The sequence below is a fragment of the Bradyrhizobium sp. WYCCWR 13022 genome, from assembly GCF_030435535.1.
Taxonomy (GTDB): Bacteria; Pseudomonadota; Alphaproteobacteria; order Rhizobiales; family Xanthobacteraceae; genus Bradyrhizobium.
In genome coordinates, this window is record NZ_JAUIZJ010000014.1 from 1 (window position 1) to 84,439 (window position 84,439).

General features: G+C 58.9%; 65 protein-coding genes and 11 pseudogenes. 58 read left to right on the forward strand and 18 right to left on the reverse strand.

Annotated features, from left to right (window positions below):
* Both istA and istB read left to right on the forward strand, forming a co-directional pair.
* Positions 1-1,252: pseudogene (gene istA, locus QY049_RS21060) on the forward strand (IS21 family transposase); the annotation flags it as partial.
* Positions 1,249-2,057 (forward strand): annotated as a pseudogene (gene istB, locus QY049_RS21065) (IS21-like element helper ATPase IstB). The pseudogenes istA and istB, both read left to right, overlap by 4 nt.
* 1,024 nt (positions 2,058-3,081) lie before the next feature.
* Here istB and QY049_RS21070 read toward each other — a convergent pair.
* Positions 3,082-4,095, reverse strand: coding sequence for an LLM class flavin-dependent oxidoreductase (locus QY049_RS21070; protein WP_128955129.1), 1,014 nt, complete (start codon positions 4,093-4,095; stop codon positions 3,082-3,084).
* Between the two features lie 37 nt (positions 4,096-4,132).
* Positions 4,133-5,185 carry a histidinol-phosphate transaminase gene (gene hisC / locus QY049_RS21075; protein WP_232995662.1) on the reverse strand — a complete coding sequence of 351 codons (1,053 nt, stop codon included), beginning with the start codon at positions 5,183-5,185 and terminating at the stop codon, positions 4,133-4,135.
* A gap of 655 nt (positions 5,186-5,840) precedes the next feature.
* On the opposite strand from hisC, the gene QY049_RS39115 reads away from it, so the two are divergent.
* From QY049_RS39115 to QY049_RS21080, 3 genes and pseudogenes are all read left to right on the forward strand, one after another.
* Complete coding sequence (locus QY049_RS39115) at positions 5,841-6,233, forward strand: transposase (RefSeq protein ID WP_128929899.1); 393 nt, start codon at positions 5,841-5,843, stop codon at positions 6,231-6,233.
* A pseudogene (locus tag QY049_RS39120) lies at positions 6,167-6,307 on the forward strand (IS3 family transposase); the annotation flags it as partial. The gene QY049_RS39115 and the pseudogene QY049_RS39120, both read left to right, overlap by 67 nt.
* A gap of 12 nt (positions 6,308-6,319) precedes the next feature.
* Positions 6,320-6,613, forward strand: a pseudogene (locus tag QY049_RS21080) (DDE-type integrase/transposase/recombinase); the annotation flags it as partial.
* Positions 6,614-6,653: 40 nt separating this feature from the next.
* On the opposite strand, the pseudogene QY049_RS21085 reads toward QY049_RS21080, so the two are convergent.
* Positions 6,654-7,192: pseudogene (locus QY049_RS21085) on the reverse strand (IS30 family transposase); the annotation flags it as partial.
* A 560-nt stretch (positions 7,193-7,752) separates the two neighbouring features.
* On the opposite strand from QY049_RS21085, the gene QY049_RS21090 reads away from it, so the two are divergent.
* A complete protein-coding gene (locus QY049_RS21090) occupies positions 7,753-8,169 on the forward strand; it encodes a MerR family transcriptional regulator (protein WP_128929901.1) in 417 nt (138 codons plus the stop codon).
* Between the two features lie 205 nt (positions 8,170-8,374).
* Here QY049_RS21090 and QY049_RS21095 read toward each other — a convergent pair whose 3' ends face one another.
* Positions 8,375-9,316: a LysR family transcriptional regulator gene (locus QY049_RS21095; protein WP_128929902.1), complete on the reverse strand. Its 942-nt coding sequence runs from the start codon at positions 9,314-9,316 to the stop codon at positions 8,375-8,377.
* A gap of 698 nt (positions 9,317-10,014) precedes the next feature.
* On the opposite strand from QY049_RS21095, the gene QY049_RS21100 reads away from it, so the two are divergent.
* The 12 genes and pseudogenes from QY049_RS21100 to nifA all read left to right on the forward strand — a co-directional run bounded on the left by QY049_RS21100 (position 10,015) and on the right by nifA (position 25,859).
* Positions 10,015-10,635 (forward strand): NodA family N-acyltransferase, encoded by a 621-nt coding sequence (locus QY049_RS21100; protein WP_276575812.1) that lies wholly within the window; start codon positions 10,015-10,017, stop codon positions 10,633-10,635.
* Positions 10,636-10,646: 11 nt separating this feature from the next.
* The gene (gene nodB, locus QY049_RS21105; protein WP_128930191.1) at positions 10,647-11,291 is read left to right on the forward strand and encodes a chitooligosaccharide deacetylase NodB; all 645 of its coding nucleotides are present in this window, start codon (positions 10,647-10,649) and stop codon (positions 11,289-11,291) included.
* A gap of 7 nt (positions 11,292-11,298) precedes the next feature.
* Complete coding sequence (gene nodC, locus QY049_RS21110) at positions 11,299-12,609, forward strand: chitooligosaccharide synthase NodC (RefSeq protein WP_128929904.1); 1,311 nt, start codon at positions 11,299-11,301, stop codon at positions 12,607-12,609.
* A gap of 80 nt (positions 12,610-12,689) precedes the next feature.
* Positions 12,690-13,298, forward strand: coding sequence for an SAM-dependent methyltransferase (locus QY049_RS21115; protein ID WP_128929905.1), 609 nt, complete (start codon positions 12,690-12,692; stop codon positions 13,296-13,298).
* A gap of 30 nt (positions 13,299-13,328) precedes the next feature.
* Complete coding sequence (nodU, locus tag QY049_RS21120) at positions 13,329-15,041, forward strand: nodulation protein NodU (RefSeq protein WP_128930192.1); 1,713 nt, start codon at positions 13,329-13,331, stop codon at positions 15,039-15,041.
* Positions 15,042-15,049: 8 nt separating this feature from the next.
* Positions 15,050-15,964: a nodulation factor ABC transporter ATP-binding protein NodI gene (gene nodI / locus QY049_RS21125; protein ID WP_128929906.1), complete on the forward strand. Its 915-nt coding sequence runs from the start codon at positions 15,050-15,052 to the stop codon at positions 15,962-15,964.
* Positions 15,961-16,749 carry an ABC transporter permease gene (locus tag QY049_RS21130; protein WP_128929907.1) on the forward strand — a complete coding sequence of 263 codons (789 nt, stop codon included), beginning with the start codon at positions 15,961-15,963 and terminating at the stop codon, positions 16,747-16,749. The genes nodI and QY049_RS21130 overlap by 4 nt, the downstream gene beginning before the upstream one ends.
* A gap of 139 nt (positions 16,750-16,888) precedes the next feature.
* Entirely contained in the window at positions 16,889-18,922 is a 2,034-nt protein-coding gene (locus QY049_RS21135) for a carbamoyltransferase (RefSeq protein ID WP_128929908.1), read from the forward strand.
* 181 nt (positions 18,923-19,103) lie between these two features.
* Positions 19,104-20,132: a nodulation protein NodZ gene (locus QY049_RS21140; RefSeq protein ID WP_128929909.1), complete on the forward strand. Its 1,029-nt coding sequence runs from the start codon at positions 19,104-19,106 to the stop codon at positions 20,130-20,132.
* A 646-nt stretch (positions 20,133-20,778) separates the two neighbouring features.
* Positions 20,779-21,849, forward strand: a complete 1,071-nt coding sequence (gene gmd / locus QY049_RS21145) for a GDP-mannose 4,6-dehydratase (RefSeq protein WP_128929910.1) — start codon at positions 20,779-20,781, stop codon at positions 21,847-21,849.
* Positions 21,830-22,779, forward strand: a pseudogene (locus QY049_RS21150) (GDP-L-fucose synthase family protein). The gene gmd and the pseudogene QY049_RS21150 overlap by 20 nt, the downstream one beginning before the upstream one ends.
* Positions 22,780-24,143: 1,364 nt before the next feature.
* Positions 24,144-25,859: a nif-specific transcriptional activator NifA gene (gene nifA, locus QY049_RS21155; RefSeq protein ID WP_128929911.1), complete on the forward strand. Its 1,716-nt coding sequence runs from the start codon at positions 24,144-24,146 to the stop codon at positions 25,857-25,859.
* A 2,122-nt stretch (positions 25,860-27,981) separates the two neighbouring features.
* On the opposite strand, the gene QY049_RS21160 is transcribed toward nifA, so the two are convergent.
* A complete protein-coding gene (locus tag QY049_RS21160) occupies positions 27,982-28,593 on the reverse strand; it encodes a hypothetical protein (RefSeq protein WP_128929914.1) in 612 nt (203 codons plus the stop codon).
* A gap of 1,642 nt (positions 28,594-30,235) precedes the next feature.
* On the opposite strand from QY049_RS21160, the gene QY049_RS21165 reads away from it, so the two are divergent.
* Positions 30,236-31,345 (forward strand): glycoside hydrolase family 28 protein, encoded by a 1,110-nt coding sequence (locus QY049_RS21165; protein WP_232995663.1) that lies wholly within the window; start codon positions 30,236-30,238, stop codon positions 31,343-31,345.
* Between the two features lie 213 nt (positions 31,346-31,558).
* Here the strand turns inward: QY049_RS21165 and QY049_RS21170 are convergent, their stop codons facing one another.
* On the reverse strand, positions 31,559-32,533 hold the full coding sequence (locus QY049_RS21170; protein ID WP_128930193.1) for a pectinesterase family protein: 975 nt from the start codon (positions 32,531-32,533) through the stop codon (positions 31,559-31,561).
* 262 nt (positions 32,534-32,795) lie between these two features.
* Between QY049_RS21170 and QY049_RS21175 the strand changes: the two genes are divergently transcribed.
* The 15 genes and pseudogenes from QY049_RS21175 (at position 32,796) to QY049_RS21245 (ending at position 47,807) form a co-directional block, all read left to right on the forward strand.
* Positions 32,796-33,107 carry a transposase gene (locus tag QY049_RS21175; protein WP_128929916.1) on the forward strand — a complete coding sequence of 104 codons (312 nt, stop codon included), beginning with the start codon at positions 32,796-32,798 and terminating at the stop codon, positions 33,105-33,107.
* Between the two features lie 140 nt (positions 33,108-33,247).
* Positions 33,248-34,337 (forward strand): annotated as a pseudogene (locus tag QY049_RS21180) (IS110 family transposase).
* Positions 34,338-34,364: 27 nt separating this feature from the next.
* Positions 34,365-35,231: pseudogene (locus tag QY049_RS21185) on the forward strand (IS3 family transposase); the annotation flags it as partial.
* 1,596 nt (positions 35,232-36,827) lie between these two features.
* Positions 36,828-37,658 carry an SDR family NAD(P)-dependent oxidoreductase gene (locus QY049_RS21190; protein ID WP_232995639.1) on the forward strand — a complete coding sequence of 277 codons (831 nt, stop codon included), beginning with the start codon at positions 36,828-36,830 and terminating at the stop codon, positions 37,656-37,658.
* Positions 37,659-38,245: 587 nt separating this feature from the next.
* Positions 38,246-39,748, forward strand: coding sequence for a nitrogenase molybdenum-iron protein alpha chain (nifD, locus tag QY049_RS21195; RefSeq protein WP_128929919.1), 1,503 nt, complete (start codon positions 38,246-38,248; stop codon positions 39,746-39,748).
* Positions 39,749-39,833: 85 nt separating this feature from the next.
* Positions 39,834-41,378 (forward strand): nitrogenase molybdenum-iron protein subunit beta, encoded by a 1,545-nt coding sequence (gene nifK / locus QY049_RS21200; protein WP_128929920.1) that lies wholly within the window; start codon positions 39,834-39,836, stop codon positions 41,376-41,378.
* A gap of 117 nt (positions 41,379-41,495) precedes the next feature.
* Entirely contained in the window at positions 41,496-43,058 is a 1,563-nt protein-coding gene (gene nifE / locus QY049_RS21205) for a nitrogenase iron-molybdenum cofactor biosynthesis protein NifE (RefSeq protein WP_128929921.1), read from the forward strand.
* 11 nt (positions 43,059-43,069) lie between these two features.
* Complete coding sequence (gene nifN, locus QY049_RS21210; RefSeq protein ID WP_128929922.1) at positions 43,070-44,452, forward strand: nitrogenase iron-molybdenum cofactor biosynthesis protein NifN; 1,383 nt, start codon at positions 43,070-43,072, stop codon at positions 44,450-44,452.
* A 20-nt stretch (positions 44,453-44,472) separates the two neighbouring features.
* Positions 44,473-44,883, forward strand: a complete 411-nt coding sequence (gene nifX, locus QY049_RS21215) for a nitrogen fixation protein NifX (RefSeq protein WP_128929923.1) — start codon at positions 44,473-44,475, stop codon at positions 44,881-44,883.
* Positions 44,884-44,983: 100 nt separating this feature from the next.
* A complete protein-coding gene (locus QY049_RS21220; protein WP_232995640.1) occupies positions 44,984-45,133 on the forward strand; it encodes a hypothetical protein in 150 nt (49 codons plus the stop codon).
* 11 nt (positions 45,134-45,144) lie between these two features.
* Positions 45,145-45,378 (forward strand): CCE_0567 family metalloprotein, encoded by a 234-nt coding sequence (locus QY049_RS21225; protein ID WP_128930194.1) that lies wholly within the window; start codon positions 45,145-45,147, stop codon positions 45,376-45,378.
* Positions 45,284-45,616 carry a ferredoxin III, nif-specific gene (gene fdxB / locus QY049_RS21230; RefSeq protein WP_128929924.1) on the forward strand — a complete coding sequence of 111 codons (333 nt, stop codon included), beginning with the start codon at positions 45,284-45,286 and terminating at the stop codon, positions 45,614-45,616. The genes QY049_RS21225 and fdxB overlap by 95 nt, the downstream gene beginning before the upstream one ends.
* A gap of 846 nt (positions 45,617-46,462) precedes the next feature.
* Positions 46,463-46,765 carry an iron-sulfur cluster assembly accessory protein gene (locus QY049_RS21235; RefSeq protein WP_128929925.1) on the forward strand — a complete coding sequence of 101 codons (303 nt, stop codon included), beginning with the start codon at positions 46,463-46,465 and terminating at the stop codon, positions 46,763-46,765.
* Between the two features lie 113 nt (positions 46,766-46,878).
* Entirely contained in the window at positions 46,879-47,094 is a 216-nt protein-coding gene (gene nifT, locus QY049_RS21240) for a putative nitrogen fixation protein NifT (RefSeq protein WP_128929926.1), read from the forward strand.
* Between the two features lie 515 nt (positions 47,095-47,609).
* Entirely contained in the window at positions 47,610-47,807 is a 198-nt protein-coding gene (locus QY049_RS21245) for a hypothetical protein (RefSeq protein ID WP_164934261.1), read from the forward strand.
* Here the strand turns inward: QY049_RS21245 and QY049_RS21250 are convergent.
* Positions 47,788-48,625, reverse strand: a pseudogene (locus QY049_RS21250) (transposase). The gene QY049_RS21245 and the pseudogene QY049_RS21250 overlap by 20 nt on opposite strands.
* 554 nt (positions 48,626-49,179) lie before the next feature.
* On the opposite strand from QY049_RS21250, the gene nifB reads away from it, so the two are divergent.
* From nifB to panC, 13 genes and pseudogenes are all read left to right on the forward strand, one after another.
* On the forward strand, positions 49,180-50,736 hold the full coding sequence (nifB, locus tag QY049_RS21255) for a nitrogenase cofactor biosynthesis protein NifB (protein WP_128929927.1): 1,557 nt from the start codon (positions 49,180-49,182) through the stop codon (positions 50,734-50,736).
* A gap of 10 nt (positions 50,737-50,746) precedes the next feature.
* On the forward strand, positions 50,747-50,986 hold the full coding sequence (locus QY049_RS21260; protein WP_128929928.1) for a 4Fe-4S binding protein: 240 nt from the start codon (positions 50,747-50,749) through the stop codon (positions 50,984-50,986).
* A gap of 943 nt (positions 50,987-51,929) precedes the next feature.
* Positions 51,930-52,244: a nitrogen fixation protein NifZ gene (locus QY049_RS21265; RefSeq protein ID WP_128929929.1), complete on the forward strand. Its 315-nt coding sequence runs from the start codon at positions 51,930-51,932 to the stop codon at positions 52,242-52,244.
* Positions 52,245-53,648: 1,404 nt separating this feature from the next.
* The gene (gene nifH / locus QY049_RS21270) at positions 53,649-54,533 is read left to right on the forward strand and encodes a nitrogenase iron protein (protein WP_128929930.1); all 885 of its coding nucleotides are present in this window, start codon (positions 53,649-53,651) and stop codon (positions 54,531-54,533) included.
* A 95-nt stretch (positions 54,534-54,628) separates the two neighbouring features.
* A complete protein-coding gene (locus QY049_RS21275; protein WP_128929931.1) occupies positions 54,629-55,279 on the forward strand; it encodes a nitrogen fixation protein NifQ in 651 nt (216 codons plus the stop codon).
* 485 nt (positions 55,280-55,764) lie between these two features.
* Positions 55,765-56,067 (forward strand): annotated as a pseudogene (nifW, locus tag QY049_RS21280) (nitrogenase stabilizing/protective protein NifW); the annotation flags it as partial.
* A gap of 189 nt (positions 56,068-56,256) precedes the next feature.
* The gene (locus QY049_RS21285) at positions 56,257-57,099 is read left to right on the forward strand and encodes an electron transfer flavoprotein subunit beta/FixA family protein (RefSeq protein WP_128955188.1); all 843 of its coding nucleotides are present in this window, start codon (positions 56,257-56,259) and stop codon (positions 57,097-57,099) included.
* An 18-nt stretch (positions 57,100-57,117) separates the two neighbouring features.
* Positions 57,118-58,224: an electron transfer flavoprotein subunit alpha/FixB family protein gene (locus QY049_RS21290; RefSeq protein WP_128929933.1), complete on the forward strand. Its 1,107-nt coding sequence runs from the start codon at positions 57,118-57,120 to the stop codon at positions 58,222-58,224.
* On the forward strand, positions 58,199-59,548 hold the full coding sequence (locus tag QY049_RS21295; RefSeq protein ID WP_283810024.1) for an FAD-dependent oxidoreductase: 1,350 nt from the start codon (positions 58,199-58,201) through the stop codon (positions 59,546-59,548). Before QY049_RS21290 ends, QY049_RS21295 begins: the two co-directional genes overlap by 26 nt.
* 31 nt (positions 59,549-59,579) lie before the next feature.
* A complete protein-coding gene (locus tag QY049_RS21300; protein ID WP_128929935.1) occupies positions 59,580-59,876 on the forward strand; it encodes a ferredoxin family protein in 297 nt (98 codons plus the stop codon).
* 200 nt (positions 59,877-60,076) lie between these two features.
* A complete protein-coding gene (locus tag QY049_RS21305) occupies positions 60,077-60,310 on the forward strand; it encodes a hypothetical protein (RefSeq protein WP_128929936.1) in 234 nt (77 codons plus the stop codon).
* Between the two features lie 529 nt (positions 60,311-60,839).
* Entirely contained in the window at positions 60,840-61,718 is an 879-nt protein-coding gene (panB, locus tag QY049_RS21310) for a 3-methyl-2-oxobutanoate hydroxymethyltransferase (protein ID WP_128929937.1), read from the forward strand.
* Positions 61,719-61,722: 4 nt separating this feature from the next.
* On the forward strand, positions 61,723-62,586 hold the full coding sequence (gene panC / locus QY049_RS21315) for a pantoate--beta-alanine ligase (RefSeq protein ID WP_164934262.1): 864 nt from the start codon (positions 61,723-61,725) through the stop codon (positions 62,584-62,586).
* A gap of 72 nt (positions 62,587-62,658) precedes the next feature.
* Here the strand turns inward: panC and QY049_RS21320 are convergent, their stop codons facing one another.
* Positions 62,659-62,811: a hypothetical protein gene (locus QY049_RS21320; protein ID WP_164934263.1), complete on the reverse strand. Its 153-nt coding sequence runs from the start codon at positions 62,809-62,811 to the stop codon at positions 62,659-62,661.
* A gap of 1,498 nt (positions 62,812-64,309) precedes the next feature.
* Here QY049_RS21320 and QY049_RS21330 point away from each other — a divergent pair.
* On the forward strand, positions 64,310-64,477 hold the full coding sequence (locus tag QY049_RS21330) for a DUF2934 domain-containing protein (protein WP_128929940.1): 168 nt from the start codon (positions 64,310-64,312) through the stop codon (positions 64,475-64,477).
* Between the two features lie 392 nt (positions 64,478-64,869).
* Here QY049_RS21330 and QY049_RS21335 read toward each other — a convergent pair whose 3' ends face one another.
* The 6 genes from QY049_RS21335 to QY049_RS21360 form a co-directional block, all read right to left on the reverse strand.
* On the reverse strand, positions 64,870-65,970 hold the full coding sequence (locus QY049_RS21335; RefSeq protein WP_128929941.1) for an HAD-IA family hydrolase: 1,101 nt from the start codon (positions 65,968-65,970) through the stop codon (positions 64,870-64,872).
* Positions 65,971-65,978: 8 nt separating this feature from the next.
* Positions 65,979-67,031: a DNA-processing protein DprA gene (locus QY049_RS21340; protein WP_128929942.1), complete on the reverse strand. Its 1,053-nt coding sequence runs from the start codon at positions 67,029-67,031 to the stop codon at positions 65,979-65,981.
* Positions 67,032-67,419: 388 nt separating this feature from the next.
* Positions 67,420-68,532, reverse strand: a complete 1,113-nt coding sequence (locus QY049_RS21345) for a Fic family protein (RefSeq protein ID WP_128929943.1) — start codon at positions 68,530-68,532, stop codon at positions 67,420-67,422.
* A gap of 178 nt (positions 68,533-68,710) precedes the next feature.
* The gene (locus QY049_RS21350; RefSeq protein WP_128929944.1) at positions 68,711-68,911 is read right to left on the reverse strand and encodes a hypothetical protein; all 201 of its coding nucleotides are present in this window, start codon (positions 68,909-68,911) and stop codon (positions 68,711-68,713) included.
* Between the two features lie 641 nt (positions 68,912-69,552).
* Positions 69,553-70,425, reverse strand: coding sequence for a S1/P1 nuclease (locus QY049_RS21355; protein ID WP_164934264.1), 873 nt, complete (start codon positions 70,423-70,425; stop codon positions 69,553-69,555).
* Between the two features lie 1,200 nt (positions 70,426-71,625).
* Positions 71,626-72,969, reverse strand: a complete 1,344-nt coding sequence (locus tag QY049_RS21360) for an LLM class flavin-dependent oxidoreductase (protein WP_128929947.1) — start codon at positions 72,967-72,969, stop codon at positions 71,626-71,628.
* 253 nt (positions 72,970-73,222) lie between these two features.
* Here QY049_RS21360 and QY049_RS21365 point away from each other — a divergent pair, with 253 nt between their 5' ends.
* The 8 genes from QY049_RS21365 to QY049_RS21400 all read left to right on the forward strand — a co-directional run bounded on the left by QY049_RS21365 (position 73,223) and on the right by QY049_RS21400 (position 79,335).
* Positions 73,223-73,495 (forward strand): hypothetical protein, encoded by a 273-nt coding sequence (locus tag QY049_RS21365; RefSeq protein ID WP_128929948.1) that lies wholly within the window; start codon positions 73,223-73,225, stop codon positions 73,493-73,495.
* 114 nt (positions 73,496-73,609) lie between these two features.
* Positions 73,610-74,539: a TauD/TfdA family dioxygenase gene (locus QY049_RS21370; RefSeq protein ID WP_128929949.1), complete on the forward strand. Its 930-nt coding sequence runs from the start codon at positions 73,610-73,612 to the stop codon at positions 74,537-74,539.
* Between the two features lie 27 nt (positions 74,540-74,566).
* A complete protein-coding gene (locus QY049_RS21375) occupies positions 74,567-75,622 on the forward strand; it encodes an ABC transporter substrate-binding protein (protein ID WP_128929950.1) in 1,056 nt (351 codons plus the stop codon).
* A complete protein-coding gene (locus QY049_RS21380) occupies positions 75,619-76,494 on the forward strand; it encodes an ABC transporter ATP-binding protein (protein ID WP_206733218.1) in 876 nt (291 codons plus the stop codon). The genes QY049_RS21375 and QY049_RS21380 overlap by 4 nt, the downstream gene beginning before the upstream one ends.
* The gene (locus QY049_RS21385) at positions 76,487-77,362 is read left to right on the forward strand and encodes an ABC transporter permease (protein WP_128929951.1); all 876 of its coding nucleotides are present in this window, start codon (positions 76,487-76,489) and stop codon (positions 77,360-77,362) included. The genes QY049_RS21380 and QY049_RS21385 overlap by 8 nt, the downstream gene beginning before the upstream one ends.
* A 40-nt stretch (positions 77,363-77,402) precedes the next feature.
* Positions 77,403-78,479: an FAD-dependent oxidoreductase gene (locus QY049_RS21390; RefSeq protein ID WP_232995642.1), complete on the forward strand. Its 1,077-nt coding sequence runs from the start codon at positions 77,403-77,405 to the stop codon at positions 78,477-78,479.
* The gene (locus QY049_RS21395; protein ID WP_232995643.1) at positions 78,383-79,018 is read left to right on the forward strand and encodes an FAD-binding protein; all 636 of its coding nucleotides are present in this window, start codon (positions 78,383-78,385) and stop codon (positions 79,016-79,018) included. The genes QY049_RS21390 and QY049_RS21395 overlap by 97 nt, the downstream gene beginning before the upstream one ends.
* Positions 79,015-79,335 carry a ferredoxin family protein gene (locus QY049_RS21400; RefSeq protein WP_128929952.1) on the forward strand — a complete coding sequence of 107 codons (321 nt, stop codon included), beginning with the start codon at positions 79,015-79,017 and terminating at the stop codon, positions 79,333-79,335. Before QY049_RS21395 ends, QY049_RS21400 begins: the two co-directional genes overlap by 4 nt.
* A gap of 278 nt (positions 79,336-79,613) precedes the next feature.
* Here QY049_RS21400 and QY049_RS21405 read toward each other — a convergent pair whose 3' ends face one another.
* Positions 79,614-80,837, reverse strand: a complete 1,224-nt coding sequence (locus tag QY049_RS21405; protein ID WP_128929953.1) for a type II toxin-antitoxin system HipA family toxin — start codon at positions 80,835-80,837, stop codon at positions 79,614-79,616.
* The gene (locus QY049_RS21410) at positions 80,830-81,408 is read right to left on the reverse strand and encodes a helix-turn-helix domain-containing protein (protein WP_128929954.1); all 579 of its coding nucleotides are present in this window, start codon (positions 81,406-81,408) and stop codon (positions 80,830-80,832) included. The genes QY049_RS21405 and QY049_RS21410 overlap by 8 nt, the downstream gene beginning before the upstream one ends.
* 477 nt (positions 81,409-81,885) lie before the next feature.
* Between QY049_RS21410 and QY049_RS21415 the strand changes: the two are divergent.
* Together QY049_RS21415 and QY049_RS21420 are read left to right on the forward strand one after the other, a co-directional pair.
* A pseudogene (locus tag QY049_RS21415) lies at positions 81,886-82,194 on the forward strand (Fic/DOC family N-terminal domain-containing protein); the annotation flags it as partial.
* Positions 82,195-82,282: 88 nt separating this feature from the next.
* Positions 82,283-83,239 (forward strand): Fic family protein, encoded by a 957-nt coding sequence (locus QY049_RS21420; RefSeq protein ID WP_232995664.1) that lies wholly within the window; start codon positions 82,283-82,285, stop codon positions 83,237-83,239.
* Between the two features lie 496 nt (positions 83,240-83,735).
* On the opposite strand, the gene QY049_RS21425 is transcribed toward QY049_RS21420, so the two are convergent.
* Together QY049_RS21425 and QY049_RS21430 are read right to left on the reverse strand one after the other, a co-directional pair.
* Positions 83,736-84,134 (reverse strand): type II toxin-antitoxin system HicB family antitoxin, encoded by a 399-nt coding sequence (locus QY049_RS21425; protein WP_128929955.1) that lies wholly within the window; start codon positions 84,132-84,134, stop codon positions 83,736-83,738.
* 5 nt (positions 84,135-84,139) lie between these two features.
* Positions 84,140-84,328 (reverse strand): type II toxin-antitoxin system HicA family toxin, encoded by a 189-nt coding sequence (locus QY049_RS21430; protein ID WP_128929956.1) that lies wholly within the window; start codon positions 84,326-84,328, stop codon positions 84,140-84,142.
* Between the last annotated feature and the right edge of the window lie 111 nt (positions 84,329-84,439).

An 84,439-nucleotide genomic window follows, 5' to 3' on the forward strand; every position in this document is an offset into this window, starting at 1 on the left:
GATGCTACGGCGTCATCCGGATCTCGGCATCGGTATCCGTCGTACCCTGGAACGTCGGATCCGTGCATAGCGGGCGGTCCACGGCGAGGAGCAGGAGGTGATCTTCCGCCAAACCCACGAGCCTGGCCAACTCGGCCTCTCCGACTTCACAGACATGGACGAGTTGGGTGTGACGATCGCGGGTGCTCCGTTGGATCATCGTCTCTATCACTTCCGTTTGGCCTATTGCGGGTTCGAGCACGCCCACGTCGTGCTTGGCGGCGAGAGCTTCGTCGCCCTGGCGGAAGGCCTGCAGAATGCCCTCTGGTCGCTCGGTGGGGCGCCGCGGGAGCATCGGACCGACAGTCTGTCGGCCGCATTCTGCAATCTCAATCGTGATGCACGGGACGATCTGACGCAGCGATACGAGGCCCTTTGTGCCCATTACGGCATGCGGCCTTCCCGCAACAATCGAGGCGTCGCCCACGAGAATGGCTCGATCGAAGGGCCTCACGGTCATCTCAAGCGAGCAATCGCGGACGCCTTGCTGCTGCGCGGAACTGTCGACTTCGACGATCTTGCCACCTATCGCGGCTTCATCGACGAGATCGTCAGCCGCCGCAATGCCCGCAACGCCAAGCGGATCGATAGCGAGCGCGTGGTGTTGCAGGAGCTGCCCGATCGGCGCACCTCCGACTACGAAGAGGTGATCGTCCGCGTGACCTCGTCCGGCGGCTTCACCCTGCGCAAGGTGTTCTACACGGTGCCATCGCGCCTGATCGGTCACCGGCTGCGGGTGCGCCTTTACGACGATCGTCTCGACGTGTTCGTCGGGGGCACCCATCTCGTCACCTTGCCGCGTGGGCGGCCGCATCCCAATGGCAAGTACGACCAGGTCGTCGATTATCGGCACGTGATCCATTCCCTGCGGCGCAAGCCGATGGCACTTCTCAATCTGGTCTACCGGGATCGGCTGTTCCCGCGCGATGCCTACCGGAAGACCTTCGATCGCTTGCGCGAACGCTTGCCGGACAAAAAAGCCTGCCGGATCATGGTCGATCTCCTCGCGCTCGCTCATGAACGCGGCTGCGAGACCGAACTCGCCGATCAGCTCACCGCCGACCTCGAGGCCGGCCAACTGCCCGACATCAACCGGCTACGTGCTTACTTCGCCCCCGATCCCGCCAACCTGCCGAACGTCGTGGTGCAGCTCGTGCCGCTTGCGACCTACGAATGCCTCATCGGTACCGCCGAGACCGGAGGTGCCGCATGAGCGTAACGAACACGGTTGATGCCGCGCGCCTCAATCTGTTGCTCAATGAGCTCCGTCTGCCTGCCATCAAGGTGCTGTGGGCGCAATTTGCCGAACAGTCCGACAAGGAAGGCTGGCCGGCCGGCCGCTTCCTCGCGACCATCGCCGAGCACGAGATTGCCGAACGCGGCCGCCGTCGGACCGAACGACACCTTGTCGAAGCACGTTTGCCCACCGGAAAGACCTTCGACAGCTTCGACTTCGAAGCTGTGCCGATGATCTCAAAGGCGCAGGTGATGGCGCTCGCCGGTGACAGCTGGCTGGGCAAGGGCGCCAATTTGCTGTTGTTCGGCCCGCCCGGCGGCGGAAAGAGCCACTTGGCGGCAGCGATCGGCCTGGCCCTCATCGAGAACGGATGGCGCGTCCTCTTCACCCGGACCACCGATCTCGTGCAGAAGCTCCAGCTAGCGCGACGCGAGCTTAACCTCGAGGCGGCCATCAATCGTCTCGATCGCTTCGATCTCCTGATTCTTGATGATCTCGCTTACGTCACCAAGGATCAGGCCGAGACCAGCGTGCTGTTCGAGCTCATCAGCGCACGCTACGAGCGCCGCTCGATGCTGATCACCGCCAATCAGCCATTCGGCGAATGGAACAGGGTCTTCCCGGACCCCGCCATGACCTGGCCGCTATCGATCGCCTCGTTCATCACGCCACCATCGTCGAGATGAACGTCGAGAGCTATCGCAGACGGACCGCCCTCGAACGAAAACGCGGTCCCGGACGGCCGCCATCGCACGCGACATCCAAAACCGTCGCTGATTGACGCTGCGCGACAATCAGAGTTCAACAAAACTCTTGCGCGCGACAATCATCGCGGCAATCATCATCAGGCCGCGACACGCCTCGCCATCCTGATTGCCGCGCACTTCCTACCCAGATTGCCGCGCTACATCAGCTCCCGTCGCTACGACCCCAATCGGGAATCCAACAGCCAGAGTGTACTCAGGGCTGGATAATCGTTGGGGGTCAGTCAAAGTCTACGGCTGCTGATGTAGTTCCAGAAGTTCCAAATGGGAGTCGCCAAGTTCCATGCCTTTGTCGGAACGAGCCGCCCGTCCAACAGTCAAGCACGGATGACGCCAGACTGGGGACAGACGCCGGCACTGTCGTCCCCGGAATGTCTACTGAAGGAGCAACAACGGCTCACATCTAGGGCCAAGTAATCTCACCCCACGCGCCAAATTGCTACCTCTCGGTAACATGGCATGATCCAATCCGTCGGGCAGGAATGACAAATTGGGGTTCGCTTGCTGGCTGTGGGCCCATCCGGTTTGGACCGTGCAAACCACAGCCACGGCAATCGAGGACGACGAACCGTCCGTGATGACGACTACCGCATCCTGCTCGCATCTCGACAAAAGCTCGACAAGTTCACAAACCTTCATCTTCCTAACCAACTTCTCGCCATCTAACCTCCTACTACAACAGCTTCTGTCTCTCTTTGACATTTCGCATTGCTCGGCTGACTGATCCGCCCTCAGTCGGTCGTCACTCTCCTGTTAAATACAGAGCCCACCTCGAGGTCATCGGACCTCGCCACCTTGCGAGGCACCACCACTCGCTCGTTCAGCGCCCGGAAAGCCCGCCGAATGAGCAGACCTGGAGTACTCACCCGCGCCGCCTGGGACAACCATGCTTCGAACACTTGATGTGCCCGCTCGACTGCACTAGGTGCAGCCGAGCGGGCATCCGCTTCACAGGCGCTCGACCTGGCGCCGCAGCGCCTGTCCAGAGAGGATCATGGGCTTCAGCCCACCGAAAGGTTTATCACTCTTATCCTAAGAGGTTCATGGGCCGCCTCCCGCCATAAGTTCGGACCGGAGAATAGTCGCCGTGTTCAAGGCCGCAACAAGCGGGAGATCGCCAAAGGCCACTTGGCAGAGAAGATAGTTAGCTCCCGCTTGCTCCAGGTGATCAATAAGGACACTTCGCACAGAAGCGGCGGTTCCGACAACGCACAATTCACTTTCAATTGCTGCTTCGAAGGTTGGCGGAAGGTTCGGAGGGGCAGGTACCCCGCTGAGATCATAAAGGACCCTAAAGCTCGTGAGCCATCTGTCGTAAGCCGCTGCAGCTAGCGAATACGCATGAGCTTCCGAAGTGTCTGCTACAATCATGCGAAGCAAACCGACAAGCGGAGCCCCTCCGCGCCAATTGCACGCGCGGTACGCGTCAGTCGATTTCCGAACCATAGAGGCCGGGCCAATGCTCGCGATATTGGCACCGATCTCAGCGGCCGCTCGCGCAGAGCCGGGCTGGCTCACGGGAATCCAGGTCGGTGGATGGGGACGCTGATAAGGCGTAATTGCTAACGGCACTTCGTGGAGGCGATAATGCTGACCTTCGTAGGACAAGGTCCCGCCTCGCATCGCTCTGGTCAAGATCTCCATTCCTTCGGAATACAGCTCGCGAGCGCTCTCTGCGCTAACCCCGAAGTACCCCAATTCAATCGGTAGAGAGCCCCACCCGATACCGAGCTCAAGACGACCGCCGCTCAAATGATCCAGCATGCATGCCTCTTCATAGGCCCGAAGGGGGTGCTGAAGGCTTAGCAGCATGACCATCGGCCCGATGCGGAGCTGCTTCGTACGCTGCGCAACGCTCGACAGAAATACGTTAGGCGAGGGCGATCGCCCGTGCGGTGTGCAATGGTGCTCGGCAAGATGGTACGCGTGGTATCCCAACCGGTCACACGCTTCGGCCAACACCAGTCGATCGTTATACTGCTGCGATAAGTCGAGACCGTCTTCGTCCAAGTGGTCAAAGATTCCAAGCCGTATTCGACGTGATACATTTGTCACGTTAGTCCTCCCGATTTGACGAAATCGTTCTCATTAATCAGATCAGCCCCCCAGCAATGCCACTGACCACAGATAAACAGGTGTCCATCTGCTCCGCCGCACCTATTGAGATTCTTATGAAGCCCCCAAGGTCCCCCTCGGGAAACACCGCAACGTTCACATTCTTCCTCTCTAAGGCTTGCTGCCACCATCTACCGTCGTACCCAAGCGGTACGCGAGCCAATACAAAGTTTGCATGTGATGGCAGGACATAGAATCCAAGCGCCGACAGCGCCACCATAGTTCTCTCCCTTTCCTGAACAATGCATTCAATGCACTGATCGTAGGCATTACGATGCTCGAGGATGCTGACGCCAACGGACTGGCTAATCACGCTCATGTTGAAAGGGTTCTGTATGCTACGCAGTCTTGCAATCACCCGCGGGTTACCGAGGCCAAAGCCGATGCGAAGGCCCGCTGCAGCGTAACTCTTCGAAAACGTCCTTAGCAGCAGAAGATTCTGATATCGGTCGATCAGACCCAGTGCATTGTCTGGAGCAAAGTCGACATACGCCTCATCGAGCACGATAAGCTGATCCGTTTCAGCGACCAGTCGCTCAATTTCCGCGATCTGAACGAATGTCCCTGTTGGGTTATTTGGGTTGGCGAGCACGATGAACTTTGCGTCTCCTGCCGCCTGCCGAACACTTTGGCTCGCCGGCAGAGCATTGTGATCGGCCCAATCAACTTCAAGCAAGCGCGCTCCGTTCACCGCCGCCAATTTATGATTGAACGAAAAGCCGGGCGACAACATTCCGACAGTATCGCCAGCGGCAAGAAACCCCCGGTAAATAAGTGCGAGAATCTCCGATGAGCCATTTCCTGCGATCACCTGCTCGACAGAGACCCCATAGGCTCGCGCGGCCGCTGATCGTAAGCCGCCGCTGTCCTCCTCCGGATACCTATTGTGGGTTCCAATCGCGGCAAACGCAGCCCGCATGACTACGTCAGGCATCGGGAACGGGTTTTCGTTCCTGTTGAGGTTCACGCATGGCAGCGAGTACGCAGCGATCCCGGCGGATCTGCCTTCCGCGAGACTCCTGTCTGCCATAGCATGTCGATGAAGGTATTCCTCGTCACCTGACATCCAGATCCTCCTCTATGCAGCCCGACATCCGCCTGCTGCCGCAGGTCGCGCTGCTTTCCCTATCTCTGTTGCGGACCAGCCGCACCTCACCTCTTGGTTTGTTCAAAGCCGGTCACAGTGCCCCACATTGGGCTCTATGGGTTCGGTTGAAGACACTCGAGGCTGTCACACAGCAAGGCGTCAAAATGCAGCCCTAACCGACAGCATCTAGCGCGATCGCCATAGCCATTGCTTACCAATCGAGCTCACTCGGCACGCCTGTGCGCTTCCACCTTTTCCGTGTACAACCTGACCCTGCGGTCGATTCAAGTGGTTTATCCCAAGGCCGCTCCTGCAGACCGACATTAATCAGCTGGAAGCACACACAATCCGAACCAATAATGCCGCCGTTCACAGATCACTCCTTTCGCCACAGGGCCGCCAAAAGCAAACCGCCTGCCCCCCGGCCTGTTCAAATGACCTGTTGAGCCTCTGCCGCTGAATGCCGCACCGATCAGAAACAGCCCGGTGCCACACCGCACATTGGCTCCGGATATTACCGATCTCCCTTGTTGCACCCGTGAACCTCCTCCGAATTGATGGACACCTGTAGTAGGCTCGAAGAGCCAGGAGGTGTCGGATGGAAGGACGTCAGCGTCGGTCGCTTACGGACGACTACAAGCGGCAAGCGGTTGATCTCGTAACATCGAGTTGGCGCTCGATCGGATCTGTTGCCAAGGAGCTTGGCTTGCGAGAGTCCGTGCTGCGGCGGTGGGTGGAGCAGCGAGGGGTTCGGCTGCAGCCGACGGCGGCGGCGCGGCGCCCCACGACGCGGGCGACGCTGCCGTCGGCGGACCACGCGGCAGAGATCGCGCGTTTGCAGCGAGAGAACGAGCGGCTGCGCATTATGCCTGGCGCTCGCGCCCGGGGAGCCGACGATCTGCTGCCAATCGTGACCTCGTCGACGACATCAGGCGGGTCCACCGCGACACCCGCGGGCGTTATGGCAGCCCGCGTATCCATGCCGAGTTGAAGGATCAGGGCCGCGGGGCGAGCCGTGGTCGCATCGAGCGGTTGATGCGGCGTCACGGCAGCAGGGCCATCATGGCGCGGCCACGTCGGGTGCGGACCACCGACAGCCGCCACGACCTGCCGATCGCCCCCAATCTGCTCGACCGCAACTTCATCGCCACTGCGCCGAACCGGATCTGGCTGGCCGATATCACCTACATCGAGACCGATCAGGGCTGGCTCTATCTGGCTGCCGTCATGGATCTGTACAGCCGCAGGATTGTCGGCTAGGCGATGGCGGATCATTTGCGCGCCGAGCTGGCCTTGGCGGCGTTGCGGATGGCGATCGCGGCGCGGCGGCCAAGTGCCGGCCTGATCCACCATTCCGATCGCGGCGTTCAAGGCGGATTCAAGCGGTCGTCGCAACACAGATTGTGTTCACTCACGATAGCAACTCGTCAAGGGCCTCTGCCGGCGTTTTCTAACCCAGGGTTTTTCTCGGTCGAGCATTGAGGGCCGCGGCCACAGCGGCGATCTCGTCGGCGCTGTGGCCGCTCAGGTCGGTGCCTTTCGGGAAGTACTGACGCAGCAGCCCATTTGTGTTCTCGTTGGTGCCACGCTGCCATGGGCTTTGCGGATCGCAGAAGTAGATTTGGACACCCGCGTCGATCTTAAGACGATCGTGCTGAGCCATTTCAGCTCCCTGATCCCAGGTCAGCGAACGACGCAGCTCTTCGGGCAAGCTGATGATGGTGCGCGTAATCGCGCCGCGCACCGCTTCAGCTCCGTGCCCTGCGAGAGCAGGCCCATTCTTCATGCGCGGAGCTTCGCCATGCCCCGCAACCCGGGGAAGATGCAGCAGCATCGTGAAGCGCGTCGTACGCTCAACCAGCGTGCCGATCACCGAGCTGCCAAGACCAAGGATGAGGTCTCCCTCCCAGTGACCGGCACCGCGCGATCGGCCGCTTCGGCGGGGCGTTGTCGCTTAAACTCGCTCCTCTAGGCGGGGGCACCTGAGAGCTTCTCCGTGCCCGGGCCGAGGAGCCTGCGTTTTTTCAAGTCTCCGGTCCTACGCGCCCCAGGTCCGTCTCCGTTCTGCCTCATAGCAGCCAAACCCCTTTGTAAGGAGCCGCGCCGACGTGACGGATTTGAATACAAGCTAAGGGACCACGTTGCATATGCCAGGCCGCATCTATACTCCCGAAGACCTCTTAATGCTCGGACGTCTTCTTGATGAGGCCGTCGTTGCGCTCCCCGATTGCATGCGAACTCCTGCGAATCGCACAGCACTCGCGACGCTCATTCTTGAACGCACGTCCGCCGCGGACGATCTGCGTTCATTTGTCAGGCTGATGCAGCTTGTAGCGCCCTCAACGTAGTTCAGGCCGGATGCGCTATTAGCGCAATATTGCGCTACATGGCCTGCCGCAACACCCGCGTATCGCAAGCTTCGTTCGATCTACGACACGCCGCCGCCCTGCCAGGCAAGCGGTCCGAAAGCGCTTGAACCTCCCCTGGCGTCAGGTTGTACAGGTCCGGCTATGAACAGGCCTTCATTCTATAAGCGTCGGTGGCGGCGCATTGGTGAACTTGCAGATGCCACCGGCGTCACGGTGCGGGCATTGCGTCACTATGAGCAGACAGGACTGCTCACTGCTTCTCAGCGTACGTGCGGCGGCCATCGCATGTACGACGCCGACAGTTTGACACGCGTTTACCACATAGTCGCACTTCGCCGGCTCGGCCTTTCGCTTCAGGAAATCCGGAGCGCTCTTGAAGGACGCTCGTCTCTTTCGCGTTTGTTGAGCGAGCAGCTGGAACGTGCAGAGCGCGAAGTGATGCGCGCAACCGCCGTCCGCGATCTGCTGCGCCGCCTCGCTCAGAATGTCGACGCAGATGTCCGGCTAGACGAGCTACCCAACCATCTGAACCGACCTCCGGGTAAAGTCGACATGTGAGTACCTCTGCTCGAACGGCGCGCTCGGCGGCAATCAGAGTGGGGCCGTCGCCTGTCTGGACGCCGCTGCGCGACACCGTTTCCGACGACCAACAAGGGCATGCGGGTCATTTGCTGCGGCCAACCCGTGTCACGTGGAGGCCAGTAATTGAAGGCTTAGCGCGACATGCTCCGCCGCGTCTGAACGGCCCCAATTGGGGGACGCGCTACTCAGGAGCCAGGCTTGGTTCCTCCTGTGACGAACCGAGGCGAGCGGCTTCCTCAAGCAAGACCTGGCGCATCCACTTGCTTGCAGGCTCATTGTTGTGCAGTGCAGGCCATTGCAGCGTCTCCGTAAAGCCAGGCAACGGCAGGGGAAGCTTTGCAACGCGCAAGGGTAGCGATTTTGCGAAATGCCGCACCAACGTTGCCGGCATGGTCGCTACCCGGTTCGTCCCGACGAGCATGTGGGGCATCATGCTGAAGCCCTGAACCACGACCTCCACGCGCCGCTTAACTCGATGCTCCTGCATGAACCATTCGTCGATTGACGGGACGCGAGAACGGCCGAACCGGACAGCAACGTGCCCCATGGACATGTAGCTTGAGAACGTCAGCGGTCGCGCCAATCGCTTGTTGGAACGGCAGCCCACGCAAACCAGCGTCTCATCAAATAGCGTGGCCTTCGGATGCTCATCCGTCGTGTACACGTCGGGAAGAATGATAAAGTCGACCGCACCCCGCTGAAGGGGGTGGTCGAATGGATCGGCCAGTGGCATCAGCTCGAATTTGATGCCGGGCGCCTCTCGCGCGACGCGCTCAATCACCTTGCGAATAAGCACGATAGCCGCGAAATCGGACATGCAAAGGCGAAAACGGCGATTTGATTCGTCCGGCCTAAAGGGCTCGCGAGACGTGATGGAAAGCTGAATGTGCAGTAACGCTTCGCGAGTAGGTGAGGCGAGAGCCTCTGCGCGTGGGGTCAGGACAAGTTCACGGCCGCTCATCGTGAACAACTCGTCCTTGAAATACGCACGCAGGCGGGCGACCGCCGCACTCATTGCGGGCTGGCTCAAGTTGATGCTGCGTGCTGCTGCCGTCAAGTTACGCTCTGCTATCAGGGCATCAAGAGCGACGAGCAGATTTAGATCTAGGCCACGAAACCGCATTGTTCATTCATCCGCAGTGTAGATGTAACTCATCTAAACAATCGATTTTACCCGCGCGCGCCACGATGGAATAAAAGTGACGTGTCCGACGCAACACGTTAGATTTTGGAGACCACGATCGTGGCGCTGCGCATTGAACATAGTGAACCGCGAATCATAGCGACACCGCCCCAGGCATTTCTTGAAGCTCACATATGGTCTCAGCCCTGCAGACCCCTTGGTCTCGCGACCCAGTTATCAAGCGGCAATGGGCTCTTTACAACGATCAATCGGACAGCGCGCCCCATCCAATCGACACCACCATGCGTGCCCCTTGCAAACAGCAACAGGCGCTATCCCAGTTCGAGCGCGCCATGTCTTACATTAGTAGCCCGTACCAGTTCACACATTCAAACCACCTCGATCACCCCATCAAACATCTTTAAGGCGAGTAATACATCAGAGGTGCTTTGTCTCGCAACTCGCAGGACGCCGATATGTCCGCGAAAGGACGCCGATATACCATCGTATATTGTACAACCTGACCGCACCCACCTTCTTTCTAGCAGGATTCCTGTAGGGCTCCCGCGGCCTGCTACGCATTGCGCCGCATTCCCAAGTCGTTCTTCGCCGAACCGCAGGAGAGCGCCTGCAGCAGCCCCGTGCGCTCGATTCCGTGCGCACCCTGCTGTAGCGCCTCACCTCATGCATACACGGCAATGAAGCCAAACGTAGGAGATGGGTCGATGCGCCCCCCAATACAGTGGCGGACGTGCTGGGAGAATGAGTTGGAGCTATCGGATCATATCCAGCTCTCGGCATTCTTACGAGCGGCTTACGGACCGACCGGAACGTTCAATGCACGTCCCTTTGAGGGCTATCGGAGCTGGGCGGGTGCGAGGCCCGAGCTCCGATGTGTCGGCTACGACAGCAGGGGCGTTGCGGCTCATCTTGGCGCGCTGCGACGGTTCATCAAGGTCGGCGATGCCGACGTGTTGGTGGCCGAACTCGGATTGTACGCGGTACGCCCCGACCTAGAGGGTCTGGGAGTGCCACACTCTGTACGCGCAATGTATCCTACACTACACCTGATGGGCGTTCCTTTCGGATTTGGCACAGTCCGTCATGCGCTCAAAACGCACATCACGAGGTTGCTCGATCGCCCAGGGCTGGCCTCGATCATTCCGGGTATACGCGTCCGTTCTACGCTGGCGGAGGTCTATCCTGCTTTGCCGCCCACGCGAACAGACGACGCTCTTCTCGTCGTTTTGCCTGTCGGAAAGCCGTTGAGCGAATGGCCGCCCGGAACGACAATTGAGCGAAACGGGCCCGAACTGTGACAGGCCTCTCTATGCACTTAACAAGCGTTGGCGATGGCAGGCAGTATGCTGACTCACCAAGCGTCCACTTGACGTTCGACGACGGGCCGCACTCTTTTTATACCCCGCACATCTTAGACATCCTCTCCCAACATAACGTGCCGGCGACGTTCTGCGTCATCGGCAGATATGCAGCAGAACATCCGCACATTACGCGCAGGATAGTTTCCGACGGACACGAACTCGCAAACCACACCATGAACCATCCCGATCTCTCGAAATGCGAGCCAACGAAAGTCGCGTCGGAGATTGCACACGCGAACTGTGCCATTAAGTCGGCTTGCCCGGAGGCTCGGCTCCGACATGTGCGTGCGCCATATGGGCTCTGGACCGAACATGTGCTCTCCTGCGCCGCGAGCGCTGGGCTCGGCGCACTTCACTGGTCTGTAGACCCTCGCGACTGGTCTCGGCCTGGTGCGGATGCGATCGTCAGCGCGGTACTGAGCTCCATCCAACCTGGAGCCATTGTTCTTTTGCACGATGGCTGCCCTCCCGATGAACGCAATTGGGGTCATGATCAAAGGCTGCGCGATCAGACAGTATGCGCCGTCAGCCAGCTAATTCCCGCATTGCACAGTCGCGGCTTTGCAATTCGTCCCATTCCTCACTTTCACTGAGACCAGAATGAGCCTGCTTGTGACCGCCAGCACTGCCGCGATTGGATCATACACAATCCTTTCAGCGTTTTATAAGAGCGCTCAAATGATCTATGCAATAAAGAGCCGGGCCTCATCGCCGCCACTCACGGACGTCGATCACGAAACGATGCCCAGTGTCGACGTTATCGTTCCTTGCTACAATGAAACGCCAGACACCCTGTCGGCGTGCTTAGGCTCGATTGCCGCCCAGGATTTTACTGGACGACTGCGCGTCTATGTCGTTGACGATGGCTCTCAAAACCTCGCTGCTGTCAAAGCTGTCCACGACGCTTACGCGCAAGATACACGATTTCGCTTTATCATTCTGCGAAAGAACGTAGGCAAGAGGAAGGCGCAGATTTGTGCCATCCGGCAGTCATCTGGAGACCTGGTTCTCAACGTCGACTCTGATACGACGCTCGCAGTCGATGTCGTCACAAAACTAGCAGCTAGCATGCACGAGCCGGAAGTTGGTGCCGCTATGGGCCATCTGGTCGCGACCAATCGGGATCGCACTTGGCTCACGCGGCTCATCGACATGGAGTACTGGCTTGCTTGTAACGAAGAACGCGCTGCACAAGCCAGCTTCGGTGCTGTTATGTGCTGCTGCGGACCCTGCGCCATGTATCGCCGTTCGGCTCTTACATCGCTGCTCGACAAGTATGAAACGCAATATTTCCGCGGGAAGCCCAGTGATTTCGGCGAGGATCGTCACCTCACAATACTTATGCTGCAGGCAGGGTTTCGAACTGAATACGTTCCAGATGCGATAGCCGCAACCGTCGTTCCCGACAGGCTCGGACCTTATTTGCGTCAACAACTACGCTGGGCACGCAGTACGTTCCGCGACACGCTGCTAGCACTGCGGCTGCTGCCTCATCTTAATGGCTATCTCACATTAGATGTTATCGGACAGAACCTTGGCCCTCTTCTTTTGGCTCTGTCCATAATGACCGGGCTCGCTCAGCTTGCGACCACGCACACCATACCATGGTTGACGATCGTTGCTATTTCATCGCTAACGCTGATGCGGTGCACCACAGCGGCGATTCGTGCTCGTGAGGTGCGATTTCTTGGCTTCGCGTTGCACACGCCAATCAATCTGTTCCTAGTGCTTCCCTTGAAAGCCTATGCATTGTGTACATTGGATAACAGTAACTGGCTCTCCCGTACGACGCCTCCGGCATCACTCTGCGGGGCTCCGGAAACGATCCACGAACGTGACGCCTGTCACCATGATGCCGCTCGGCGACAGCCGGCAGCGCTGGCGGTCACCGGGGAGGGGACCACCCGTTAAGGCGCTCCAACGCTCGGCCTGTGATCTAGGACCGCGCTCAAACGCGGCGAAAACAAGCGCACTAAAGTAAGGAAGGGTGAATGACATTCGATAAGGTACTGCGCTTGCTCGAGCGGGAGATGGAGGCGGACGACCCGTGGCGGCTCAACGCGAACCCATTCGAGCAAGAGCGCCACGCGCACTTGCTCCGTCTGTGCCTCGCGGAAGGCGCGGTCGGTAACGCGCTTGAGGTGGGTTGCGCAGCGGGCGTCTTCACGGCAAAGCTGGCGCCCCACTGCCAGCAACTCGTAGCAATCGACGTTCTGCCGCGTGCGATCACTCGAGCAAGGGAGCAAGCTCAATGGCCTCATATCGCCTGGCACATCTCTGACGTGCGGGACCTCAACGCAACTAATCCATTCGACCTGATCGTGGTGGCGGAAGTGCTTTATTATCTTGAAGATACCGGCCAGATGGGTGACGCCATCGAGAAGCTCACGCGAATGCTGGCGCCCAGCGGACGGCTCGTTTTCGGATCAGCGCGTGACGCCTCTTGTCAGCGTTGGGGGCATCCTGCGGGTGCCGAAACAATGCTTGATGTTTTGAATGAACATCTGGTCGAGACTGAGCGCGTACAATGCCGTGGCGCGAGCATCGACGAAGATTGTTTGATTGCGTCTTTTCGCACTAAGTCGAACTTGCCAGACTAGTGCATTCGCTGCGGCGAACACGGAGTGACTATGCGAATCTGTGGAATCAAGCTGACACATGACGGAGCGGTTGCCGTTGTGGAAGATGGGCGCTTGCTCTTCTGCATAGAGCAAGAAAAGAGAGCCAATAATCCACGCTATCAAGCCATCACCGACCTCTGCGCAGTCACTCTCGCGCTGGCCGAACACGGCTTAAGGCCCACGGATGTTGACCGATTTGTCATCGACGGCTGGGACGGGCTGACGCACTCGCAATTTGATGTCCTAAGTGAAGGGGTGCCGCTCACCATTAAGGGAGCGCCATATATCGAGTCCCACGAAAACACGCTCCTCACGCCCTATGCCGGGTCGGGCCTCGTCCTCGATCGGGTGCCTTTACGTTATCATAGCTATGCTCACGTAGCCGGCCACGTGGCCGGCGCTTACTGTACCAGTGCTTTCGCCAAAGCCCGAGCCCCTGCATTGTGCTTAGTGTGGGACGGCTGCATCTTTCCGCGCCTGTATCATGTAGATCCGACCGGAGCCCGCTTCCTCGACACTCTTTTCCCTTTCATCGGCCATGCCTATGCTATCGCTGGGCAGCACTTCGGGCCCTATCGTCAAGCCAGCAGGGCAGGCTGGGATCTTGGTGTCGCAGGTAAGCTTATGGCGTATATCGGGCTAGGCGCTCTCGATGAGGGCATTCTGGCAGTCTTTCAAGAGATGTATGAAGCGTGTCTAGCCGGTCCTTCCGAGCGTGCTCGCGCTTACCGTGCCAGCATAAACGATCCTGAAGCCTTACTTGCCGCCACTGACTGGTTTTTCGAGGCATGCGGTCGTCGGCTCACCGGTACGCCTTCCGAAGATGTACTCGCATCTTTTCACGTTTTTCTGGAGCGGCTGCTGGAGCAAGAAATAGGACTTGCTCTGCTACGGCACTCAGGTCTTCCGGGCTTACGGCACCTGTGCATCGCTGGAGGGTGTGGACTTAATATAAAGTGGAATAGTGCTCTGCGCGCGACGGGATTGTTTGATTCAGTTTGGGTACCCCCGTTTCCAAATGATAGCGGCTCAGCAATTGGCGCGGCTTGCGCCGCCATGGCCGAGCCAAACGCTTTGACTCCTTTGGAGTGGTCAGTTCACAGCGGACCGGCCTTGACCGGAAGCAACCCATCAGGCCAATGGGAGGCTTTGCCCTGTACCATCGTAGAGCTTGCGGCTCTCATCGCTACAGGCAAGCCCGTAGTGTTCCTCACCGGCCTCGCGGAGCTCGGACCCAGAGCACTCGGCGGCCGCAGTATTATTGCGGCTGCAACCTCCAAGGAGATGAAAGACCTTCTGAACGATATCAAGCTACGGGAACGATTTCGTCCCGTCGCTCCTATTTGCCTCGAGGACCGGGCTGCTGAAATTTTCGATCCCGGCAGCCCAGATCCTTACATGCTCTTCGACCATCAAACCCGTCGCGAATGGCGGACAAAAGTTCCCGCTATCGTGCACCTGGATGGTTCTGCCCGATTGCAAACAATCTCCCGAACGTCTCCGCAAAAGATCGCTGCTCTTCTGGTCGAGTATGAGAAACTTACAGGAATTCCGCTGCTCTGCAACACGAGCGCCAACCATCCTGGCCGGGGGTTTTTTCCTGATGTTGCTAGCGCTTGTGACTGGGGTCGCGTCGACCATGTTTGGTGCGACGGCTTTCTCTGGCAACGATCCGTCGAAGCTGGTCTGACATTATCCAATTCCGCTCTGGTCACTGACTAAGACAGCCTATGTCCAATCCAGCGATTCAACTGACTGACGTCCAAAAGACTTATCATGATCGAGGCGTCGTACGGGGTCTGACCTTTAGCGTCGCTAAGGGAGAGTGTTTCGGGCTACTCGGTCCAAATGGGGCGGGTAAAAGCACGATCGTTCGGATGATCCTCGGCCTCATATCGCCCGATGCCGGCCGGATCACTGTTTTGGGTGAGCAGGTGCCGGCACGCGCCCGTTTGGCGCGCGCGGGCATCGGCGTCGTCCCACAAGTTGATAATCTCGAGGATGCGTTCACTGTGCGCGAAAATCTCCTCATATTTGGACGGTACTTTGGACTGAATACGCGCGAAAGTGAGGAGGCTGTGCCTTCGCTGCTCGAATTTGCGCGACTTGAGGGTAGAGCAGAGTCACGGGTCGCGGATCTGTCCGGCGGCATGAAGCGACGTCTCGTGCTGGCCCGTGCCCTGATCAACGATCCACAACTGCTCATCATGGATGAACCCACGACCAGCCTCGATCCCCACGCCCGCCACTTGATTTGGGAACGCCTGCGTCTTCTGCTCGCTCGAGGAAAGACTATCCTGCTGACGACCCACTTCATGGAAGAGGCTGAACGACTTTGCGATCGCCTCTGCGTGCTAGAGAATGGACGTAAGATCGCCGAGGGTGCGCCCAATGCTCTGATCGACTCTCAGATTGGCTGTGATGTCCTCGAGGTCTACGGCGGAAACCCACTCGAGCTCCGTGCGATAATAGAGCCTCACGCTTCGCGCATCGAGGTGAGGGGAGAGACGCTGTTTTGCTACGCGCCGGATCAGGCGGCGGTGCGGCTTCGGCTTCGTGGATGCACCGGTCTGCGCCTTCTGGAGCGGCCGCCTAACCTGGAAGACGTCTTCCTGCGGTTGACGGGACACAGGATAGACGCATGAAGACGATATCCAAAGCAGCCTTGCCATCGGACGCACTCAGTTGGATCAGCGTGTGGCGCCGCAACTATCTGGCATGGAGGAAGGCCGCCGCTGCTTCGCTGCTTGGCAACTTGGCCGACCCGTTGACCAACCTCTTGGGTCTCGGCTTTGGGCTCGGCCTGATTGTCGGCAATGTAGACGGTCACTCATATGTCGATTTCTTGGTCGGCGGAATGGTGGCAACCAGCGCTATGACCGCGGCAAGCTTCGAAACTCTGTACGGAACGTTCGCTCGCATGCGCAGCCAACGAACCTGGGACGCAATGATGTGCACTCCGCTCACGCTGGGTGATATCCTCCTCGGTGAATTGGTTTGGGCAGCAAGCAAGGCCACTTTGGCGGGCACCGGAATCGCGCTTGTTGCTACGGGGCTTGGCTATGGCACCTTATTATCCACGTTCTATTGTTTCCCCGCTCTCGCCCTCACCGGCCTTGCGTTCGCGAGCGCGGCGCTCGTCGTTGTCGCGATTGCCCCAAGCTACGACTATTTTGTGTTCTACCAGACTCTCATCTCGACCCCTATGGTGTTCCTATCCGGGGCAGTCTTTCCCGTTGCGCACCTTCCGCCCGCTCTCCAGTTGGCTGCAGCCGCGTTACCTTTGGAACATTCGATTGCGCTAATACGGCCTGCAATGCTCGGGCTACCACTCGATAGCATCGGCGCGCATGTTGGTGTCCTTTTCGCTTACGCAGTACTGCTCTTCTTACTGTCGGCAAAGCTATTTCGGCGACGCTTATCACACTGACGATGCCCAGCCGCTTAATGAACGCACACCCTGTTTCTCGGCCTGCGCTTGCCGGCCTATTCGCGTTCAACGTCGCGGACGTTTCATTACCCGGCCGCCCTAAAGATCATGATTACTACCACACTTGCTGGAGGATAGAATGCTGTGTCTTGGATTGAGCGGCGGATTGGATAAGGTCCATGAATATCGACCTGCACTCTCGCACACATTCTTGCATGATGGCGCAGCTGTCATGGTGCGTGACGGGCGTGTGTTAGCCGCGGTTGAAGAAGAACGCCTAAACCGAATTAAGCATTCCAACAAATTTCCCGCCCAGGCCATCCGCTACTGCCTGGCTGCTGCGGGAGCGCAATTAAAGGACATCGATCGCATCGCATTCTATGCAACCGAGTCCTATTGCAACGCGATGCTTCGGCTTTTGTTTGGTTCGGAGACGCAGAGTGGCATCCCTCTCGACGCCAGAACCCTTCTACAGCTTATGCTATCGCAGGAGTTTGATACAGAGATCGAGCCATCGCGCTTGTCATTCGTCAGTCACCATCATGCGCATGCAACAAGTGCTTTTGCTGTGTCCGGCTATGACGAAGGTCTAGTCTTGGCAATCGACGGCGGCGGTGATTTCCTCTCCGGGATGGTGGCCATTGGATCGGGAAGTCGTCTTACTCAACTACATACCTTCCCAGAGGACGGTTCCCTCGGATTGTTTTACTTAGAGGCAATCAAGTGCCTCGGTTATGGCTTGTTCGACGAGTACAAGGTTATGGGCCTTGCTCCGTACGGGGACTCCTCGCGTTTCCGAGAACTATTTCAGCAATTCTACGAATTAAAGGAGAACGGTGGCTACAAGATACATTTGAACGACATCGCTCCGGCGTTAGAGCACGACATACACGTTCGCGGCAAGGGAATGCCGTTCACCCAAGAGCATAAAGATGTTAGTGCAGCCTTGCAGGAGGCCTTGGAACGTATTGTTTTTCATGTTCTCAGGCATTACCGTGAGGTGACCGGCATGAAGCGGCTATGCTTGGCTGGTGGTGTCGCCCACAACTGCACCATGACCGGTAAGTTGCTCTATACAGGACTATTTGATGATATCTTCGTGCAGCCCGCGGCGCACGATGCTGGATGCGCACTCGGCGCTGCTCTCATGGTTTCCGAAGAACAAGGACGTCCCGCACCCCGTGAGCGGCTTCAGCATGTCTATTGGGGCCCGGCACTTGGGGATGACCATGCTGTAGAGCGAGAGGTTGCTGCATGGCGCGGGCATATCGACGTGCAAAGAAGCGCGAACGTGGCGAGCGTGGTAGCTGAATGGATAGCCAACGGTTCGGTTGTTGGCTGGGTCCAAGGCCGCTCCGAATTTGGACCGCGCGCCCTCGGTAACCGCAGCATTGTTGCTGACCCCAGACCAGCAAAGAATAAGGACCGCATAAACGCCATCGTTAAAAAACGCGAGGGCTACCGGCCGTTTGCACCTTCCGTATTGGAGGAACATGCCGCTGAGTTTTTCGATCTTCCTAAGACCGCGGGAGCTTTTCCGTTCATGAACTTTGTCGTTCAAGTTCGTGATTGCAAGCGAAGTGTGCTTGGTGCGGTTACGCACGTCGATGGTACAGCACGGCTGCAGACGGTGTCACGTAGATCGAACCCGCGGTACTGGGAGCTGATTAATCAATTCCACAAGCGGACGGGCGTCCCTGTCCTCCTCAATACATCTTTCAACAACAATGTCGAACCGATCGTGCAGTCGGTTACCGACGCAATGGTCACGTTCCTTACGACAGATCTTGACGCCCTCGTGATCGGATCGCTTCTCATCACGAAGCGCGTCGCCACGCCGGAGGACTGGGCTGCGCTCCGCGTTTCCTTACCGGCCTACACTTCACTTCGCCGTACCCCGGATCACGTCACCGCAGAGTGTCGGGAGATCGTCTGCGAGACTTATACCACCTTCTCCGATGGCGGCGCTGTGCGCATCTCGCCCGATCTATTCGAGTTGCTGCATGGAATCAAAGGGGACGCCGCCCTCGGCGAGCTTCTCGCTCACGTAAAGGGCGAGCGGCGCGACGCAATCATCCTTGAACTTCGGCAGTTGTGGGAAAAGCGCCGCATCTGCTTGCGTCCCGCCGCCAACAATCTGGGAGATCTGCGCGATCAGGCGCATGCGACTTGATAGGTATCTCTTTGTCTAGCTAGCGAACGGCAATCCATAACCGACCTCTTGGTCGCGAAGCGGACAAGCTCTCGCAACCTAACATACGGCTCGCGACGGCCTGGCGGACGATAACACTGCCGGTACTTTCCTGCCGTCCAGGGTGAGCAACTTATTCAACTGCCGGAGCAATGGATTCAAGATGACTCATCAACAGCGCTTCGTCATTTCCAGGCGTCGCACCGGTTTCGGCGATTGCTTATGGTCGCTCGCGTCAGCCTGGCAATACTCCAAGCGAACAGGGCGCACTTTGGTCATTGACTGGCGCGGATCTTGCTATCTCTCTGACCCCTTTACAAACGCCTTCAGCGTGTTCTTTGAGCCGCTCGACAACATCTCGGGCGTACCCGTTATCTGCGACGATAAGATCAATCAACTCTGCTTTCCTGGGCCGTTTTTTCCACATTGGTGGAACAGGCCTGCAATTGACGGCGTTTACCGGTCGGATGACCAAATTTTCCACGAGCGTGATGAGCTGCGCAGGTTGTTGGTAACGTCAAGGGATATCCAGGCGAATACTATCGTTTGTGACGCTTGCTTAATGTGGGGCTGTGATCAGGAGGCCGAGCGCAACATATTCCAAAGCATCACACCACGCCAGGAGATCAGGCGTCGCATCGACGATGTTTACCATCGAGCGTTTGAGGGGCACGATGTAATCGGGATACACGTTCGGCACGGGAACGGTGAAGATACTATGGGTCATAGGCCTTATTGGACCGACCCACGAGTCGCTATGGAGCAGGTATGCGCTGCAGTTGAACGGGCAAAAGCATTGCATCATACACGACCGACAAGGCTCTTTTTGTGCACTGACAGTCCCAGCGTCGCTGATCACCTTTCGGCTGTCTATTCTGAGCTCTTCAGCATTCCCAAACGCTTCCGAGCGAACGATGCTGGCCCGCTGCACACTGCAGATCTTGGAGTCGAGGGCGGATTCGCTGCTCTCGTGGAAATGTACCTCCTGGCCTACTGCCATACCGTTATCCGATTTCCGTCGACAAGTGCTTTCTCGCGCTACGCAAGCCTAGTCGTCCCCCAAGTAATCGAATTTAGCTTGGACGATCCAAGCCACTTGATCTTAGCCGAAAGGTCATCCGCCGAGCACGCGCCAGATGCGCGCTCTCTCGCCGGTCCTCACGAGCGGCGGCCAGCGAAGCCGGCCTTTTGATGCTTGCCACAGGACGTCAAGCCCCACCAGCGCCAAGAAAGGCTTAAATGAGCCTAGCACTTACTTCAGCAGTCACCAGGTACAACGCCTCGGTGCCATATCTGGACATCGGTTCGAAGCCATCCAATGGACTCCGCGCGAAGCGAGGGTGCGACACTGCTGTCGTAATGTCTCACCGACCTATGCCGTTCTCCGACGGAGCCGGCTCGGTTCGTATCCCAAGCACCTTGTTTGGTGAAGGCGAGTGCTGCGGATGAAGGTGCGGCGGGAGTAGATTTCTCAAATGAGTTACCGATGCCCATACCTGGAGATAAGGTGGTCACACATTGTGCTGGACCTCTCTATGCACACGAGGGAAGGGCGCCGAGCTCACCTCGCGCGGGTTGATGCCGGATGCAGGCCTCCCAGGATCGTTAATTCAGGCCCCAACGTACTTGGTATTCCTTGCTGCTTTCACCACACAGCGCCTTGCCAACTTCTCCACGGCTGAGAGATGGTGGAGCCAGGGCGCGCCGCCACACTTCCCCGGAATATGAGCACTAGCGCCATAGTAGGTTGACCACGCCGGACGATATGTCAGAGGGACAGGCTTCGGCCGTTGCTGGAAGTCGGTAGGCCCCTGAGGCATTTGGGAGCATTTGTGAATATGGCTGAGCGCGTCGCTCTCATCACCGGCGTAACCGGGCAAGACGGGGCTTATCTCGCCGACTATCTACTGTCGCTCGGCTATGTTGTGCACGGCATCAAGCGCCGCTCGTCCTCGTTCAACACAGCGCGCGTCGATCACCTTTACCAGGATCCGCATGTCGGCAAGGTCCCGTTCCTGATGCATTACGGCGACATGACGGATTCGACCAATCTGATCCGCCTGATACAGCAAATCCGGCCGACTGAGATCTACAATCTCGCCGCCCAAAGCCATGTTGCCGTCAGCTTCGAGAGCCCGGAATATACCGCTAATGCGGACGCAATCGGGGTGCTGCGCCTCCTGGAAGCAGTCCGCATTCTTGGAATGGAGAGGCACACGCGGTTCTATCAGGCTTCGACCTCGGAGCTTTATGGCCTGGTGCAGGAGATTCCGCAGAAGGAGACGACCGCATTCTATCCACGCTCGCCTTATGGCGTCGCAAAGCTGTATGGCTACTGGATTACGGTAAACTACCGCGAAGCCTATGGCATGTTCGCCTCCAACGGTATTCTGTTCAACCATGAGAGCCCGATCCGTGGCGAGACCTTCGTGACCCGCAAGATCACGCGTGCCGTCGCGCGCATCGAGGTCGGCCTGGAAGATGCGCTCTATCTTGGCAATCTCGAAGCCAAGCGGGATTGGGGCCATGCCCGCGACTATGTGGCGGGCATGCATTTGATCCTGCAGGCCGATAAGCCAGACGACTTCGTGCTTGCCACCGGAGAGATGCATTCCGTGCGGGAGATGGTCGAGCTGGCCTTCGCGCAGGTCGGCCGCCGCATCGAATGGCGGGGCGTGGGCGTCGAGGAAACCGGCCTCGACGCTAGAAGCGGCAAGACCGTGGTCCGCATCGATCCGACCTATTTTCGCCCCACCGAGGTTGATCTTTTGGTCGGCGATGCCAGCAAGGCGCGCACCAAGCTCGGGTGGAAGCCAAAGCGGAGCTTTGTCCAACTGGTTCAGGAAATGATGGCGAGTGATCTGGCCGAAGCAAAACGGGACGCCGACAATGGCAGCCACTTCCTTTGAGCTGAAGGTCACACGCGTCTACGTCGCCGGTCATCGCGGCATGGTCGGCAGCGTGCTGGCGCGCCGGCTCGCGCAGGAGGAGGTTGAACTTGTGACTGTCGACCGGCACGGTCGACCTCTGCAACCAGGCCGCCGTATTCGACTGGTTCGCAAAGAAGACGCCGCAAGTCGTTTTTCCTTGCCGCGGCCAAAGTCAGCGGTATCCTCGCCAACAATACGCGGCGCGCTGAGTTCATCTACGATAATATTGCCATCGCGCCGAACGTGACCCATGGCGCGCATCTGAATAGCGCCGAGAAGCTGATGTTTCTTGGCTCCTCCTGCATCTATCCGAAGCTGGCGCCACAGCCGCTTCGCGAGGACTCACAGGCCAGCTGGAGCCGACCAATGAGCCCTACGCCATGCAAAGATCGCCGGGATCAAGATGGCCGAGGCCTATCGCAGCCAGTATGGCAGCGACTTCGTCAGTGTAATGCCGACTACTCTGTACGGCCTTGGCAACAATTGTCATCCAGAATACAGCCACGTCGTAGCCGCGCTGATCCGGCGCTTTCACGAAGCGACGCTTGCCGGCGCGAAAAACGTTGTGGTCAGGGACACCGGCTTGCCACGCGCAAATTCCTTTATGTCGACGACATGGCGAATGCCTGCCTCCGTTTGATGAAGCGCTATTCTGAGTCCGAGCTCGTCAATATCGGGAGCGGCGAGGACATCATCATCGCCGAGTTCTCCCGCCTCGTCGCCGAGGTCATCGGTTATCGAGGCGAGATCAGCTTCGACACCTCGCGTCCCGGCGGCATGCCACGCAAGCTGCTCGATCTCCGCCGCCTTGACAAGCTCGGCTAGCGGGCGACGACGTCGCTTCGCGACGGCTTGATGCGCGCCTATGAATCCTATCAGGCGTTCACTCGGCTCCCGCCGCAAACCTAGATACGATTACCACAAGCAGGAGTTAGCCGCAGGGAGCAGGAACGACATGCCACACGAGGCTGCCACGCGGTCGTGGCGATGATGCTCACGATCATCTAGGCGCTCATTCTATCGCGTGATGCCTGGGTCTCGGTGTCGTTCGACTCGTCCTGCTGTCCCATGACGCACCCCCTCAGGGTGGAACCGCGGACGAGCTCTATCCTGAGACGCCGCTCTGCGATTCGCTTCTTGGCAACGGTAGTAGCAATGAGAGGCGCTCCGTGGTTGCGGACCAACGCGCACCATCGCCTTACACTCCCTCGTTTGACCTTCTCGCCATTGCGACGTGCCGGTTCCAGACTCAACCGCCCTGACGGCCCTCGTCAGCGGACGTTTCGTAATCGGCCATGCTGACATACCGGGCGCCCTCCAGTGGAGACACGGGATCAGTCGCATCAAGCCGTTGAGCGAACACGCGGAGGACCGCGTCACCGGCCGCGCAAAGCGCCTTTGCCCGACCGCCTCACTCTGCCATTTTGCATGCAGCCTGTCAGTAAATCACTCTAGGTCGACGGCACCAATGCTTCGTCAATAGGCCTCCGACCGTGAAACCACCGCTTACGGGCGCGGTGTTGACGGCTCGAGGCGACCGAGTCAGCCGGCCATTGCGAATGCTTCGTCAGCGTCCTGCGAATCCGGCACAGCTTTAAGCGTCGGAGCGACGCGCTGCGGCCAAAGGAGGTCAAGGAGCACGACGACCTCGCAAACCAGTCTGGTGCCTGATTACGTGTCTCGAGCGAAACGTCCCGGCTCCTACAGCTGCCTCTACAGCTGTTACGGCCATTGTTCTCGCGTAAATCACAGTACCCGGACCTCGTCCGAACGCACTTTTGCCCGACTACGGCTGAGCTCGCATGCCGCGCCTCTCGCAGCCCTCCCAATGGGCAGCAGCGCGCTGAAAGCGATTTGCGGTGGCACCTTCATCGGTACACCAGTCCAGGACGAGCGGAGCGAGCTGCATGACCACGACTTTGAAAGAAGTCCGATTGTCACCAATCGGAAATGGCGGCCCTCGCAGCTTCGCCGAACCTGTTCACCTGAGCCTAGATGCTGCCCGCAGTAGGGACCGGCATGGACGACAGACGACCTGCTATCTCTGAAAGCACTCGAGGATCATTTGCATAAGATGCGCCAATATGGCGCACTCCTTGCGTTAAAGGACCTCACATATTCAAACTGGCGACGCTGCACCGGAGCAAATCTCTCGTCCAGGGCTGACTCTTTAATCATGGTTGGCCTTGTCGTCGCTGCACGAAACGTTGTTAGGTCCGCGACAGCGCAGGCGCCACGGCCGGCGTAACAACGATCGGCGGAAACCGGACAATATGACTAGCGACATTTTGTCTTCAACATCACAGTTCAAGTCACCGGGAGCGGAGGCCTCTCGCAGCGACGCTCAATGGGCACACCCGAAAGTGCCTGAGATCCTGCTGCGCATAGCGGAACAACTCGCCGCGCCCTTTCGGCTCGAGCTTCGGCTGGAGGCCGTCGTCGCGTTAATACAGTCTCAGCTTCAGATGCAACATTGTGTGGTCTGTCTGCATGCCGGTCACAACGCTCCGGCGATTGCCGTGGGCGCGGGCTGGACTGAAGGGAGCGATCAGCGTTTTCGACTCCGCCTGCCGCAAGGAGCTGTCGAGCGCGTGCTCAATACGGCCACACCCCTTATAATAACCCCTACGCAACCGAACAATTCCCAGACCACAAGCGATTCAGGTTCATCTGACGCCACGGCACATAGTCGATTGTCGTTCATCGCCGTTCCAATCGCTGTCGAGAGCACGACCGTCGGGGTGCTCTCGGCCGAGCTGTTCCGGGACGGGTCCCCATCGTTAGATCCCAATTCACACGTGACCCTTCTCCTCGCTATCGCGAACATGCTCGGCCACTTTCTGAGGTCATACCTCTCCACGGCCCACGATGACAGCGAGCCGCCTCTTGCGACCGATGGCAACCAGACAACGTTGCCGCAGGATGATCAAGCCGAAGCGGACCGCAACCTAACGCTACCTGGCGTAGTTGGTCGCAGCCCGGCCCTGCGCAAGCTCCTCCGCAAGATCAATGTGGTCGCTAAATCAAATGCAACGATACTCTTGCGAGGCGAGTCCGGTAGCGGAAAAGAGGTTGCTGCACAAGCGATCCACGACCTATCGCCCCGAGCCAACCGCCCATTCGTCAAACTAAACTGTGCGGCATTATCGGAGACTATTTTGGAATCTGAGCTGTTTGGACACGAGAAGGGCGCCTTTACCGGAGCCATCAATTCGCGCAAAGGGCGCTTCGAGCTGGCTGACAAAGGCACGCTGTTTCTCGACGAGATTGGTGAAATCTCACCTTCTTTTCAAGCGAAGCTGCTGCGAGTGCTACAACAGCAGGAATTTGAGAGAGTCGGCGGTACACACACGATAAGAGTTGACGTTCGACTCATAGCAGCGACTAACAAGGATCTAGAGGTCGCCGTTTCGCAGACACAATTTCGCGCGGATCTCTACTACCGTCTGAGCGTCATCCCTTTGCTTGTCCCACCATTGTGTGAGCGCCGCGACGATATTCCGTTGCTCGCTACTGAATTTCTTCGCACGTTCAACTCCGAAAACGAGCGCTCGTTGACTTTCGAACCAAGCGCGTTCGACGTATTGAAAAGTTGCGAATTTCCCGGCAATATTAGGGAGCTTCACAATTGCGTTCAGCGGACTGCCACCATGGCGGCCGGTCCAGCGATTAACAGTCGCGATTTCGCCTGCAAATCCGATGGTTGCTTCTCCGCTCGACTTTGGAAGAGTAAGCAGCCGCTATCGATGCCGTCACAACCGCTGCCGCATACGGGGCCATGCGATGCTTCATCCGAACCCGCTCACGGAACCACGCTCTCGCACCTGCAGGTTACGAGAGGTGAGCGAATAATTGATCGCGAGCACCTTATCGCGGCCATGGAAAGGGCGGGCTGGGTACAGGCGAAAGCAGCACGGCTACTCAAACTGACGTCGCGCCAAATAGGCTACGCACTCAAAAAACACGGAGTCGAGCTAAAGCACTTATAATCACCCTTGACTGCAACCGGGGGATCGTTTGAAAGCACAGGTTCACGCTTCAGCTTACCGGGCCACTAAGGCACGAGCAAATCACACGCAGACTCCGCCGGATGCTTCTCGTAAGATAGACCGCTTTCAAGGCAGAGGCGCAGTTCAACCGATCATCTACACCACGGTGCGCCAGCGACAGCTCACACCGTTGCTCATCTGATGCTTTCGTGTGGCGGCCCACCTTGACTAACCACTTAGCGACTCTGCTCATCTAGCACCCGACCACACTGGTTCAATGAATTCGCTCCGCCAGGCGCCTTTACTTCGACGATACATCAGGCCCCTTAGGCTGGATACTCGCTTGCAATCCGACGCCACGTACATCTCCTGGACACGCTGCTCACCGTGCGTCGAACGCCGGACGTAACCGACCGCGCTACTTAGTGTCAGCCAGCGCCAACACCGTACGACAATCTATATGATCGCCGGCTCACTTTGATACACCACTCGGCCGCTCGCGGGTTGACAGAACCAAGCGGCATTCCGCACTCACACCGGCCACGTTTGACTTCAGACACGAAGTGATTGCGTTCGCATCAGGTATGGCCGCGCTACAGAGCCGAAAGACGTCGGCGATACACGCCTGCTTTTCCTGTTCCGTGGGTAGAGGCCCGCCGGCTTTGGCGTACATGAATGACAACGAGTTTAGCGCGGCAACAATACTAACCGTTAGCATATAGTACTTGAATCTGTCGCTCCAGCAAGATGAGTTGAGCTGCCTTCGACGCATGATATCCTCTCAAGGTAGGTCGGCTTAGGTGGACACGGTGTGCTATAACGTTTGTAGGTCGCAAGTCGACGACTTCGAGTGCTACCGAGAGGGTATGGCTCGAACGGTTGCTTAGTGGGCCATCGTAACCTGATTGAATCCATCTGCACGGACGATGACCATCAATTCATTGATCCCGGTTTATCGACCGCACGGCCAATCCAAACCACGAGCAGCGCCCCTGTTTGTGGAGCCGCCCGATCTGGCTCACGATGCCCGGTACATCGCCCAAAGATAACACCATTGCGGCCTCGCGCGTCTCGTCTCGAACTGCTCATTTGCTTCACATCGTACAATCTCTCGCTGCGTCCGATTCAACCCCTCTCTTAACCAACTGAGCACATTTGTAAGCAGCCGTGCCCGCGCCCCACACTCGCCGCCCCGGTTCAACGAGCCGGCACCTCAGAGAGTTCTCAACGGCCACCATCATTGCCTCGGGAGCTGTATCTCGCAATCAACAGCCAGCACCGGCCACGTTGGCCTGACTATAGCGCCCGCTTTTCGCAATGCCCTTTCGCTCGGACCTACACTTAGATCGGCGCGGGTCGTGGACAGAGCGCACAGCTGATCCGTTGGATCTGCGCAGGATCTTCTTGATTCTCTCGTTACGTCACGTTGTACGCATCATTCGCCGAATTGCGAAAGGGACACTTCGATGCTTCAGCAGAAATTCACGTTCATCGGGAGCACGCGATCGCGTCAACTTCCATCGCCACTCTCCATTGATCGGCGTGCTTACAACTCAGGTGGGCACGAGCCACGTTCTGACAGTGTGCGCGAGGAGGCGCAGTACGTCTGGCAATTGTGCCTTTCCCCTCAAGAGCGGATAACGTACATTCGAAACAATCGCTCGTATTTTGCTTTTGACAGCTATCGAGAGATGATCGAGGTTGTCCGCGGCCGTCGCTTCAGCGGTTGCGCGCCGCAACTTGTGAATTGGCGCCGCCGATTCAGAGCGGGAGTATGGCGCTTCGCCGCACTGTACTGCCTTGCGACATGGATATTTATTTTTTTTGCTCTCCGCTTGCTTCTCTCCTGATGGCAATACTGCGAGGTTTCCGATCCATAGACCATGAGCGGGCGTACGGCCGTCCGCTCTGAAGCGATTCTCCAGAGAGCCAGGGAGGAGGCGGCGATCCAACATGCGCAGCACCGGAGCGCAGAAAGGTTGTCTGCCCGCTACGACACTATGCGATTGCAACCCGCCCTGCCCAGTCGACTAACAGAAAACGTCAAAGCCGAGCACATCGGCATCTCCTCACAACGCGAGCAATCGCGGCTGCGCTACTTCGGAAACGATGTTAGGTACAGTCACATCTCTTCGGCGGCGGCAGCAATCGCAGCGACGCACTTGATGAAACGATTAAACTCGACTTTGGTTTCAGATGTCCGGCCGAGGATAAGTTTAGCTATATCTGTTCTATGGCATTGCGTCCGCAAACTCGGAGTTAACGCCGATACCGCTTTGTCAAAAAGATGGCCCAATCTCAAGAGCCTTTCCGGCTCATAGATGTCGCTCATTTCTACCGGAGCACGGTTAGCGAAGCGATCCGTCGCCTCAGTAGTGACGCATTTGACTTTGGAAACAATCCCGAGCTGCGCGAGTATGAGTTGATTTGTCAACTCAGTGAGATGGCGGGTTGCTTCGCCTGGCGCTTCACCTCCGCCCACTAACCTGCCAATCTCCGCAACTTGCGCTTCGATATTTTGCCTGAGACGTTCCTGAGAATCGCTCGGGTCAGCCGCATCAGGCGGGTCAGCAAGCGATTCGAGGTGGGGCCGCCGGGAAGGTAAGGGGCTTGTAAACAGTCGCCACCACGACAGATAGTGCCTCAGTTTCGGCAACCACAACGTTAAGGCCTGATCTCCCATGCTGATTTGTTCCGCCGAGGTCGAGTTTCTGGTACTGTTCATCATCATCATCACGTCCACCCGTTATATGGTTCTGTACCAGGACGCGCGCCGTGAGTGAAACGGCTAGTCAGCGTATAACGCACGCCATGCGGCCCCTGCGACCTGAGTACCAGGCTTGATCGACATCAGTGAAATCGATTGTTCTGATAGAGCGCATTCATATTCTGAATTGGTCGGCCGCACTGACATCGAGGCCATGCAGCGAACGCCTCCTCCCACCCGCTCGCGTCTGCCTTTCCCCCAAGACACGCTTTTTGCAAATATGGCAGAACAAATGGTGGTGCAGCATTGCGAGCATGGCCAGCGCTATGCAGTGTTTGGTCCAAGGCGCTCTACGGACGCAGGGAGCGGCGCTGGCCGTAGCTCTGATCCGCCGCAATCGCATTCGAGCGATTAGGGCCGTAACCTCCTGTCCGCGCCAACGTAACTCGTCACGATCTCTCGATCGCTCCGAACCTGATCGCGCTCGACTTCACCACCACAGCTCCACACCGGCTCTGGCTGGCTGACATCACCTATATCCCGCCTGTCGAGTGCCGGCTGTATCGCGCCGCCATCACCGACCGGTTCGGCCGCAAGATGGTCGATCGGCCCATGTGCTATCACATGCGGGCTAACTCCCCTGTGCTGTGATAACGACGATCCGCCAGCAGCCTCTGACGGACTGATCCATGATTGAGGTCGGAGCGAGCAGTACGTTCCACATATCGCGTGCGGAGCCCTGCGGCTGCGGGCTGTACCCGATCGACGCGCCACAAGGGCGACTGCTTCTACAATGCTTTGATGGAGAGCTTGTCCACCACCCTGCCGAGCTCGTTCACGATCGTCAGGAGGAGACTCGTGCCGATGCACCGCGTGTATATCTCCGCGTTCGTTCGTGACTGCTACATTCCCGCCCGGCTCCATTCCACCATCGGATCGCCCCTCCGATCATCGCCTCAAAAGCCAAAGTGGCTACGATCCATCATTTAAATGGGCCCCATCCAAACACTCAATTTTACTAAGCTCGGACAAACGCGCATACGCGAGACGGGCATTCGACAAGCTGCGCGGGGCGCGACCCAGCTGTTTTCTGATCGGTCACTTGAGGGACTTCGATGCAAGCCAATTGCGTAAATAGGTCGTACCCTCCGGGTGACTGCGACGGGCAGACCGGAAGACAAAGGCAAATACGGTCATAGTATGCGGACGTAGCAGTACATTCGGATGGCTAAATGACCCGCCAGCGATTTCGTTCGACTCCGGGAATAGGGAGACGTCTGCGGTCGTCGCTTTCCACCAGCGCACTTCCGCCGGATGGCCATCCGTTTCACCACGCGGCAATTGCACCCGCATCTACAGGTTACGAGACTTGCACAGCCGTAGCGACCGCCCGCACTTGCCTGCCTATGAAACCAATGGAGTGGCAATGGCCGCCCGTTTCCGCTACCTAGCCGCAGTTTTCATACTTGCGGTCGGGCTGCTTTCCGCCGCGTCTCAGGCAAAGGATCGCCGCAATGTTCGCGAACCGGCCGCGCCTAAAGGGGTATGCGCGCGCCTAGACCCGTCAGGTGGAAATGACACTGCCAGATTGCAAGCCGCCATAGACCATTGCGTCCCAAGCGCCGCCGTATATCTAGGCCCAGGGCCGTTCCTTTCGGGTCCAATCGAAATGAAGTCCGGCACAACACTGTGGCTCGCTGGGGGCGCGATACTGACGGCTGTAGCCGACCCAAAAGCATACCAAAAGAGCTCGGGAAGCTGTGGCCACATCGATCGGAGCGGTGATGGCTGTCGGCCCCTCATCAGTTTCACGAAGACTAAAGGCGGCGGTCTCTATGGATACGGTACAATAGACGGCGGAGGCGGGACCTTGATGGCGGGCACGGCTGAGACTTGGTGGCAACTGGCCCGTCGTGCACAAAGTGAGGGCGCAAAACAAAACGCGCCTCGATTGATCCAAATGGACCGTGCTGAGGACGTCTCTGTTCATGGCATCACCTTGCGCAACGCAGCAAACTTTCACATTGCGATGAGCCACGTGGAACGTGCTACCATCTGGGCGGTCATCATTGATACACCCGCTGATGCCCGCAATACCGACGGAATAGACCCAGCCGCAAGCGAGGATGTGACGATAATCCACTCCTTTATCCGCACCGGAGACGACAATATCGCGATCAAGGCTGGCACAAGCGGCCCTGCACGCCACATTTCCATTTTAGACAACCAATTCGGCTGGGGGCACGGCATGTCGATTGGTAGCGAACTGAATTCCGGTGTCAGTGACGTGCTGGTTCGCAACCTGACCTTGGACGGCACGACATTTGGTCTGCGCATTAAAAGCGATCCCAGCCGAGGCGGCTTAGTTGAGCGGGTTAATTACGAGAATATATGTATGAGAAATAACAAATGGCCCATACACTTCGACACGCGCTACGGCCCCTTCGCTGGCAATAACTTGCCACTTTATCAACAGATCGTCCTAAGGCACGTCTATGGGACTGATGGTACGCTCGTAATGCGAGGCTTTGATCAACAGCATCCGCTCGATATTGCGATGGAAGATGTGCGCTTTTCTCCCCGCGCAACTTGGCAAGTGGAGAATGCAACAGTGACCGCGGTCAATGTATTTCCATCTCCGCCAGGTGCCGCCGCTACTCCACATTACGGCGCATCGAACCCGTGCGTAGTTGCCTTCCGCCCGTTCCCTGAAGCCACCAGTAGCAAAAACGGTGGCATTGAGCGCGACCCTCGGGCCGCAGCTCCAATCGATCGCTGACGATCACAAAGGATTGGCCGGTGTAAAAGCCGGATTGCATGGTTGCGGTCAGCTTCGTACCCGCCGTGCTTGGTACGCAACTCGCACCAGTGCTTCCTGATACTCACGCTCCCACACAGATGGTCCCAATTCGGGCCCGCCAAGACAGCCCGTCTGCAGGCCTGTCGCTAATCGGCACCGGCGCGCTGCTATTGCGGGCACTCCCGCTGCGTTCTATCGCGCTTGCGGGATCCAGCTCGTATCGTGCGAGAAGAATGTCTGGAGCGACCATTGCATTGCCTCCCGATCGCTTAGCTGGCGCGCATATCTTTCTCTTCCTCTAGGATCGGCACCAGTACCGGAGGATCTGTATTCAGCATAGTAGGCGTTCATTAAGCGGCGGCTCTTGCCCGGGTCCCATTCCACCCACCCCTCAGCCATGACCGGCGCATTAATCTGCGACGATAAGAAGATCACCGCAGCATAGGGACGCCATGGACGCCCAAGAGCAATGTCGCGCGCGCCCTTGTCGGCTGTCAGCGTGCAATGATCAAACACAAAGGCGCTGTCTTCGTCCGGGAAGGCTCTGCTTTGTGCGGTATAGACGACTGCGTGGTTTGCAACACCGTGTAGCTCACATTGCCTAAAGTAGGCCTTGGCGTTACCAAATATAAAATCGATATGGCCTTCGACGTAGCAGTTTACGAAGAACTGACGACTGGCGTTCCTGTTCGGCCCCTTGTTGACAAACAATGTGTCTTGCGCACCAAGTATTCTGACGTTTGCAAAAACATCCTTGTCGCCGGTGACAGAAAGTGCCACTGCCTGAGATGCTGGATTGCCCGAATTGGCAGAATAGTCGTTCCAAACAGTCAGATTTTCGAGCCGGAAGTTATCGCCCGACGCATCTAAGGTCGCGGAACGGACAGTCCCACCCGCAGTGACGGCGCTATCACCGTAGACAATCACCGCTTCATCCGGCCCACCACCGGCGCCCTTGATATTGACATTGGGTTTCGTCACTCTAACCTTTCCGCGATAGGTACCCGGCGCGACTACTATACTTCCACCAGCCTGAGGTAGCGCGTCTACCGCGTCTTGTATTGACCTATACGCGCCCTTTTCAGATAACGATACCTTCAGTTGCTCGGCATCGCCTGAGCGAACACTCGCAATCGTTGCCATTAATGCGACGACGCACAACACCATCTTCAACTCGATCTCCTCCTGTTTTGGCTTGCGGTGGGGCTTGATTATCCGCTTGCCTGGAATAGCGCAATGACACTGCTCGCGACCACTCTCCCAACCGGCTGAGCTACTCGTCGAACATGGCCGCGCGTATGTGGCGCACTTTAGATTCACGTGACTAGCTAGTCATCTGGAACGCAAGTTCGTCACATTAGTTGATAGCTGAACTTCCTCCCGAATGAGTGGACACCTGTAGTAGGCTCGTTGAGCCTGGAGGTGTTGAATGGAACGTGCACGACGGTCGTTTACTGAAGAGTACAAGCGCGAGGCGGCAGGATTGGTGGTGTCGAGCGGCCGCTCGATCGGGTCGGTCGCCAAGGAGCTCGGTCTGCGCGACTCAGTGCTGCGGCGCTGGGTCGATAAGCTCCGGCGCGAGCCGGCATCGGCGGCGTGGCGCCCCACCACGCAGGCGACGCCGATGTCGGCGGACCAGGCTTCGGAACTCGCCTTGCTGCGCCAGGAGAACGAGCGGCTGCGGATGGAACGCGACATTTTAAAAAACTGTCCAGCGTCGTGGCGCGCCTGCGCGGGATAGAAACAGCCTTGTGCTATCATTTAGCTCGGAGGGTAGCGGCCGGAGAGTGGTGACGCCGTTTCGACGGCGATCCCGATTAGGAAGATGACAAATTGGCATAGCCCAGACCCTCCAGCCCATCATCGGACGGAGGAGTTGCGATGCCTAACAGGACAACCGACCGCGGCCCGGACCTAAAGCTGGTCAACCTCGGCGCGGCCGCTATCGATATCGGATCAAAGATGCACATGGCCGCGGTAAACCCGGCCTGCACCGACAAGCCAGTGCGTGCATTCGGCACATTCACGCAAGACCTGCATGAACTGGCGGACTGGTTCAAGATGTGCGGCGTGACCAGTGTCGCGATGGAATCCACTGGGGTCTATTGGATCCCAGTCTACGAGATCCTAGAACAGCGCGGGTTTGAGGTCATTCTGGTCAACGCGCGGTACGCCAAGATTGTACCTGGCCGTAAAACCGATCTCAGCGATGCCGCTTGGTTACGCCAGCTCCACTCCTATGGCCTGTTACGGGGCAGCTTCCGACCCGATGCCGAGATCGCAACGTTGCGAGCCTATCTACGCCAGCGCGAGCGGCTCGTGGAATATGCTGCCGCCCATATCCAACATATGCAAAAGGCTCTGATGGAGATGAACCTGCAGCTCCATCATGTTGTGTCGGATATCACCGGCGCGACCGGCATGCGGATTATCCGAGCCATTGTTGCAGGCGAACGCAATCCCGACCTCCTGGCAACCTATCGGGACGTGCGCTGCCACTCATCGATCGAGACGATCCGCGCAGCGCTCGTAGGCAATGACCGCCACGAACATGTTTTCGCGTTAGCTCAATCACTGGAGCTCTACGACGTTTATCAGGCAAAGATGCTCGACTGTGATCGCAAGCTCGAAGTCCTGATCAGTGCATTGAACACCAAAGGAGCAAGACCGGTCGGAAACCTAGCCAAGCCGCGCGTAAAGACCAAGCAGGTCAACATCCCCACCTTCGATGTCAGGACCGCACTGTACGGAGTGCTGGGCGTCGATTGAGGCGGTGACGGCGACGGCTCGCAAGATTGCGGTTTTATTCTACAACACACTCCGGCACGGCATGAGCTACAAGGATCCTGGCGCCGACCAATATGAGCAGCAATATCGTAGCCGCGTCCTCGCCAACCTACAGCGCCGGGCGAAATCGCTAGGCTTCGTGTTGCAGGCCCTCCCGGGCGACGCCAATCCGGCTGTTTCTTAGGAAGTCGATCGCGATCTTTGCCGGAACCCGGACATGAGCTTTCGCTTCATCGAGGACCATCGCGACACCTATCCGGTGCGGCTGATGTGCGCCGTGCTCGAGGTCTCGCCGGCCGGCTACTACGCTTGGCGCGACCGCCCCGTGAGTGAGCGGACAAAATCCCATGCCGCGCTGCTGGCCGAGATACGGCAGGTCCATCAGGACAGCAGCGGCCGCTACGGCAGTCCGCGCGTCCATGCCGCCCTGCGCAGGCAGGGACGCAGCGCCAGCCGCGGCCGGATCGAGCGGACGATGCGCCGGCATGGCATCCGCGCCATCACCGCAAAGCCACGCCGTGTGCGCACCACCGACAGCCATCACGACCTGCCGGTCGCACCGAACCTGATCGCGCGCGACTTCACGGCGGAAGCCCCGAACCGGGTCTGGCTCGGCGACATCACCTACATCCCGACCGCCGAGGGATGGCTTTATCTGGCCGCCGTCATGGATCTGTTCAGCCGAAAGATCGTCCGCTGGGCCATGCGCGATCACATGCACGTCGAGCTCGCCTCCGCAGCCCTGACGATGGCAATCCGGGAGCGGCGGCCGCAGGCCGGATTGATCTGCCACACCGACCGGGGTGTGCAGTACGCTTCGCACGCTTATCGCAGCACCCTTATGGAGGCCGGCATGACGGCATCAATGAGCCGCAGGGCCGATTGCTACGACAACGCCCCGATGGAAAGCTTCTTCCATACCCTGAAGACCGAGCTCGTCCATCATCGCAACTACAAGACCCGCGCCGAAGCTCAACGCGATATCTTCGCCTTCATCGAGGGATTCTATAACCGGACAAGGCTCCATTCCGCACTCGGATATATCCCCCCGATCGAGATGGAGCTAAAAGCCGCTTAACCCGTCCACTTTATCGGGGGAAGATCAGATCCAGGTCAATGTGTTGGGCGCCGAACGTCGGCGGGATAGAGTTACTTCGAGTAGGTCTGCCCGGTCGAGGAAATCTTGCAGGCCGGGGAGAGGGTCTGCGGCATCATGCGGCTGGGATGGCTCATAGGTTCTGTTCACATGGTGTCGGATAACGCCCTATCGATCAGGACGGCGCAAATGACTTACATGCTAGCAGGCATCGGCTGGCGGAGTTCCACATTGAGTTAGCAGCCGCAGAGCGCAGGCTGAGCGCGGACTCTGTCGCTTCTTGCATTTTGGTGAATCCCACCGCGTCCAATTGCTTATTCACTGCGTCGCACAAATGTAGATCGCGACGCTGTTCGGGATCCCGTTCCCACCCCGAAAGCGGCGCTGGCAGCCGAGCGTGCGAAGGTTTGGCGATCGGCGCTGAGCCGTTCGCTGTGGCCTACGCCCAACAGCTACCTTACGGAAGAATGTCGGAACCAAAAGAACTCGAGCCATTTTCTGCGGCCACCACAATGTCTGAAGATCCTCGGCATTCATTCAGTTCCCGAGAACTGCCGGGCGCCGGGCCGGCCTTAGCGAGGCACCTATGTTGTATGCCGCATGAGAGCTCAAGCCCGCCGAACTCCCTGGGAAGCAGCGATCATCACTGCAGGATCGATGCGCCTTTGAAGACTGCTCAGAGACGTTCGGCGGATTTTGCCGGCGCGACGATCACGATGTTCGCGCGCCGGGGACCTTCAGATTGCCGATTGCAAGACACAATCGGTGGCTTGATCGGCGCAATAGCAAAATGGCAGCTCCTGGCTCGACGAACCCACGGCTTGACATCTGTACTACTAGCGCCACTCTTTCCGCTCGCTGGCCTCCGGCCCAAAGCAGCTTTTTTAATAGACAACTGTGAGACCTTCTCACTTATGATCAAAACGCCGATTGGCCATTCCACGCCCACGCGTCGAGCCTATCTAGCCGTCACTTGCACATGAACTTCGCCTCCAGCCGAGCTCTCAATGATTGCGCTTCAAAAGCACAAGGCCATAGCGGTCGGCCGGCTTGTCCGCAAGTCAGCGGCAACAACATCTTTGTGCAGCAGGAGACGGCCGTGATGCCAAGACATACACAACTACCAGGAACGAAGGCGGACACCCGATGGCATCGATGACGGTGCGTCGGGACGCTGCGGAGAAACTCTCTCGCTCGTGTCCTCGGGCGTCCTGTAGCGACCGCTGCGGCGCCGGGTACGCCAGCGTGACCCGAATCGGCGCTTACCAGTAAGCTGACAGGATCATACCCAATGAGCGCCGGTTTTCAGTTTCATGTAGCGGCCGTGCCGTGCCGTCTAGACGCCGTTCTGTTCAAGCGGGATCTGTCGACGAGCCTCGCTTGTTGGAGTGTGATGACGCGGCACGCCACGCTCCGAATCAAAGCGGCCCGCCTCGTCCTACACTCTACATGTCGCGTAAGCGACATCGAGCCGCGCACATCGCGACTACCGGCCAGGAGACGCGTGGCCCGGGTCCTGCAGGGCCACCTGCTAGCATCATTAGAGTGCGCCCGCCGAGGCGCTATCAGGAGCTTCGCGTGACCCTCAATCTGCTGGACCGCCAAAATGTAACAGATGGCGCGCCAGCGCCCGCCGCGTGCCCATCTAGCAATAAGCGGCGCACTCAAAATGCCGAGGGGAAGACGCTCGTATTGACTGGTGCTTCCCGCGGTATAGGCCACGCGACCGGCAAATTGTTTTCGGCAGCTGGATGGCGGATCATCACGTGTTCTCGGCAGCCATTCGAGGGTAGCCGTTGTCCTTGGGAAGCAGGATTGGACAACCATATTCAAGCCGAACTTAGCGACTCTCGAGCGTTGCAGCACGCGATCGCGGAGATCAAGGAGCGGCTCAATGGCGGCCCTCTGCATGCGCTTATCAACAATGCGGGCATTTCCCCGAAGGCCGCTGACGGCACCCGATTAAATTCGCTGAACACTCCGGTCGACACCTGGAAGAGCGTGTTCCATGTCAATTTGCTCGCACCCATCATGTTCTCGCAGGGGCTCTTCCATCAGCTAACGCTCGCTTCTGGTGCAATCGTGAACGTCACCTCGATCGCCGGATCGAGAGTGCATCCGTATGCCGGTACTGCCTATGCGACATCAAAGGCGGCACTTTCGTGCTTGACCCGCGAGATGGCGCATGACTATGCGCCTTACGGGATTCGCGTCAATGCTATTGCACCAGGCGAGATCAAGACAGACATTCTGTCGCCGGAGACAGAAACCAATTTGATCCCAACTATCCCGATGCACCGGGTCGGAACACCGGACGAGGTCGCGAAGGTTATCTTCTTCCTTTGCTCGGAGGCTGCCAGCTATGTCACAGGTGCCGAAGTGCCTGCAAATGGAGGGCAGCATGTGTGATCAGACACCAAGAAGAGTTACTCACGCGCGATCGATTAATTGGCAGCTCCCGCATGGAGCGTTGAGCGCTCGCGTTACTCCCGACTAGCAATTCCTGATTCCGCAGTTTCGATCCAACGGCCACGCCGTACGAGCCAGGATAGCGCCGTTGCTCGCACGCCGCGGCGCGACCGCGATGGCACGCCTCTCGCCTGAGAGATACCACGTTTTGGCCCACGTTCCATTCCGGCCGCAGGAACATTTTTTATGAGCTGCCACATAGACGCTAGCCCCGATGCCCAAGGGGCGGCGGCCAGAAGGTGAAATTTATTAAGCGCGGCCTTTATAAAACAAGTCCCGCTAATATGGCTCGACGGGGCATGTCACATTTCGAACAATGCTACGAGTAAGAACATATCAGCACGCGGCTACGTCCACTTTGCGACAATCGGGTGCATCGACGCTGTCTGCCTCCGACCTTTTTCCTTCCTATCCGTCGGCACACTTGTTGCAAACGCCTTCTAATGCAGCCTCGCGTTAATAGATCGCCAGAAGCGCGCGCCGCGCAAGGCGCCCGATCGTTCAAGCACCGCATCCGAGGAATTCGTATGAGCATAGTCACTACCCAGAGCGCCGCGGAGATGAAGGCCCGCAACAAGCAACTGATCGATGAGGCCTTAAAAATCTACCCGGAAAAGACCGCCAAGCGCCGCGCCAAACACCTGAACGTACACGAGGCGGGTAAGCACGATTGCGGGGTTAAGTCGAACCTGAAGTCGATCCCCGGAGTAATGACGACTCGCGGCTGTGCATACGCTGGCTCCAAGGGGGTCGTGTGGGGCCCGATCAAGGACATGATTAACATCAGCCACGGTCCGGTCGGCTGCGGCCAATATTCCTGGGCTGCACGCCGCAATTACTACATAGGCAAGACCGGAATCGACAGCTTCGTCACCATGCAGTTCACCTCCGACTTCCAGGAGAAAGACATCGTGTTTGGCGGCGACAAGAAGCTCGGTAAGGTCATTGACGAACTTCAGGAGCTCTTTCCGCTCAACCACGGCATTACGATTCAGTCCGAGTGCCCGATCGGCCTTATCGGCGACGACATCGAGGCTGTGTCGAAGGCGAAGTCAAAGGAACACAATGGCAAGACCATTGTACCGGTTCGCTGCGAAGGGTTTCGCGGCGTCTCGCAGTCGCTTGGCCACCACATCGCCAACGATGCGCTGCGGGACTGGATCCTGGACAGAGTGTCGCCGGAAGCGACACCCGCGTTCGAGTCAACGCCCTACGATGTCACGATCATCGGCGACTACAATATCGGTGGGGACGCTTGGTCATCGCGTATCCTGCTCGAAGAGATGGGCCTGCGTGTGATTGCGCAATGGTCCGGCGACGGCAGCCTCGCCGAACTGGAAGCAACGCCCAGGGCGAAGCTCAACCTATTGCACTGCTACCGTTCGATGAACTACATCTCCCGACACATGGAGGAAAAGTTCGGCATTCCATGGTGCGAGTACAACTTCTTTGGCCCTTCCAAGATCGCCGATTCGCTGCGCAAAATTGCCAGCTTCTTCGACGAACGCATCAAGGAAGGTGCCGAGCGTGTGATCGCCAAGTACCAGCCGCTGATGGCCTCGGTAATTGAGAAGTACCGCCCCCGCCTCCAGGGCAAGACAGTGATGCTGTTCGTCGGCGGCTTGCGTCCCCGCCACGTAATCGGCGCCTATGAGGACCTTGGTATGGAGGTCGTAGGAACGGGCTACGAATTCGGCCATCATGACGACTACCAGCGCACTGCTCAGCACTACTTAAAGGACGGCACACTGATCTATGACGACGTCACGGGCTACGAGTTTGAGCGTTTCGTCGAGACCATTCAGCCAGATCTCGTCGGCTCCGGCATAAAGGAGAAGTACGTCTTCCAGAAAATGGGCATTCCATTCCGTCAAATGCACTCCTGGGACTATTCCGGTCCTTATCACGGCTATGACGGCTTCGCGATCTTCGCTCGTGACATGGACATGGCAATAAACTCGCCCGTCTGGAAGAAACTCAAGGCACCTTGGAAGGATACTCCAGCGCCAGGCCTAATGGCCGCGGAATAAAGGAATGCACAGATCTGGCTCCGCCTATGCGAGAAGGCGGGCCAACCTAGTCGATAAACCAATCGCCGAAAAGGAGAGTGCCGCGTTGACACAGAATGCCGAACACGTCCTCGATCACTTGGATCTATTCCGAGGTCCGGAATATCAGCAAATGCTCGCCAAAAAGAAGGCGCTGTTCGAGAACCCGCATGACCAAAGGGAAGTCGAGCGGATCAGCGAATGGTCAAAGACGCGAGAATACCGCGAGAAGAACTTCGCGCGTGAAGCATTGACTGTGAACCCCGCCAAGGCCTGCCAGCCACTCGGTGCGGTGTTCGCTGCCTCCGGTTTTGAGGGCACGCTGCCCTTCGTTCACGGCTCACAGGGTTGCGTCGCATACTACCGAAGTCATCTTTCGAGACACTTTAAGGAGCCAAGCTCCTGCGTCTCTTCCTCGATGACTGAGGACGCCGGGGTGTTCGGTGGTCTAAACAACATGATTGACGGGCTCGCTAACGCTTACAACATATACAAGCCCAAGATGATCGCGGTTTCCACCACGTGCATGGCCGAAGTGATCGGGGATGACCTGAACGCCTTCATCAAGACAGCGAAGGAGAAGGGGTCAGTCCCGGCACAATATGATGTTCCCTTCGCTCATACACCTGCCTTTGTCGGCAGCCACGTGACCGGGTATGACAATGCGCTGAAGAGCATCCTTGAGCACTTCTGGGATGGCAAGGCAGGCACCGCCTCCAAACTAGAGCGCAAGGTGAACGGCAAGATTAATTTCATCGGTGGGTTCGACGGGTACACGGTCGGGAACATCCGGGAAATTAAGCGCGTCTTCGAGTTGATGGGAATCGAATATACTATACTCGCCGACAACAGCGATGTCTTCGATACTCCGACCGACGGCGAGTTCCGCATGTATGATGGCGGCACCACGCTGGAGGACGCGGCTAACGCGATCCATGCCAAAGCCACGATCTCCATGCAGCAACACTGCACCGAGAAGACACTGTCCTTCGTCGAGGGGCACGGTCATGAGGTTGCCGCCTTCAACTACCCCATCGGTGTCAGCGCGACGGACGAATTCCTAATGACTGTGTCCCGCATGACCGGCAAGCCGATCGCGAAGGCATTGGAGCGGGAGCGCGGCCGTCTCGTGGACGCCATGGCAGACTCCAGTGCGTATCTGCACGGCAAGAAGTTCGCGATCTACGGCGATCCGGATCTCTGCTACGGGCTCTCTTCATTCCTCCTGGAGCTCGGTGCAGAGCCGGCTCATGTGCTGTCTACGAATGGTGGCAAGGCTTGGGCAGAGAAAATGGAGGAACTGTTTGTTAGTTCACTGTTTGGCAAGAACTGCTCTGCATATCCCGGCAAAGATCTCTGGCACATGCGCTCCCTATTATGCACTGAGCCGGTCGATTACCTGATTGGCAACACCTACGGGAAGTACCTCGAGCGCGATACCGGGACGCCACTGATCCGCATCGGTTTCCCTGTGTTCGATCGGCACCATCAACATCGGTATCCCGTCTGGGGTTATCAGGGCGGCATAAACGTTCTTGTCAAGATACTGGACAAGGTCCTGGACCAGATGGACAGGACTGGAGCGGACTATAGCTTTGATATCATCCGCTGACGTAAATGATTTGGTCTAGCGCCGGCCAGAGCAGGGTCGACGGCCGGTGTCTAGCCAGAAAGATCCACGTCGCGGCACAAGGCTCGCGCGGCGGGTCGAAGAAAATAGGAGATACGTATGAGCGTCGACACGTCCGCCATCGAGGACGTCTTCAACGAGCCGGGTTGTGGCAGAAACGACAACAAGACGGCGGCCGAACGTACTATGGGGTGCACTAGGCAGTTGAAGCCAGGAGAGGCGGGCGGCGGATGCGCATTCGACGGCGCCAAAATCGCGCTACAGCCGTTCACCGACGTTGCGCATCTGGTCCACGGCCCAATCGCCTGCGAGGGCAATTCCTGGGACAACCGAGGCAGCGCCTCCTCAGGCTCCGATCTCTGGCGCCGAAGCTTCACGACCGACATGAACGAAACCGATGTAATCTTTGGCGGCGAAAAGCGCCTTTATCAAGCGATCGGGGAGGTGATCGGCAAGTTCGATCCGCCGGCTGTCTTTGTTTACCAAACCTGCGTGCCAGCCGCGATTGGCGACGACATCAAGGCCGTGTGCAAGGCTGCCGTGGCCAAGTTCGGTAAGCCTATCATTCCTGTAAATTCGCCGGGGTTCGTCGGGTCCAAGAACCTCGGAAACAAGCTTGCCGGCGAGGCGCTGCTTGAGCATGTGATCGGCACTGAGGAACCGGACTATACCACTCCCTACGACATCAATATCATCGGCGAATACAACTTGTCCGGCGAGTTCTGGCAGATCAAACCGCTGCTCGATGAACTTGGCATCCGCATCCTTTCTTGTATCTCCGGCGATGGGAAATATCACGAGCTGGCCTGTTCGCATCGCGCAAAGGCTGCGATGCTAGTGTGTTCCAAGGCGATGATAAACGTCGCCCGTAAGATGGAGGAACGCTACGGCATTCCCTACTTCGAGGGCTCGTTCTACGGCGTGCAGGATTCCAGCAACTCCTTGCGGACGATCGCGCGCATGCTGATCGAGCGCGGCGCGCCGCTGGAGCTTGGAGGGCGTACCGAGGCTGTCATCATGCGTGAGGAAGCAAGGGTACGCGCGGCGATCGAGCGCTTCAAACCACGATTCAAGGGTAAGAAGGTTCTGTTGATCACCGGCGGTGTTAAGTCGTGGTCGGTGGTCGCGGCGCTGCAGGAGGCCGGTCTAGAGATCGCCGGCACCTCCGTGAAGAAGTCCACCAAAGAGGACAAAGACCGCATCAAGGAGCTGATGGGCCGGCACGCCCTTATGATCGAGGAAGCGGCGCCGCGCGACATCTACAAAATGTTGATGAACTCCCGGGCTGATATGATGCTCTCCGGCGGCAAGTCGCAGTTCGTCGCGCTGAAGGCGATGATACCTTGGCTTGACATCAACCAGGAGCGTTCTCAGGCGTACATGGGGTATATTGGCATGGTCAAGCTGATGGAGGAGATTGATAAGGCGCTCTACAATCCAATATGGACCCAACTACGCCGTCCCGCGCCTTGGGACGAAGCGGAGGTCAATCGGCAGACCAACATCCCGCACACGGATTCGCACGCCGCAGAGAATTCCACCGCCGTGCGAGGTCATTCCAGCGCCGCCGGATTCAAGGAACGCGCCAATGCCTCGGGCAGGTGGGTCGTTGGGCACATTTCCGCTGCGCAGGCAACATGCGCCGTCCAGGCGTCGGAATAGGGCGTCTGCCAATGGCCATCGTCTCCACCTCCGAGAAATCCTGCACGGTCAATCCGCTCAAGATGAGCCAGCCGATCGGCGGCTCTTTCGCCTTTATGGGCCTTCGCGGCGCGATGCCGCTGCTACACGGCTCCCAGGGCTGCACCTCGTTCGGCCTGACCCTGTTCGTGCGGCACTTCAGGGAGGCAGTGCCGATGCAGACCACCGCAATGAGTGAAGTCGAGGCCGTGTTCGGCGGTCAGGAAAATGTCGAACAGGCGATACTTAACATCTACAATGGTGCGAAACCGGAAATCATCGGGATCAATTCGACCGGCCTGACCGAGATAAAGGGAGAGGACGTCGAACGATTCATTTACCTGATTCAGCAAAAGCACCCACAGCTCGAAAGGCTTCCGCTGGTTTACGTCTCGACCCCGGATTTCAAGGGCGCGTTCCAGGACGGCTGGGACAAGACGGTCGCACGAATGGTGGAAGTCCTGGTCCATCCCGTCGAGACGGGTCGGGCGCGGGATCCCGCTCGCATCAATGTTCTGCCGGGCTGCCACCTCACGCCAGGCGATCTCAATGAGCTGCGGACGATCCTGGAGGATTTCGGACTGAAACCATCCTTCCTGCCGGACCTGGCCGGTTCGCTCGACGGTCAAATTCCCGATGAGTTCACGCCCACCACGATCGGCGGCATCGGGGTCGACGAGATTGCGACAATGGGGCAGGCGGCATGGACGATCGCGATCGGCGCGCAGATGCAACGTGCGGCGGAGGCCATGTATGCGAAAACAGGCGTACGATTTCGCTTGTTCGAACGCCTCTGCGGCCTCGTTCCCAACGACGAGTTCATCGCGTTTCTGAGCAAGATCAGTGACCGGCCAGTTCCGCTAAAGTACCGCCGGCAGCGCGGCCAACTCGCGGATGCTATGTTGGATGCGCATTTCTACATCGGGGGCCGTAAGCTGGCGATCGGCGCCGAGCCGGACTTGCTCTTCGATCTCTCCAGCATGCTGTACGACATGGGTGCCAATATCGCAGTCGCCGTGACCACAACAGCCTCCCCCGTGTTGCAGCGTATCAGGACGGAGGAGGTCCTGATCGGAGATCTCGAAGATCTCGAGGAACTTGCCAAGACCCACGGCTGCAATCTCCTCATCACCCATTCGCACGGCCGCCAGGCGGCCTCGCGCCTTAACATCCCGTTTTTTCGCGCTGGCTTCCCGATGTTCGATCGTCTTGGCGCCGGCCACCAGCTCTCAGTCGGCTACCGCGGCACGCGCGATCTCATCTTCGGCCTCGCCAATCTTGTCATTGCCGATCGCGAGGCGAAGCACCAGCCGACGCCCGATACTTGGCGAAGCGTTGACCGCGACTTCAAGACCGTCCCGTCCTACCCGCAATAACCCAATAAGGAGAATAGATCTTGAAAGTCGCTTTTGCCACCCAGGATCTGAAGTGCGTGGATGCGCATTTCGGTTGGGCCAAGAACATCGCTATCTACGACGTCACTCCGGACGCTCACCGCATCCTTCAGGTCATCGAGTTCGGTGACGATCTCACGGAAGATGGCCGCAAGGATAAGCTGACGCGGAAAATCGACGCCATCAAGGACTGCACGATCCTTTATGTCGCTGCGATCGGCGGCTCGGCCGCGGCACGCGTCGTTGCCAACAAAATCCATCCGTTAACGGTGATCAAGCGCGAGGCGATCGAGACCCTCTGCATCAAGCTCGAAGATGCGCTGAAGGGCTCCCCACCACCCTGGTTGCGCAAGGCGCTCGGAGGTACGAGCAAAGCCCCCCTCCATTTTGACGACTGCAGGACGCTTCCATGACAGACGCTGCTTAACCCGCTTTCTCCCGCACTGCGACTCGAGTCGGCCGCGCTCGCAATCGAGAAAGCGACTGGCGTCATGATCTTGACGATACTTAGAGATGCACCTCGAAGAATTTGAGCGCATGGACCTGCTCGGCGGCCGGTTCATCGTCATCAACAAACAACCGCGCGACGTGAACCGCTTAGACTTCGACGATTTCGGCACGCTCGCAGCCACGGTTAATATGTCTGTCGGCCGAGCGGCGTAGGCCAATCGGACCTGCACGATCTATCGACGGCGCTTACGCCGAACTTGGCCTCGATCCTGAGCGTCGCGCAGAAGGCTCATGATGCCTTCACCAAGCTTGATCGCAAGCGCAAACAGAAGAGACAGAAAACAGCGCAAAATGATCGCAATCATGTCCTACGTAACCCGCGACGGACGCGCCTGGATACCGGACTATCTGGTATCAATCGATACCCAGAAGTGCATCGGCTGCGGCCGCTGCTATAAGGTTTGCGGCCGGCAAGTCATGACGCTGAAGGGCATCAACGAGGATGGCGAGGTCATCGGCCTCGATGATGATGATGGTGACTTAGAGAGGAAGGCCATGGTGATGCAAGACGCCGGTGCATGCATCGGCTGCGGCGCCTGTTCGCGGATCTGTCCTGCGAACTGCCAGACTCACACCCGGCCGCTTGAACTCGGGCCGGAGTGGACGAACCCGCAAGTCGATCCGCCGCCGTTTTAGGCAGCGTTCTTGGCCTCCGCAAGCCATCTGTCGGCCCGTGGGCGGCTCGGCGCCGGACATCACTGCGACGAACCCGATCGCACCCGTTCCCCCGCGTAACTTTTCTACTTGGAACTGTGAACACACCGAGCCCGGTGAACCTGACGACGGTCTGCTCTCTCGTGCGACCGTGCTCTGAGCCTCGAGGGCTTGTCCTTGAACAGACCGAACCCGCTAGCCGGCGTTGTGCGCCTGTACCACCATGCTCCGGTGCAAGTTGTTTTGCCGCAACCAGTGGGCAGCTCCTGAGCACGTTGTTCTTAGTGCTATGGAGCTTAGGTTAGCGCGGATGTGCTTAATGCCTAAGGCTCGGCAAACGCATCGCCGACAGCGAACTATTCGTCACCACGCCGATCATCGCTTACGACGCCCTGACCGTGACGCCCTAGCTTTGGGGTACGCCACGGCAGCGTTGAGACAACGAAAAAGAGCCGTTCGTGTCTGGTCCGATCGACCTCCAAGAAGGCGACGCGGGATGGGATGATAGTACACATCTATGGACGAGTCCGCCGACAGCGCCAGAGTTAGCGCCGCCGACCTGTCACAGGCGCGATGGTTTTCGGCCGCCTTAGTCCGCCGGCGTCGACGAACGTTTCCATACATGGGATTCCGGACTGCTGTGTGCGGTACGCCCGGTACAGCTGTGCCATTCCGCTTCTCGTGCGCCACCGAGGCCGGTTGTCGCAGATCCGACACGCGAGGCGGAGCAACGGGCGGTGGCGGCGAAATGCCAGTGATTTCCGTCTTCTGTGTGCTCTGGCACGAGAGTTGCGATCTGTTGAACGATCCATAACAGCGGGACGTGCGATGATTGATTTGACGGAGAGCGCGGTGAATGCGGTGAAGGCAGCGATCTCGATGGCGCCGCAACAAACGAGCGGTTTGCGCATCATAGTCGAAACCGGCGGCTGCGCCGGGTTCAAGTACGTGATGGCCCTCGCCGTGGAAGCCAATCCGGACGATACTGTTATCGAGCGTCACGGCGTCAAGCTGTTCGTCGATCGCAAGAGCCTGACGCACCTCAACGGCACCACCATGGACTTCGTCGTGGGTCTAGATGGCTCCGGTTTCACGTTTGATAACCCCAATGTGAACTCACACAACGACTAACGAAGTAGCGATGTGATGCACGCACTGCCCGAGTCCCTATGGAATCAGAGAGCATCGCATCCGCCGTGCGAAGAGCGCACGAGCAGCGGCTCCCGCAACCAGAAGTTCAGATCATGAAAGTCACGATCCGCCGCTCAACGGAGACCGGTCTGTCGATTTACGTGCCGAAGAAGGATCTCGAGGAGCCAATCGTCGAAGCCGAGCACGAGACGCTGTGGGGCGGGTGGATCAAGATCGCCAATGGCTGGGTGCTCGACCTGCCGCACATGGCCTCCGACACCCAGTTGCCCATCACGATCAGCGCCAGGAAGCGGGGCGGAGAGGGATAGGAGTGATGAATGCGCTCGCCCCATACACGAATTCGCCGGCCCCACCCCGGCGCTGAAGCACATCAGAAGACCTCACCAAGTCCGCCCATGCCCCGTGAGAAGGCACCCCTGCAAGCGCCTTCGCCAAGCCACATTCGTTTTCGCCGCTTAAGTTGCCGCCAATCAGAAGAGGCTAGTAAAATTGCGCAACGGGAAGCCCTCTTCGCCGGGCGCTGCCATTTGACCCCGCCCACCTGGCGTAGCCCGCACCGATCTCGGCGATGATCGCTGGTACGGTTTTTTTTATGGCAAGCCGCGAAAGAAGGATGGACCACAGTCATAAGGCGTGCTGCATCGGCTACGGTCTTCACGTTTTTCGCCTGCAGCAGAAAACGGGCAACTCCTGCGCACCTACCGGGCTGTTGAAGAACTCAGCCGCGTCTACAGCGAACGCAAAGTCGTCGCCAATGTGGATCTAGAAGTGGCTCATCGCCGACACATGACAACTCGGTGCGGGGCGATCCGTGGCGGGTGACTTGGCAGCCATCAAGGAAGCCCTTCAGGGCAGCGAAGGCACATTTGTTGTCGGGCTTGTCCTCGAAGGTGAGATGCGCCTCTTCGACAAGATCGAGAAACTCTCTGTCCCGGTTGTCCATCTTGACAATGTTCGTCAGCGACCGGCCAAGCCCCAGCCGAAGCCGTGCACCTTAGCCTTCAGCCCGGTCCCGCGATAAGATTCGGCAATCGCACCAGCTTGTAGGCGGTGGCAACGAAGATAGAGGCCCATTTGGCGCGCTCACCACCATGAAACCTGTCTCTTGCCCGGCAACCGTATTGATCCCGCCGAATGCCTCCCGACCCGCTTGCAGATGCGCTGGCTTACGGCTAGTGACCGACCCAAACTCAGAGCTACGGCCGCTGGTATTCTGTGAAACATGCGCGTCACGTTCATCGAGCGCGGCTCATTGACGAACTCTTCCGCATCGTGGGCCGGCCATTCAGCACGCGGCTCCATCATGTGCAGCGCTGCGATGCATTCGGCATGCCCGCCAGCATGAGGCAGGCGTCGGCCAGCCGGTCGTGGCGGTTCTGCATCAGCCCGTGTCCACAGTGGCGTCCTCTTGCCTTTGCCCTTCCTGCAGCGCGGTAGCGCCTAGCATCGGGACTGGTGGTCGACGCATGGAGGTCCTTCCAGCGTGTTTTGGCTATGGAAGTCGGGCCGGCGGCTCGCCAGAGTCGTCCTTCGGACTGCCGATTGAGCACCCGGCCGCCGTTTTTCGAGAACATCGAACATCCCGGACCACGTCGTCACCCCCGATTGCGACAAACCAGCGGACAGCGGGCGGGTATTCCAGCCGCTCTTCACAAGCCGTTCCGCGCGGATCAAATAAAACGCCTGCAACAGCGTCGCCCGCAGCAGCTTCACTCTGCGAGATCGCAGCCCGTCCAATCGTCGAATAGAGCGCAGCGCAGTCCCGCTCCAACGCCGACAGCGCCTCGTTCACAATCGTTAGAATCGCGGCGGATGATCACGCCGCACCCGCGTCTCCAGATCAAGCTAGCTATACAGCTCGCCCATTCGATTATCGCCGCGACCCAGGCACCATCTCCGAAGTTTGTCGGAGCCGCCAATGGATCACGGTACCACCATCAGCGGCGAGCGACTTTTTTTCAACGGCCTGCTAGAACGCGACGGACGCCCCTACGCTTGGCGGGCGTCCCCCTTCGGCGCGCGACCAAACGCTGTCTTTAGAGCGAACTCCTCTTTGCGCCCTGGGCTTCAATTCGATTCATTTTAATTTGCGCGCGCGGCCAGGTTCGGGCTGACGCTCTGGCTCATGATAGCCAGATACGATCGGTCGAACCGGGGATGCGCAGACCATTTTCGTAAAAGCGCTCTCTGGTAACGCCAAATTCGTCCATTTTCCAACGTGCGTCGGCTACCCGACATACTCGACTTCTGTAACGACCAATCTTGCAGGCGCAAACCAGCGCATGGACCCAACGCTGGCATAGAGGTTGCTGAAGGCCGTTCTAGAACGACGCATCAGACGCTTGGCAAGATCCGAGCTTCCAATCTATTCGGTCTCCAGGGAGAATGACCAAATGTACGCTTCAGCTCAACACGGCGCTAGCAGGAGCGATATCCTCACCGCTCTCGGCGATACCAAGCAGGTCGGGCGCAAGAGCTGCAGCACCTCAGGTTGTTGCGGTCAAGGAAAGTGCGGATCGCAAAAAGGGCAGGGAGATCTGCCGTCCGGACTCTGGGACAAAGTGAAGACCCATCCATGCTATAGCGAGGAGGCGCATCATCACTACGCGCGCATGCATGTCGCGGTGGCACCCGCTTGCAATATTCAGTGTAACTACTGTAATCGCAAATACGACTGCGCAAACGAGTCGCGCCCTGGCGTGGTCAGCGAGAGGCTGTCGCCCGAACAAGCTGTCAAGAAAGTACTGGCGGTCGCCTCGGCCGTCCCGCAGATGACGGTGCTCGGCATTGCTGGCCCGGGCGATCCGCTGGCGAACCCCAAAAGGACGTTCAAAACCTTCGAGCTAGTCAAGACCGCGGCCCCCGACATAAAGCTGTGCCTGTCCACAAATGGGCTTATGCTGCCGGATTACATCGACGCCATTTCCAATTTCAACGTCGACCATGTCACGATCACCATCAACACGGTCGATCCTGAGATCGGCACTCGGATCTATCCTTGGATCTTCTATAAGCACAAGCGTTACACCGGCCATGAAGCGGCTAAGATTTTGACTGAACGCCAGCTTCAGGGGCTTCAGATGCTCACCGAGCGCGGTGTCCTCACCAAAGTCAACTCTGTAATGATACCGGGGATTAACGACCATCACCTTGCGGAGGTCAACAAGGTAGTGAAATCGCGCGGCGGTTTTTTGCACAACATCATGCCGCTTATCTCCTCACCGGAGCACGGCACTGCTTTCGGCGCCAGCGGTCAGCGTGGCCCGAGCCCTCAGGAGTTGAAAGCCGTTCAAGACTCCTGCGAAGGCGAGATGATTATGATGCGGCACTGCCGTCAGTGCCGCGCTGACGCTGTCGGTCTGCTTGGCGAGAGCCGCACCGCCGAGTTCACCATCGAGAGGATCATGTCAATGGAGCTGAACTACGATATGGACACCCGTAAGGCTTACCGAGCCAAGGTCGAGAAGGAGCGCGCCGCTATGATTGTGGCAGGGCATGACGCGCTTGTCGGACTGGCGGATGTGTCAAGCGACATCAAGGTGCTGGCTGCGGTCGCGACTAAGGGCTCTGGTCTGATCAATGAGCACTTTGGCCACGCTGCGGAGTTCCAGGTTTACGAGCTCTCGAAGGCAGGGGCGAAATTCGTAGGCCACCGCCGCGTCGATGTCTATTGCCAGGGCGGCTACGGCGAGGAGGGCAGCTTGGCTTCGATTATCAGCGCAATCAATGATTGCCACGCAGTGTTCGTGGCTAAGATCGGCGCCTGCCCGAGGGAGGCCCTGATCAAGGCAGGCATCACGCCAGTCGATCAATTCGCCCATGACTTCATCGTCAAGTCGGCGATCGTGTGGTTCACAGCCTATCTGAAGAAAGTCAACAGCGGCGAGATTGCACACGTGCAGCGCATTCAGGCCGGCAGTCGCAACGCCACGGTTATTTCTGCAGCTTGAGGAGACATCAATGCCATTCAAGATCGTTTCTTCGCAATGTACGGGCTGCTCCGCCTGCGAGCTGGAATGTCCGAATGCAGCAATCTTTGAGAGGGATGGCTCTTTCGTAATCGATTCAAAGAAGTGCACTGAGTGCATCGGGCACTTCGACGAGCCGCAATGTGTGGCCGTTTGTCCTGTGGACAGAACCTGCGTCATCGATACCTCGCTACCGCGCTACCAAGCGCCTGCTAGAGGGGAAACAGCATGACCTTCATGGTCATACCGACAACGCGCCAATCGACGTCAAGAATGCCCCGCAGCGACCGCGGCATTGGAGGCAGCTTTCTGCTCGGGCGACTGCTCCCAGCCTGGCAGCCGCCCGAGCGTAACCGCTGAGCCCCGACCGGCGGGCCGGGTCGCCGAGCGGCGGCTCGAGATCCAGGAGCTACTGGAGCTCGACCCCAGCGATACAATCGACGCCAAGGTTTTGCTGAACGTGTTCGAGAGGACAGACACTATGATGAGTTATGGCGGCGTCGAGGCTCTCGACCGGAACGCCAGGTCGACGCAATCGTTGTCTGAATTGGCGGTCCATGGCGCGGGCGCCTACCAGATCAGTCGCGCTTAGGTGTACCATTGCTAGCACCGCACCGCCTTTTCCTCGCCCAGCGCCTCGACGAGGCCCACCCGCCATATTCGCGTATCGTCGCTGCGCAATCGCAGTAGGGCTCTCATTCTGGTCTTGCGTCACCTCTGCTGGGCGATCTCGTCAACAGATCCGCGGGCATCCCCTCAACGCCTGGCCGAGCAATTTGGTGTGCCGTCGCGAAACGCTCCGCATCGCGCGACGAAGATGCGAGTTCGAAAGCCGATCGAGAATGGCAGCCTGCAGCCGATCGTTGCCGGCGAGGCCGGCGAAAACTCAGATGCTAGCATGTACCGGCTAACACCGGAGCTCCCTGGAGGGATAATCAAGACGAGGCCAATGTCCACCCGGTCGTGGCCCAAGGCATTTTACGCATGGCTACCCGGCATGCTTACCTAACGCCACGCTGCAGTGCACTTGACGGCCCGCCATCCGACATCCATTTCAGCGTTACGGCTCGTGCCGTGGCTGGCGAGCTCATGGTGCGGGGCGAAAGCCATGATAGCCTCGTGCAAAACGCGCGCGGCCGCCGGCCACCCCTCCGCTGGAGCGAGGAAATGCGAGTATGAGCGACCACGTGAACGACGACGACTTTATCGAGCTAACGGCCCAGCCGTTTTTCAGCTATGGAGAGAAAGTGCGGGCAACGCGCACCATTCGAAATGATGGGACGTATGCTGGCAAGGAGATCGGCGAGGTTCTCGCTGTGAAGGGCGAGATCGGCTATGTCGTCTCGATTGGCACCTTCCTCCAGCGATTCTACATTTATGGCGTCGATTTCATCGAAAGCGGTCGCCGCGTCGGGATGAAGCGCAAGGAGCTTGATCGCGTTGCGCCGCGCGACGGCATCAGGCACGTCCAGTTACCGGACGAGTGCTGATAGTCGCGCTGGATTGACAATTGTTAGTCGCCGGCACGTAAGGGGCAGTCGATCGGCACCACGACCGCGTCTTTTCCAAGAATCGACCGACGATGTCTAGGCGCGCGCCGACCAACTAGGCGCATTATGTTGCTGACCGACACTATGCAGACCTGTCGATCCAAATCGTTGATTCCGCGGGTGGCGGTCGGTCGCCTCCCAGGCGAGAAAGCGGGCGGTACGCATGCGCTTGCGGCACGAAGGCATCACCGGATGCACATCGAAACATGAGAGGGCACACGAGCGACGCATCTACGTACGATTATTCCAGTGAGAACGTGCTTTTATGGAAGATCGCACACACGGCGGTGCTTCTGCACGGCAGGACAACGGCGGCCGGTGCACACTTCCGGCTCTTCGCTGGCCAATGGCCGGCCTGAGGCCTCGCGATCGACGCTCGCTTCAGCGCTCGTCAGCCAGGGGTAAGACCAGAATATCCCAGAGCATTGGCGTAACTAGGCGCCGCCGCATCCGACCCGGCTCGCTCTATCTCGGCTCTCGGGTTTCCCTGCCGCGGCCAGTCCAGCCATAACGTGACAGGCGTCTTCCTAAGGAAGCCGCACCATCGCTGTGCGGTCCATTGCTCGCGCCAGAAGCTCCTTCTTATCGCGCTTTGGCGAGGCGCCTGCAGTTCAGGTTGCCCGAACGTCTTCAAGCACCTGCATGATTGCAACAGCCGTTAGCGCCAGTATTCATCGCTTATCCGTGGCTTCGTCGCACTTGTCGACGACAGCGAGATGTTCGCGCCGGGAGCGCGCTTCCTGCCTTAGGCGATCGGTTTAACGCTGCGCTCCATCAAGAAGGCGCCGAACAGCAGCCGAGCAGGGTTCAGCCAGCCCACGCCCCTTTCGGGAGAGTCGGCCTCCGCCCGAGGCGAGGCTGTCGCTCTCGATTCCCGCATGCGACAGGCTCTGGGCGGCATAGCTGATCCACTTTCGTCCGTCACAGACATTGGACAATGGCTCCTTAACTGTCGCAATACCGATCTGCACCGACGCGTCTAAACGCTAGCGCCCAACCTGAAGCAACCTTTCCCCCGCCTATGGCGGCGCAGATACGCTGTGATCTTACCATGGCGGCGCTCCTTTGTCTGGATCCTCACACTGGCCTGACTTTCGTAGAGGCGACATCCCTTCCAACTTCGGCTCCGGGCGAACCACTTTGCGAGCGTACTCAGCGCCTTAGTCCGCGCGGAGCCAACGGCACACCAGTTGCACTTCGCATACAGCAACACGGTGGGAGCTGAGAGCTCGGCTGGCGGCTCCAAACTCTCCCTACCGAATCCTCGGGTCGCCGCTTCTGACGGTGGCTCAATGCGACGCGAGACTGCGCGGTGCTTTTGGCACCCGCTTAATGGAGATGAACATGTCGTCACTGAGGCAAATCGCATTTTACGGCAAAGGTGGTATCGGAAAGTCGACTACGTCCCAGAACACGCTCGCAGCGCTTGCTGAGATGGGCCACAGAATCCTTATCGTGGGATGCGATCCTAAGGCGGACTCTACGCGCTTGATCCTGCACGCTAAGGCGCAAGACACCATTCTCAGCCTCGCCGCCAGTGTCGGCAGCGTCGAAGACCTTGAGATCGAGGACGTCATGAAAATCGGATATAAGGACATCCGCTGCGTGGAGTCCGGTGGTCCAGAGCCTGGCGTCGGTTGTGCTGGGCGGGGGGTCATCACCTCCATCAATTTTCTAGAACACAACGGTGCCTATGAGGACATCGACTACGTATCCTACGACGTGCTCGGCGACGTCGTCTGCGGCGGCTTCGCAATGCCGATCCGCGAGAACAAGGCGCAGGAAATCTACATTGTGATGTCCGGCGAGATGATGGCCATGTACGCCGCCAATAACATCTCCAAAGGCATTCTGAAATACGCCCATTCAGGCGGCGTCCGTCTTGGGGGGCTTGTCTGCAACGAGCGTCAGACCGACAAGGAGCTGGAGCTAGCGGACGCGCTGGCGAAGAAGCTGGGAACTCAGCTCATCTACTTCGTGCCGCGAGACAACATCGTGCAGCATGCTGAGCTGCGCCGCATGACGGTGCTGGAGTATGCGCCGGACTCCAAGCAGGCGGATCATTATCGCAACCTTGCATCCAAGATACACAACAACGGCGGGAAGGGCGTTGTTCCGACCCCGATCAGCATGGACGAGCTGGAGGATATGCTGATGGAACACGGGATCATGAAGGCGGTAGACGAGAGCCAGATCGGCAAAACCGCGGCCCAGCCCGCGACGCCATAAGGATCCTGCCGGTCTCCTCGTCTCATGGGGCCGGCTATCCAGCGGTCTTTCCAATAGCGGCGGGGCATTTCTTGGCTGAGGTGCAAGCGAGTAACATGGAAGTGTCGAACTCTCGATCGGCTGAGCCGAGCGCCGTTGTGCAACAGGTCGGAATCGCGCTCTATCGACTGCTCACGGGCAGCAACCCAGCGGAAGCCGAAATCAGCGCCGACGATGATTTCGATCGTCATGCACTGGCCTCAATCCTGGTCGCTGCCGCGTTGGATGGCGGCTCGATCGTAGAACGCGTTGGAATTCCAGAGCATGCCCTGAGAAAACTGCTCGCCGGCTTTTTCCCGGCGGCCGCGGCCCGCGCCTTCACATGGATACCAAACTCATCCTCCGACGTCCATGACGAAACCGCTGTCCTGCGCGAGCTCCTGCTCGCGCAGCGTTCGACTGCCGGCGACGTCGGCCATTGGCTCGCGGCAATGGTAGCGCGACGTGCAATGGAGCCTCACCACCTCTGGCAGGATCTCGGGCTGCGCGGGCGTACGGAGCTGTCCCGTCTCCTGACGCGCCATTTCGCGCCACTGGCCCGCCGGAACACCGGGAATATGCGTTGGAAGCGCTTCTTCTATCGCGTGCTCTGCGAACGCGATAGTTTAGGTATGTGCAGGGCGCCAGTCTGCACCCAATGCGCCGATTTTGGTCGTTGCTTTGGCGAAGAGAGCGGTGAGAGCCGCCTGGTCGAACGCAAGCTGTAGCTGAGGTGGCACGTGCATTGCTCACTTCGATGATTGGAATGAATATGGAAAGACCCAGATGACGGCACCCCGCCCGACACCATCAGACCTTGATCAGTCCCGATCTCTCGTCGACCAACAACATCATCTCGACCGATGGCACACCAAGCGCCAACCTCCAGAAAGCAAGACGGTGCCGATCGCATCAGCGCTAATTTCCGCAAGCATCAACAACGCCACAGCTTCATGGGGAAGTGACGGCCTTGCGCGAACACCGGTCCGTCGTGCCAGCCAACTCGTCCGACGACGGTCGGCTCCGGACTACCAGCATCGGCCACTGTTGCCGACGCCCGGAGTGAGCGCGCCGATGCGGACTCGCGGCGTGCAGATCGCCACCAATTAGATCGCACCGGGCCGGACGTTGAGGCGCAACGCTCGCTCGGCATATCAGCGCACCCGCGAAGCAGACCCGGCCGGTAGAGACCGCAGAGTATGAAGGAACTTGAATGTCTGATGGAATTATCGCGCGCCTCAGCAAAGCCGCTTCTGCCGAAGAGTTCTTCGCTCTGTTAGGCGTCGACTACGATCCTAAAGTGGTCAACGTTGCGCGGCTGCACATTCTCAGGCGCATGGGCGAATATCTTGCTAAGGAGAGCCTTAGCGATCTGGCGGACGACAGCGTTGCTAAACGGTGCAAACTCGTGCTTGAGCGCGCATATTCAGATTTCGTCACGTCACCGCCGATTGAACAGCGCGTGTTCAAGGTCTTAAAGGACGCCGCGCCCGACACCAAGCCTGTACCCGTACTAGTGCAGATTGGTAACGAAATTGAACTGCCCTCTGTCGGACTGGCTACGCCTAGTCGCAGCGGCGTACTGCCCTCCGGGCGCCTAGCGGTTACACCCGAAACCTCCGCCGACTGAAACGTTCTCGTTCTCGTTGGTGTGATTGCCATTCCACTCTGAACTGTTTTGGGGAGATTAGTCTTGGAGAAGATCATGCACTTGCTCGTTTGCATCAAGCAGGTTCCAGACTCCGGACAGATCCGCGTGCATCCCGTGACAAATACCATCATGCGTCAGGGCGTGCCGACCATCATCAACCCGTACGATCTCTTTGCATTGGAAGCTGCCCTTGAGCTACGCGATCAGTTCGGCGGCGAAGTCACGGTGTTGACTATGGGCCCCCCTTCTGCCGAGGACAGTCTTCGCAAGGCGCTCACCTTCGGCGCGGATCGTGCGGTGCTCCTGACCGATCGCTTTTTCGCGGGCGCGGACACCCTAGCCACAACCTACGCTTTGGCGACAGCGATCCGTAGGATCTCGAGCGAGTTCGGCGCCCCTGACATTGTCTTCACAGGAAAGCAGACCATCGATGGAGACACCGCACAGGTCGGCCCTGGCATCGCAAAACGGCTTGGCCTGTTTCAGCTCACCTATGTTGGCAAGATCAGCGCACTGGACTTGCATGCCCGCACCATCGACGTCGAGCGACGCTCTGAGGGTGGCGTCCAGTTGCTTCGGACACGGCTCCCCTGCCTGGTCACGATGCTCGAAGCGACGAACCAGATCCGCCGCGGTGCGATGGCTGATGCGCTGCGCGCTGCCCGCGCGACGATCCTGAAATGGAGCGCGCAACAGGCGGGGGTTGATGACATTTCACAATGCGGCTTGCGGGGCTCGCCCACCGTCGTCAAGCGCGTTTTCGCACCAGCCGCCCGCAACGAGAAGGCCACGATGATAGAGCCTGACGAGCAGCCCGCGGAGGCATTGATCAACGCTATTTTCAGGTGCCGGCCGGCCCTCGAGATCGAGCTCGCGGCACTGGCGCGCGGCTATTGAGCTAAAGAAAGGCGCAACATGAATACCGCATCTGAAATCGGCGCTTCCCCTTCGAGTCGCGCCGCGGCTAAGAAGCAGCTGTCTGACCGCTTCAAGACCTACAAACATGTGTGGGTCTTCATCGAGCAAGAACGCGGCCAGGTCCACTCTGTATCCTGGGAGCTAATGGGCGTTGGCCGCAAGCTTGCTGACAAGCTCAAAGTTGATCTCGCCGCAGTGGTGATCGGGCAAGAGGGCGAGGCATCGCAGGCCGCCGCTACCGAGTCGTTCTGCTACGGAGCCGACCTTGTCTATATGGTCGCCGATGATCTGCTCAAGGACTATCGCAACGAATCCTATATCAAGGCGCTCACCAAGCTCGTCAATAGCTACAAGCCCGAGATCTTGCTCCTAGGCGCGACCACTCTAGGCCGCGACCTAGCAGGTTCAGTCGCAACGACATTGCGCACTGGTCTGACTGCCGATTGCACAGAGCTCGACGTCGATGCCGACGGTTCCCTCGCCGCGACGCGTCCGACCTTTGGCGGCTCGCTGCTATGCACGATCTATACGCTGAACTACCGTCCGCAGATGGCTACAGTCCGGCCGCGCGTGATGCCTGTGCCAGAACGCTGCGCGCGCCCGATCGGCCGCATCATCACCCTCCCGCTTGGACTTGTCGAGGACGATATCGTAACGAAGGTGCTGTCGTTCCTACCGGATCGCGATTCCGCACGATCCAATCTCGCTTATGCCGATGTTGTCGTTGCCGGAGGCCTCGGCCTTGGTTCGTCTGAAAACTTCCGGCTCGTGCGCCGGCTCGCCGACGTGCTAGGTGCCGAGTTTGGCTGCTCGCGCCCCCTGGTGCAAAAGGGTTGGGTCACATCCGACCGGCAAATTGGCCAAACCGGCAAAACCATCAGGCCAAAGCTCTACATCGCCGCCGGAATCTCCGGAGCCATTCAGCACCGCGTCGGTGTCGACGGCGCCGACCTTATCGTCGCCATCAACACCGAAAGGAACGCGCCTATCTTCGAGTTCTCGCATTTAGGCATTGTCGAGGACGCGATCCGGTTGCTGCCAATCCTGACCGAGGCGTTTCGCGCCCGGCTGTCGCCGCATTCGCGCGACCGGATCGCAGGATAGGACAAGGAGAGACCTCGTGACCGCGGAAACATTTGACATCATCGTCGTCGGGGCAGGTATGGCCGGCAATGCAGCGGCGCTCACGCTTGCCAAGCACGGCCTGAAGGTTCTTCAGCTCGAGCGTGGCGAATATCCCGGGTCGAAGAACGTGCAGGGTGCGATCCTCTATGCCGATATGCTGGAGGCGCTTGTCGCTAACTTTCGACAAGACGCGCCGCTTGAGCGGCATCTGGTCGAACAGCGCTTCTGGATGATGGATGACCGCTCTCACACCGGCCTGCACTACCGCTCCGACGACTTCAACGAAGAAAGGCCGAACCGCTATACTATCATCCGCGCTCAGTTCGATAGGTGGTTCTCGCAGAAAGTTCGCGAAGCTGGCGCCACGGTGCTATGCGAGACAACGGCAACCGAACTAATGCAAGATGCTAACGGCAAGGTGGTGGGTGTGCGGACTGACCGCGCCGATGGCGAGATCCATGCTGGCGCGGTGGTCCTCGCGGAAGGCGTCAACGGCCTTCTTGGCACGCGGGCCGGCGTACGCAAGCGGCCTACGCCGGACACGGTCGCACTCGCCGTGAAGGAGATGCACTTCCTACCGCGCGAAGTTATCGAGGCCCGCTTCAATCTTAAGGGCGATGAAGGGCTCGTCATTGAGGCTGCGGGCACCATCTCCCGCGGCATGACAGGCATGGGCTTCATCTACACCAATAAGGAATGCATCTCCCTTGGCATCGGATGCCTGGTCGCGCACTTCACAAGCACCGGGGAAACACCGTATGGTCTGCTCGATCGCTTCAAGCGGCATCCTTCGGTCGCTCCGCTGATCGAGGGATCGGAAGTCAAGGAATATGCCGCTCACCTCATTCCCGAGGGTGGCTTCAAGGCCATTCCGCAGCTATATGGCGAGGGCTGGGTCGTCGTAGGCGACGCCGCTCAACTCAACAACGCTATGCATCGCGAGGGCTCAAACCTCGCAATGACATCGGGGCGACTCGCGGCCGAAGCGATCATCCAAGTCAAGTCGCGCGGCGCCCCAATGACAGCGACGAATCTGTCAATTTACAAGACGATGTTGGACCATTCGTTTGTCATTAGGGACCTAAGGAAGTACAAAGACATGCCCGCGCTGATGCACACCTACTCCCGGAACTTTTTTCTGACATATCCGGAGCTCGTCTCGGAATCGATGCAGAATTTCTTGCGGGTCGACGGGACACCAAAGGCCGAAAAGGAAAAGCAATCACTAAACTCCTTCGTCAAGAGCCGTTCGTGGAGCGGCCTGCTCGGTGATGCCGTTCGCCTCGCGCGCGCTTGGCGGTAACGCTTCTCTCACACCCCCATGAGGGCTAACCATGTCGACCGACCGATCCGCGCGCGTCGAGGACAGGCTATTCTACAACCGCTACCTGCTTGATCCTGGGCACCCTCACATCAAGGTGCGGCCACACACGATGCCATCCTCGGAGCTCGTGAGCATGCTGACAACCTGCCCGGCTCACTGCTATGTAGCTAACGACAAGCACCAGATAGAAGTCGCCGTGGACGGCTGCATCGAGTGCGGCACTTGCCGCGTGATCTGCGAGGAGAGAGGTGACATCGAGTGGAGCTATCCGCGAGGTGGTTACGGCGTACTGTTCAAGTTTGGCTAATAATTCGGCTCAACGTAGCTGTGATCTTTCAGGAAGTGCCCATCCGTTCTGAACCGAGAAAGCTGAGTTTCCGAAGCTGCAGTGTTCTGGGAGAGACCGGATGAACACCCACAAGAATGCGCCGTTGATGCCCAAAGGTCGATAGGCGATGCTGCGGAGGAGTAGGCTGCCGCAAGCCGATGGCTGACCTGTGAAACATCTTGCCGAAGACGATTGAAAATAGGTCAAGCGGTTCCGCGCGGAAGGTGTTGCTTGGTTGCGCAATCGCTCCTCCAGACCCTTTCGTCGCCAAGTCCCGCCAGCCACATGTGCAGGCTTCGACGCATTGCGCCGACATCTACACCGGCACGCAGATCGCCGACCAGGTCGAAGTGTCGACGGCCGCCGTCAGCCATCCTCGTCGCTTAGAATTGAACCGGATCGCGAGGAGCTGACTGAGCGGGGAAGGCCGATATGAGCGTGAAAGCCCAGGCGAGATCATTCACATCGACATCATAACGCTGTGGCGTTTTTGGAGGGATCGGAGACGGCATTACCCGGCGCTCCCAGCCCGTCTACATTGACGACCACTCCCGTGTCGCCTTTTCCGAGATCAAGCCATTGGCGCCCAAGGGACGCTGCTGCCTTTCGGACGTCCCTAAGACCCGCGCGGCATTTTTGGTTCGGCGTGCAATAGACGTGTTTCTGTTGCCTAACCTCGTCTGCAATGTCCCCGGCCGCGCGCCGCAAGCCGTCCATCACCGGAACAGTTGCGCCCCTCCACGTGCTCAACGCCGCGGGATTTGGTTACGCGAAGAAGTACTCACACCATGATCGCGCAATCATCAAAACCTCCGGCCTGCTGATGTTGCCATTCAGAGAGACATTTTCTCTTTCTTAAATTGACCATTGACCCATTTCTGTCGTCTCCCCTAAGAAGCGCAGCTGCAACGAATGCGGATTGAACACAACCGGGGATCGCAGATGAGCCACATATCTCAAGCGCCCAGTGCGCGAGTGACGATTCCGCTCCTTCAACAATGGAAGGAGGAACGGCGGCGCATAACGATGACCACCGCCTATGACGCCGTGACAGCGCGGATTGCCGATTCCATCGTCGATATCCTCCTCGTGGGCGACAGCGTCGGCAATGTCTGTCTCGGCTACGACAATACCCTTCCGGTCAGCATGCCGATGATGAACTATCATCTGGAGGCTGTCGCGCGCACAAGACCTCGTGCGCTGCTCGTGGCTGATATGCCGTTTCTCAGCTTCCATGTCAGCCCGCAGGAAACTATCCGCAACGCAGGTGGCTTCCTGCAACGGGGAGCAGATGCCGTCAAGCTGGAAGGGGGCGCCAAGCGCATCGACATGATACGCGCGCTGGTCCAATGCGAAATCCCGGTGATGGGACACCTCGGCCTCACCCCGCAAAGCGTCAACGTCATGGGCGGCTTCAGGGTGCAGGGTCGCACGAGCGAGGCTGCATTGCAACTGCTCGAGGACGCGCACCGGTTAGAGCAAGCGGGATGCTTTGCGCTCGTGCTCGAGGGCATTCCGGCCGAGCTTGCAGCGCGTGTGACCGAGATCCTGAAGATTCCGACCATTGGGATCGGCGCGGGAGCGAAATGTTCGGGCCAGGTACTCGTGTTCCACGACGTGGTCGGATTGACGGAGGGGCACCGGCCGAAATTCGTGCGCCCCTATTCGAACGGATTTCAGGTCTTGCAGGATGCCCTCGCAAGCTGGGCGACCGATGTCCGGGAGGGCACATTTCCGGACGCTCAGGAGTCCTACCGTTTGCCGGAATCCCTGGCGGAGGTCGTCGCAAACTGGACGCCAGGCGAGCGGGACGGAATTTAGCGTCGTGCGCACCATAAAAACCGTCCGCGAGCTGCGCCGCGCCCTCGCTGGTCACAAACCGAATGGTCGCGTCGGATTTGTGCCCACAATGGGATACCTGCACGATGGTCATCTCGCGCTTGTTAAAGCGAGCCGGGCACGCTGCAACACCACGGTCGTCAGCATCTTCGTCAACCCGGCCCAGTTTGGCCCGAAGGAAGATCTCAGCGTGTATCCACGGGACTTCCCCCGAGACGAACGACTGTGCCGCGAGGCTGACGTCGATATTATCTTTGCTCCCGGGGCGGAGGAAGTGTATCGGTCGGGGTTCGACACCTTTGTCGAACCGGGTGCACCGGCACAGCCCCTCTGTGGCCCGTTCAGGCCCGGCCACTTTCGGGGTGTTACGACCGTCGTCTGCAAGCTGTTCAACATGGTGCAGCCTGATCTGGCGTTCTTCGGACAAAAGGACTTTCAGCAATGTGCCGTAGTGCGGCGGATGGTCACCGATCTCAATCTCCCGATCGAAATCGTCACCGTCCCGACGGTTCGCGATCCGGACGGGCTCGCCATGAGCAGCCGGAACCGCTATCTCAGCGCTCCTGAACGCAGCAGCGCCCTTTCCATCAGCCGCGGCCTTTTCGCAGCAAAGGCTGTCTTTCAGGCAGGCGAGCGCGATTCCATCCGGCTGTTGTCACTCGCCAGGCAGACTATAGAGATCGACGAGCTGCAATACCTGGAAATCGTCGATGCCGAAACGCTCACGCCAGCTACAAGCGAGCTGACGCGTCCTGCTGCGATTTGTGTCGCAGGTTATGTTGGCTCAACCCGGCTGATCGACAACATCCTGCTCGATACCACGGAGGCTCGCAGGCTGACCGCGCGGTGATAAGCGAGCACGATCTCCGTCGCGCCAGGAGGCAGGGCGGTGCTCCAGCGCGCGTGCTGATCCCAGCCGCGCTCACTGCGATGATGTTGCAGCTCGTTCGACCTTTTGCACCTTGAGTGCACGACGCTTCATTGTCGCCGTCAGCTTTTTTGCTTTTGCCGGGCGAGGTTTCTTTGGAAAAACGATGCCGGCTTGAGATAGCTCCTTCGGTCCGCGCTTCGTCATCATCATTCTCCGAACATATCTGGTTGATTTCGGGACGGCGCCGCAGCAGCTAACGCCGCACACCTGGCCGCTCGCCAGCTCGCGGCGGTGAAGCTGGATGTCGCGCGCCGCCTGGCGCGCTGAGCAGCAAAAACAAAGCCCTGTTAGCCTCATACCGGGCGGCCAGCCGGCTACGTTTTGAACCTGCCATGACCAGCATCCCTTCATCCGTCGAGAGCGACCAGAACCAGCCGCGGCCACGGCGAGTGAGCAAAATCTCATAATAGGGAAAACGGTCGGACATCGAATCCATTGTTCGTCTGCGCGCGGCGAGTTCCGGACCACCCGCTCGGCCGCGCCTGCCTAGCGGATGGGTTCACATCCAACCGTTGGGGGGCGTGCTGAACAGCTGGATCGGCCTGTTGCAATCCCGCTGCGGTGAAAATCATCAACAAATCCCAGTTCAACGCCGAATTCCGCCAGGACAGCCGGGTCCGTTCTTGCCCCTAGTTGCGCAATGTCGTCCGTGTTCGTTGACACCCGGCCTGGGTGCGTCATCCGGGCTAACAGTTTATATTGTCCTACTTTCAGACGAAAGATCAAATTTGCAACGTGCCTGCTCGTGCCCTTATTTTCCTTCACGTTTTCGGAGTCGCCCGTGTTGGACCCAGCGACGAGTGTCCTTCTCCGCGCCGTGCTTGATGAGGTCTGCCAGGAGATCTCCCGCAGTGAAACTGGCCTTCGTGCCCATGTCGCCTCCAAGTTGATCGAAGCCGCAACCAAGGGTGAGACAACAGCGGAGCGCCTAAGGCAGGTCGCGCTTGAGGCACTTCGCTCGACGCCGACGATGTGGCGCTAGGGAAGGGCGTGGCTGTGACTTTCAAGGTTCGTGTTGAACATCCTGGCCACCGGCAAAGACGGCCTCGCACAGATGCCGGATCTCAAGCAAATATACCAGGTTTAGCTACGGTGGATCCGATTAGGCCAAGCGCTCGAGAAGAATGATCGCATACTTGAGCTAGCCTTTTCTCAGAAGTTGATCGAGCGCATCGATCGAGATAGCGCGTCACCGAACAGAGCCCCGTGCCCTGGAGGCGATGGAAGTAAAGTCGCCTGCTGTCAGCGAGGGCACCAATATCAACAGCGCTTTTCTCGATGCGATTGTAGCTGGCGAGCCGCAGCGCATGACAACAAGCAAGCCGGTGTTCTAGCGACGCCTTTGGCTGCACGCGGATGGAGCCGGTCGCCAAGGCGGCCGGCAGCGGCCCGCACGTCTGCATCTAAACGCATCATACGCTCGTGAAGGTAAGATCGTGCTGAGGGGAAATTTAGCTAGGCCTTCCGGCCTTCTGAGGTTGGAGCGCGCTAATTTTGCTCGGGCGCATCTCATGCCTCGCCCTGGTTATTGGAACATGCTGGCTTCTGGGCGGTTCAATGAAAGGGCCCTTGTGCCCCCACGGTCCTGCCGCATACCCCCAAAGCCCCCCAAAGGCGGGACCGTGCCCCCGCGGAGTCCGCCATGGCATTCCCGACCGAAGAGCAGATCAAAAACAAGGCCCACGAGCTCTGGGAGAAAGCAGGCAGGCCGGAAGGGCGCGAACTCGAATTCTGGCATCAAGCCGAACGCGAGCTGCAGGAGCAGGCAGAGCGCGGCGCTCCGGAAAATGGCTCGCCTGACGCGATTTAGCCGCCGCCGTTTGGCACTCTCTACACGGGATCATGTTGTGCGTGCCCGCAAGACCGCCCGAGCGGAGTGAGCGACGAGCAGACGGGTGGAAACGGTTCGGCCGGGTTATTCGTCAACGTCAACTCTCATCTCGCGTGAGCTCTGCACGTCTGATTGGACGGGCCTCAAACCGCTGGCCATTCAGATCCACGTCCGTCTTCCTCTTCTTCAATGCCGGTCGTTGTCGATGGCGTCGTTCGTTCCGCGCTCGCTCGGCATGTTTTCTGGCTTGGAGCGCGGATCAATCGCTCACGCGCACATTAAAGCGCGATGAGAATGAGATGAATCCTCGTCGCGCTTTAGGTTATTGTTTGAGCCTCCGAAAACCGCTGCACACTTCTCGGGATCATGCTCTAGAAGTTTTCAGTGTTTTGGCAGTGGTGAGGATAACCCGAGCAGCCCCAGAATTTGAAATGGGTTGTGTGATTCTCCCGGATTTTCATAGAGCGACCGCAGGCGGGGCAGGTCTTGCGAGCAAATACCCGCTGGTCCTTCGCCAGCGTCATGATCCTGACTTCGCCGGCGCCGCTGGCGGCGAGTGTCCGGACACATTCCCCGGTGGTCTCCCCGGTCGTGTAGACATCGTCGATCAGCAAGATCTTGTTATTGTTCCATCTGAAATTAGAATGGAAAGCGCCTTTGATTGCTTCGGCGCGCTCCAGCGAATTCATCTGCTTGTAGCCCTCGATTTCCTTGACGACACGCAGGCCCTTCAGCTCCAGTTCGATGTCCTCATCGAAATGATCTGCTGCCTCATTGAGCAGCAATTCAAAGCGATTGCGCTGTTGAGAAGGCTTCATCGGAACCGGCACAACATAGTCCGGTGCCCAGTCGAGGGTTGCGATGGCTCGACCTACGGCCTCACCGAGAATCTTGGCGTGGGTATCATCACTCTTCAGCGACAACACGGCTGCGCTCACGCTTCGCCAATATAGCCGCGGCCAGGAATGTTCGCGTCTCAGCAAGGTGGATGCCTTCGACATGAAGACGTCCGGTGCACTGGAGGAAAGCTCGAAGATTGACGTAGGCCCCCATCGGACCGCAACAGAAGTCACCCCGGCATGGTAACTGGCTTCGATGTCACCGACATCATCACCGATGTAGAGCGTTTCCGTCGTCGCAGCCACGCCGACACGACGTAGCGCTTCCAGGATCGGCTCGGGGTCGGGTTTGTGGTTCTGGGTATTGCCGTAGCTGACCAGCACGTCGTAAGGGATGCGGAATTGCTGGAGGACTGAAGTCGCGTACCATTCAGGCGAAGAGGTGACGATGCCGATCCTCTGTCCGTCCGCCCTGAGAAGGGCGGGAAGCTCATGAGGCGCCGCGCGGCCTTGCGCGGGGAACGGCCGGATCAGATGCATATTCTGCCGGACATTGTCCCACATCTGAAAGCGACGTTGCTGCGCAATGGCCGAGCTATCGAAAAGCGTCATGTCGAGGTCAAACAGGAACATCCCAGCCGTTAGAGCATCGACATCTGCGTGGGTGACGACGGCGGAGCGACTGTTTGGGTTTCGCCACCAGCCAAGCGGCTTTCCAATAAGCCAAGCATGGAGGCGTAGTCTTCCTTGCTGGCTAGCGGCACAGCCACCGGGCGGTTGCCATACCTCTCGGCGAGTATGCGTCGGTAGTCACCTTCAGCCCGCACAGCTTCGGCGAAGCGGCTCGCGGGCAACTGCGTCATGGCCAAGATGCCCTGGCTCTTAGGCTCTGTGGCATGACGGCCCTGCGGCACTGGCGCAAACAGCACGCGGTCCTGTTGGATCGTGAAGCGCACCGTGTGCATCGAGCCGCCCTTGATGTCTGTCTGCATGACAAAGGTTGCTATCGAAAGCCCGCTTTGCAGGCGATCGCGCTGCACAAGATTGCGCGGGGATGGCGGCACGCCGAAAGGCTGCTCGCTGATCAGCGCGCCATCCTTTTCCAGAATCTCTTCGGCGAGCTTGCTATTCTGCTTCGGGTAAATGCCCTCAAGACCACCCGCCATCACAGCGACGGTCCGCCCGCCGTGATGCAATGCGCTTTGGTGGCTCAACGTATCGACGCCGATCGCAAGGCCACTCACGATCGCCCAATTGGCGCCGACCAGTGTCTCCACGATCCTATCGCTGACGATTTCGCCGAATTCGGACGGCTCGCGCGTGCCGATGCAAGCGACGCTGCGGCGCGGCGGAAGCTGGCCCTTCACAAACAGGATGGGCGGGCGATCGGCAAGAGAGCGCAGAGCCACTGGATAATCCGTATCGAAGATCGACAGAACACGCACCCCACGCCGATCCGCCTCGTCGAGCACTCGCTGTGCCTTCTCGCTGGCTTTAACAATGGCGGCGGGCTCCTGAAGGCATTCAGCCACCGCGGCCGAAACGACCGATCGAAGCTTCGCAGGCTCGGCGCCCAAAATCGCTTCAAGAAGCGAGAATCGTTCAGCGAGACGCTCGGCCGTAGCAGGGCCGATACCGCGCAAAGCGGTGAGTGTGAGAATGCCGGCTGCAGTTCGTGTCTCGGTGCCAATCATCGCATTCAACGCCTTTCAAATTGCCCTACTTCGGCGTTCTAGAACGACAGTCTCTCTTAAGGACGAGGATGAACGAGTCCGAGGTTAACGCAGTAAATGGCGAGCACCCTAGGAGATCGGCGGCGGCGAAGGATCAAGATTGCCGTGAACACGAACTTGCGCTTGGCATCCGCACATCGATGGACATCTGCACAATAGGTCATCACAGCGTAAGCAGGCAAGCCGGCCTACTCGATCAGCAGGTTGATAGAGCCGATCACCCGTGTTGAGGAAGCCTCAGCAACGAGAGTTCTTGTCTCGACGAATTAACGACGTCGATGTTGCGGTTAAGTTGCGTTGAGAGGATCTTCTCAAATGCTTCTTCCTCCTCATCCTTCCCGTTCCGCCATCAGCTGTGTGTGTCAACGAGCGAGTAGCTGGTGCTTCTGCCCCCGGCGGCATCTTTCTTAAGGATGCCATGTTCGATCAATTCCTCAATGTCCCTTGCCGCCGTCGCCTGGGAGACCTTCGTTAGCTTTGCCCACTTTGAGGACGTTAGCTTGCCCTCAAATCCATCGAACAGGCAATTAAGCACAGTTCGTTGACGTTCATTGAGCTGGCGAGCCGCATGACGATCCCAGAAGTCCGCTTTCTGGAGAATTCTCCCGAGAATGGCATCCGCGTTGTCAAAGGCGCGATCTAAGCAATCCAGGAACCACGCCATCCAATCGGTGATGTCGAGGTTTCCTTTCTGGATCCGCTCGAGAATTGAGTAGTAGTCGTTCCGCTCGCGCCGAATCTGCGCGGACATACTGTAAAACCTTTGCGGGCTCCGCTCTGATCTTGCCAGCGCAAGGTCAGCGATCGCACGCGCAATACGACCGTTGCCGTCTTCAAATGGATGGATGGTCACGAACCAAAGATGAGCGAGAGCGGCCTTCAACACGGGATCGATGCTAACGATATTACGGTTAAACCACTCCAAGAAGGTCTGCATCTGCGCATCGAGACGCTCGGCCGATGGAGCTTCATAGTGTACGCGCTCGCGACCCATCGGGCCCGAGACAACTTGCATGGGTCCAGTCTCGACCGTCCGCCACGCGCCGACGACTATCTTGGTCATACCGCTGCGCCCAGTGGGGAAGAGCGCGGCATGCCAGCCGAAGAGGCGTTCGGCAGTTAGCTCCTCGGCATAGTGTTCGGTGGCGTCGAGGATCATCTCGACCACGCCTTCGACGTACCGGTCGGCAGGGATAAGGCCCCCAATGTCCATACCAAGATGACGAGCGATGGAGGACCGAACCTGCGCATGATCGAGGATCTCACCCTCGATCTCACTCGACTTCACCACTTCTTCAGTGAGGGTCTGAAGAGTAGCCTCAGTTTTGAGGGGGAATCCGAGCCGCTCCATCCGGCCGAGCAGGCGGCCCTGCTTATGACGGACCGCCGCCAATCGGTCTGCAATCCGCTGCATATCCCAAGTGAATGTGGGCCAAGCAGGCAGTTCATGAATGTAGGCCATAATCTCATCATCTCTTGCAGAGATTATGCAAGCTAATCATTGCGCTGACAAGCTATTCTCTGCAACAAATGATGAGAAAATTGCCATAATCTCAGCAAGAGAATTCGGGGACCTGCGTAATGAGAGTCCGGAGAAGATAACCGTCTCGGGCGGGCGGTAATCGCTTCGAAGGGTTGGATCACACTTCGCCAGCGCCGGAGAAGAGCACCGTCGGCGGCGTTGCGCGGGGCGGCGGGAGGGACCGAACGCCTGGCGATCCCGGTCTGCTCTTCAGATCGTAACGCTGGGCGAGGTCGAGAAGCCGCCGCTTGGTGAATGGGTCGGCTTTCTCTGCTAGATCGCGCGCCCGCTGCGCAAAGCCACTATAGAACTCTTCCACGACGCCCCCCCGCAACATCACTGATAACCCGAATATCATTGCCGGATGCGCGTTCCGTCAAGGGCCTGCTGATGCGTCGGACGGATTTAAAGGATCTGCTTGAGCTCACGGCGCCAGAGAAACTAAGCTCACAGCGGAGGTGTAGCGCGGCAATCTGGGTAGGAAGCGCCTTCCATCCTGATCGCCGCGCGACACGGGGGGAAATCCGATCACAAGGCTCTACGCAAGCCGAAACCCTGTGCCCGACCTGCGGCAAGCCGATGACGGCCGTGCCTGACGACGAGGCGCCCGGCCGGCCGGGCTACGTCTGCCTCGCCTGCGGAGGCGATCCCCTGCACGATCCAGCTGCGCGGAAGTGGGCGGATAGCCCGCTGTGGCCGCCGTCCAAATAGCGCAACAACGAAACCGTCCCCGAGAGCTGGAGCCGACGGTCCTCTCATCTCGTCCAAATGCTTCGTCGTCGACTGCATTTCCAGCCTTGGTTTCATCAAACGAGCTGGCGGTGCTGTAGCAGCCGACGCCACCTCTAGGACGCAAATAAGGGCGCAGAAATATCAAATCAACGGCGGCGTTTCGCGTTGCCTTCGAGAGATGAACAAAGTTGTGATCGGACGCGTCTGTTGGTCAACGCTCGCCTCACATCACGAATCTCCAAGTGCATCCTCAAGGATGGCTTTCAATCGCGCAGCTCCCTTTGCCAGCTCGCCATCAAGATCTGATTTGACGGCAGCGGCATACTCCGCTCCGAGCTCAATGGGATGACCAGCGTCGTTCTGCTCCGGCGCACCTTGAGGCAGAAGCTGATAGGCCCTTATCCCGAGCGCATGGGTGTCATTGGCCCAAGCAGCGATGCGTGCCTCATCATAGGGAGCGGGCTCAACCGCCGGCAACGATGCACCGTCGATTGCGTCCGCATAGCTTCCCCACGAATAGGCCTGAAGGTCGATCAGAGAATCATCCCACATGCTGTGAAACGTCGATGCGCGCGTGTATGACGTTCCATCCGAGCGTTTGGCACGCAATATGACGTGCAACTTGTTACCACCCTGGTCGCCATCCCGTTCACTTGCGTGAAGCGGTTGCTCAAGATCACCCGCAAGATGAACCACCAGCTTGAGCGCACGCAGCCTGTCGTCCTTACTGCGCGAAGTGTCCTTTAACACCGCAATCGCCTCAGGCAGGCCCCGCACGATGCAAGTGCCCTGATTGTTTGCCTCATTGCAGTCCAGCGCGGAATCATAAGTGGCGCGGGCGACATCGATGTCGACGAAGTGCCAGCGATACGTGTTCTTCCCTTCTGCCGTGAACTTGTAGTCGTCAGCCCAGTTCGAGATCGACGCCAACGAGGTCTCTCCGATCAGGTCCTTGAGCTTGGTCGTGGCAGCCGGGGTGAGATGTCGCTGCGCGAGCTCAGCAATCACGGAATGCCCGAGCTGTCCCCACGCGAGCGCAGTCGACGTGCTGCCCGCCAGGATGGTAATGCAGGCGGGAAGTAGAACTCTAAGCTTTGTCACGGCAACCTCCAAAAAACGCATCGCATGTCAAACAGATGGTTGTGTCGGCTCTCGCCGCATCTCGCGGGCACGGCGGAACGTTTCCGCGGATTGGGCTGTCTCAACGCTTCCGATAGCGCTGCTCACCGCGCTCTGCCCTCGACCGGCGCCGGCGGATAGTTCTTCGAATCTGACTGACGAGATAAACGCCCCAAATGATCAGCATCTTGCCAACGCATTCCTTGCTCCCGCCAAGCCTTAAGGTACGTTGACAGGCGGCATGGCTTCCGTCGGACGCAACGCGACACTCTCACGCTGGTGTCCGCGCACGGCCAAGATAATTGCAAAGATGGCAAGGACAATCAGAGACCCACGCATGTCGAAAGGATACTCCCGAACTCTTATCGCAATTATGAAGCCGCTCACATCTACCTGGACGGAGGTTCTGGACCATCTTGTACGGCCAACGTCCAAGCAGCTTAAGTCGTATGCCAAGCCTTAAACGAGGCCTGCTGCTGCAACACGCCTCAGTCGTCTCGAGCAGTGTCCAAAAAATGCATTTTCAACGCGCAATAGCCGAAAAAGTGCGAGCAAGCGGGCTAACAACAGCCGCTCCAAACCTGCTCTGATTCGAAGCTGGCAGAGACAGCTGAGGCACTCATGCGCGAACATGATCTCATCTCAGGAAGCTTCCTGGGCCTGACTGGAGCGGGATTTGTCCTCCTGTGCGCAAGCCTGTTTGCATTCACCTTTTTATAGAGAACCGCTAGATCGGAGCCGGCGCGGATCAAGCCACAGTTACTTTGATGTTTCGGTCTGGGCAGAGACGTGCGCTGGCCTTCTGCTCTTCGACTTCTAATTGCAATGATTTTGTTTGAAGGCGCCGTCAGGCGGAGTCTTGATGCTCCCGACCAAGAGAGGAACCCGATTCGTCCGTTTTGAACATGAACATCGGATGACCCTCCTGGCAGCGGACGGGCGATGGTGGCGCAACTGTATACTAATCGAGGCGTCCGAAACTGGCGCCCGCGTTCTTATCGACGGATCGCCAGACGTGCTGCGATCACGGCATTTTTTCTTGCTGCTTTCAACGACTGGCTTGGCGTTTCGGCGCTGCGAATTGGTCAGGCTGGACGGTTCTGAGGCGGACATTCTGTTCAAAACCGGCAACGCACCTTGCTGAAGAGACGACGTGCGCACGGCCCGACTGGTTTTCCACCCTCACGCAATGGCCCGCACGGCGCCCGAGAACAGGCTGGCCGGGCGGCTCAAACCGTAGTGATCGCGCAGACTGCTGCCCGCATAATCACGGCGGAAGAGGCCGCGCTTGCGCAAGATCGGCACGACCTGTTCGGCGAACAGGTCGAACCCGCCCGGCAGCCACGGAGGCATGACGTTGAAACCGTCGGCTGCGCCGTTCTCGAACCAGGTCTGGATGTTGTCGGCGATCTTTTCCGGGGGGCCGGCGATGACCCAATGCCCGCGCGCACCGGCGAGGCGCTGCACCAGCTGGCGGATCGTGGGCTTTTCGCGATCGATGATGTCGACGATCAGCTTGAAGCGGCTGGCAACGCCATGCGCACCGTCGGTATCGATCAGGTGACGTGGGAAGGGGCCATCGAGATCAAAGCCGGCGAGGTCGAGCCCGGTCATCTGGCGGAGCTGGGCGAGCGAGAACTCCGGCTGGATCAGCGCGTTGAACTCGTCCTGAAGCCGGTCGGCCTCCGCTTGTGTGCTGGCGATGAACGGCGAGATGCCGGGCAGGATCTTGATCTGGTCAGGGCTGCGATCGAACGCACGCGCCTGCCGTTTGATGTCGGCATAGAACTCCTGCGCGCTCGCCAACGTCTGGTGCGCCGTGAAGATGGCCTCGGCAAAGCGCGCTGCGAAGGCGCGTCCGTCCTCGGAAGAGCCGGCCTGGACATAGACGGGCCGGCCCTGCGGCGTCCGTGAGACGTTGAGCGGGCCGCGCACGCGGAAGTATTTCCCTATATGGTCGATCGCGTGGATCTTGCTGGTATCAGCGAAAATGCCGGAGACGGGGTCATTGACGAGCGCATCGTCCTCCCAGCTGTCCCATAGCGCGGTGACGACATCGAGATATTCGCGCGCCCGCTCGTACCGCTCGTGATGCGGAGGATGCTCAGGCAGGCCGAAGTTCTGCGCTGCCTGTGGCGAGCTTGTCGTCACGATGTTCCATCCTGCACGCCCGCGGCTGAGGTGATCGAGCGACGCGAACAGCCGAGCGAGATTGTAGGGTTCGGTGTAGGTGGTTGAAGCGGTCGCGATCAGGCCGATGTGCGTGGTAGCCGACGCGATCGCGGCGAGAAGCGTGATCGGCTCGAGCCGGAAGCGCTGCGCGTAGCGGACGTTATCCGAGAGCACCGGCCCGTCGGCGAAGAAGACCGCGTCGAACTTGTGCGCTTCGGCGCGTTGCGCCAGTTCCTGATAGTAGGTGACGTCGAGAATGCGGTCCGTCGTCGAGGCCTTGTGCCGCCACGCGGCCTCGTGATGACCGTCCGGATAGATGAAGAAGTTGAGGGAAAGCTGGCGTTTGCTCATCATCTGGCTCGCAATGGTTGGTTATCTCCGGATCGCGGCGTCACCGCGCGCGTTGCAGTTGACTCTATGTCGATGCTCGCAAAGCTGTCGATGTAATGAATTTGCGTTGTTGTCGGCGAAGCGAGCATGAACGATACGAGCGCGTCGCTAGCGGGAGATGAGTGCGTTCGTGCTGGTGATCAAGGCAAATGAACCGCGTCGTTTCGTGCGTCCGTTGGCTCGATTTTGCTCGTCTTCGCGCATGTGAGGCGCTCGCATGGGCCGTCATGATCGCAAATCTTTCCGTGCTCGCCGTCCCAACGAAGCGATCATTGCGCGGCGCCGAAAACAACGCTGGTTTCGTTTCATTGACTGGAGCGCCATCGCTTTTACCATCGGCAACGTCCAAGCGAGGTCGTTCACCATGCGGCAATCCGATCCAAACATCGTTCGCAATGTGGCCCGGCTAATGGTGCTGTGCGCATCGCTTCGCACTGCGGCGATGGCGGAGAGCTGTACCGCCGGGATCCGCCTGCTGCCGACTGTCTAGCCGCCGACGTGATCCCCTAGGGCCAACCAGGAAACCACCCGTCACTGTCCGCCGCCGCCGGCATGACCGGCGTATGGCGGAGCTTTGTCCACGAATTCAATGAGAGATACGATCATGAGCAACCCGATCACCATCGACAACGTCATTCCGCGCGCCGATATCGTCAAACGTGCGGCCCGGCTCGGTGCCGAAATCCGGAACGTCAAATTATCAGGCGATTTGTCCGACGACGTCATTCGCGCCATCAATCATGTGCTGCTGGAGCACAAGGTCACCTTCTTCCGCAACCAGGGGCATCTCGACGATGCCGAGCAGGAGCGCTTTGCTATCAGGCTCGGTAAGCTCGTGCCGCATCCGACGGTCGGTGCGACCAAGGGCACTTCATCGATCCTGGAGCTCGATTCAGGTCGTGGCGGCGGTCGTGCAGACCAGTGGCACACGGACGTCACCTTCGTCGATGCCTATCCGAAAATCTCGGTGCTGCGTGGCGTTGTGATCCCGCCATACGGCGGCGATACCGTGTGGTCGAACACGGCGGCGGCCTATCTCGACCTGCCGGCGCCGCTGCGCAAGCTTGCCGACGAGCTCTGGGCGGTCCACAGCAACGCTTACGACTACGCGGTGAAGACGCCCGCGAGCGAAGCGGATCGCAAGCATTTCGACGAGGTTTTTACCGGCACGATCTATGAGACGGAGCATCCGGTCGTGCGGGTTCATCCCGAAACCGGCGAACGCACCCTGGTGCTCGGCAACTTCGTGCAGCGCTTCGTCGGCTTGCCGAAATATGATGGCCAGAAGCTGTTCGAGCTTTTCCAGTCCCACATCACCGCGCCCGAGAACACCGTACGCTGGACCTGGCAGGCCGGTGACCTCGCGATCTGGGACAACCGGGCAACCCAGCACTACGCCGTCAACGATTATGGCGATCAGCACCGCGTCGTCCGCCGCGCCACCATCGATGGGGAAGTGCCTGTCAGCGTCGACGGTCGTCACAGCGTGACGCGCGTCAAGGCGCCGAAGGCGCAGGCGCCCAAGGCCGCTTGATCTCCAACACTTGACCGGGTTTGACACATGAACTCTCTGTTTCAATTTTTTCAAGCGCGGCATCGTGCTGCACGGAGCGCCGCACGGCGGCTGCTTGTCAGCGCGCTGGCATTGGGCCTTGCCGCTCCCGCCTTCGCCGAGCCGCCGCTCGACAAGAGCGAGATCCGGTATCAGGGCTGGGCGGGGCAGGTGACCTTCATCGAGCTCGCCGACGACCTCGGCTATCTGGCGCCCCTGAAGCTGAAATGGGTCGGCAACACCATCAGCGGCCCACAGGACATCCAGACCGTGGTGACCGGGGATATCGACATCGGCGGGGCTTTCTACGGCGCGATCCTCAAGCTGATCGCGGCAAAGGCGCCCATCAAGGCCGTGGTCGGCTATTACGGCTCGGACGCCAACACCTATAACGGCTACTTCGTCAGGGACGACAGCCCAATCAAGACCGCGCGCGACCTGATCGGCAAGAAGGTCGCCGTCAATACGCTCGGTGCCCATCTGGAATTTGTGCTCCGCGAATATCTCGCCCGCAACGGCTTGACATCAGCGGAAGCCAAGCAGGTGACGCTGGTCGCGATCCCGCCGGTCAGCGGTGAACAGGCCTTACGCCAGGGCCAGGTCGAAGTGAGCACCCTTAGCGGCGTGCTGCGCGACAAGGCACTGGAGCGTGGCGGCATCCACTCGCTGTTCAACGACACCGGTCTGTTCGGCAATTTCACCGGCGGCTCCTACGTCCTGCGCGACAAGTTCATCAAGGACAATCCGGAGGCCTCACGCAAGCTGATCGAGGGCATTTCGCGCGCCATCGCTTGGGCGCAGTCGACGCCGCCCGAGGAGGTGCGCGCGCGCTTCGGGCGCATCATCGCGGAGCGCAAACGTAATGAGGACGCGACGCCGATCAAATACTGGAAGAGCACGGGCGTCGCGAGCAAAGGCGGGGTGATCTCGGATGCCGAGATCCAGGTGTGGATCGACTGGCTGGAGAAGGACGGTCTGTTCAAGCCGGGCCAGGTCAAGGCCTCCGAGACCTACACCAACGCCTTCAACTATTTCCGTCCCGGCAAGACGGCGGAGGCCCAGTGACCCAAGCGAGCCCGATCAAAATCAGCTTCGAACACGTCCGCAAGGAATTCGTGACGCGCGGCGAGGGAGGCGGCCCGTTGGGCCGTTTCACCGCCCTCGAGGACATCACGCTCGATGTTCGCACTGGTGAGTTCCTGGCCCTGGTCGGTCCCAGCGGCTGCGGGAAATCGACCCTGCTCGATCTGTTGGGTGGGCTGACGACGCCGACCAGCGGCCGCATCCTGCTCGACGGGCGGCAGATCAAAGGGCCCGGCCGCGACCGCGGCATCGTGTTCCAGCAATACGCGCTGTTTCCCTGGCGCACCGCCCTGGAGAATGTCGAGTTCGGGCTCGACATCGCCGGGCTGAAGGCCGCGCAGCGACGCGAGATCGCGCGGCATTTCCTCGACCTCGTTGGCCTGTCCGGATTTGCCAGCCGCTATCCGCACGAGCTCTCCGGCGGCATGAAGCAGCGCGTCGCGATTGCCCGCAGTCTTGCTTACGATCCCGAGGTGCTGCTGATGGACGAGCCGTTTGCCGCGTTGGATGCCCAGACGCGCGAGACGCTCCAGACCGAGCTGCTGCGGATCTGGCGCGCCACCGGCAAGACCATCGTCTTTATCACCCATGGCATAGACGAGGCCGTAGCGCTTGGCCAACGCGTGGCCGTGATGACCTCGCGCCCGGGCCGGATCAAGCAAATCTTCGACATTCCGGCCTCGCTGCGCAGCGAAGATGAGGACGTGCGTTCGCTGCCGGAGTTCGGTCAGGTCAGGCACGAGATATGGAGCCTGCTCCGGGAAGAGGTGCAGAAGGCGCAGCAGGGACAATCGAGCCGCCCCGCCGATGTCCGTCGCGGCAACAGTGACGTGAAGGAGATCGCGCATGTCTAGCCTTGAAACGCTGACGCTGCTGGAGCTCGCGCATGGGCGTCCGAACGCGTTGTCAGGCGGAGATCGCGCATCCCCACGGATCGCCGGCCGGCTTCATGCTGCCCTGCGCGCGCTCGGCGCATTGGGGCATCGCTCGCTGCTGCTCATCGTGCTGCTGTCGGTGTGGGAGGTTGCCCCGCGACTTGGGGTGGTCGATCCGGTATTCCTGCCGCCGTTCTCCGAGGTGATTGCCGCCGGCTGGCAGCTCGCACAGAGCGGCGAGCTCTATGACGACGTGTCAGCAAGCCTGCTGCGTGCCTTGAGCGGGTTTCTGATCTCGGTTGCCTTGATCGTTCCGCTTGGCCTTCTCGTCGGCTGGTACGCGCGGCTCGGCAATCTCCTGAACCAGTTCATCGAAATCTGCCGTAACACCGCGCCGCTGGCGCTGCTGCCGGTCTTCATCCTGCTGCTCGGCATCGGCGAGATGTCGAAGATCACGATGGTAATCTACAGTTGCGCCTGGCCGCTGCTGCTCAACACGATCGCCGCCGTCAAGCAGGTCGATCCGCTCCTGATCAAGTCGGCGCGCACCATGGGCGCGAGCCCGCAGCAATTGTTCCGCAAGGTCATTCTTCCGGCAGCGCTTCCGACCATCTTCGTCGGCATTCGCCTCGCCAGCGCCTCTGCCATGCTGGTGCTGGTCGCCTCCGAGATGGTCGGGGCGAAGGCGGGGCTCGGCTATCTCATCATCAACAGCCAGTACAGCTTCCTGATCCCGCAGATGTATTTCGGCATCCTGGGCATCACTGTGATCGGGCTGGCGTTCAACGCTGTGCTCGAGGTGATCGAGCGGCGCTTCATGCGCTGGAAGGCGCCGGTTTCGGCGTGAGCGCGCCAATTGTAATGGTTCGAACTTGGGGACGTGTTCAATGACCAACCAAATCCATCGCGCCGAGCGTAGGTCCGCACCTTCAGGATCGGTCGAATATGATGCAGACGTGCTGGTGCTGGGTGGCGGGCCCGCGGGCACCTGGGCAGCGGTAAGCGCGGCCGAACGCGGCGCGCGTGTTGTTCTCGCCGATAAGGGCTTTTGCGGCACCTCGGGCTCGACCGCGGCGGCGGGAACCGGCGTCTGGTACGTCGATCCCACGCCGACTGACCGCGAGGCGTCGATGGCGAGCCGCGAGAAGCTCGGCGGATATCTTCAGGACCGCCGCTGGATGGTCCGCACGCTCGATCTCACTTTTCAGCAGAGCAATCGCCTCGCCGAATGGGGCTATCCCTATCCCGTGGATGACCACGGCAAGTCGCAGCGCAACTCGCTGCAAGGCCCCGAATATATGCGCTTGATGCGCAAGCGGACCAAGCAGGCCGGCGTCACCGTCCTCGATCACAGCCCGGCGCTGGAATTATTGCTCGACGAGGCCGGGGCGGTTGCGGGCGCGAGCGGCCTGCGTCGCCAGAAGCAGGATCGCTGGACCGTGCGCGCCAAAGCGGTGGTGATTGCGACCGGCGGCTGTGCGTTTCTGAGCAAGACGCTAGGTTCGAACGTGCTCACCGGTGACGGCTATCTCATGGCCGCCGAAGCCGGCGCCGAATTCAGCAGCATGGAGTTTTCCAATCCCTACGCGATCTCGCCGGCGTTCGGCTCGGTCACCAAGACGCTGTTCTATGGCTGGGCCAACTTCACCTATGAAGACGGCAGCTGGTGCTGCATCCAAAGGCGGTCGTTCCGCGATTGCCCGAGCCCTGCTTCGGGGGGCCGGTCTATGCGCGGCTCGACAAGGCCGACGCGGACGTCCAGCTGCACATGCGGGCCTCGCAACCGAATTTCTTCCTGCCCTTCGACCGCACCGGAATCGATCCGTTCAAGGATCGTTTTCCGGTTACGCTGCGACTGGAAGGCACCGTGCGTGGCACCGGCGGCCTTCGCATCGTCGACGAGACCTGCGCAACCACCGTCCCCGGGCTCTATGCCGCCGGAGATGCGGCGACGCGCGAATTGATCTGCGGTGGCTTCACCGGCGGCGGCAGCCACAACGCCGCCTGGGCGATGACGTCGGGGACGCTGGCCGGGCAGGGCGCCGCGGACTACGCGCGGCAAGCCGCTGACGGTCGAGAGCTGTCCTCGGCTGGAACGGTCGGCCTCCGGAGCCGGTCGCGGCGCGCATTCGAGCCGGCCGCGCTGGCGCGAGCCGTCCAGGACGAGGTCTTCCCCTATGAGCTGAATTATTTCCGCGAGGCCTCACGGCTCGGTGGTGCGCTGGCGCGCCTCGATGCCGCCTGGCGCGATGTCTCGGAAGCAGGCGCTGCCGGCGCGGCCGAATTGCTCCGCACGCGTGAAAGCGCGGCGATGCTGGCCACAGCGCGATGGATGTACCGCAGCGCACTGGCGCGTCAGGAAAGCCGCGGCATGCATCGTCGTGACGATTTCCCCGAGCAGGACCATCGGCAGCGCCACTACCTGACATCGGGCGGCCTTGACGAAGTCTGGACCGCCGTCCGGCCCCATGCCGAGGCGGCTTACGCGGAGGCTGCGGAATGATCGAGGTCATCGATAGCGAGCGCTGCACCTCTTGCGACATTTGTGTCGCGGTATGTCCGACCAACGTATTCGACAAAACGGACGGGCTTCCGGTGATCGCGCGGCAGAGCGATTGCCAGACCTGCTTCCTCTGCGAGCTCTATTGTCCTGAGGACGCGCTCTACGTCTCCCCTTTTGCCGATGAGACAGAGCGGGTCGATCTTGTCACCGTCAAGGAGGCCGGGGTGATGGGCAGCTATCGCCGTGCCGTCGGCTGGACCGACGAGACGAGCAATCGGCGCAACGCTGATCGCAGCTACCTCCTCTTTGTGCATTGAGGACAGTGCATGCATTCGCTCCCGCTCCGCCATCAATGCGACTAACGTTGCGGCGTAGGTGCGTAACGCGATGGAGGCAACTTCGCTGGGATCGACGCATAGATCTGATAGAAACCGTCAATGACGGTCTACTCGCAACTCAAGAATTTCATATCCAGCGCCGGGCGAGGCTCGCCTGACCCCACAGTCCGCGCGCAGGGACTTCATCGAATTCAAATAACCAGTGGGAAGGAAGCGTCTCTCACTCTATTCTGTCAGAAACCCCGGCTATTCAAGCCTTAGAGCTCCTTGTAGATCGGGATCGTCTCGGTATGTGCATCGATGACTTCGATGACTTGTCGTTGCAGCGGGAGTTCTGTCTTGCGCTCCTTCCAAAGTTTCTTGAAGCGCTGCACCGTTTCCGCAGCCGTTTCGAGCGCAAGCGTCTCCGACATCTTCGCCTTGGCAGCCAGATGCGCCAGCTCGTCCTTTGAGAATTCGGCCATCTTCTTCGTGCGCGAATAGTTCAACGCCATCTTGTCGTCCGGGATGTACGCAATAGTCGAGAGCAGATCGTAGGCGGGCGACAGGACGGGTGTCCGCCCATCAGGGTAGATCAATGACCAGTTCTTCAGGTGCATGTCGGCGTTGCCGATCAGTGTGCTGAATACGAGTCGTCGGACGAACTCGGCGAGGTCGGCCTCACCAGTCTCAATGCCGAGGACACGCGCGATGCTTCGGTAATTCGCCTTGTCGTATTTTTCATCCGGAAAGACGCCGAATACCTGAGCGAAATCCTCCATGTGGACCGGAGCATCAGCCGTGCGGTCGAACCGCTTCACGGCAAACGCCCGCCCCTCGAGTTCGCCGATTCCGTCCGGAAGACCTTTGATTGCCTCGACGTCGATCAGTTGAAGCTCGGGCACATCCATGCCGATGTCCTTCGCCAGGGTCATCATGGAGTATTCGTTCTCAGGCACGCCGATATACTGATGTGACGGTAGCTTGACGATCCATGAACCGCCGACACCTTCGACCGGAATAGTGAGTCCGCCCTTCTTGGGATCATTCTTGAGCGCGGAGAACTTCAGCTGCACGCCCGCAAGCGAGAAGCGCATCATGTTCTGCCGTTTATCGGGCGTAAGATTCTCCTCGACCTGGGGGGGCAGCGCGTCTCCATCGGCCGGGTGGACCGACAGGGCACCCGGAAGGTCTCGGCCCAGCATCCACAGGAGGAAGAACTCGCGCCGTTCCTTCACGCCCGCCCGTTCCGCAAGATAGCGACGAAGCGGCCCTTCCGGCAGAAGATTGGAGAAGAATGGCGCGAGAACTTGTTGATACGGTTTGAACGAGGTGAGCAGATTCCCGAACGAGTCCTTGAAAGACAGGCTCAAGGTGGAACGGTGGGCGTCATCGATGTAGGTCTGATTGAAGGCGAGCAGCGAACGATCGCCCTGCACGAGTGTGAGAGTCGCGATCGGGGTATCGTGCAGGTGGACATTTAGAACGGATACGTCAGGCATCGTCGTCCTCATCGTCGAGAGCGTAGGCGGGGCGAGGGGCTTCTTCGGGATGAGCGACCCTGTTGCGTACACCCTGTAACGCGCCTGCAGAATCTTCCAGCAGAGCCCTGGGTATAGGTTCGACGCTATAGGGACGCAGGCTCTCGACGATATCTGAGACAAGTGCCAGGTCGGTTTTTGAAAGATGGACCTGTTTCAGAAAGCGAAAATATTCGGCGATGCGGTCGAGGGTGGCTGAACTGCCATAGCGTTTCCTTTGACCAGAGACGATGCGTTCGGCCTTGCTGAAGACATCCGACGATCCTTGTTCGGACGAGAATTCGGCAGCGTTTGATCGCAGTAAGCCCTCTATCGCGGGAAGAAGTTTCTTCGGCACAAGGACGAGCTCCAGGTCGAGCGCCCGCGCCATCTGCATGAAGCTCGACAGGCCCGGTTCGAGGCGACTGGTCTCGATTTGCGAGATGTGCGCCTGGGTCATACCCGCGCGGGCCGCCAGCGCGCGTTGGCTCATGCCCGCCTTTGCGCGCTGAGCGGAGGCGGCTTTGATGAGCTCTTCACTTTGGTAAGTCACAATATATTATCCTGATCAAATAAGTCATTCGATCTGTATTATATATCGAAACGCCGACATGTCTCAAGCTGACCGATCAGTATTGTTATCAAGCAGCCATCATGATAAGTAAAATTATCGATGAAGCGCGGACGAATTTCGCTTGCGCGCGGCCTTCGCCGGGCCGGCTCTTGACTAGGCCGCCCGGCCCAGGCCCTGCGGCGTTCCCGCCCGCGCAAGAAACTGCGAAAAACCTAGCTGCCTAGACGATCATCGCTGCCATAGCCGAGAGGCGAACGGATCCATCGTGGACCGATAACGAAAGAGACTTTGAGAGCCTCAGATCCATCAACCCGCTTTGCAAAGGCCGGAACTCATAAACACGAGGGAATTGCTTCCTTGCGAACCAAAATAAAGCCTCAGCGATCGCGGTGTGTTATGGTTTTTTGCAACAACCCAAAATATAACTAGCAAAATTAGCCTCTTAGTTTGGGTTCCATGAAGCGTAGCGATCTCAGCCGCACCATCCGGGAAACCCTAAAACGGCTTCCGCCACCCTACGATTCCCACTACGGGATCGTTCCACCGGCACCTCCAGAGGACGGCGTATTCGCCCCCGGTGCAGCGAAAGCCCTGGAAGCGGCACAAGCGGCATTCGGGACGGTCAACGCCATCCTTACCAGGCGCGAGGCGGTCAGTTCCTCGTCGATCGAAGGCACCCAGAGCACTCTCGACGAACTGCTTTCCGTCGAAGAGACGGGCGATGACGGCGCCCGCAACGAGGCACGCCAGGTCTGCAGCTACGCCGTCGCCCTCGATAGGTTTGTCCCGCGGGCCACCGAGCTTGGCTACGGCGTCTTCACTATTGATCGATCAAGGATCTCCATCGCGCGTGATGAAGGACGACCCGGATTATCAGGACGATCCCGGCGACTTCCGAACGCGCGTAGTCTGGATCGGCGGGAACAAAGACATCGCATATTCAAGTATAAATCCTCCACCCCCACCCGACGTGCCAGATTGCCTCGCTCAGGCGGTCGACTACCTCCGGAACGAGGGCATGCAGCAGATGACTCAAGGGTTCATCACGCGCATGGCCATTGCGCACGCCCATTTCGAAGCGGTACACCCCTTTCGCGCCGGCAACGGTCGCGTGGGTCGTCTCCTCCTCCCGCTCATGATGGCGGCGGAGAAGCGTGTACCGCTGTACCTTTCTCCCTACATCGAAAGCAAGAAGGGCACGTACTACGCATCCCTCAAGAACGCCCAGCAGCGGCTCGACTGGGAGCCGATCATCACGTTCATGGCCGACGCCGTGACCGCCACCGTTGAAGAGCTCATCCGCACCCGGCAGGCGCTGTCGGAGTTGTCCGAACGCTGGAGGGGTCGCCGGAAATTCCGTAAGGGTTTCTGCGGCTCTTCGGGCGCTGGACGAGCTTCACAACTATCCGGTCGTGACGGCGAAACGGCTCCGCGAACTTCTCGACATCTCTACCGCCCAGATCAACCAGGGCATCGCGCAGCTGGAAGAGGTGGGCATCCTACGGGAGCGGACCGGCTACGCGCGCAACCGCGTACGCCGCCTCGGAGGCGCTTGCCATCATCAACCGCCCGTTCGGCGAAGAGCCGGTTCTCGCAAACGTCAGTCCCGAGGTCGGTCCTGACAAGATCTCGGTCGGCCCCAAGGGGCCATAGAGCGAATTCCGGAAGATGGCTGCGGCTCAGAATCGAAGAGGCGCTCCGGCTGCTTCATCGAAATAAATCCGTTCTCTTATGCCGGTATTGGCGGATGAAAAATTTAGAACTGGCAAATTTGGAACTATGGGCAGGCAAACTATGCCGCGAGAGCTAAGCGGATCGTCCAGGTGGTCCACGGCCATGGATGCTCGCGTCATGTTCAACCGCGGCCTTCTTCGCATCCGTCGCAACTGGCCGACCACTGTCCACGCCGCCGGCCTTTATTCGGTATTGGCTATCCGTTGAGCCTACGGCTGGCCGTCTGACAACGAAATCGGCCCCCGCAACCGAATTGCTGCCGGAGCCGGAATTCACCTCGTCCAAATGCTTTCGCCATCAAACTGCAATCCCACGCCTCGTTCCATCGAACGTGGCTCACGGTGCTGTCGACGCAGATCAAGGCGCGCAGGCTCGGAGTGCCGAGGAGTCCGGGGGTGCAACGTAACAGTGCCGGGGACCACGCTCGTGCCGATCGGCAGAATTCAACCTGCGTCTCGGCATGTCGCTTTGAACAGCGTCAACATCGCATCGGCCCACATAGCGGTGCCCATTCCGCAATGCGTCCGTCTGATCGTATTGCGGTCTTTTTCGAATGAACTCAGAGCCTTGATTTAGGCTGCTTCTCCTATGAGTCTCTTCGCGGCCTGAGTTAGGAGGCCCGATCTCGTAAAGCCGTGCGCTTCAGCATATTTGTCGATCTGATTCAGAACGTCCTCAGGAAGGGTGACATTCACACGTATAGCCTTTGGTTGTTCGGGTTTGACCGACACCAAAATAGCTACCCCAGTTCGATGATCAGGATCTGCCATAACATCCTCTAGAGTAGAGGGCTCCGGAATGGCTTCTCCATCTTCAGCAAGACCCTCGATATGAAGGGTGAGGGCTTCCTCTGCCATAGCACGAGCGTCATCAAGGCTTTTGCCTGCCGTGATCACTCCGGGGAAGTCTGGAAATGAGACGCCGAAATCGCTGTCGGCATCCTTATGGATAAGACCAATATAGTTACGCATGGCGCTTACCTCAGTTTGAGACCTGACTGCTTTTCAATACTCTTCAGTGTCCCGAGTGGGACATCCCGTTCGGGGTGCGGAACAATTACGCGACCCTTCTTGAATGGATGTTTGAACTGCACATGGCTGCCTTTCCGGCCCACCTCAAACCATCCATCCCCTTGAAGGATCGAGATAATTTCCCGGCTTTTCATAGTGTGTATTTATACACACTATGTGTAGACTGTCAACCCAATGGTAACCGGTATGAGCTCCCACGTCTGCAGTGATCAGCCTGTGCGAGCGTAGCGGGTCGGCATCCAGTA

Coding starts and splice junctions, on each gene's coding strand:
- QY049_RS21100 (WP_276575812.1), top strand. CDS start 10,015: ATGAAGCCAAACGTAGGAGATGGGTCGATGCGCCCCCCAATACAGTGG.
- nodU (WP_128930192.1), top strand. CDS start 13,329: ATGCGAATCTGTGGAATCAAGCTGACACATGACGGAGCGGTTGCCGTT.
- QY049_RS21260 (WP_128929928.1), top strand. CDS start 50,747: ATGCCATTCAAGATCGTTTCTTCGCAATGTACGGGCTGCTCCGCCTGC.
- QY049_RS21375 (WP_128929950.1), top strand. CDS start 74,567: ATGAACTCTCTGTTTCAATTTTTTCAAGCGCGGCATCGTGCTGCACGG.
- QY049_RS21165 (WP_232995663.1), top strand. CDS start 30,236: ATGAAGTCCGGCACAACACTGTGGCTCGCTGGGGGCGCGATACTGACG.
- QY049_RS21400 (WP_128929952.1), top strand. CDS start 79,015: ATGATCGAGGTCATCGATAGCGAGCGCTGCACCTCTTGCGACATTTGT.
- nifB (WP_128929927.1), top strand. CDS start 49,180: ATGTACGCTTCAGCTCAACACGGCGCTAGCAGGAGCGATATCCTCACC.
- nodB (WP_128930191.1), top strand. CDS start 10,647: ATGCACTTAACAAGCGTTGGCGATGGCAGGCAGTATGCTGACTCACCA.
- QY049_RS21385 (WP_128929951.1), top strand. CDS start 76,487: ATGTCTAGCCTTGAAACGCTGACGCTGCTGGAGCTCGCGCATGGGCGT.
- QY049_RS21340 (WP_128929942.1), bottom strand. CDS start 67,031: ATGATTGGCACCGAGACACGAACTGCAGCCGGCATTCTCACACTCACC.
- QY049_RS21320 (WP_164934263.1), bottom strand. CDS start 62,811: ATGACGAAGCGCGGACCGAAGGAGCTATCTCAAGCCGGCATCGTTTTT.
- QY049_RS21420 (WP_232995664.1), top strand. CDS start 82,283: ATGAAGGACGACCCGGATTATCAGGACGATCCCGGCGACTTCCGAACG.
- nifA (WP_128929911.1), top strand. CDS start 24,144: ATGACTAGCGACATTTTGTCTTCAACATCACAGTTCAAGTCACCGGGA.
- nifN (WP_128929922.1), top strand. CDS start 43,070: ATGGCCATCGTCTCCACCTCCGAGAAATCCTGCACGGTCAATCCGCTC.
- QY049_RS21090 (WP_128929901.1), top strand. CDS start 7,753: ATGAACAGGCCTTCATTCTATAAGCGTCGGTGGCGGCGCATTGGTGAA.
- QY049_RS21175 (WP_128929916.1), top strand. CDS start 32,796: ATGGAACGTGCACGACGGTCGTTTACTGAAGAGTACAAGCGCGAGGCG.
- nifE (WP_128929921.1), top strand. CDS start 41,496: ATGAGCGTCGACACGTCCGCCATCGAGGACGTCTTCAACGAGCCGGGT.
- QY049_RS21115 (WP_128929905.1), top strand. CDS start 12,690: ATGACATTCGATAAGGTACTGCGCTTGCTCGAGCGGGAGATGGAGGCG.
- QY049_RS21425 (WP_128929955.1), bottom strand. CDS start 84,134: ATGCGTAACTATATTGGTCTTATCCATAAGGATGCCGACAGCGATTTC.
- QY049_RS21430 (WP_128929956.1), bottom strand. CDS start 84,328: ATGAAAAGCCGGGAAATTATCTCGATCCTTCAAGGGGATGGATGGTTT.
- QY049_RS21220 (WP_232995640.1), top strand. CDS start 44,984: ATGCACCTCGAAGAATTTGAGCGCATGGACCTGCTCGGCGGCCGGTTC.
- QY049_RS21275 (WP_128929931.1), top strand. CDS start 54,629: ATGGAAGTGTCGAACTCTCGATCGGCTGAGCCGAGCGCCGTTGTGCAA.
- QY049_RS21330 (WP_128929940.1), top strand. CDS start 64,310: ATGGCATTCCCGACCGAAGAGCAGATCAAAAACAAGGCCCACGAGCTC.
- QY049_RS21265 (WP_128929929.1), top strand. CDS start 51,930: ATGAGCGACCACGTGAACGACGACGACTTTATCGAGCTAACGGCCCAG.
- QY049_RS21130 (WP_128929907.1), top strand. CDS start 15,961: ATGAAGACGATATCCAAAGCAGCCTTGCCATCGGACGCACTCAGTTGG.
- gmd (WP_128929910.1), top strand. CDS start 20,779: ATGGCTGAGCGCGTCGCTCTCATCACCGGCGTAACCGGGCAAGACGGG.
- nifH (WP_128929930.1), top strand. CDS start 53,649: ATGTCGTCACTGAGGCAAATCGCATTTTACGGCAAAGGTGGTATCGGA.
- nodI (WP_128929906.1), top strand. CDS start 15,050: ATGTCCAATCCAGCGATTCAACTGACTGACGTCCAAAAGACTTATCAT.
- QY049_RS21370 (WP_128929949.1), top strand. CDS start 73,610: ATGAGCAACCCGATCACCATCGACAACGTCATTCCGCGCGCCGATATC.
- QY049_RS21335 (WP_128929941.1), bottom strand. CDS start 65,970: ATGTTCCTGTTTGACCTCGACATGACGCTTTTCGATAGCTCGGCCATT.
- QY049_RS21405 (WP_128929953.1), bottom strand. CDS start 80,837: ATGCCTGACGTATCCGTTCTAAATGTCCACCTGCACGATACCCCGATC.
- nodC (WP_128929904.1), top strand. CDS start 11,299: ATGAGCCTGCTTGTGACCGCCAGCACTGCCGCGATTGGATCATACACA.
- fdxB (WP_128929924.1), top strand. CDS start 45,284: ATGTCCTACGTAACCCGCGACGGACGCGCCTGGATACCGGACTATCTG.
- hisC (WP_232995662.1), bottom strand. CDS start 5,185: ATGGCAGACAGGAGTCTCGCGGAAGGCAGATCCGCCGGGATCGCTGCG.
- QY049_RS21390 (WP_232995642.1), top strand. CDS start 77,403: ATGACCAACCAAATCCATCGCGCCGAGCGTAGGTCCGCACCTTCAGGA.
- QY049_RS21170 (WP_128930193.1), bottom strand. CDS start 32,533: ATGGTGTTGTGCGTCGTCGCATTAATGGCAACGATTGCGAGTGTTCGC.
- QY049_RS21285 (WP_128955188.1), top strand. CDS start 56,257: ATGCACTTGCTCGTTTGCATCAAGCAGGTTCCAGACTCCGGACAGATC.
- QY049_RS21345 (WP_128929943.1), bottom strand. CDS start 68,532: ATGGCCTACATTCATGAACTGCCTGCTTGGCCCACATTCACTTGGGAT.
- QY049_RS21365 (WP_128929948.1), top strand. CDS start 73,223: ATGGGCCGTCATGATCGCAAATCTTTCCGTGCTCGCCGTCCCAACGAA.
- QY049_RS21095 (WP_128929902.1), bottom strand. CDS start 9,316: ATGCGGTTTCGTGGCCTAGATCTAAATCTGCTCGTCGCTCTTGATGCC.
- panB (WP_128929937.1), top strand. CDS start 60,840: ATGAGCCACATATCTCAAGCGCCCAGTGCGCGAGTGACGATTCCGCTC.
- QY049_RS21290 (WP_128929933.1), top strand. CDS start 57,118: ATGAATACCGCATCTGAAATCGGCGCTTCCCCTTCGAGTCGCGCCGCG.
- QY049_RS21235 (WP_128929925.1), top strand. CDS start 46,463: ATGATTGATTTGACGGAGAGCGCGGTGAATGCGGTGAAGGCAGCGATC.
- QY049_RS39115 (WP_128929899.1), top strand. CDS start 5,841: ATGGAAGGACGTCAGCGTCGGTCGCTTACGGACGACTACAAGCGGCAA.
- QY049_RS21360 (WP_128929947.1), bottom strand. CDS start 72,969: ATGATGAGCAAACGCCAGCTTTCCCTCAACTTCTTCATCTATCCGGAC.
- nifD (WP_128929919.1), top strand. CDS start 38,246: ATGAGCATAGTCACTACCCAGAGCGCCGCGGAGATGAAGGCCCGCAAC.
- QY049_RS21300 (WP_128929935.1), top strand. CDS start 59,580: ATGTCGACCGACCGATCCGCGCGCGTCGAGGACAGGCTATTCTACAAC.
- QY049_RS21160 (WP_128929914.1), bottom strand. CDS start 28,593: ATGATGATGATGAACAGTACCAGAAACTCGACCTCGGCGGAACAAATC.
- QY049_RS21135 (WP_128929908.1), top strand. CDS start 16,889: ATGCTGTGTCTTGGATTGAGCGGCGGATTGGATAAGGTCCATGAATAT.
- QY049_RS21140 (WP_128929909.1), top strand. CDS start 19,104: ATGACTCATCAACAGCGCTTCGTCATTTCCAGGCGTCGCACCGGTTTC.
- nifT (WP_128929926.1), top strand. CDS start 46,879: ATGAAAGTCACGATCCGCCGCTCAACGGAGACCGGTCTGTCGATTTAC.